This is a genomic window from Ruegeria sp. CRTD044 (genome assembly GCF_059613485.1).
Map to the genome: position 1 here is coordinate 112,082 of NZ_JBXWSP010000019.1, position 111,039 is coordinate 223,120.

The following is a 111,039-nucleotide window of genomic DNA, read 5'->3' on the forward strand; positions in this document are numbered from 1 at the left end:
GTACGTAAGCCAAGAATGGGGTTGTTGCAGCACAGTACGTTGTCTAGGAGTATCTCCTAGCAAAGCAAAACATGTGAAAACAGGACCTGCCGACGATGCGCCTGCTGACGATTTTGGGTTTGACCGTTTTGACTGCCTCCGTTTCTGCGTGCGGACAGAATCGGAGCACGTCGCCCAACCCCAATGTTCTATCCGCCGACGGCAGCTCGTCCGAGGCCCGCGAGCTCAACGATCCGAATCGTTCGACCATCTGGGATGTGTTCGGCCCCAACAACTCGGAACAGGTCACTAATGTGAACCGCTATCTGTGGGCGGCGTCGCTGGATGTTCTCAGCTTTTTGCCGGTGCAGGAGGTGGATCCGTTTACCGGCGTGATCATAACGGGTTACGGCAAACCACCGGGCGGCGGGCGGTCCTATCGGGCAACGGTGCACATCAGTGATCCGGCCCTAGCGGCGCGGTCCCTGTCGGTGGCGCTGCAGACCAGCGGAGGCGCTCCGGTCAGCGCGGCGACCACGCGTGCGGTCGAAGATGCGATTCTTTCGCGGGCGCGCCAGCTGCGGATCGCGGACAACAAGCTCTAGCAACCCGCAGAAAATCGCAATATTACCACGCCGGGCCCCTGCCCGGCGTTTTCATTCACGAAGGACCGCATGATGTCGCGTTACTCGGCCAACGAAATCGAAGCAAAATGGCAAGAGGCCTGGGACAAGGCCGGGATCTTCACCGCCAAACGGACGGCGGACAAGCCGAAATACTATGTGCTGGAAATGTTCCCCTATCCGTCGGGGCGCATCCATATGGGGCATGTGCGCAACTACACCATGGGTGACGTGATCGCGCGCCACAAGCTGAGCACCGGGCACAACGTGCTGCACCCGATGGGCTGGGACGCCTTCGGGATGCCGGCGGAAAACGCGGCCATGGCCATCGGCGGCCACCCCAAGGACTGGACCTATGGCAACATCGCCGACATGCGCGCGCAGATGAAGCCGCTGGGTCTGTCGATCGACTGGTCGCGCGAATTCGCGACCTGCGACCCGGAATATTACGGCCAGCAGCAGGCGCTGTTCCTGGATATGCTGGATGCGGGGCTGGTCTATCGCAAGAACGCCGTGGTCAACTGGGACCCGGTGGACATGACCGTGCTGGCCAATGAACAAGTCGAAAACGGCCGCGGCTGGCGCTCAGGCGCGTTGGTCGAGCGGCGCGAGCTGACCCAGTGGTTCTTCAAGATCTCCGAGTTTTCGGAAGAGCTGCTTGATGCGCTGGATACGCTCGACAACTGGCCCGCCAAGGTGCGGCTTATGCAGGAAAACTGGATCGGCAAGTCACGCGGGCTGGAATTTGCCTTCGAGCGCACCGACGGCAGTGCACCCATCACCGTCTATACCACGCGGCCCGATACGCTGCTGGGTGCGTCTTTCGTAGGCATCTCGCCCGATCACCCGATTGCCAAGCAGCTTGAGGCCGAGAACCCTGAAGTCGCAGAATTCGTTGCCGAATGTCGAAAGGGCGGCACCACGGAAGAGGCCATCGAGACCGGCGAGAAGCTGGGTTTCGACACCGGCATACGCGTCAAGCACCCGCTGGACCCGAACTGGGAACTGCCGGTCTGGATCGCGAATTTCATCCTGATGGATTACGGCACCGGCGCGATCTTCGCCTGCCCCGCGCATGACCAGCGCGACCTGGATTTCTGCCGCAAATACGACCTGCCGGTGATCGACACCTTCTTTGCGCTGGATGACGACACGCCGGTGGACAAGATCGCTTTCGTCCCGCCGAAAGAGCAGAAAGTGCGCTGGGTCAACCATTTCGCCGGCCTGACCGAGGCCACCGGGCAAGAAGCGATCGACGCCACCATCGACTTTGCCGAGCAGGCCGGCTGGGGCAAGGGCGTGACCAAGTACCGCCTGCGCGACTGGGGCCTGTCGCGCCAGCGCTATTGGGGCTGTCCGATCCCGGTGGTGCATTGCGACGATTGCGGCGTGGTGCCCGAAAAGAAGGAAAACCTGCCGATTCGCCTGCCCGACGATGTCACTTTCGACAAACCGGGCAACCCGCTGGACCGCCACCCGACTTGGCGCGACTGCGCCTGCCCGTCCTGCGGCAAACCGGCCAAGCGCGAAACCGACACGATGGACACGTTTGTCGATTCGTCATGGTATTTCGCCCGTTTCACCGCGCCGCGTACGGAAACGCCCACCGATCTGGCCGAGGCTGAATACTGGATGAACGTGGACCAGTATATCGGCGGCATCGAACACGCGATCCTGCACCTGCTGTATTCGCGGTTCTTCGCCCGGGCCATGCATCTGACGGGGCATCTGCCGAAAAAGGCGATCGAGCCTTTCGACGCGCTGTTCACTCAGGGCATGGTGACCCATGAAATCTATCAGACCCGCGACGACAAGGGCCGCCCGGTCTATCATCTTCCCGAAGAGGTCGAGGACGGCAAGCTGAAGGCGACGGGCGAGCCGGTCGAGATCATTCCCTCGGCCAAGATGTCGAAATCGAAGAAGAACGTGGTGGACCCGGTCAGCATCATCTCGGCCTTCGGGGCGGATACCGCGCGCTGGTTCGTGCTGTCCGATTCGCCGCCCGAGCGCGACGTGGAATGGACCGCCGCCGGCGCCGAGGCCGCGCACAAGCACCTGAGCCGCGTGCATCGCATCGTGTCCGAGATCGCCGCATCCGACGCCCCGGCCAATGCCGAGGACGACTCGCTGCTGCGCGAGATGCACAAGACCATCCATGACGTGACAGGCGGGGTCGAATCCTTCGGCTTCAACGCCTCGATCGCCAAGCTCTATGCCTTTACCAACACGCTGGCCAAATCCAAGGCGGGCGCGCAGGCCAAGCGGCAGGCAGCCAAGACGCTGGCGCAGCTGATGTCGCCGATGACCCCGCACCTGTCCGAAGAGCTGTGGCAGATGCTGGGCGGCGAAGGGCTGGTGGCGTTGGCGCCCTGGCCGGTGGCGGACGAGTCGATGCTGGTCGATGACACCGTCACCCTGCCCATCCAGATCAACGGCAAACGCCGCGCCGAAATCAGCGTGGCCAAGGATCTGGACAAGACGCAGGTTGAAAAAATCGCGCTCAGCACCGAAGCTGTGCAGAAGGCGCTGGATGGCGCTGCTCCGAAAAAAGTGATCGTTGTTCCGGGCCGGATCGTGAATGTCGTTGTTTGACCGCAGAAACCTGCTGCTTTCGTTGGCGGTGTTGACCGTGGCGCCCGCTTGCGGGTTCCAGCCGGTTTATGCCCCGGGCGGCGCCGGCAGCGAATTATACGGCAAGGTCGCCGTGTCAGCGCCAGATTCCGTCGAAAGCTACCTTCTGGTGCAGAATCTGGAGCAGTCCCTCGGGCGCAGCGTCAGTTCGGCCAAGGATTACAGCCTGAATGTGCAGGTCTCTACGGTGACCCGCGGGGCCGCCATCACGACCTCGAACGAGACCAACCGGTATTCGATCGACGGGCGCGCCAGCTATACGCTGAAATCCAATGAAACGGGCCAGATTCTTGTCTCCGGCACTGTGGCCGATTTCGTAGGCTACTCCGCCGCGGGGTCCACCGTTTCCACGCTCGCTGATGAACGGGATGCCAAGGAGAGGCTGATGGTCATCCTGTCCGATCAGATCGTCACGCGCCTGTATTCCGCACCGGGCTTGGCTTCATGAAGCTGTCCCCGCGCGACGCCGAGGGGTATTTCGCCAAACCTGACCCCGACAAGACGGGATTGTTGATCTACGGCGCCGACGCCATGCGCGTCGCGCTCAAGCGCCAGCAGGTATTGGCCGCGCTCTTGGGCCCGGGTGCCGAAGAGGAAATGCGCCTGACCCGTCTTCCGGCCTCGGATCTGCGGGCGGATCCTGCCCTTCTGCTGGATGCCGTGAAGGCCGTCGGGTTCTTTCCCGGCGCGCGCGCCGTATTCGTCGAGGATGCAACCGACGCCGCAACCCCGGCGATCGCCGCCGCGCTCGAGGATTGGGCGCAAGGCGACGCTCAGATCATTGTGACCGCCGGGCAGCTCAAGGCCAGCTCGAAGCTGCGCAAAGCGTTCGAAGGCCATCGGGCTGCCTATGCGGTCGGGATCTATGACGACCCACCGTCGCGCGCTGAGATCGAGCGTGTTCTGGCCCAAGCCGGACTTGCAGGCGTTCCCCGTGACGCGATGTCCGTACTCAGCGATCTGGCGACCGAACTCAGCCCGGGCGACTTTGCGCAAACTGTTGAAAAGCTGTCTCTTTACAAACGCGGTGATGCCTCAGACGTTGCCGTCGAAGACATCGAGGCCTGCGCACCGCAATCTAATGAGGCGGCCCTGGATGACGTTCTCAACGTCGTTGCCGAAGGCCGATCCGGTGAAATCGGGCCCCTGATCCGACGGTTGCAGGCGCAGGGAACCAATGCGGTGTCCCTATGCATCGGCGCGACCCGCCATTTTCGCACGCTTTATGCCTGCGCCTCGGACCCCGGTGGCGCGGCGCAAGGGATCGGCAAACTCCGGCCGCCGGTCTATGGCAAACGGCGTGACCGGATCCTTCGGCAGGCGCAGAATTGGGGCGCGCACAAGCTGCAGACCGCTTTGACCGTGCTGACGGACACGGATCTGTCTCTCCGGTCGGCGGGGCAGACTGCCCCGGCCATGGCCCTGGTCGAGCGCGCTCTGATCCGGCTGGCCATGCTGGCGCGGTCACGCTGAATTGAACTGACGGCGCGTCCGACTTGACGCGGCGGCGCAGCCCCCCACCCTGACGCCAGAGCAACCACGCAGGAGCATGACATGTACAAGATCTACGGGCGCATCCAGAGTCGTGCCTCTCGGGTGATTTGGCTATTGGAGGAACTGGGGCAGGACTATGAGTGGATCGATGCCGGCCCGCACGATCCGCGCGTTCTGGACCTGAACGGAACGGGCAAGATCCCTGTCCTGCAGGATGGCGATGCAATCATTTCGGACAGCGCGGCGATCATGACCTATCTGGCGGACAAGCACGGGGCCTTCACCTACCCCGCCGGCACCCCGGAACGGGCCGAGCAGGATTCGTTGTTGCACGCGCTGTTGGAAGAATTCGATGCTCCGCTGTGGCTGGCCGCCCGCCATATGTTCATCCTGCCCAAGGACAAACGCGTTCCACAGGTCGTCGAAACTGCCAAATGGGAGTTTGACCGCAGCTTTCAACGCATGGGGCAACGGTTCAAAGGACCATTTCTTCAGGGCGAGCAGATGACGATCGCGGACATCCTGTGCATTCACTGCATGAGCTGGGCAAAATCGGCTGGCTTCCCGATGAATTCAGACAGCCTGAAAGCCTACGGCAAGCGCGTTCGCGAGCGTCCGGCCTACAAGAAACTGGGTGAAATGGCCAAATCCGCCTAATCCGCTTGGGACGGCCCGGCCCGTTCTGCGGCCGAGCGCCCTGCCCATCGACCTGTCGCCAGGCATGCGGTCAACAGATAGCCGCCGGTCGGGGCTTCCCAATCCAGCATCTCGCCTGCGCAGAACACGCCGGGCTTGGCTTTCAGCATCAGCCCCGAGTCCAGCCCGCTTCTCGCAACGCCACCCGCAGTCGAAATGGCTTCGTCCAGCGGGCGCAAGCCTGCATTGCGAACAGGCAAAGCCTTCAAAGTCTTGACCCAATCATCGCGGCGGAGATTCTGCCCGTGGGTCATTTCGTGGAACAGGGCGATCTTTGGCGGAGGCAGGCGCAGGCCGTTCTTCAACCAACGCGTCAATGTGGTTTTCGGGGCAGCTGTCGACAAACGCCTGGACAGATCGTGGATCGTGCGGTCCGGCACGAGGTCCACGTACAGATCAGATCCCTGCCGCAGTGCGGGTGTCAGCGGATAAAGACCGCCCCCTTCCAGGCCTTTGGCCGAAATGACCGCCTCGCCACGGCTGGCAAGGTCGCCCGCGCGCCACCGAACAGATTTCAGCGCCTGGCCGAAATGCGCGGCCATGTGGGGGCTCCATTCGACGGACAGCGCCGCGTTCGATGGTGCAAAAGGGGTCAGCGGAACACCAGCCTCGGCCAGAGCCGGCGCCCAGACGCCATCGGATCCCAGACGCGCCCAGCTGGAACCGCCAAGCGCCAGAACCGTGACGTCAGCAACCACTTTCTGCCGACCTACTGGCGTATCAAAGACCAGCGCGGTGCCGTCCCAACCCAGCCAGCGCCAACGGGTTCGAATTTCGACCCTCATCTCGTCCAGTCGCGCCAGCCAGGCGCGTAGCAATGGCGAAGCTTTTTTTGATTGGGGAAATACCCGCCCTGTGGACCCCGTGAACAGATTTTGGCCCAAGTCCCGTGCCCAGCTTTGCACGCTTTGCGCATCGAATGCGGCAATGATTGGGTACAACCAGTCCGCCGCATCGCCGTACGCCGAAATCAGGCGGTCAAACGGCTCGTCCTTTGTCAGGTTCAGACCGGACTTCCCCGCCATCAGGAATTTGCGGGCCACCGAGGGTTTGGCCTCGGCAACCAGCACATTGTGTCCGGCCCCGGCAAGCTCTTGGGCGGCCATCAGCCCGGCGGGCCCCGCCCCGATCACCACTGCCTGTGCCATATCTGCCCTCTTGCCTGACTTACGTTCAGCCGCGACTGTGTTCCAGTGATGACGAACAGCGATCCGACCTGCCCGCTCTGCAACCGCCCGATCCCGAACGGGACCGGCAGCCTGCACCATCTGATCCCAAAACTCAAAGGTGGCAAGGGCGGTCCCACCGTTCTGCTGCACAAGATCTGCCACAAGGAGGTGCACGCTATCCTGACCGAAGCCGAGCTTGCGCGAGACTTCAACACTGTAGAAAGCCTGCGCACGCATCCCCGGCTGAACCGGTTTCTGGACTGGGTACGCAAACGTCCGCCGGGATTTCAATCCAAAGTCCCGGGCCGACGTCGCGGCCGTTGATCAGGCTGGCAGGAACGGGTCACCCATCGGGTCTGTTTCCGTTGCAGCCAGGCCCTCGACCTCGATGCCCAGAAAGTCTGGCGCGGGAACGATCCGCGCATCGGGAATATGCTGGTATTCCAAGGTGGTATAGGGACGTTTCCACAGCCATTCGCGATTGGCCACCGCCCAGAGATCAGGGTCCGGCGGCACCTCGGTCGTGAAGGCATAGAAATGCAGATCAAACCCGTGCGAGGCCACGTCCTGCATGGAGAGCAGGCGCAGGCCCAAATCCCTGCAGAACGCATCCTCTGCCGAAATGTCGCCGGTCCGCCGAGTGATCTGGCCCACGGCGGCCTGTCCGAACGGCTTCGCATCCGGCTGCTTTTCGGGCCGGTTCCCCTCGAAATCATGCTGAAGAAGCTCGATCGAGAAGCCTTCCGGGTCCGAGAGGTGGCACATGTAACCGATATCTCGAAACTGGGCCGGGCGGCTGACGTTGACGCCGGCGCGCCGGAGCCATTCCGCAGCAAGGTCAAGATCCGGCAGGGTGATGCCGATCTTCCAGTACCTCTGACCCCGGTCGTGGGCGTATCCGCAGCCTCCGGGCAACAGCAGAAGGTCGGCGCTGGGTCCCGGATAGCCCACTCGTCGCGCATCTCCCTCGGCACGAACGACCATGCCGAGGTTTGCCTTGTAGAAATCGGCCAGCCGTGCGGGATCAGCCACACGCAGGCGAAGGGCAGCGATCCTCATCCGCACATCCCGGCGATACCGGCCGCCCTCTGCGGATCAGCGGCCAGGCTGTCGGCAACCAGGTCCCGCGCGGTCTGCATCAGATCTTCCGGGGCGACCACCCGGTCCACCAGGCCAAAGGCAAGCGCTTCGTCTGCGGTGACCTTCTGGCCTGCCATCAGGATCAACTTGGTCCGGGCGGGGCCGATCAGCGCCCGCATGCGTTTCACGTCCGATGGCTGCGGCAGGAACCCCAACCGCATGACCGGGTAGAAGACCTTGGCCGTGGGCACCGCGATGCGCAGGTCACAGGCCAATGCCATACCGTTGGCCCCGCCCGCCATGGTGCCGTTCAACGCAGCGACGGTCAGGCAGGGCAGCGCCGCGATGGCTCCAGACAAACGCTCCCACAGGTCCGAGGTCGCAAGGCCTGCCCGCGCCTCGTCCAGATCGGCACCGGCACTGAACACCTTGCCCGCTCCGGTCAGGATAAGGGCGCGTGCCTCTTGGGCCGCTTCGGCGATCTGCAACAGGTCCGACAACATGGCCCCGGTCAGGGCATTGGCCTTGCCGGGGTTGTTGATCGTGACCGTCCAAAGACCGTCCTGCTGGGTCAGGTCGATCACGTCAGGCCGATCCTCTGGCGAATGTCGTCACGGCGCAGCGAAATCTCGGTTCCCAGAAACTCGTCCGCATCTTCCGAGCACATCCACAGCAGCGCCCGCGCCGGCCAGTCGGCCGGGATGTGATCGTCCCAGTCCAGCTGGCTGACCGGGTTGATGCCGCTGGCCTTGATGACCCGCTGCATGTCGGTCGCCACCGTGCCCGGGGACAGGCCCATGGCGCGAATGCCGTGATGCGCCTCTTCGAGGTGCAGACATTCGGTCAGCATTTTCGCCCCAGCCTTGGACGCGCAGTAGTGGCTCCAGGCCTCGACCGGATTCGAGGCGGCTCCGGAGGAAACGGTCAGAACCGTCCCGCCGCCCGCCGCCCGCATCAGCGGCAGAACCGCGCGCATCCCGTGGAACACACCTTTGAGGTTGATGTCGATGGCCTTGCTCCAGGCTGCTGGATCGGCATTTGACAGGTGAAAAATCGGATCGATCACACCCGCATTGCCGATCAGCACGTCCACGCGGCCAAAGCGGTCGGCGCAATCCGCAACCGCTTGTTCCACCTGCGCAAAATCGCTGACGTCGCAGGACAGCGCGATGGCGTTCTCACCCAACGCCGCGGCCAATGCGTCGATCTGATCATGGCTGCGCGCTACCAGCGCGACATTGGCGCCGGCTGCGGCAAATACGCGCCCTGCTTCGGCGCCGATGCCGCGGCTGGCTCCGGTGATCAGTACTGTTTTGCCCTTCATATGCATCCTGTAATCCTTTTGGATTGAAATCGAGTAAAGTGGTACCGCGCAAACGGGGAAATCGTCCAGCCCTTGCCCCTTGACGGCAGCCGCGACAACCACGACCATGCGCGCAAATTTTACCGAGAAGGGTTCCCTTATGTCTGTTTTCTTCCGCCGCAGCTGCGGTGCCGCGCTGGCTTATGCCGTTGCAACCCAAGGCGCTTTTGCCGATCTGTCCGCCAACGATGTCTGGTCGGATTGGCAGACCTACATGGGCAGCATGGGGTACACCATCACCGGCGAGCAGAACACCTCTGGCGACGTCACCACCATCACGAACATGACCATGAAGATGGACCTTCCCGAGGGAGAAGGCTCGTTCGACATGGTCGTTCCGGAAATGACCCTGACGGAAAACGGCGACGGAACGGTCAGCATCGAATTCCCCGAAAGCTTCCCCATGACGGTATCCGGCCAGGCCGAGGAGGAGGAATTCTCGGTGGATATCCTGTACTCGCAGACCGGCTTGAAAATGCTGGTTTCGGGGACGCCCGACGACATGACCTATGACTACTCTGCCAACAAGCTGGCGCTGGCGCTCGACAACATCATGGTCGATGGCGAAGCGATGCCCGACGACGCGCTGGATCTGGGTTTTGAGATGATCAACCTGGCCGGTGCATCCCGGATGCAGATCGGAGAGGGCCGCAAGGTCGACCAGAACTTCACGGCGGCAAACCTGACCTATGACCTGAATTTCCAAGACCCGGAAACGGGCGAAGATGCACGCATCAACGGCAAGCTCGACCAGCTGGAGTTTGAAGGCAAGAACGTAATCCCCGAAGGCTTCAGCCTGGCGGACGTGGAAGGCGCATATGAGGCTGGTTTTGCCTTTGACGGGATCTTCACCTACGGCGCTGGCCAAACCAGCATCGCAGGCACCAGCGAGGGCGAGGCTTTCTCGATGGCCAGCAGTTCGGACGGTGGCCGCTTCGGTGCCAGCATCGACGCCGAGCGTCTGGCGTATGACGTCGAACAGAACAATGCAAAAATCGAAGTAACCACGGCAGACCTGCCATTTCCCATCGAGATTGCAATGGCGAAGGCCGGCCTGAAACTCGAGGCACCTATCCAGGCATCCGAAGAGGTCGAGCCGTTCGGCTTTGCGATGAACCTGACAGACTTCACCATGTCCGACATTCTGTGGAGCATGTTCGACCCCGCAGGCGCCTTGCCGCGCGATCCAGCCACAATCGCGCTGGATGCAACGGGCACCGCAAAGGTTCTCCTGAACTTCCTGGACCCGGAAGTTGCAGAAGCTTTGGAAAGCTCGGACGAAGTTCCGGCCGAACTGCATTCGCTCAAAGTCAATGAACTGCTGGTCTCGATGGTCGGCGCCAAGCTGACGGGCACCGGTGATTTCACCTTCGACAACTCGAACACCGAAGAGTTCGGCGGCGTTCCGGCGCCGGCGGGTGAGGCAAACCTCCAACTGGTAGGTGCCAATGCCCTGATCGACAAGCTGATCGGAATGGGGTTCATGTCCGAGAACGACGCCATGGGCGCGCGCATGATGATGGGGATGATGGCCGTTCCGGGTGACCAACCCGATACGCTGAACTCCAAGATCGAGTTCACCAAGGACGGCCAGATTTTGGCCAATGGTCAACGGATCAAGTAAGCTCGCTTGGCCTGGCCTTCGACCAAGGGCGCGGTGTTCCGCGCCCTTTTTCTTTGGTCCGATGCAATCTCGGGCTTTTCAGGTCTTCAAATCAAGTTCCTGCACCAAAGCCCGAGCCATCCGCCGTGTAACTTTGCGCCCATCAAAAAAGGCCTGATTGGGCAGGTCTTTTGCAATCGGCTTCATGTAGAAACGATAGAAGCCCTCGTAGAATTTGTAATTGGTTTCGCACAGAAAAAGTCGGCCTGTCTTTGCGCATGGTAAGATATCGTGCGCAAAGAAACCGACGCCGAGCGCCTTTTTTATCGCGCTCGCAATTTCCCCGATCTGATCAGTGTTCGGAACAACCAGCTTGGAATGGAAGTGGTTCAAGAGCTTGGTGTCGAGGGGTGTTCCACGAGTTCGAACGTTTGGCTGCGGCCCCGCTCTAACCCACGAAAACAGAACCTGTTCGCCCACCGCTTGCGCACGAATGCAGACGTGCCACATCTCACCTTCATACTCGTGACGACAATCGACATACTCGGTGTTGTAACGATCCGGGTCCAACTCCGCCGCATTCCCGACAAGCTGAACCGGAACATGAGCGTTCGAAACTTCGTTCGAGAACGCAGTTTCAAACGAAGACCCATTCTCGACAAGCCGGGGCATTGGAACCCCTGCCGCTGTCAGAACCTTGTTCTGACGGATCTTGTGCCCGACGACGCGGCCATGTTCGACCGAGTGCAAAATCCTGTGGCCCAGTGCCTCGATTTCAGATTCCCGCGCACGCAGCCAGTCAACTTTTTCGTTCTGAACGACAAACAGCTCGTTGTAGTGAAGCAGAACGTAACTCTGCGGGTCGTCGATCGCACCGCGTGCCATCAATTCGGCGAAGGGCAAAACCTCGGAGGGAACGCCCAGCTTACCCATCACCCGAGTCAGGCGCACGATGATGTTGCGAGACCCTTTGCCCTTGGCCAGGACACCGGGCTCGTCAAACTCAACCACAAAGAAGCGCGCCAAACCTCATACCTCAAATATTACTGCCGCCGGACTGCCGGTCATTCTCTGCAGCCAGCTTACCCTGCAGCTGCGGCCCTTCCCAGCGGTATCCATTTCCGTGGGCCCCGATTTCCGAACCTGCCGTCACCTCCCGTGACGCATTGGATACACCCAAGGGCTTGCGAGGCGGGTTGACCAAGGCTAGGTCCAATACAATCAATTGGAGGCACCATGACCCGATCACCCGAAGCAATCAGCCACGAAATGCTGGACCTGGCCCGCAAGGCCGGAGCCGAAGCGGCCGACACGATCGTGATCGACGGATCCTCGGTCTCGGTCGAGGTGCGCGGCGGCGCTTTGGAGCACGCCGAACGCGCCGAAAGCACCGACGTGGGGTTGCGTGTTTTCATCGGCAAGCAGCAGGCCATCGTGTCAGGCTCGGACAGTCGTCCCGAAACGCTTGCCGCCATGGCCGAACGGGCCGTGGCCATGGCGCGCGAAGCGCCCGAGGATCCGTTCGCTGGCCTGGCAGATCCGGAACAACTGGCCGGCGATTTTTCTGTCGACTCCTTGGAGCTTTTTGACTCCACGCCCGAACCTTCAGCAGACGCTCTGATGCAGGACGCGCTGACCGCCGAGGCTGCGGCACTGGCGGTGGAAGGCGTTACCCAGGTGTCTGATGCGGCGGCATCCTATGGCACTCACCGGGTTCATCTGTCCGCGACAAATGGGTTTTCCGGTGGCTATGCGCGCAGCAGCCGCTCGGTTTCATGCGTGGCGATCTCGGGCGAAGGCACCGGGATGGAACGCGACTATGACGGAGACAGCCGCAGCTTTCAGTCCGACCTGCGCAGCCCCGACGAGATCGGCCGGATCGCCGGCGAGCGTGCCGTGCAGCGAGTGGGTGCCCGGAAGCCGGAAACAGGGCGCTTCCCGGTATTGTTCGACGAGCGGATCTCGTCCTCTTTGATCGGGCATCTTCTGGCGGCCAGCAACGGCGCGGCGGTGGCCCGCGGTGCCTCTTGGCTAAAGGACAGCCTAGGCCAGCAGGTGCTGCCTGCAGATCTGTCACTGGTCGAAGACCCCCATCGCCCCAGGATTGCGGGATCGCGCCCGTTTGATGCCGAAGGATTGCCGACCGCGCACCGGATGGTCGTCGAAAACGGCGTGCTGACCGGATGGACTCTAGACCTGTCAAGCGCGCGCAAACTGGGCATGAAATCCACCGGGAACGCCGCCCGTGGCGTGTCCGGTCCTCCATCTCCCAGCAACTGGAACCTGAGCCTTACCCAGGGCGAATCCAGCCGCGACGACCTGCTTCGCGACATGGGAACGGGATTGCTGGTGACCTCGATGATCGGGTCCACCATCAACCCCAATACTGGCGATTACTCACGCGGTGCGTCGGGTTTCTGGGTCGAAAACGGCGAGATCTCGCACCCGGTCAACGAATGCACGATTGCCGGAAACCTGCGGGACATGCTGATGCGGATCATCCCGGCCAATGACGCGCGTACCTATCTGTCCCGGGTCGTGCCCTCGCTTCTGATCGAAGGGATGACACTTGCCGGAAACTGACCTGTCCCTGCTGATCGACGCCGCACGCGAGGCCGGCCGGATTGCCGTCGCCTATGCAGGCCGCGAGATGCAGAGCTGGGACAAACCCAAGGGCGCCGGGCCAGTGACCGAAGCTGATCTGGCCGTAAACGCAATGCTGGAACAACACCTGCCCAGTGCGCGGCCCGGATATGGCTGGCTGAGCGAGGAGACTGAGGACAATCAGGACCGATTGACCCGTGACCGAGTGTTCATCATTGACCCGATCGACGGCACCCGTAGCTTTGCCGAAGGGTCGCGGACCTGGGCGCATTCCTTGGCGGTCACCGATCGCGGACAGGTCATCGCCGGCGTGATCTACCTGCCGATGCGCGACATGCTGTTTGCTGCCGCGCGGGGACAGGGGGCAACCCTGAACGGGCAGCCGATCCGGGTGACCGCGGCGGCCACAGAGGCCGAAGCCGAGGTTCTGGCCGCAAAACCGAACCTGAAACCGGATCATTGGCAGGGCGGGGTCGCGCCGATCTTCCGTCGGGCCTATCGCCCGTCGCTGGCCTACCGTATGGCGCTGGTCGCACAGGGCAGGTTCGACGGGATGCTGACCTTGCGCCCAAGCTGGGAATGGGACATCGCGGCCGGGGACCTGATCCTGCGCGAAGCAGGCGGCACCTGTACTGACCGTACCGGGCGCCCGTTGCGATTCAACAACCCCAACCCACGGCTGAACGGTGTTGTTGGCGCCGGCTCCGAATTGCACGAGATTCTGATAGGGCGACTGGATCAGACAATGCAGGGGCATCGGGCATGAGCAAACCGCGATCCCTCAGCCTGGCGGCCTATCGCGCGTTGTCCTGGGGTGTTCCCAAGCCCACCGGACACAACACGCCGCCTCGCCCCGCGGGTGAGTTGCTTTGGATTCATGTTGCCAACGCTCAGCGCGTGCGCGCGGTGAACGACTTTTGCAAGCGGCTGCAGCAGTCCCGGCCAGGGCTGTCGATTCTGTTGACCGTCCCGCCTGACGCTGACCTGACACGCTGGGCGGATTGCGACATGGAACTGGTTCCGTTGCCTGACGAACAAACCGGCGCGGCGCGTGGATTCCTGGAGCACTGGCAGCCTGACATGGGGCTGTGGGTTGGCGGCGGCCTGATGCCCAACGTGATCACCCGCGCGGCCGAACGCGGTATACCCATGGTCCTGCTTGAGGGCGAGAACGACGTCCGTGTTGCCTTTGTCGGGAAATGGCTGCCGGACATCAACCGTTATACCTTTGACTGCTTCCGTGCGATCCACGTCACGTCCGAAGACGCAGCCCGGCAAATCCGACGTCTGGGCGTCCCAGCTTCGAAGGTGGCACTGTTTCCGCCGCTCAGTATCAGTCCCACCCTTCGCCCCTGGCCCGAGGACGAGCTGATCGAGACAAACCATGCGTTTGCAGGGCGGCCGGTCTGGCTGGCGGCGTGGGTCGACGCCAAGGAATTCATCTCGGTGCTCAGCGCACATCGGCAGGCCATGCGGATGCTGCCGAGGCTGGCCCTGATCCTGCATGTCGCGGACATGTCCGAGGCGGCGCCCCTGCGCAAAAGGCTGGAAACGATGGACCTGCGCTGCGCCAACTGGGAAGATGGGGACATGATCGAAGACATGACCCAGGTCATCCTTGCGTCGGACCCCGAGGCCCTTGGACTGTGGTATCGCGTATCTCCAGTAACGTTCATGGGCAGCACGCTCGAGCCGGGATTAGGCGGGCATGACCCGATCGCGGCCGCAGCCCTGGGCTCGGCCCTGATCCATGGGCCGGACGTGAGCGGCCACAAGGCCCTGTATGACGCGCTTGATGGTGTAGGAGCCGCTCGTGAAATTCGCACCGCCACCGAACTGGGCGACACTGTCGTTGAACTGCTGGCCCCGGACCTGGCCGCGAACATGGCCCTTGCCGGTTGGCAACTGGTGACCGAGAGCGCGCCCCAGGTGGATACTCTGATCGACATGGTACAGGAACATCTGGACCAGCACGGAGCGGAACATGAAGGCGCCTGAATTCTGGAACAACGCGCCGGATCACCCCGGCCTGCGCGCAATGCTGCTGGCGCCGCTTGGCCGCGTCTATGCGCGGGCAACGGCGCGGCGGGTGGCGTCGGGGCCCGGGGTTGATCCGGGTGTACCCGTGATCTGCGTCGGCAACCTGAATGCCGGAGGCACTGGCAAAACGCCGACGGCGATATGGGTTCTGGAACAGTTGCGTGACGTGTATCACACGCCGCATGTGGTCACCCGCGGCCATGGCGGATCGCTTGAAGGCCCGGTTCGGGTGGACCCGATCCGACACACGGCGGCGCAGGTTGGTGACGAGCCCTTGCTGCTGGCGGCCTTCGCCGAGGTCTGGGTCGCCAAGGACCGTGCCGCCGGCGCCCGCGCCGCAGCCGAGGACGGCGCCACCGCGATCGTGCTGGACGACGGGTTCCAGAACCCTTCGGTGGCCAAGGCATTCTCGATCGTCGTGGTGGACGCGGCCCGCGGCTTTGGCAACGGCCTGTGCCTGCCCGCCGGACCGCTGCGCGAGCCGGTCGATGTCGGGCTGCAACGGGCCGATCTGGTGCTGTCGCTGGGCGACTCGGCCGCGCAGGAACAGTTCGCGCAGCAATGGAGCGACAAGCTGGGCGTTCCGCACGCCACCGGTCAGGTCAAGGCACTGCAAACCGGGATGGACTGGAGCGAAACTCCGGTTCTGGCCTTTGCCGGCATCGGCCACCCCGAGAAGTTCTTTCAGACCCTGCGCCAGCAGGGCGCGCGGCTGCTGCGGGCCGAGGCTCTGGACGATCACCAACCGCTGACGCCGGCCTTGATGACCCGGCTGGAAAACGAGGCGCGGCTGCTGGGCGCGCAGATGGTCACCACCGAAAAAGACGCCGTTCGCCTGCCGCCCGCCTTCCGCAGCAAGGTCATCACCCTGCCGGTGCGCCTGCAGGTGGATCAGGCCGACGACGTGCGGCAACGTCTGCTGACGGCCGCGCCGCCGCCCTAGTCGTCTTCGCCCAGTTTCGGGGCGGGGCGCGACAGGTTCAGATCGGCATCCGAAAAGACGAATGGCGCGCGAATCCCCGGCACCCCGTCCAAGTCAATCTGCATGCCGCGCGCGATCACCTGCGGATCGGCCATGACCTCGTCCAGCGTGTTGATCGGCCCGGCGGGGATGCCTTGCGCCTCGCAGGCGGCCAGCAGGTCGGCCTTGGCCCAGGTCGCTGTGGCCCCGTTCAGCCGTGCGATCAGGGTTCGGCGATTGGCCAGCCGGTCCTTGTTGTGCAGATATTCTGGCGCCTCGGCCATGTCGGGCAAGTTCAACACCTGGCACAGGCGCTGATATTGCCGGTCATTCCCGGTGGCGATGATAATGTGTCCGTCGGCACAATCGAACACCTGATAGGGCGCCAGGTTCACATGCGCGTTGCCCATGCGCTGCGGCACCTGGCCCGTGGTCAGATAGTTCAGCGCCTGGTTTGCCGTGACCGCCACGGCCACGTCCAGCAGGGCCATGTCCACATGCTGCCCGCGCCCGGTGCGCTGGCGCTGGTGCAAGGCGGCCAGAACCCCGGCCACTGCATAAATGCCGGTGAACACGTCGGTGATCGCCACGCCTGCCTTCTGCGGCTGGCCGTCGGGCTCTCCGGTCACGGACATCAGACCCGACATGCCCTGGATGATGAAATCATAGCCAGCCCGATGCGCATAAGGCCCGGTCTGCCCGAACCCGGTGATCGAGCAATAGACGAGGCGCGGGTTCAACTGGCTGAGGCTGTCATAGTCCAGCCCGAATTTCTTCAGCCCGCCAACCTTGAAATTTTCGATCACCACATCGGCGTCAGCGACCAGTGCGCGCACCTTCTCCTGCCCTTCGGGGGTCGAGAAATCGGCGATTACCGACGCCTTGCCGCGATTGGTCGAATGGTAATAGGCCGCCGAGACATCCTGATCGCGGGTCACGAAGGGCGGACCCCAGGCGCGGGTGTCATCACCGGCCGGGGATTCCACCTTGATTACCTCGGCGCCCAGATCGGCAAAGGTTTGGCCGGCCCAGGGGCCAGCCAGAATGCGCGCCAGTTCGACAACCTTGAGACCGGCCAGAGGCCCGGTCATCAGTTGCCCAGTTCCTTTTCGATCAGCGCCTTGAACTCGTCATAGGACTGGTTGTCGACCTTTTTGCCGTTGACGACAAAGGACGGGGTGGCTTGGATACCGTCTTGCTCGGCGTTTTTCTGGTACCAGGCGACGAGGGTCTGCGCCTTGGTGCCGTCCTGCAGGCAGGCTTCCAGCTGATCGTTGCTCAGCCCGGCCAGACGGCCGATCTTGCGCAGTTCTTCCACGATCTCGGCCGGGCCGCCGGCGCGGGTCCATTCGGACTGGCCCTGATAGATCAGGTCGGTGATGCCAAAGAACTTCTCAGGGCCACCGCAGCGCGCCACCATCGACGCCCAGATGCCGTAGCGGTCGAAATAGACCTCGCGGTAGATGAACTTGACCTTGCCGGTGTCGATGTATTCCTTCTTGAGCTGCTTGTACGGCCCCTGATGGAAATTCGCGCAGTGCGGGCAGGTATAGGACGCATATTCGATGATCTCGACCGGTGCGTCCTCGGCCCCCTGAACCATCTCGACGATGGTCGAGGTGTCCAGATCGGCGTTTTGCGCTTCGGCGCTGCCGACCAGTTGTGGCACAGGTACGGTGCTTGGCGATTGGGTCAGCCAATAGCCGCCTGCGGCCAGCGCCACGGCCGCGCAGATTACGGTTGCAATACGGCTCATACTCAGCCCTTTCTCAGCGTTTTTGTTTGGATAGAACGTTACGGCCCAGTCGTTCAAGGGCGGCACGCAAGTCTTGGTCGTGAACCTCGCGCGCCACTTTGTCTGCCTCGGCAACGACTTCCGGTGCGATGGTGGGTTTCGCCTGTTTCGGACGGTGTTCGAAACTGGCCTGCCCCTCGGCAAATCCGGTCGGAGCGGTCTGGGTGATGCGGATGCGGCTGATGGCACTGTAGCCATAGACGGCATTTACCTTGTCGCGCAGACGGCCCTTCTGCATCTCGAGCATCGGGGCCTGCGGTCCGGTGGTCAGCACGGTCAATGTGGCGCCGAACCCACCCTTGCCATAGCCCACCTTGACCGGTCGGGCGATGGCAGCGATGTCGGGGCCCACGATATCGGCCCAATGGGTCAACAGGCGCGACACAGCAAAGCCGCGGCTTTCACCGGCTTTGCGGATCCGATCGCTCAGCAAGGACGCGGTGCGTTTGAACCCGCGGGTGGTGGACCGTCTTGGTTGCATCTGGTTTCCAACTCCTGCGCCGCTATTGTAATGGGCGTGCATCCGGGCGCCAGCGAAACCCGACAGAGAAATGGATAAAACTTGCGTTACACCGCCACTTTCGACCTGAGCCGCAGCCTGCTTGCCTGGTACGACCGTCATGCCCGCGACCTGCCGTGGCGGGTCAGCCCCGCCGACAGGGCCGCGGGCGTGCAGCCCGACCCCTATCGCGTGTGGCTGTCCGAGGTGATGCTGCAGCAGACCACGGTGGCCGCCGTGCGGGAGTATTTCCTGCGCTTCACCTCGCGCTGGCCGAATGTCCGCGCGCTGGCCGGCGCACCCGATGACCAGGTGATGGCGGAATGGGCCGGGCTGGGCTACTACGCACGCGCGCGCAACCTGCTGAAATGCGCCCGCGCAGTGGTGGACCAGTACGACGGGCGCTTTCCAGACAGCCACGATGCGCTGCTGACGCTGCCCGGCATCGGCCCTTACACAGCCGCCGCCATCGCGGCCATCGCCTTTGACCGGCCTGAAACCGTGCTGGACGGAAATGTCGAGCGGGTCATGGCCCGGCTGCATGACATCCACGACCCGCTGCCGAAATCGAAACCTCTGTTGAAGGCGAAGGCCGCCGCGCTGACCCCGGACGAACGCCCCGGCGACTATGCCCAGGCGGTGATGGATCTGGGGGCCACGATCTGTACGCCGAAGTCTCCGGCCTGTGGCATCTGCCCGCTGCGAGACCCATGCCAGGCCCGCGCTGCCGGAACACAGACGGACCTGCCGCGCAAAACACCCAAAGCGCCGAAGCCAACCCGGCTTGGCCACGCCTACATCGCACAGCGCGCCGATGGCGCAATCCTGCTGGAACGCCGCCCGGAAACGGGGCTGTTGGGCGGGATGCTGGGCTTTCCAGGTTCGGATTGGGCCGAGGACGCGGCCGAGGCGCCGCCCTTTCCGGCCGATTGGACTCTGCTGCCCGCCGAGGTGCGCCATACCTTTACCCATTTCCACCTGATCCTGCGCGTCTGGACCGCCGCCGTACCCGCAGAGGTGGACCCCTTGGGGTTGGTCGTGATGCCCAAACATGCCTTTCGCCCCGGCGATCTTCCGACCGTGATGCGCAAGGCGCATGATCTGTGGCGCGGCAGTTCTGCATCTGGGAAAATGGATCGGGCAGGATTATCCTGACGGCAGATTTTCGGAGCCTGAACCATGATCTCGACTGATACCCTGTCGCGCTGGCAAACAGCCCTTCCTTTCTGGGTTTCGTTCCTATTGATCCCGATCCTTTGGTTCACCGCTTTCGCCGGCGGCTGGTGGGTATTGCTGGTGCCGCTGTCCACCTGGTGGTTGTTTGCAGCGCTGGACGGCCTGACCGGCCTGAACCTTGAAAACGCCGACCCCGAAACGCCCGCGGACGCGCTGCGTTGGTACGTCCTGCTGACCAAGGCCTGGGTTCCCGTTCAGTTTCTTACACTCTATGGCCTGATCTGGTACGCCACCAGCGCCGAGCACCTGTCATCCTTGGAAAAGATCGGGCTGTTCTTCGGGATGGGCGTGATCTCGGGCACGATCGGCATCAACTACAGCCACGAACTGATGCACCAGAAGGGCCGGCTGGAGCGGTGGCTGGGTGACATCCTGCTGGCGATGGTTCTGTATTCGCATTTTCGGTCTGAACACCTGCTGGTGCATCACCGCTATGTCGGCACCCCGCGCGACCCTGTGACCGCGCGCTACAACGAGGGGTTCCACCGCTTCTATCCGCGCGTCCTGCGCCAGTGCCTGGTGTCCGCGTTTCAGGCCGAGAAGACGAAGCTGGCGCGCAAGGGGCTGAACTGGACGGACCGGGCGAACCCGTTCTGGCGGTATTGGGCGCTGCAGGGATTGATGCTGGCGCTGGCGCTGCTGCTCGGCGGATGGGCGGGGCTGGGGCTGTTCCTGGTTCAGGCCGGCACCGCGATCTGGCAGCTGGAACTGGTCAACTATGTCGAACATTACGGGCTGACGCGCAAATACCTAGGCGACGGTAAATACGAACATGTCCGGCCGCGCCATTCGTGGAACGCCGCACACAAGGCCTCGAACTGGTTGCTGATCAATCTGCAACGCCACTCGGACCATCATTACAAACCCAACCGGAGGTTTCCGCTGCTGCAGAACCACCCTGCCGAGGCGGCCCCGCAACTGCCCTACGGCTATCCGGTGATGACAATCGCGGCGATGGTCCCGCCGCTGTGGCGGCGTGTGATGAACCCACGGGTGCGGGCTTGGCGGCGACAGTACTACCCCGAGATTACGGACTGGAAGCCGTACAACAAAGCAATGCTTCCGATGCCACGGTCCTGAGAGCGGTCAACGCAGCGCCCAGATATCAACCGGCCGCTCGACGCCGCCAACCGCCTGTGCATCGTGGCGCTGGAACCCATCCATCAGATCGGCAGCCGTTGACGCTTCGCTTAGGGCCTTTTCGCGCAGCGCGTCGCTGATGACGATTCGCGCACCCATCTTTCGCGTCATTGCTTCAAGCTTGGCAGCCAGATTGACCGCGTCTCCGATCACTGCGAATTCCAGCCGGTTGGCCCCGATGTCGCCCAGAACGACCGGACCGTAGTGAACACCGATGCCAACCTTAATCTCCTGCTCGCCCGCCCGTCGGCGTTCCAGATTCCAACGGTCGATGATGTCAGCCATTGAACGTGCGCAGGACAGGGCATTGACCGCGTCCAACGGGGTTGGAACCGGCGTGCCGAACGTGGCCATCAGCCCGTCGCCCAGATACTTGTCCAAGGTGCCGTGGTGATGGAAAACCTCGGCCTCCATTCGCGCATGGAAGCCCCGCAGCACCTCGATCACCTCATACGGGTCGCGGCCGGCAGCGAATTTCGTGAAGCCGACGATGTCGATGAACAGAACCGCGATGTTTTCCTTGCGCACCTGCTTGAGCGGCTCGTCGTTCTGGCTCAGCTCCTCGACCACGTTGGGCGAGAAGTATCGCGAAAGGTTGGCGCGTTCCCGTTCCAGCCCGGCGTTTGAGATCAACAGGCGATTGAGCCGCCGCATCGACACGCCCAGCGTGACCGCGACCATCATGAACACGATCACCTCTTGCACGCGCATCGGAACCATAAAGCTGTTGGGGTCCAGCAGTTCGGCCACGGCCGGATAGCCCTGCAACGCGGCCGCAACCTTTTCGCTGAGCCCGGGGATGGGCGTGGCCACCCACCAGGCAAAGATCCAGCCCACCGTCCACATCAAGGCCGTCCAACTGCCCATGGCGATCACCGTCCGCCAGGAATAGGCCAGCGTACCCGCGGCCAAGATGATGAAGAAATACTGGAAATTGTCGAACCGGTACTGCATCGCCAGCGGGCGCACATCGTCACTGAACGGGTTGGGAACGACCATGCCCAGCGTCATGATCAGCAGATCGGCGAATATCAGCAGAAGCTCGATCCGAGATTGGCCCACCCGGCCCGCGCGACGGATCAGCCAGCCGTTGGCACAGATCAGCAGCAGGATGAAATGGTACCACATCACATCCCAGTTCGGGTTCAGAAACACCAGCAGGACACCGGTCAACGCCATGGCGATCCAGCGGGCGCGAACGGCCAGTTCCAGCCCTTCGCGCTTGTGCCGTTCCAGCGCGGCTTCGGTGTATTTGTTGTCCAAATTGAATTTGTCCGGCGTGGTCACGAAAAACCGCTGAAGCCGGGATTGGCTGGCCGTGGTATCAGACATTTCTGATGCTCCCTCGCTATGTAGCGGGATATGGGGTCGCACCATCCAAACATCACGGGGCCAAAAACAAAAGACCCCGCCGGGTTCGGCGGGGCAAGGCTTGGTACCATGTGTCAGGCCACAGGCACCGGCGGTATTGGTGTGATCAGTTGTGCAGTTCGGCCCGGATCTGCTGGCGCAGCACGTCGATCGGAACGGTTTTTCCGTCGCGCTTGAAGCACCAGTATGTCCAGCCATTGCAGGACGGCGCGTTTTCCAGATGCGCGCCCACCTGATGGATCGAGCCCTTGATATTGTCGCCCACCAGCGTGCCGTCGGCCCGCACCTTGGCCTTGTGCCGCTGGTTCATCGAATACAGCTCTTCGCCCGGGCGCAACATGCCGCGTTCGACCAGCTGGCCGAAAGGCACGCGCGGCTCGGCGCGTTTGCTGGCGCTGACCTCGAGCGCGTCACGGTCGAACTTGCGCACCTTGGCGATACGTTTTTCGGCCACCTTGCGATAGCTGTCCTCGCGCTCGATCCCGATGAACTCGCGGCCCAGCATTTTGGCCACTGCGCCGGTGGTTCCGGTGCCAAAGAACGGATCAAGCACCACGTCACCCGGGTTGGTCGAACCGACCAGAACCCTGTGCAACAGTGACTCGGGCTTTTGCGTTGGGTGCGCCTTGTCACCATTTTCATCCTTTAGACGCTCGTGACCCGTGCAGATCGGCAGCACCCAGTCGCTGCGCATCTGCACGCCTTCATTCAAGGCCTTCAGCGCCTCATAGTTGAAGGTGTATTTCGCGCCTTCCCGCTTGCTGGCCCAGATCATCGTTTCATGCGCGTTGGTGAACCGCTTGCCCCGGAAATTTGGCATCGGGTTCGATTTGCGCCAGATCACGTCGTTGAGAATCCAATAGCCCGCATCCTGCAGGGCCGAGCCCACGCGGAAGATGTTGTGATACGAGCCGATCACCCAGATCGCCCCATTGGGCTTGAGCAGGCGATGCGCGGCCTTCAGCCACTCGCGGGTAAACTGGTCATAGGCGGCAAAGCTCGAGAACTGGTCCCAATGATCATCGACCGCATCCACCTGGCTGTTGTCCGGGCGATGCAACTGTCCTTTCAGCTGCAAATTATACGGCGGATCCGCAAAAATCAGGTCGACCGACGCCTCGGGCAGACTGTTCATCACCTCGATGCAGTCGCCAGATAGAATCGTGTTTAAAGGGAGCGCGGATGCGCCCTTTGTCTTGGTAGTTGTCATGTCTCTGCCTCAAGTTCCACGGCGCTTTTGCGCTCATTTGGTTGAGACTAGGATGAGTCAAACCGGATTCGGCGTCAAATTCTTTTTTGAATCAGAGGGTTACAATTTACTCTTGATACAAGATATTGTGGACGGGCTTGAATGAACGTCTATGGTGTGGGGTTACCCCAAGATTTTGCAGCGCCTCGCGGTGTTGTTTGGACGGATAGCCCGCATTGGTTTCCCAGCCGTAGCCCGGATGCTGTTGCGCCAAATCCACCATCAGTTGATCGCGCCAATTCTTTGCAAGGATCGACGCCGCCGCAATCGAGACTGACTTTGCATCCCCTTTGACCACAGCCTGCGCCGGCAAGGTCAGCCCTTTGGGGATCAGATTGCCATCGATCAACAGATAGTCCGGCGCAGGATGCAGGGCGGCGACGGCGCGCTCCATCGCAAGATGAGAGGCATACATGATATTGAGGTCATCAATTTCCTCAACCGACGCCTCGGCAATGGCGAACTCGGCCCGGGCGCGCAGATCTTCGTCAAGGGTGCGCCGCCTTCGCGCCGTCAGCTTCTTCGAGTCATTCAAACCGTCGGGAATGTCCTGCGGATTCAGAATGACCGCAGCCGCCACGACCGGACCGGCCAACGGGCCGCGGCCCACCTCGTCTACACCGGCTATTCTGGGGTAGCCTTGCGCGATCAGCGCCTGTTCCATTTCAAACGTCGGAGTCGTCATCCCCTCGGCAAACCGTTTTTTGGTCGGAACCGCAACAAAAAAGAAGGAGGCGACCCAGGCCGCCCCCTTCCCGCACAGCGCTTCTGCGGCGCTGCTCCTGCTCGAAACCGATTACTGGTAAACCACGCGGTATCCTTTCTGGCGCAGGCAGGCGGGTTCGTAGGCCCGCTTCACCTTCTTGCCGTCCCAGAACCCCACTTTGCACTGTTGTGGCAGGCTATTGGCATGTTTGTAGTGTTTCTCGAGGCAATTCGGTCCCAGCAAAGGACGTTTCTTCGAATAGCCGTTGTAGGTCTTCAGGCAACGCTGCGGCAGGTCATAGCGGGCGACACGCCGGGGCAGCGGGCGGATATGATCGGGCCGAACGTTTTGCGGCTGGTGGACATAGTTGTTCTGCCGGGTGACACGCTCTTTGCGCTTTTCCTTGTTATAGTGATTGACGGCCGCGCCGATGATGGCAATGGCCGCCAACCCGCCCAGAATGTCATGGGCGTCGGCCGCCTTGGCCTGGGATGCGGAAACGCCGGTGATGGCGACTGCGGTGGCGACGACGAGGGCGATGAACTTCCGGTGCATGACAAGTGTCCTTTCAAAACTGGACGCGGCGCCACTGGCTGACCGCGAAACTGATGCAACAGCTTTCGGCCACCCGCCGACAGACAAGCAATAACGGCCCGCTGTTATCCGATATCATCGCCGCAAACCCTTTGAGATATTGAATATCGTGCCAAGCCATGCGCAGGATGCAGCCTATGAAACAGATCCTCTCTTTCCTGGTCGTTGCGACGTTGATATCGCTGAGCACCACCGTCTCGGCGGCCGAATGTTATGCCGATTACAAGGCCAAACAGGACAACCCGCTGCGCCTGCACTATGGCGTGATGCAAGTGTCCGCCTGCAAAAAGGGGCAAGCCAAGCAAGAGGTGGCCAAAAGGCTGAAATCCTCGGGGTGGACGTTGCTCAACGTGATCAGTGTTTTCGGACCGGAAGGGTTGGATCAAAGGAAGGCCAATGCCGGAAAATTCTATCTCCGTTTCTGAGGCTCGGCGGTCTGGCACCCGGCTGGTCGGAGCAGGCATCGCCGCAATCGTCGTGATCCTGATCACGGCCGCGGCCTTCTTGTTCTGGACCCTGCCCGATGCCAATGCTTTCAACGCCCGGGTCGAGCGGCTGTTCGTCGAAAGCGATCTGACCACCCAGGCTGAAATCCGATTGCTGGAGATCCTTGCGCAATCCGGAACCGCATTTGCCGACACGCTGGCCAGCTACCGGATGGTGATCTTCGTGCTGCTGATCTTTGCCACGGCCATGCTGTTGGCCGCCTTGGTCTTTCTGGTGATGCTGGTGACGTTGAACCGTCGAATGGCCCAGATCGAGCGGACGGGAATCCAGGTCACGTCGCTGCTGATCAGTCGCGAAGAGAACACCGTCTACCTGAACAACATGGATTTCAAGCTGACACCCGCAGCGATGGAAACGCTGGCCGTTCTGGCCGAGTCCCGTCTCGACGACGAAGTGCTGTCGGGGGTTCAGATCGAAGCCATGATCTCTGGCCGAGACATATCGGACTGTGACGAAGCCGCCGGGGCCACACGCATCAAACGGCTGCGGGACGCGCTGGGCAATCAGATGGTCAGCGAGCTGTTGGTCAAAAACATCGCCAAAAAGGGCTATATGCTGGCGATCGAAAAAGACGTGATCCAGATGGTCTGACCGTCTCGGCCGTGGATCGCGATCGGTAAATTCTGTATTGCGCCCCTTGGAAATCGGGCTGCAAAAGCCCATCCTCTAGGGACCCGGGCAAGGGAGACGGCCGATGAATGTCCACGCCACACGGAATACGAACGGCTACGGAATTTCGATCGAAACGCTTGACGGCAGGGTTGCCATCTACCGCGATGACATCCTTCTGGCTGAAAGCACGAATGCCAAGGTCATGTATGAAACCCGGCTGCCGCCTGCGATTTATGTTCCGCGCGAAGACGTGCGCGTTGATCTGAGCGGTGAGACCGAGTTGCAGACCTTCTGCCCGTTCAAGGGCACGGCAACCTATCACGATGTCCTGATTGGCGACGAACGGTTGGCAAACTCGGTTTGGGCCTACGAGGACTCTCTGCCTGAAAGCAAAGCCATCCAAGGTCACATCGGGTTCATGCCGGCGGCCTACACTCATATCGATCTGGGCGACAATCAATTGCGCCAACCGCGAGACGGCAACATCAGCGGCCCGTTGATCGATTGGTTGATGCGTGGCGCGGGGTCGATCTCAACACCGGAAGATTTCACCAAGACCCTGGCCGAAAAAATGCTGGAACACGGCATCGCCATTCAACGTCTCAGCATCCTTGTCTGGTCGCTGCATCCCCTGATCGCAGGCAAGCACTACATCTGGGAAAAGGGTGCCGAGGAGATTTCGACCAATATTCCAACCTACGAGATTCACGATCACCCCGCGTTCATCAACAGCCCCTTGCGGCATGTCTCGAACGGGTTGGGCGGCGTTCGGCAACGGCTGAACGTCGACAACCCCCACAACAGTTTCCCCATCATGGAGGACCTGCGCGCCAAGGGGGGCACCGATTACGTGGCAATGCCTCTGCCGTTTTCCGACGGGCGTATCAACGTCCTGACGTTGACCTGCGACCACCCCAACGGCTTTACCACGGAAAACCTGGGGCTTGTCTTTGAGTGCTCGGCCGTCATCGCCCGCTACTATGAGGTGTTCATGCAGCGCGAGAATGCCCAGGCCCTTCTCGAGACCTATGTGGGCAAACGAACCGGGGCCCGCGTTTTGGGCGGCGACATTCGTCGCGGCGACGGAGACGACATCGACGCGGCCATCATGTTCTGTGACCTGCGCAACTCGACCAGTCTGGAAGAGGATCTGGGCCGCACGGAATACATCAACCTGTTGAACGAATTCTTCGAAACGGTGTCCGGCATCGTCCACGACAACGACGGTGAGGTTCTGAAATTCATCGGCGACGCCGTTCTTGCGGTTTTCCCGGCAGGTGAGGACCCCGGCAAAGCACGGTCAGACGCTCAGCGCAGTGCCGTTGAAATCGTCGAGAAATTGGGCGAGCTGCGTCGCTCCGACAAGAACCGGCAATGCGATTGTTCGATCGGCGTATCGTTCGGGCGTGTCACGTACGGAAATGTCGGTTCGCGCGAGCGGCTTGATTTCACGGTGATCGGACATGCAGCCAATGTCGCGGCGCGGTTGGGCGAGTTCGGCAAGCTCAATGGCCATCGGATCGTCGTGTCCGAAGATATCGAGCCGGCCTGTTCCCGGGCCGTCCCATTGGGGCCGGTCGACCTGCACAACGTTTCGCATCCGGTGATGTCTTTTGCCTTGCAGACATCGGCTGACACGGTTCTGGATGCCTGAGCATCCGGCACCCTTGCCCCCCGATCCCAAATAGCCACTCATAGCTGCGCACAGCACTGGTGCATCTTTTGATCCTGGCGCGAGGTGCTGACCTTAGCCCGAACGGTTCAACTTGCGGCACCCAGCAAAATCAAAGCAGTTTGCGCGGGAGAAATCGAACTTTGCATCTGTGCGATCTGAGTCCGGGCGAGATAAGTATCCGTCAGCTCGGAAATGGCATCGGCATCGACGAACTGCGAAAGGTTCGGTGAACCAGTCACTCTGCTCAGTTTGTCCCGAAATACGTCCAGCTGCTTGTCGATATCCAGCTGTCCAAAGCTTGACGGCAGGCCCAGCGCTGTTTCCATCATGCTACGTAATGGTGGCAGGCTCATCAGATCGTACCACTTCTTGGTCTCGCTTCCGGACTGCCCGGCAAGGTCTTTCAAAGCGTGCTGGGCAAAAAGCGCGATCCGCATGGAGTCGTCGGCTTCTCCGATCGAGATTTCGAACCGGGCGACGACATTTTTCTGAGCGATCTTCTCCATGTCAGTGATCAGTGCGGTTTTCCGGACTTCGCCCGGACCCAAGCCGAATGCTTCGGAAAACTCCCGATATCTGCTGTCAGCAAGCCGGTTCGCAAGGGCGTCATCCGAACTCGTACCGTCTGACAAGACCTTTTGAATGAAGTACCGATTGTCCAGGTCACCTTCCAATCCGAACGCGCCCAACGCGACCTGCAGCAGTCGCCGGTCAGAGACCAGATCTTCTGCCGACCGGACGTTTCGGATGTTTTCCACAAAATACTGCGTGTCCCGGTCATTGACCGCCGAGGTGGAAAAGGCCTGCAACTGGGCGTCATAGGTGCGCTGCAAAAAACGCCACCCCACGATTCCCGCAGTTGGAATGACCGGCAGGAATGTCATTGCCGATAGGCCATCAGACGCTCTTCGCGCGGCAGCAACGATCGAAGCGCCTTCAGGCATTTGTAGTACTGCTCGGCCACCAGGGCTTCGGTCGCCTGTGCCAGGACCCGGCGACTGTCGACATCCGTGAAGACCTGGCTCAGTTCCTCGATCCGTCGCAGCAGCTGTTGTTTTGCGTCTCCGGCTTCCAGATCTCCGGACAGGACCAGCTGGGCCGCGTAACACACGCGCCGGACCGGGGTTGTCACTTCGTCGGGATGTATCGCGTCGCGCAACCGAAGGACATTTGCCTCGGGCGTCATGATTGAAAAGCGGGTCCGCCGATCGCCGTTCTCGATCACTACGCCATTGATTAAAACCCGCTCTTTCGGAGCCAGCTTCAGAACCAGCCCGCCCATTACGCGGTCCCCCGCTGACGCAGCCCGCGCAAAACCGCCAGATTGATTTCAAGCAGCGGCTCGACCCCGGCCTTGCTGGCCAGAACCTGGCCCGTATGCTGCTCGGTGAACTCGGCCAGATAGAAGATCCGCGCGCGCAGCTCATTCGGCAGTGCATTGTCCGAGTCCACGACGCCATTGGCCAGAACGGACCACAAGCGGCGGTTTTCATGCAGGGCCTGAACAAAGCCCGCGAAATCCGAAGCTTTGCGCGCGGCCGCTGCCTTGAGCCGATGCGTGATCTTTGAAATCGCCTCATACTCGGTATCACGCGGGGTTCGCGTCGGAGCGGCGGACTGAGCATATGCCCGTTGTGCAAGCGTTTGCGGGGTCACTTGAAATCCTTTCAAAAGGCCGTCGTATTTGCAGTCACAGCCGGGGCGCGTAGATCACGCCCCGGCCAAGTTTCCGCCTTAGCGGAACAGCGAGAGGATCGACTGCGGCGCCTGGTTGGCGATCGACAGCGATTGTGTCGCCAATTGCTGCTGGACCTGCAGGGCCTGCAGACGGGCCGAGGTCTCTTCCATATCGGCGTCCACCAGCGAGCCGATGCCGGATTTGAAAGAGTCAGTCAGGTTCGAGATGAACTCCTTCTGGGTCTCGATCCGCCCTTGGGCCGAACCGAACGCGGCCGACGCGTCAATCGCCGTGTCGATCAAGGTTTCGATCGTGCCCAGTGCTGCGACAGCGCCGGCACTGGTCGAAACGTCAATCGACGACAACGCACCAAGACCGCCAGAACCGGCATTGGTGAACTGGGCCGAAACGGTTACGTCGCGATCTGCGTCAGCACCAGCGGCTGCGGTGCCGGTCACGAAGGACAGCGTACCCGGCGCGCTGGAGTCATAATCGATCGCAACACCGGTGATCCCAAGCGCGTCGATCTGGTTCTTCAGCCCCACTGCCACGATGGCATCTGTGTAGGCAGAGTCATAGGTTCCCGAAGGGTCCAGATCGCTGGCCTGTACGGTGTACGAAGCAACTTTGTCCCCGATCGTGATCGACACTTTGTCACCGACGGCGAAGTTGTCGGTCGAACTATCGATCACGATGTCACCAGACCCGCCCGACTTGTCCATTGTGAACCCGGCGGCGTCATTGTCAGTGGTCGCGTTGTCCGAGCCGGCCAGAACACCCTTGCTGGCGTATCCACCGGTCGACAGGTCCTGGCTGGCCACCGAAATCGACGACGAGGTCACGTTGCCCGCACTGTCGCGATCCAGCGACGACAGGATCGATGCGGTGCCTGCTGACCCGTCCACAAGATTGAGGCCGTTGAACTGTGCGGCACCGACAACCGATGCGATCTGGTCCCGCAGGGCGGTTACGTCATCATTGATCTTGCCGCGGTCGACGTTGTCCTCCTGTGCGGCGACGATCTTGTTCTTCATCTGGGTCAGCAGGTCGGTCACGGTTTCCGAAGCGTTCCGCGCCACGGCGACAGTCGATTCACCCAGTGCCAGGCTATCCTTGATCGCGTTGAAACCGTTGACGTCGGATTCCATCACCTTGGAAATCGCCCATACGGCCGAGTTGTCCTTGGCGGTAGCGACATCTTTACCCGTCGAAATCGCGTTCTGGGTTGCTGCAAGGTTCTTGTTGACCGATTTCAGAGTCTGCAGCGCCACCATCGCGCCGTTGTTCGTCAGAATGCTGGACATGTTTTTCATCCTTTTCCATTCGGGCCTTCTTCGCCCAGTGACGCCCGACCATCATTGGCGGACGTGTTGTCGTTCTGACCTGTGCGAGCTACCGGTCGGTGCTCGCGCCACCTTCTTTCGAGGTGCGGGACCACTTTTGGGCCTGACCTCCTAACGGAGTGCTAAGGCGGTCCGACGGAAAAGAACGGATTTGAATCAAATCGGCCGTTAAGCACGTTTTTCCAGCTTGGGATCCTGACGGACGGCGAAACCATTGCGTTGCCCGGACGCGTCATAGGTCGTGAATTCCTGCCGGATTTTTCTGAGTTCAGCCATCCGGTTCATGACCGCCCGGATCCCTTCGGCCGCGCTGTTCAGCAGGCCTTGATTGCGCTCGACCTTCTGGTGCAGCCGAATCAAGCCGTCACTGTCGTGCACCTGCATCTCGTTGATTGCACCGATCAGCTTTTCCTTCTGCGGCATCATCTGGCCCAGTCGATCCAGGTCCCCCTCGACCAAAGCCCTACGCTCGAGATCGAGAACCTCCTCGAGAGCCTTAATCAGCCCCTGCTTGTGCTCAGTCGGCATGGGTCTTCTCCATCATTGCATTGAAAAGGGTTTCAGACAGTCCGATCCCGCCGGATCGGGCCAATTGCCTGGCCTGCTCCTGCAGCAGGAAAGACGTGAACTGGTCTTCGCCCGCGCCACCTCCGAAAGCCTGCCGCGCCCTGTCCAAGCCTGCGGCTTTCAGCATTTCGGCTAGAAAAGTTGCCTCAAGCTCGACCGCCGCGGCCTTGAGTCTTTGTTCGGTCATATTGCTGCGCGGTACCGGCGCGAAGTTTGGGATTTCCATCGCCCTCTCCGAAAATTGTTTCGATCTTTGTCGATCAAAGCGAAGAGCGGTTAAAATAAACGTAACTACCTTGAGGGCAGGTTTGGGCCAAACAACCGGAGCCGGAGCAAAATGCCCAACGCCCTGACCATGATGACCAATGTGATTTCCGGCGGAAAGCAGGATTGGGCCGCAAAGTCCGAGCCCGCAGCAAAAGGCGACTCTGATTTCGCCGAACTCATGGCCGAAGAAGAGATGCCGAACCTCGAGGCCGAGGCGAAACCTCATCCGGACAGCCGCACGGATCCAGAAATCGTGGATGACGATGAAGACACCAGCCCGGATGTCCCGCAGGCCGAACCTGATTTGGCTGAACCGCTGGAATTGCAGGGATCACAACAGGACGCCCGACTGAAAGACACACCTCTGTCCGCAGCAACGCCCGGTGAACTTCCAAAGCGCGAGGCGACGGCGCACGCCACTCTCGGGGCAAGTCCCCCTGCGGAGGGGCGCCAGTCAACTGCCGCCGCGGCCATGCACGCAGAAACCTATGATCCCGATCGCCGATCACTCGCTGGCGACTTGGGCAAGGGAACCGAAGCGTCCGAGCGTGCCGGGAACACACCGTCGCAACCTACGCCAGCTGCAAAAGAGCAGTTGAACGCCACCGAACCTGGAATAAGTGGCGGCCTGCATAACCGTAAGGACGAATTGCGCACTGCAGCCGGAAAAGAAGCCAGACGAGACGAGCAGGCCACCGGATCGGGGGTGGTGGTTCAGCGGCCGGCCAAACCTGCCGGCCAGGGAACCGAAGCCATCATCCGGGCACAGATCGTAGGAACACCGGAACGCGCGGCGCTAAAGGACCCGACGCCTGAAGACAGTCTGCACGACCGGATGCCAACACAGGACTTTGGTACGACCCCAGCGCAAAGGGATACAGGCCCGACCAACGGCGCCCCGTTCTCGGGCCGGGCGGAAATTGCTCGGGCGGTCGCCGGGCAAATGGCGGCCACCATCGTCGCAAAGCCGGGAAGCGGTAGCGTGGAGATCGCACTGACTCCGGAAGAGCTGGGCAAAGTTTCGATCAAGGTGACCGGGCGCGAAGACGGGTTGCACATGATGATCGTCGCTGACCGGCCTGAAACCATGGACCTCATGCGCCGGCATGTTTCGATCCTGTCAGCCGAATTCAAGGAGATGGGGCTGGGCGATCTCTCCTTTGATCTGGGCACCTCGGCGAACCCAGATCAGAATGCTGAGCCACCTGAACGCAGCACATTCATCACCGCGGGGGAGCTTGCCCCCGCAACCGAAACACCCGCTTCGGCCCGCCCAACTCGGGTGGACCGGGCGTTGGACCTGAGGCTTTGACCCATGATCACCACAGCGGCATCCGCGACACAAACGCCCTCAACAGCGCAACCAACAGGAACGTCGGCGGCAACAGGCCTGACCTCGGACTTTGAGACGTTTCTGATGATGTTGACGGCGCAGGCGCGCAACCAGGACCCTCTGGAGCCACTGGATTCGTCGGAATATGCATCGCAGCTCGCCCAGTTTTCGATGGTCGAGCAGCAGGTTCAGACCAACGACCTTCTGGCAAACCTCACCGCCGCCCTGAGCAGCGTCAACCTGGATGAGCTGTCCAACTGGATTGGGGTCGATGTGCAGGGGGCAACCACCTTCCGGTTTGATGGCCAGCCGCAGACCATATTCACTCAGCCCGACCTGGGCGCGGATGCGTCTGTGCTGGTCATCAAGGATTCTGACGAAACCGAAATCGACCGAATCTCTGTTCCGGTATCTGAAACCGAGTTTCTTTGGGCTGGAGTGGATGCATCGGGCAATCCGCTGCCCAACGGCACCTATTCCGCAACACTGGAAAGCTATTTGGGTGATGAACTGCTCTCGGCGCGGCCCGCGGCCACCTACAGTCGCGTCGTCGAAGCACAAGTCGGGGCCGGAGTCGTCATGTTGACCTTGGACAGCGGCGTTGTGATTCCGGCGACCGACGTCGTTGCCGTTCGTACCGGCGCTTGAACTTGGGAGCGCTGCGGGCCAAGGATTGGCCATCCAGATTCGCAACGCTCCGGTGTCCCAACTGTCCGTTCCAACCGCTCCTCCACCTGGCCTTTCAGACCAACTTGTCGAAAGCGGGTTGATCGCAAAAGACGCCCAGTTCGAGACGTTGTATGGCGGACGCACGAACCAGGTGTGGAAGGTATTGGACGCCGAGCCGGACCGGGTTTTGAAGTTCTACCGGTCTTCGCTACAAAACCCGCTGTTTCGCAACGACGCCCAACTCGAAGCAGCCTGTCTGCACGCGCTTGCAGAGACGGGGTTTGTTCCGCGGCTTCGCGCGTCGGGCAGCTTTGGCCCGGATCGCTGGGTTTTTTATGACCATGCGGCTGGGACTCCATGGCGAGAAGGCACCGCGCAGGTGGCGAAACTGCTGCATGATCTGCACACTCAAGAAGTCGTGCTTGAGGTCCCTAAGGGATGCAATGGAAGCGTTGATCTCGATCATCACGGCACCAGTATCTTGAAGGGTTGCCGCTCGGAACTCAGCGCCGTTCTGGCCGACTGCAAACCCGGGACCCAGGTGCCGCCGACCCCCCGAGTATGCCTGATCCATGGCGACCCGGTGGCCGGCAACATCCTCGTCTCCTCTGCGGGGCTGACACTGATCGACTGGCAATGCCCGGCGATGGGTGACCCATGCGAGGATCTTGCCCTGTTCCTGTCACCCGCCATGCAGCACCTCTATCGCGGCAAGGCGCTGAGCCCCGAGGAAGAGGCTACGTTTCTGTCGGCCTATGACAGCCCGCAGACGGTGCGCCGATACCTCGCGCTGAAGCCCTGGTACAATTGGCGTATGGCTGCCTACTGCCTGTGGCGGGCCGAGAATGGCGCGCCAGCCTATAGGGCCGGCTTTGACCTTGAGGTTGCGGCCCTCTGACTGTGGGCCGTATCACAAATCGGCAAGAGCCATGGCCGCATAAGCCGGTGGCATCAGAAGTCGCCGCCAGCGCCCGAAGGGGAACTTTGACGGCGGTTTGGCGATGACGTCCGGAATATTCGCGGGCTCACCCAAAACCAAGTGAGCCAATGCCCGCCCGCAATAGCTGCCCATCGCCACGCCATTCCCGTGATAGGCCAGACCGGCAAACAAGCCCGGGTGGCTCGGAACCTCCCCGACGAAGGGCAGCAGGTCGCGGGTCAGGCAAACCATACCTGACCACATATGAGTTGCCTCAACCTCGGCCCAACCCGGGAACATGCGATCAAAGTCACGGCGTACTTTGCGACGGATCGCAGCCTCGGCGCGCGGCGAGGACATGAGGCCACCCCGCATTCCGAACAGGAACCGGTTGTCCGGCATCAGACGGAAATAGTGCAGAAGGTTGCGCGTGTCGTACGCCATCTGGCGCGAAGTCCAACCCTGTACCTGCAATTCAGCTTCGGTCATCGGACGTGTCACCATGACCGTGGACTGGGCGGGCATGTAACGGGCGGCCAACCAGTCGGGCAGATCGTCGCTGGAATAGCCGTTGGTGCAGATCAACACCGTCTTGGCCTGAATACGGCCCGTGGGGGTGGTCATCTTGTACCCGGACCCGGCTTTTCTGATGCCCTGAACCGGGCTTTTTGAGAATACTGCGGCACCTTGCGCCTGCGCGGCCCGGGCCAACCCGAACAGGTATTTCTGCGGGTTCAGCCCAAAACCGACCGGGTCGGTATATCCGCCAAAGAAACGGCCCCCCATACCGAGGCGTTCCAAATCCGACGGCTCATGCAGAACCCCACCGCTTTCCGCGCGACGCCGCAGCCGCTCCATCGCGCGCGGGCTGTGCGCAAGCTGCGTCTCTCCTTCTGAGTGAACGTCGGCATCGATCCGAAGGCGCTGCAAAAGATCCGCAACCAAGGTGACCGCGTCGGTTTCGGCCTGCGCGTAATCCTGTGCTGCCGAAATCCCATAGCGCCGCGCCAGTGTCGCCGAACCAAGCTTGGACCCTCCTTGGCAGCAAAACCCACCATTGCGCCCCGAAGCGCCCCAGCCCGGAGCTTCGGCCTCGAACACGGCGACAGACACACCGCGTTCGGCGAGGTGCAGGGCCGCAGACAATCCGGTGAACCCGCCGCCGACAATCGCAACGTCGGTCGACAAGTCACCTGAATGAACGGGCCAGTCAGGCGCTGGCACGGTTTCATCCCACCAACACCCCGCGCGCGGGCCGGGGCCATAGGTGTAGGCCGGAAAGATCCGTTTCATTCGGTACGCGCGGCAGCTTGTTCCTCTTGCCGCTGCCGGACCATCGCGCGTTTCGACACCAGCGAAGCGGTGATCACGCCCACGGTGACCACGGCGATCATGATGGTCGACAACGCGTTGATTTCCGGGCTGACCCCCAGACGTACGGCCGAGAAGATCTTGATCGGAAGGGTCGTGGCCGAGGGGCCGGACGTGAAGGACGCGATCACCAGGTCATCCAGCGACAGGGTGAAGGCCAGCAACCACCCCGAGATCACCGCCGGCGCGATGATCGGCAGCGTCACCAACCTGAAGGCCTGCGCCGGTGAGCAGCCCAGATCCAGCGCCGCCTCTTCCAGCGACCGGTCGAACGTCACCAGCCGCGAGGACACCACGACCGAGACGTAGCACATCGAAAAGGTCGTATGTGCCAGCACGATGGTCAAAATGCCTCGGTCCAGCCCGATGCCGATGAACAACAGCAGCAGCGACAGGCCGGTGATTACCTCGGGCATCACCAGCGGCGCGTAGATCATCCCGGAAAACAGCGTGCGGCCGAAGAACCGCCCGCCGCGCACCATGACATAGGCCGCCATGGTGCCCAGAATGGTCGCCAGCGTCGACGAGAACACGGCAACGCGAACGGTGACCCAGGCCGCATCCAGAAACGCCTGGTTCTGCATCAACTCGCCATACCATTTGGTCGAGAACCCCGCCCAGACCGTGACCAGCTTGCTTTCGTTGAAGCTGAAGATGATCAGGATCACCATCGGGATGTACAGAAACGCAAAGCCCAGCGTCAGCGAGACCGTATTGAACCAGCTCAGCCTGTTCATTGCTCTGCCTCCGCCTGTTTCTGCTGGTTGCGCTGGAACAGCACGATCGGGATCACCAGGATCAGCAGCAGGATCACCGCCACGGCGCTGGCCACCGGCCAGTCGCGGTTCGAGAAGAACTCCTCCCACAAGACCTTGCCGATCATCAGCGTGCCCGATCCACCCAGCAGCGAGGGGATCACGAATTCACCGATCACGGGGATCATCACCAGGAAACATCCCGCAATGATGCCCGGGCGCGACAGTGGGATGGTCACCAGCCAAAAGGCCTGCGTGCGCGAACAGCCCAGATCCTCGGCCGCCTCGATCAGCGAGCCGTCCAACCGATCGAGCGCCGCATAGATCGGCAGGATCATGAAGGGCAGATAGGTGTAGACGATGCCGATATAGACGGCCGTCTGCGTGTTCAGGATGGTCAGCGGGGTCGAGATGATGCCCGTCCACAGTAGGAACTGGTTCAGGTAGCCTTCGTTCGACAGGATCCCCATCCACGCATAGACGCGGATCAGGAACGAGGTCCAGAACGGCAGGATCACCAGCATCATCAGCGTCGGACGCCATTCCTCGGGCGCGCGGGCCATGCCATAGGCGATGGGATAGCCCACCACCAAGGTCAGCGCGGTCGCGATCAGCGCGATCTTGACGCTGGACAGGTAGGCTTTCCAGTACAGGTCATCCTCGGTCAGCCAGACGAAGTTCTCAAAATCCAGTTGGCTGAAGAATTCCTTGATCCCGGCCCAGCCCTGCGACAGATCAAGGGTCGGGGTGTAGGGCGGGATCGCAAGCGCGATGTCCGACAGCGAGATCTTCAACACGATGAAGAACGGCACCAGGAACAGGGCCAGCAGCCAGACATAGGGAATGGCGATCAGGACCGCGCGGCGCATCAGTCTGCCAGCAGAACCGCCGCCGTGGCTGTCCAGGACAGCCAGACAGGGTCTTCCCAAGTAAAGGACCGGCGGGAAATCCGCCGTGTATTGGCCGTTTGCGCCTTGATGATCGTCCCGTTTGGCAATTCGACATGGTAGGTCGACAGGTTGCCCAGATAGGCGATGTCATGCACCTTTCCCTGCACTGCGTTGACGGCATCGGCAGGACGCTCGGCCGAGATCGTTACCTTCTCCGGCCGGATGGCCAAGTGACAGGCCTGCCCGTTTCCAAAGCTTGCCGCCGATGTCGCCGTCAGTGGCGGCTGGCCCTCGGCCCATTCGATACTGTACGAGCCCTCACCGGCGGTGGTTGCACGACCTTCGATAATGTTCACGTCCCCAATGAAATCGGCGACATAGACCGAGTTCGGGTTTTCGTAGATCCGGTCCGGCGTGGCGACCTGCATCAACTGACCCTGATCCATCACCGCAACGCGGCTGGCGACCGTCATCGCCTCTTCCTGGTCGTGGGTCACGATCACGAATGTGGTGCCGGTTTTTTCCTGAATGTCCATCAGCTCGAACTGGGTGTCCTGGCGCAGCTTCTTGTCCAGCGCGCCAAGAGGTTCGTCCAGCAGCAGCAGTTTGGGCGCCTTGGCCAGCGACCGGGCCAACGCCACGCGCTGACGTTGACCACCGGAAATCTGGTGCGGTTTGCGGCGGGCAAATTTCTCGAGACGGGTCAGGCGCAGCATTTCCTCGACCCGGTCTTCCAGATCATGCTTGGGCATGTTGTCCCGGCGCAGGCCAAAGGCGATGTTGTCCCAGACGTTCAGATGGGGAAACAGCGCGTAGGACTGGAACATCATGTTGACCGCCCGCTTGTTCGGCGGAACCGGGTCGATGTCCTGACCGCTCAGCATGATGTGGCCTTCGGTGGGTTTCTCGAACCCCGCCAGCATCCGCATCATCGTCGTCTTGCCGCAACCCGACGGCCCCAGCAAAGCAAAGAATTCCCGCTCGAAGATGTCCAGCGACAGATTGTCGATGGCAGTAAAGTCCCCGAATCGCTTGGTCACATTTTTGAACTGGATCAAGGGTTTCGCCTGCGGATCTTCCCACGGCGCAAAGACGGTAGAGTTCAAATCGGCCCCCGTAAGTCAGCCTGTACAGGTAGTGCGCAAGGCAGAACCATTCTGCCTTGCGCAATCATTTCGGATCAGGTGCCCGATTTGATCTTGGTCCACAGACGGGTCACGACCCGCTGCGTTTTGGCCGGGTAAGGCGTGGTGATGTAGAGGTTCTGCATCGTGGCATCATCCGGGTAGATCGCCGGATCGCCGATCACGTCTTCTTCCAGAAACTCCTGCGACGCCTTGTTGCCGTTGGCGTAGTAGACGTAGTTCGACGCCGCCGCCATGTTGTTGGCATCCAGGATGAAGTTCAGGAATTTATGCGCGCCGTCCGGGTTGGGTGCATCCACCGGAATGGCCATCTGGTCGAACCACATCAGCGAGCCTTCGGCGAACGGATGGTATTCGATGGTCACACCGTTGTCGGCCTCATCCGCCCGGTCGCGGGCTTGCAGAATGTCGCCCGACCAGCCCACGGCCACGCAGATGTCCCCATTGGCCAGCGCATTGATGTATTCCGAGCTGTGAAACTTCTGGATATAGGGACGCACGCCCGTCAGCACTTCTTCGGTCTTGGCGATCACATCGGTGTCATGGCTGTCCGGGTCTTCGCCAATGTACTGGAGTACCATGGGAATAATCTCAGACGGCGCATCCAGAAAATGGACGCCGCATGCGGCCAGCTTTTCCATGTTCTCGGGCTTCAGCACCAGGTCCATGCTGTTCAAGGGCGCATCGTCGCCCAGCACTTCCTTGACCTTGTCGACATTCACGCCCAGCCCCGTGGTGCCCCACATGTAGTTGATCGAATAGGCGTTGTCCGGGTCATATCCTGCCGTACGCTCTTGGATCACGTCCCAGAGGTTAACTGCATTGGGCAGCTTGGACATGTCCAGTTTCTGGAAGGCTCCAGCCTGGATCTGGCGCTGAAGGAAGGTGCCCGACGGCACCACCACATCGTAACCGGAACCCCCGGCCAGCATCTTGGTTTCCAAAACCTCGTTGCTGTCGAACACATCGTAAATCAGGGTCAGACCCGTCTCTTCTTGGAATTTGCTCAGCAACTCCTCGTCGATGTAGTCCGACCAGTTGTATACACGCACCTCTTCCGCAACAGCGGCCGACGTCCCCAATGCGACAATTGCCGTCATCGTCAGCGTTTTGATTTTCATTTTCTTCTCCCTGCAAGTGTACGGGCATTTTCCCGTTTTTTTGGATTTGATCAAGTTTTGCGTTTTTCCTCGATACGTCGTATGGTTTCACGGGGCAAGAAACCTGACAAGCCGGGAGCATTGGGATCGGGGTGAACCAATTGGATTTGATCAAAAATAAGGCATCTGCTGCAGTGACCCAGACCGAAAAACGACCAGCACATGAACAGGTGTACCAGACACTGAAGTCGCAGATCATGTTCGGCGATCTGGTGCCGGGACAACCGGTCACGATCCAGGGCCTGACCGATTCGCTGGGCGTGGGCATGACCCCGGTGCGCGAGGCCATCCGGCGCCTGATCTCGGACGGTGCGCTGATCTTTCAGGGCAACCGGCGGGTCAGCGTTCCCCTGCTGACTGCAACTGACGTAGAACAGATGATTTTCGCCAGAAATGCCGTAGAATCAGAGCTTTCCCGGCGCGCGGCAGTCAACATGACCACGGCAGATATCGACCAGCTTGAAAAGATCGACGAACAGCTGGATCGCACGATCGCCGACGGGGACGTTGGCGGCTATCTTCGCCTGAACCACGCATTCCACGAAAAACTCTATGACCACGCCGGCGCGCCGATTCTAAAGGATCTGGCCGAGCGCCTGTGGCTGCGATTCGGCCCGTCCTTGCGCGTCGTCTGCGGGCGCTTCGGCACCCAGAGCCTTCCGGACCGGCACAAGGACATCATCGATGCCCTGCGCGCCAGCGACGCTGAAAAAGTCGCAAAAGCAACGACCCAGGATATCGAACAGGGCATGGAACTGATGGCCGAGGCGCTGGCGACCGAATAGGTCAGCGCGATTCGATTGACAGAAAAAAATTTGATCATATTGTGACGGCAACCGCTGTTTCAGGAGTAGAGACCGATGTCGACCATCACCAACCACATGCCGACCGCCGAATTGCAGGCTCTGGACGCGGCGCATCACCTTCACCCATTTTCGGCCAACGGCGCACTGGGCAAGGAGGGCGCACGCGTCATCACTCGTGCCAAAGGCGTTTATCTGACCGACAGCGAGGGCGAAGAGATCCTGGATGCCATGGCCGGTCTGTGGTGCGTGAACGTCGGCTATGGCCGCGACGAACTGGCCGAAGTGGCGGCGCGCCAGATGCGCGAACTGCCCTACTACAACACCTTCTTCAAAACGACCCATGTCCCGGCCATCGCGCTGGCGGCCAAGCTGGCCGAGTTGGCGCCGGGTGACCTGAACCATGTCTTCTTCGCCGCCGGCGGGTCCGAGGCCAATGACACCAACATCCGTCTGGTCCGCACCTATTGGGCGGAAAAGGGCCATCCGAACAAGAACATCATCATCAGCCGCCACAACGCCTATCACGGGTCAAGTGTGGGGTCGGCCTCGCTGGGCGGCATGGCCGGCATGCACGCGCAGGGCGGCATCCCGATCCCGAACATCCACCACATCAACCAGCCCAACTGGTGGGCCGAGGGCGGCGACATGACCCCCGAGGAGTTCGGCCTGGCCCGTGCACGCGAGCTGGAAGAGGCGATCTTGGAACTGGGCGAAGACCGCGTCGCGGCCTTCATCGCCGAGCCGGTCCAGGGGGCGGGCGGCGTAATCGTCGCGCCCGACACCTACTGGCCGGAAATCCAGCGCATCTGCGACAAGTACGACATCCTGCTGATCGCCGACGAGGTGATCTGCGGCTTTGGTCGCACCGGCAACTGGTTCGGCTCGCAGACCATGAACATCCGCCCGCACATTATGACCATCGCCAAGGGGCTCAGCTCGGGTTATGCGCCCATCGGTGGCTCGATCGTCAATGACGAGATCGCCGAGGTGATCGGCGGGACCGAGTTCAACCACGGCTATACCTATTCGGGTCACCCGGTCGCGGCGGCCGTTGCGCTGGAAAACCTGCGCATTCTGGAAGAAGAGAAGATCGTCGAGCATGTGCGCGATGTCGCGGCCCCCTATCTGAAACAGAAATGGGAGGCGCTGGTCAATCACCCGCTGGTCGGCGAGGCCAAGATCGTGGGCATGATGGCCTCGATCGCGCTGACGCCGGACAAGGCCAGCCGGGCCAAGTTTGCCTCCGATCCGGGCACGGTCGGGTACATCTGCCGCGATCGCTGCTTTGCCAACAACCTGATCATGCGCCATGTGGGCGACCGGATGATCATCTCGCCGCCGCTGATCCTGACCCCGGCCGATATCGACGAGATGTTCGTGCGCATCTACAAGTCGCTGGACGAGGCGCAAGCCGAGATCATCGCCCAAGGCTTGATGAAAGCGGCCTCGTGAATTCAGGAAAATATCGGAAATGGGCGGTCCGGCAGGGCCGCCCTTTTTCGTTCAACGCATCCGTTCCAGCAATTGCACGGTTGCGTACCCATCCGGCAAAAGACCACGCGCCATCTGATAGGCCCGCAGCGCATTGATGGTGTTCGGACCGATCCGCCCGTCGATGGCCTGCGTGTCGAACCCGGCCAGGGTCAGGCGCAGTTGCAGTTCCTTGCGTTCGGCAAAGCTCAGCACCCGTTCACCGCGCGGCCAGCTTGCGCGGAACGGGCCTTGCCCGGCCAGCCGGTCTGACAGGTGGCCGATGCCGATCACATAGGCATCGGCGCCGTTGTAGCGCTCAATCACGCTGAAATTGTCAAAGATCATCAAGGCCACGCCACCGCTGCCGGCCGGCAGCAGGATCGAGGCGGGTCCAAAATCTGCGATGCCACCGCCGTTTGCAGCGCGGACGCCGCGTGCGGCCCATTCCGAGGGCAGCAGACTAACGTCCCGACTGGCGCTGGCATAGTCGAAACCTTTCGGCAAACGCACCTCGACCGCCCAGGGCTGACCTTTGGTCCACCCGAACTTGGCAAGGTAGGCGGCAGCGGACGCAAGCGCATCCGTAGGATCGTCCGACCAGATGTCGCGGCGTCCGTCGCCGTCGAAGTCAACCGCATGCTCCAGGTATGAGGTCGGCATGAATTGCGTGTGCCCCATGGCACCCGCCCAACTGCCCGTCATTCGGTCCGAGGTGATGTCGCCGGCCTGCACGATTTGCAATGCCGCCAGCAACTGCGTTTCAAAAAACTGCGCACGCCGCCCGTCATGGGCAAGCGTTGCAAGCGATCGGATTGTCTGACTGCTGCCCCGATACGTGCCGTAGGACGTTTCCAGCCCCCAGACCGCGACCACCACCTCTTTTTCGACCCCGTACCGGGCTTCGATCCGGTCCAGCGTATCGTTGTACCGCACCAGCGCCTTGCGCCCATTCGCGATGCGCAGGTCTGACACCGCCGAATCCAGATACTCCCAGATCGGTTTCGAAAACTCGGCCTGACTGCGATCGCGCTTGATGGCGTCGGTGTCATAGGTCAGGCCGGACAATGACCGGTCCAGGACCTGTGGCCGGATACCTGCCGCAACTGCCCGGTGCCGGAAGGCGTTCAACCAGGTCTCGAAGCTGGTGTTGCCTTCGACGACCACCCGGTGCATGCCCGTGGTCGGCCTTGGCACCGGCCGGATCGAAACCGTCAGATCGGCCGACGCCAACTGGATCGAATCCAGCGCCGGTCTGATCTGTGGTCGTTTGGTTGTATTCGAAGTCTCCGCCTGCAAGATGGATGCCCAAAACGCGGCGGCCACAAAGCCACACACATATTTCATGATTCAGGTTTTCCTGATTACTGCTCGCGGACAGGGTACCCCAGATTGCGCAAATCACAAAGCGCTCAAGACTGGCTCTCTTGATCTTTTGCTTCACGCTCGGCCCGGATCTTGGCCAGGGCCTCGCGCAGTAAAGGTACCCGGTTGGGGCGGAAACTGTCCTCGGTGACGGACATTGAACGCATCCGGTCCAACCGAAACACGCGAAAATCCCGCCTCAGATGGCACCAACTGAGAAGCACGCTGGCATGATCCATGTACACGATGCTCAGTGGGCTCACGCGGCGCTGCGTGTCGTCACCTTTCGCGTCGGTATAGTCGAACTCGACCACACGCTCGTCCCACGTCGCCTGCCGCAGGTCGGCAACTTCTATGCTGGGTGCGGCGGGACGGTCGAACCGGGTGGCGGTCAGGACTGCGTGGCTTAGGCGGTGGGATTGGCGGTGGGGCAGCCGGCCCTGCAATTTGCGTAGTGCCGCGCCAGCGGCGTCGGACAGAGCCGGGTCTCCGATCAGTTGCACCTCGCGCAGGCCAAGAACCAGCGCCTCCAACTCGTCATCGGTGAATCCCAGCGGCGGCAGTGTCGCGTCTTCGATCAGGGTAAACCCGAACCCGGCCTCGCCATCAATGACTGCACCGAGACCACGCAGGGCGTCGATGTCGCGATGCACCGTGCGGGCCGAAACCCCCAGATCCTGCGCCAACTGCGCCGAGGTCTTGGGCGACGGGCCAGACCGCAAGGCCTGCATCAATTGGAACAGTCGGGCGGTTCGGGACATGATGTCATTCAATCTAAACCTATTGACAGAAACTGTCATTAGCTCGCGTTAGACCGGCGGCACCCCAATTTCGGAGCCCAATTATGTTGACCCTTCTTACCTACCCTTCCGCCTTCGGACTTTTCAGCGCCAGCCCCTTTTGCGTCAAAACCGCCTATATGCTGCAGCTGGCCGGGCTGCACTGGCGCCGCTCGGACATGGTTGATCCGCGTCAGATGCCGCACAGCAAGTTGCCGGTTTTGCGCACACCCGAACGCCTGGTGCCGGACAGCGACCAGATTCGCGACTGGCTGGAAGCGCAGGGCGCCGAATTCGACCGAGGCCTGAACGATGTGCAAAAGGGCCAGTCCCGCGCGTTGATCCGCATGGCCGAGGAACATCTGTATTTCCAGATTGTCATGGACCGCTGGGCCAACGACGAGGTTTGGCCAGTTCTGCGCGACACCTTCTTCTATGAGATTCCCCGAATCGTCCGACGCCCGATCTCGAACTCGGTCCGTAAATCGGTCTTGAAAGGCCTTCGGTCGCAAGGGATCGGACGCTTCTCCGAGGCCGAACGGATGGCACGGTTCGAACGCGACCTCGAGGCGATCTCAGCCTATCTGTGGCAGGCGCCTTATCTTTTGGGGGATCACCCCACTTCGGCCGACCTCAGCGTCGGCCCGATGCTGGCTGCGATGCGGGCCACTCCGGCCGATACCCGGCTGACCCGGCGCATCAAACAGGATACGCTGCTGAACAGTTATGTTGACCGGATGGAACAGGCGATCCCCCTGCCATGAGGAGTTTCGATGACCCCAACGTGGCGTCTGCCTACGAGGCATTCGCCGCGGATACCAGGCGCGGAGCTCTGGTTTTGCGCGATCTGGTCCTCGCCACCGCGCAGGAACTTCAGCCGGCGGTTTCGGTGACCGAGGCTCTGCGATGGGGCCAGCCGGCCTATCTGAGCCCCAAGGGCACGACAATCAGGCTGGGCGGGCACACGTCCGCCCGGTTTGCCCTGTTTGTCCACTGCCAGACCCGGCTTATCGGTGAGTTTACCTCGGCCTTTCCCGGCGCTGACAGGATTGACGGCAATCGCGCCATCCTGTTCGACGAGGTCGGACAGATCGACCCCGTCAGGCATGGATGGCTGATCGCCCGGGCGTTGACCTATCACCGCTGACGGCGCTTGCGCTCGACCTTGCGCTTGATCTTGTCCTTCTTGCGCTTGGTGCTGACCGCCTTGCGCCGTGTCGGACGACCCGACTTGCCACGACCGCCGCCGCGCGGCATGGCCTGATCTTCGATCGACAGCAGCTCCAACTCCAGCCCGCCAGTTACCGGCGTGGCCTCGGTCAGGCGCACGGTGACGCGCTGGCCGATGGCGATGGTCAGGCCGGTATCGACTCCCATCAGGGTGCCAGCCTCGGCGTCGAAGTGGAAAAACTCGCGCCCCAGTGACCGCACCGGCACCAGCCCGTCGGCCCCGGTTTCGTCCAGTTTGACAAAGGTCCCGAACCGGGCGATGCCGCTGATGCGGCCGGTGAACTCGTTGCCGACACGCTCGCTCAGATAGGCCGCCAGATAGCGGTCGGTCGTGTCGCGCTCGGCCATCATCGAGCGGCGCTCGGTGTCCGAGATGTGGGTGGCAATCTCCTCCAGACGCTCGATCTCGTCGGCGGTCAGACCGTCCTTGCCCCAGCCATGGGCCGAGATCAGCGCCCGGTGCACGATCAGGTCGGCATAGCGGCGGATGGGCGAGGTGAAATGCGCGTAGTTGCGCAGCGCCAGCCCGAAATGGCCAAAGTTTTCGGGGCTGTAATAGGCCTGCGCCATCGACCGCAAGGTGCTGAGATTGATCAGCTCGGCATCCTCGGTGCCGGCGGCGGCATTCAACAGCGCGTTCAGGTGACGGGTCTGCAGCACCTGCCCCTTGGCCAGATTCAGCCCGGCGGCCTGCGCCGTCTCGCGCAGGCTTTCCAGCTTTTCGGGCGCGGGTTCCTCGTGCACCCGGAACAGAAGCGGGCTGCGCTTGGCGATCAGCGTCTCGGCCGCGGCCACGTTGGCCAGAATCATGAATTCCTCGATCAGCCGGTGCGCATCCAGCCGTTCGCGGAAGGCCACGCTTTCGACCTCGCCCTTGTCGTTCAGCACGATCTTGCGTTCAGGCAGGTCTAGGTCCAGCGGCTGGCGTTCGTTGCGGGCCGTCTTCAGCGCGCCATATGCGGCATAGAGCGGCTTCAGAACGCTCTCCAGCAGCGGGCCGGTCCGGTCATTGGGGGTGCCGTCGATAGCCTCCTGCACCTCGGCATAATGCAGAGACGCGGCCGAGCGCATCAGCCCCCGCACAAAGCGGTGGTCGATCTTGTTGCCGTTTGCATCGATCCGCATCCGCACCGCGATACAGGCGCGCGGCACGCCTTCGTGCAGCGAACACAGATCGCCCGACAGACGGTCGGGCAGCATCGGCACCACGCGGTCAGGGAAATAGGTTGAATTGCCCCGCTTGCGCGCCTCGCGGTCCAGCGCACTGCCGGGGCGCACATAGGCGGCCACATCGGCAATGGCGACCCAGATCACATGACCGCCCGGGTTTTTCGGGTCGTCATCGGCATGGGCATAGCAGGCGTCGTCATGGTCGCGCGCGTCCGATGGGTCGATGGTCAGCAGAGGGATGTCCCGCAGATCCTCCCGCCCTTTCAGCCCGACGGGCTTGGCCCGGTCGGCCTCGGCGATCACGTCATCGGGAAAATCATCCGGGATGCCGTGCTGGTGGATCGCGATCAGCGACACCGCCTTGGGCGCGGACGGATCGCCCAGCCGCTCGACGATGCGCGCACGCGGCAGCCCCATACGATTTTTCGGCCCCGCCTGCTCGGCCTCGACCAATTCGCCATCCTTGGCGCCCAATGCCGCGTCTTCGGCCACCAGCCATTCGGTCGATCCGGCCTTGTCGATGGGCACGATCCGCCCGCCCTCGGCGCCCTTGCGGAAAATCCCCACGACCCGGCGTGGATTGGCGCCGATGCGGCGGATCAGGCGGGCCTCGTAATTGTGGTCTTCTTCATGCACCTGGGTCAGCCGGGCCAGGATGCGGTCACCCTCACCCAGCGCCGGGTCGCTGGCGCGGGATATGATCAGCACGATCGGCTCGACCCCTTCGCCATGCCATTCCAGCGGCCGCGCGAACAGGTCGCCATCGGCATTCGGCGCCTTGACCTGCAGCACGCTGACCGGCGGCAGGCGGTCCGGGTCGCGATAGCTGCGCTTGCGCTTTTCAAGATGCCCCTCGGCCTCAAGCTCTTTGAGGATCCGTTTCAGGTCGATCCGGTCCGCGCCCTTGATGCCAAAGGCCTTGGCAATGTCGCGTTTCGAGGTGAGCGTGGGGTTCGCCGAGATCCAGTCGAGGATCTCCTGCTTGGTCGGTATGCGTTTCATGAGTTCCGCCTAGCACGCCGATACGACCGCGTCATGACCAAAAAGTGGCCGGGCGCATCAATCGCTCAGGCGAAATAGTCGGCCAGGATCCGGGCATAGATCGCCTTGAGCTGGCGGATCTGCTCGACCGGGACGGATTCGTCCACCTGATGCATGGTGCGTCCGACCAGGCCAAACTCGACCACGGGGCAGTGGTCCTTGATGAACCGCGCGTCCGAGGTGCCCCCGGTGGTGGACAGCTCGGGCCGACGGCCGGTCTCGGCCTCGACGGCCCGGGCGACCAGATCCGACAGTGGCCCCGGAGGGGTCAAGAAGCTTTCGCCCGAGACCTTGATCCGCGTGTCGATCTGCACGCCAAACTCGGCCGCCACGTCGGCCGCCTGCGCCGTCAGCCAGTCGCCGAGGCTGGCGCCCGAATGCAGGTCGTTGAACCGGATGTTCACCGCCCCACGGCAATGGGCGGGAATGACGTTGGTGGCCGCGTTGCCGGTATCCATCGTGACCACGGCCAGGGTCGAGGCGTCGAAGTGGTCCGTCCCCCGATCCAGCTCGTGACTGGCCAGCCGATCCATCAGCCGCGCCAGCGCGGGCAGCGGGTTCCTGGCGCGATGCGGATAGGCCGAATGGCCCTGTACGCCCGTCACCTCGAACCAGGCGGTCATCGACCCGCGACGCCCGATCTTCATCATCTCGCCCATCTCGTTGGGGCAGGTCGGCTCGCCCACCAGACAGACCGACATCCGCTCGTCCTGCGCCTGCATGTAGTCCAGCAGCGCGGTGGTTCCGTCCACCGCATCGCCTTCCTCATCCCCCGTGATCGTAAGGATGATCGCCCCGTCGGGCGGGGTGTCGCGCACAAAATCCACCGCGGCCGCGACAAAGGCCGCCACCCCCGATTTCATGTCGGTCGCGCCCCGGCCGTACAGAATGCCATCATGGATTTCCGCGCCGAAAGGCGGGCGGGTCCATGCGGCCTCGTCGCCCACCGGCACCACGTCGGTATGGCCGTTGAACCCGAAGCTGCGCGCATGCCCCTTGTCGCCCCACCGGGCAAACAGGTTGCAGACGCCGCCGCGGTCCACCCGCGTGCAGGTGAAACCGGCCCGCGTCAGGATATCTTCCAGCAGAACCAGCGCCCCGCCCTCCTCGGGTGTGACCGAGGGGCAACGGATCAGGTCTGCGGTCAGGTTTACGGGGTCGGTCATTCAGAGGCCTCGCAGGGTCGGCAGGATGTGGGTTCACGCACAGATTCAACGAATTGGCCGCAATGCCAACCCCGATCGGCGGTTTTCCGGTCGCCCAGCCTGAAAAAACGCCAAAAAGAAATCCCGGTCGATGACCTCGCGACGACCTTGCCGCACCATGGCAAATTGCGCTAGAGCGCCGCGAAACAGGTGAACCAGCCATGACGCGCGCCCTTTTCGCATTGATCTGCCTGACCTACGCGGTCTTTGCACAACACAGCCAAGCCGAAACCCTGACGGTCACGACGGTGGAGCGTCCTCCGTTCTCGTATGTGGACGAGGGCGAGGACACCGGCTTCTCTATGGACCTGCTGGCCGCGCTGGCTGAAGAACTGGGCTGGGAATACACGGTCGTTCGTGTCGACGCATTCGGGGACATGCTGTCAGCGGTCGAAAACCGCGAAGCCGACATGGCCATCGCGAACATTTCGATCACCGCAGGCCGTGAAGCCCGAATGGATTTCAGCCAGCCGATTTTCGAGGCCGGTCTTCAGATCATGGTACCATCAGACGCAGCGCGCAGCCCGTCCCTGATGCAGGCACTGCTGTCGCGCGAACTGTTCATCGCCATCGGGCTGGCCTTTGCCATCCTGCTGGGTGGCGGAATGCTGATGTGGGGATTCGAACGTCGGTCCCAACCCTATTTCGACCGCGACCTGAACGAGGCCTGGTTCCCATCCTTCTGGTGGGCATTGAATCTGGTGGTCAATGGCGGATTTGAAGAGCGGATGCCCCGGACCCCGTTCGGGCGAGTTCTGGGTGTGATCTTGGTCGTATCCTCGCTGTTCATCGTGTCGGTTTTCACCGCGCGGATCACCTCTGTCATGACGGTGGATGCGATCACCAGCAACATCAACTCGGTCAACGATCTGTACGGCAAACAGGTCGGGACAATCTCGGGTTCGACCGCAGCCAGTTTCCTGAACCGGCGCGAGGTCGAATTCACCGGGTACGAAGACCTGGATAGCATGTTGACTGCGTTCAGGGATGGGGACCTGGATGCCGTCGTGTTCGACGCACCGATCCTGTCGTATTTCGCTGCACATGAAGGCCGCAAGATTGCGGCGATGACCGGCGGCGTCTTCCTGCGCGAAAACTATGGCATGGTCTTCCCGACCGGGTCACCTCTGGTCGAGGATGTGAACCAGGCGCTTCTGGGCCTCCGCGAAGATGGCACCTATGACCAGATCTATCGCAAGTGGTTCGGCACGCGCCGCTAGGCGCCTTCGGGCTTGTCGCCGAAGAAGGGCGTCATCTGCGCAACAATAACCGCATTTTCCTCAAGCGCCCTCTGCATCAGAGCGCGTTCGTCGGGGTCGATCTCGTGCCCCTGCGCCTCGCGCTCGGCCAGGGTGCCATAGCCGGTCACGTCCAGCGGAGCCGTATCGGCCTGCTTGAGAATGGCCACGGTTTCGCGCACGGCCTCGGCCTCGTCCACGCCGCTGGCATAGCACATCAGCGCCGCGCCGGTGGCGCCTTCGGGCAGGCCGTCGCCATCCTTGCGGCCAATCTGGACCAACAGAGTATAGACCTGCTGGCGCGAGGGTTTCTTTTGCTTTTCCATGCCGTGGGCCTTAGCCGGGGGGCGGTCGATGGTCAAGCATGGCAGCTGGACGCGGTTCCCGGATGCCGTGTCGTTTTTTGACGCGCTCAAGCCCACCGTCCAGTCAGACTGGTCCCGAAAAACGACGGAGGACATCATGACCAAACGCGGCCGCTGCCTGTGCGGTGAAACCCGCTGGGAGTTTGAGGGCGCCGAGACCTGGAGCTGCTATTGCCATTGTGACGATTGCCGCCGCAATTGCGCCGCGCCCGTGGTCGCGTGGTTGGGCGTACCCTTGCGCAATTTCCGATGGACCGCCGCAACACCGCGTAGTTTCGCCAGTTCGAAAGGCGTCCAGCGGCATTTCTGCGCCACGTGTGGCTCTCCCATGGGGTTCGAGGCCGACCACTATGAGGGCGGGATGCACCTGTACGCGGCCTCGCTGGAAGACCCTTCGGACTTTGCGCCAACCTTTCACGTCAATTATCAAAGCAAGCTGCCCTGGCTGGATCTGCGCGATGACTTGCCGAAATACGAAAGCACCCTACTGCACGCGCCCGAGGATCTCGCCGACTACGAGGCGGGATAGGTCCGACCCTGCCAAACAAAAAAAGGCCGCGGACCAGAGCCGCGACCTTTGAGACGTCGAATAATATCTGCGATCAATCGCGCAGCAGCTCGTTGATCCCGGTCTTCGAGCGGGTCTTTTCATCCACCCGCTTCACGATCACCGCGCAGTACAGGTTGATCCCGTTCTTCGACGGCATCGAACCGGAGACCACCACCGAATAAGGCGGCACCTCGCCATAGAAGACCTCGCCCGACTCGCGGTCGACGATCTTGGTGGACTGGCCGATGTAGACGCCCATACCCAGAACCGAGCCTTCCCGGATGATGCAGCCCTCGACCACCTCGGAGCGGGCACCGATGAAGCAGTTGTCTTCGATGATGGTCGGACCGGCCTGCATGGGTTCCAGCACGCCGCCGATGCCGACGCCGCCCGACAGGTGCACGTTCTTGCCGATCTGCGCGCAGGACCCGACGGTGGCCCAGGTATCGACCATGGTGCCTTCGTCCACATAGGCGCCGAGGTTCACGAAAGACGGCATCAGTACCACGCCCGGCGCGATATAGGCCGACTTGCGCACCACGCAGTTGGGCACCGCACGGAAACCGGCCGCGCGCCACTGGTTCTCACCCCAGCCGACGAACTTGCTGTCGACCTTGTCCCACCAGCCGCCGTCCTGCGGGCCGCCGGACTGGATTTCCATGTCTTTGATGCGAAAGCCCAGCAAGACCGCCTTCTTGGCCCACTGGTTCACATGCCAGCTGCCATCGGCCTGCTTCTCCGCGACTCGCAGAGCGCCGCTGTCCAGCGCGTTCAGCGTGTCCTCGATCGCTTCGCGCTGTTCGCCGGTGGTGGCGGGCGTGATCGTGTCGCGGGCCTCCCATGCGGCCTCGATGGCGGTTTCCAGTTGGGCGTTGGACATGGGGTAACTCCGTGCTGACTCTCGTTTGGTTGGTGTTGCCTATATGAAAGCCGGGGCCAATGCGCAATGCGACGTTGGCGGGGCCATTTGCGGCCACCCGGCGCCAAAACCCGTCGGTCTCAGCTGGCGCGGCGGATATGGCGCACCAGAATCGCTGTGGCCGTGGCGGTATCGCGGCGCTTCATCGCCTGCACGATGGCGGCGTGGTCGGTGTCTTTCCGCTGGACCCAGCGGTGACGCCAATGGGCGAATAGATGGCGGGCGCTGGCGATGTGCAGATCGTCGATCGTATGCAGCAGGCGCGGCCGCGCGGAGGGTGTCAGGATCGCCCGATGAAAGGCGCGGTTCCGGGTTTCCCATGTGGGCATGTCCTGCGCCTCGTCGCAGGCGATGCGGGCCTTGTCGGCCGCCTTGAGATCCGCCGGTGTCAAATTCTGGATCGCATGTTGCAGGGCCAGCGATTCCAGGGCCACGCGCATCTCGATTACCTCGCGCACCTCGGCCGGGTCCAGCGCGGTGACGCGCATGCCGCGCCGTGGTTCGCTGTGAGCCAGACCATGCGCCTGGAGCCGCAACAGCGCCTCGCGCACTGGGACATGGCTGGTGTCGAACGCCCGCGCGATGTGGTCCTGCCGCAGTTTCTCACCCGCCGGCAGCTCGCCCGTGATGATGCGCTGGCTAAGCCGGTCATAGATGGAATCTGCGATCGTGGCGGTCATGGAATTTTATCTATAATCCCAAGGCCCGGCCCTCAAGGCGCAAATTGAGACGGTCAGAGGGTCAGGTGCGATATTGCCCCCGCAGACCAGAACCGCGACCCGTTCGCCCGGTTCCGGCGTGTAGACGCCCGAGGTCAGAGCCGCCAGGGCCGTCGCCCCCGCCGGCTCGACCAGAATGCGGTGCGCCTGCCACAGGCGCTGCTGCGCTTCGGCGATGGCGTCATCGCTGACCAGCACCGACGTCATCCCCTGCGTCAGCCCAAAGCAGATGTCGCCGATCCGCCGCGCACCCAGCGCGTTGGCGGCTATGCCGGAAACGGACACATCCACGGGCGTTCCGGCCTGCAATGCCGCGTTCAAGGCACATGAGGTTGCCGGCTCGACCGCAACGACCTTGCGCGCGCCCTGAAACCAGGCCAGCGCGCCCGCGATCAGCCCACCGCCGCCCACCGCCACCAATACGGTATCGGCCTGCAGGCCCTGGCTGTCCCATTCGGCGAAACAGGTGCCCTGCCCGGCCACCGTTGCCGGCGCGTCATAGGCATGGATCTGCATCGCGCCCGTGCGGGCCTCGTGTTCACGCGCCATCGACAGGGCATTGGCATATTCACCCGGCACGACGCTCAGATCGGCGCCGATCCGTTCGATCAGGGCGATTTTGGACGGACCGGCCATCTCGGGCACGAAGATCTTGGCCGGATGGCCCAGCGCCCGCGCGGCATAGGCCGCAGCCGCACCGTGATTCCCGCCCGACGCCGCCACCACTCCGGCCGCGGGCACATCCGTGCTCAGCAGGGTATTGAAGGCGCCGCGCGCCTTGAAACTGCCGGTGTGCTGGAAATGCTCCAGCTTCATCTCGACCGGCTGCGCCAGTCCCAGCGCGTCGCTTGTCATGACCGGTGTCACCTGCGCGTGGCCATTGATGCGTTCGGCTGCGGCCGAAATTTCAGTCTTCCAATCCATTCTCGTCTTTCCGTGACTGGCACTCTGCCCGCGAACCCTATAGCTGTTTGAAAAACACGCAAGCAGGGAACCCCCAGCAATGAGAGAAGACCGCCTCAGCCCTTTCCGCGATGCGCATACCGACCGCTCGACCGCAAGCGAAGTCCCCGACACGCCGCAGACACGCTCGCCCTCGTACCGGCTGGCCTTTGCCGATGACGATTTCCTGTGCCGCGAGGAACTGCGGCCCGTGCGTCTGCAACTGGAACTGCTGAAGCCCGAAATGATCATGGCCGAACGCCAGATCACGTCGACCATCGTGATGTTCGGTGGCGCGCGAATCCCGGAACCGGCCAAAAAGGACAGCGCCCGGACGGCCACGCTGGCCGGTCTGTCACAATACTATGACGAGGCGCGCGAATTCGCCCGCCTGATGACCGAGAAATCCAAGCAAAGCGGGTGCCGCGAGAATGTCATCGTCACCGGCGGTGGCCCCGGCGTGATGGAGGCCGGAAATCGCGGCGCCAAGGATGCCGGTGGCTGCTCGATCGGGCTGAACATCGTGCTGCCGCACGAGCAGGCGCCCAATGCCTATGTCACCCCCGAGCTGAGCTTCAATTTCCACTATTTCGCCATACGCAAGATGCATTTCCTGATGCGCGCCCGTGCGATCACCATCTTCCCCGGCGGGTTCGGCACGATGGATGAGTTGTTCGAGTCCCTCACCCTGATCCAGACCGGCCGGATGGAGCGCGTGCCGTTCCTGCTGTTCGGGCGCGAGTTCTGGGAGCGGGTGATCATTTGGGAAGCGCTGGCCGATGCCGGGACCATTTCCGAAGAGGATCTGGACCTGTTCCGCTTTGTCGATACAGCGCAGGAGGCGGTCGACATCATCGAGCGCTGGGAACCCGCCCCGCCGCGCGACGACATTCCGGGGCGCTGAGCGATGGCGCGCACCCCCAAGACCGGTGAGATGCTGCATCTGCGCGGCAATGCCCTGAGCAAAGGCGAACCGGTGGCGCTGCCGCTGACCCAAAGCAGCATGTTCCACCTGCCCGGCGCGCCGGACGGGCACCCGACCTATGGCCGTGTGGACAACCCGACCTGGACGCAGGTCGAGCATGTGCTGGCGCATCTCGAAGACGCACCCTGCCTGATCTTTCCGTCCGGCATGGGCGCGATTTCGGCCGCGTTGTTCGCCACCGTGCGGGCGGGGTCGCGCATCCTGATCCCGTCGGATGGGTATTATGTCACCCGCCTGCTGGCCGACCGGTTCCTCGCCCCGCTGGGCGTGTCGGTCGAAGAGCGCCCCACGACCGCATTTGCGCAGGGCGGATTCGACGGGTTCGATGTTGTCTTCGTCGAAAGCCCGTCCAACCCCGGGCTTGACATGATCGACTTGGCGCAGGTGGCCCGCGACGTGCGCGCCGCGGGTGGCATCACCATCGCCGACAACACGACGCTGACCCCGCTGGGACAGCGCCCGCTGGACCTGGGCATCGACATCGTCGTCGCCTCGGACACCAAGGCGATGGCCGGACACTCCGACCTGCTGATGGGCCATGTGGCAAGCCGGGATGCCAAGATCATGGAACGGGTCGAGGAATGGCGCCGCGTCTCGGGCGCGATCCCCGGCCCGCATGAAGCCTGGTTGCTGCATCGCGGGCTGGAGACGCTGGACGTTCGGTACGATCGCATGTGCAGCTCGGCGCAGGTTCTGGCCGAACGGCTGGCCGATCATCCGGCGGTCACGCAGATCCGCTATCCCGGCCTGCCGTCGGACCCGTCGCACGAGCTGGCCCGCGAACAGACTGCGCGGTTCGGTTTTCTGCTGACGATCACGCTGGCCTCGGAAGACCAGGCCGAACGGTTCATCAACGGCTGCCCGCTGTTGCGCCCGGCCACGTCCTTTGGCGGCGTGCACAGCTCGGCCGAGCGGCGCGCGCGCTGGGGGGATCAGGTCGATCCCGGCTTCGTGCGCCTGTCGGTCGGGTGCGAACCGGTGGACGAGCTGTGGCAGGCTCTGAACGACAGCCTGAATGCGCTGGCCTGAGCCTTATTTCTTGGGCTCGCGCAGTTCGGTGAAGACGTAGATCGGCAGCAGAACCCCGGCGATCAGGGCGCCCAGCCACACCAGCAGCGTCGCCGCCAGCAGGTTCGAGATGCCGCCCACGGTCAGCCCTGCGGCGACCAGATCGGTGATCAGCAGGCCCACGAAGGTGACCACCAGCGCGATGCCGCCCTTCAGCGCCGGCACGTTCTTTTCCCCGATCTTCAGGATCAATGGCTCGGCCACGACCTGAACCAGGGTGAACACGATCACCACCACGATGAAGGACACCGGCTTGATCGAAAAGCCGGTCAGCAACAGGCTGGCCAGCAACAGACCGATGGCATTGCCCGCCAACAGGGCCAGGGCCGACTTGATTCTGCGTGACATGCGTTTGACTCCATCCGCAACAGTTCGAAACATGCGGATACTATCAGGATGCCGGAATTTTTCGAGAAAATTCAACCTCCTCGGTATTCGGTCCTGTTGAAATTCCATGACACGACACAATCTGAAAGGTTAACTGCCAACAACATCCACTGGCGCAACCCATCAGAAACGAGAGATATATGAGCGACAATCCATATTCGGTGTTGGGCGTCTCGAAGGACGCCAGTGCCGCCGAAATCAAGAAAGCCTACCGGCGCATCGCCAAGGACTGCCACCCGGACCTCAAGCCCGGGGACGCCAAGGCCGAGGCCAAGTTCAAGGCCGCCGCCGCAGCCTATGACCTGCTGAAGGATCCCGAAACCCGGGCAAAATTCGACCGGGGCGAGATCGACGCCTCGGGCCAGGAGCGCCCGCAGCAGCAATACTACCGCGAATATGCCGAAACCGCGGGCAACCCCTATCGCGCGGGCGGCGGGGTCGAGGACGACGACATGTCGGACATCTTCGCCCAGTTCTTCGGCAACCGTGGCAACGGTGGCTTCAGCGGGGGGCGTGCGCGCGAGTTTCATGCGCCCGGTCACAACGTGAACTACAGCCTGCAGATCAGTTTCCTGGACGCGGTCTTTGGCGCCACGCAAAAGCTGACCCTGCCCAGTGGCGACCGGATCGAGGTGAAGATCCCCGCCGGCATCACCGACGGCCAGACCATCCGCCTGCGTGGCAAGGGTGCGCCGGGCTATGGCGAGGGGCCGCCGGGCGACGCGCTGGTCACGATCCGCGTGGCCGAACACCCGGTGTTCAAGCGCGAGGGCGACGACATCCGCATCACCCTGCCGATCACCATCGACGAGGCCGTTCTGGGCGGCAAGGTTCCCGCGCCCACGATCGACGGCCGCGTGAACGTGACCGTGCCCGAGGGCACAAGCAGCGGCAAGACCCTGCGCCTGCGGGGCAAGGGCGTCAGGAAACGCGGCTCGGACAAGCGCGGCGACCAGTTGATCGAGCTGAGCGTGGTGATGCCCGACAAGATCGACGACGAACTGAAGCAGTTCATGCAGAATTGGCGCAAGTCGCACAGCTATGACCCGCGGAAAGGAATGCCGGCATGACCCGTTCTCTGACCGAAGCCGAACTGATCGAAGCCGTCCAGAACCTGACATCAGAGCGGTTGTCCCGGTTCCTGTCCGCCCGGATCGTGATCCCGCGCCAGTCCGACCAGGGGCTGGTCTATGAGCGGCTCGACATGGCCCGCCTGCAACTGGCCTGCGAGTTGGACGACCAGTACGAGATGGAGCCCGACGCCCTGTCGATGGTGCTGTCGCTGATCGACCAGATGCACGGCCTGCGGGCCGAACTGCGCGAGGTGCTGCGCGCCATCGACGCCCAACCCGACCCGGTGCGCAGCCAGCTGGTCGAACGGATCGGAACAGCGCGGTTCCGCCGCAGCTAGGGTCTGCGTGCAAGGCAGGTTAGCCCTTCTGGAGTCGGTGGTTTTGCCTTAGAAAGCGCCATGGAGTCGGAACCGGGTGCTGCGATGACACGGACCAAGTCGGAACTGCTGATGCCTGCGGGCAATCTGCGCAAGCTGAAACTGGCCATCCTGTACGGGGCGGACGCGGTGTATCTGGGCACGCCCGACATGTCCCTGCGCACCAAGTCCGAGTTTTCGCTGGATGAGGTGATCGAAGGGGTCGAGTTCTGCCACGCGCATGGACGCCGCGCCTATCTGACGCTGAACCTGTTCTCGCACAACAAGGACATCCCAAAGCTGGACGAATACATCGACACCGTCCGCAAAGTGCGGCCCGACGGGTTGATCATCGCGGACCCCGGCGTGTTCCAGTACGTGCGCGACCGCGCACCCGAACTGCCGCTGCATATCTCGACCCAGGCCAATATCTGTTCGTGGCTGTCGGTGAAGTTCTGGCAGGATCAGGGGGCCGAACTGGTGGTGCTGGCGCGCGAGGTCTCGTACCCCGAACTGGTGGAAATCCGCGAGAAATGCCCCGACATCCGGCTCGAGGCCTTCGTGCACGGCGCCATGTGCATGACCTATTCGGGCCGCTGCCTGCTGTCGAATTTCATGGCGGAACGCGGCGCCAACCAGGGCAACTGCGCCAATTCCTGCCGCTGGAACTATGCGCTGAAGCTGCGCCTGAAGGACGGCACCCATCAGGAACTGCGGATCACCGAGGAAAATGCCGACCTGTTCGAATTTCTGCTGGAAGAAGGCTGCCGCCCGGGTGAACTGATGCCGATCGAGGAGGATGATCGCGGCTCGTACATCCTCAACTCGCGCGATCTGTGCATCATGCCCAAGCTGGACGAATACTTGAAGATCGGTGTCGACAGCCTCAAGGTCGAGGGGCGCGGCAAGTCGGAATACTATGCCGCCATCGTCGCGCGCGCCTATCGCATGGCCATCGACGATTATTATGCCGACCCCGAGAACTGGGACCCGAAACCCTATATGCGAGAGCTGGAGACCGTGGGAAACCGCGGCTATACGCTGGCCTTTCACGAAGGGCGGCTGACCAATTACGCGCATGATTACGAACACACCGCGACTATCGCCCAATGGGAATATGCCGGGCTGGTGACCGACGTGACCGAGGATGCGTTCCTGGTCGAGGTGAAGAACAAGCTTGAACCCGGCGACGTGCTGGATTTCATCTCGCCAATCTCGCGCGAGACGGTCCTGCTGCGCGTCTATGAATTCGAACGCGCCAGTGACGGCGCCAGGCTGGACGTGGTGCATGGCAGCACGAAAGCCGTGATCCGCCTGCCGTTTGCCCTGTTCGATCACGAAGACCCCGACGACCTGCGCGCCCGTTTCCCGGTATATTCGGTCCTGCGCAAGGAACGCGCCCTGACCGACGAACATTGGAGCCGCATCCGTTTTGACAAGCTGGTGCAGGGGTTGGAAACCTCGGGACGCGACAATCCCGCCGCCTATGCCCGCCGCCGGGACGAGCTGGTAGAGAAGATCGGCCAGGACGGAACCGCGCGCCGGTTCAAAACCAACCGCGTGGGCACCGAGGGCTGTTGCGGCAAGGGGTGCAACGGCTGTCTGATCTTCTGGCAGGATGACAAATACGCCCTGGCGCGCGAGGTTCTGTCGAAACGCAAGCAGGGTGAACAGCTCAGCCGGCGCGAGGCCGCCGCCCTGAAACTGCCCGGTGACGCGGCCCGCGATCAGTTGCCGACGCGGTAATCCTCGGGCACGAAGAACGTATAGTCGCGGTCGGCCACCGCTTCGTGGCAGACATGGCAATAGGCAACCGCCCCCGCGCGATCCCCCATCGTGTCGCCGAACAGCGACCCGTCGGGCATCACCATGACATAGCGCCAGTCGGCGGTGTCGGGGCTGGTGCCTTCGGGCAGTTTCTCCATCACGAACAGGGCGCCGGGATGCACCCCGCCCTCATCCGTGACGGTCATGCTGTCCTTGGCCAGAACCGAGCCCACGGGCAGTTGTTCCCCCGGTTTCAACGTGCCGTAATTGTGGGACATCCGGTTGGCATAGCTGTTGACGTAGCGCTGCCCATGCGTGGCCGACAGATACGGCGCGTCGTTGAAAAGCGGCCAGTTTTGATAGTTCATCAGTTGATCCAGATGCGCGGTGGCATAGCCGCGATCCATCTGTTTCTTGAGGTCGCGATAGTGCTGCCGCGCGTCCTCTTTGCTCAGATCTGCCGGGTTCTCGATCGCCAGATGCGCCTCGGACTCGTTGGATTGCGCCCATGCAACAGCTGCGCCCGATGCGACCAACGCGGCGGTCATGCAGGTCGTTGACAGTTTCGTCAGTGCGTTCATGTATTGGCCCACCCTGTTCAAGGCTTGCCTGAGTTCCGCAGATTTCCCCGACAAATATGAGCGGACTGGACGAAACGCACCAGAACCGGACTGTCCAACTCACCGTCTTGTGCGCAGATTTTACGTGCGCGCAACCGCGCACCTCTCATGGCTCAAGACTACCAAATCCGGCCGTAGAATCACACACCATTTGCCCGCGAACCCGCGGGCATCGGATCAACCTTTCAGCCCGGCCTCGGCCTCGATCTGGCGGCGCGATTTGCGGGCGCGCTCGGTGGCCGATTTCAACTGGCCGCAGGCGGCCATGATGTCCTCGCCCCGCGTCTTGCGGATGGGCGAGGCATACCCGGCCTGATAGATGATGTTGGCAAAGGCCCGGATCCGGTTGTTCGAGCTGCGCTTGTAGGGCGCGCCGGGCCATTCGTTGAACGGGATCAGGTTGATCTTGGCCGGAATGTCGTGGCGTTTGATGTGGTCGATCAGGCGATGCGCATCCTCGTCGCTGTCGTTCACGCCGTCCAGCATCACGTATTCAAAGGTGATCCGCTCGGAATTCGACGCGTTGGGATAGCTGGCCAGCGCCTGCAGCAGTTCCTCGATGTTCCAACGCTTGTTGATCGGGACCAGAACGTCGCGCACCTCGTCCGTGGTGGCGTGGAACGAGATCGCCAGCAGGCAGCCGATCTCTTCCGCCGTGCGTGCGATTTCGGGTACCACGCCCGAGGTCGACAGGGTGATCCGCCGGCGCGACAGGGAAATGCCCTCGGGATCCATCGCGATCTTCATCGCGTCGCGGACGTTCTCGAAATTGTAGAGCGGCTCGCCCATGCCCATCAGCACGATGTTGGACAGCAGGCGCGTCTCGTTCTTTGGCGCGCCCGGGGTCGGCCATTCGTCCAGATCGTCACGCGCCATCATCACCTGACCGATGATCTCGGCCGCGGTCAGGTTGCGCACCAGCTTCTGCGTTCCGGTGTGGCAGAACGAACAGGTCAGCGTGCAGCCCACCTGCGACGAGATGCACAGCGTGCCGCGATCCTCTTCGGGGATGTAGACGACCTCGACCTCGTGCCCGCCGGCGATGCGCACCAGGTACTTGCGGGTACCGTCCTCCGAGACCTGGCGGGTCACCACCTCGGGGATTTCGATCACGAAATGCTCGGCCAGCTGCGCGCGATAGGCCTTGGCCAGATTGGTCATCTCGGCAAAATCGCGCACGCCCCATTGATAGATCCACTGCCAGATCTGGTTCACCCGCATCTTGGCCTGCTTTTCAGGCGTCCCATGTTCGATCAGAACCTCGCGCAGCCGGTCGCGGGTCAGGCCAACAAGGTTGATCTTTCCCTCGGGCAATTTGCGGGGAATGGTCATGACATCCTGGGTGATCGGCGCTTTGGCGGACATTGTGGTTCTCGGGCGTTCTGGCTTGGGATGCGCCTCTATATAGGAACGCCGCCAAAGATCAAAAGGATTCGTGCGAACCTGTCCGAATGTCAGTCGAGGAACCGCAACAGCTCGGTGACACGGGCCCGCCCCAACTCGACTCGGCACGAGGTGATTGCAATGCCAGTTCCGGATCCACCACCAAAAGACGCGCCAGCTGCTTCGCACTGCGCATCGCGGTAGGTCTTCCAGGCTTCTTGAGAAGTCTCAAGCGCCGGCAAGGCGACAGCCCGACCCGTCACTTCGTCCAGTTCCTTCGCCGCATCGACCGCGAACCCAAAGGCCGCGACCAACGCGGCCTCGACATTGGTTTCGGCCCGACCGACGCATGTCCCGATCTCGACCTGAGATCCGGCATCGGCACATTCCAGCGCAGGGTCTGCAAATGCCGATACCGGAAGAAGAATTGCCACCCAAACCCAACGCATGTCCGTCTCCTCGCCTGTCTACCCACGGTTTCAGACAGAGCTTAGCACAGCGGCCAGGCTTGGGCACGATTTAGGTTCAGCGGGCGATCACACCCCGGCTGGCGGAATGTAACAGTCCTCGGCATCCAGTGTCTTGACCGGATCATTCGGGCCGCATTGCTCGCCCGTGACCGGATAGGTTTCGGTGGATTTCTCGCACGCGCTCAGAGTTGCCGCTGCAACAATCAGAACCGCAATAAGGGGTTTGGTCGACATGTCTGGACTCCTTCTTCGTTGTCTGAACCGATTGGTTCAGAAATCGAGTCCGTCAGCCTTGATGCGGATCAAGTTTTGGTGCGGACGTTGCGTAAACGGGCGGCACAAAAACGCAAAACCCCGCCATTTTGGCGGGGCATGAGATCTGGACTGGTTGGGCAGTTACTTGGTGCAGCGCTTCTCCGCGTCTTCGATGGCTGCGGTAAAGCCCAGCAACGAGAACGTGTCCTTGGTCTGGGTGCCGCGTTCGGATCGCGCAGTCAGCACGGCCTCGGTCCCGCGCTTCATCGCCGTGACGATCTTGGCATCATCCGTAGCGCTGGCGGGCCACGCCCACTCGCCCTCGGTGAACAGTTCGAACTCGGATCCGTCGATTTCCAGATTCACCGTGGACCCGGGCGCGAATGGATAACCTCCGGTGAATGTCACCTGACCTTTGACCTCGGCGTTGGGGCGATAGAACACGAACAGCAGAATGTCGCTGCGACGCACCGACACCACACGGCCACCGCGGGTATTCACGGTCTCCTTGGGGGCGGATACGCTCCAGCACTCGGTCGGATCGTCTTCAACGAAAACGCTCCAATCAGTCTGAGCGGACACACGGTTCGTACTGGTCGCCTGCTGGGCGATCGCTGTGGTGGCCATCCCTGCCACACAAAGGCCCGCGCATACGCGGGCGAGCATTGTTTTCATTCGTTCAGCCTCCTGGCTCGACCCACACCTCAACTCCATCCCGGAAGGCCGCGAACCCTGACGGTCCGTCTGTTGCAGTTGCGCATCCGGATGATTGCCGACATACACACACTAACGCAGGTTTCGCCACAGGCGAAAGGGCGATTGGCAGAATTTTGCGCACATTCCGGAGGGACGACATGACGCAGCCAGTACCGATGACCGAACTGTGGCGCGGACCGCTGTTGGAGAGCCTTCATCTGGGCCATGCGGTGATCTGCGACGACAGCGGTCAGATCGTGCGCAGTTGGGGCGATCCGAACGCGGTGATCTATCCACGGTCGTCGGCCAAGATGATCCAGGCGCTGCCGCTGATCACTTCCGGCGCGGCGGCCAAATACGGGCTGGGCTCCGAGCATCTGGCGCTGGCCTGCGCCTCGCACAACGGCGCGGCGATCCATACCGAGCGCGTGACCGCCTGGCTGGATCACCTGGGCCTGTCCGAGCCCGATCTGCGCTGCGGCCCGCAGGAGCCGGCCGACATGGCCGCACGCGACGGCCTGATCCTGGCCGACGACACCCCCTGCCAGATCCACAACAACTGCTCGGGCAAGCATTGCGGGTTCCTGACCCTGGCCCGGCACATGGGCGCAGGCCCCGAATATATCGAGATCGACCACCCCGTGCAGCAGGCCTGCCTTTCGGCCTTCGAAGAGACCACGGGCGAGGACAGCCCCTGTTACGGGATCGACGGCTGCTCGGCGCCCAATTTCGCCACTTCGCTGGTGGGGCTGGCGCGGTCGATGGCGTGGTTTGCCTCGGCCGGCGACCGGTCGGACCGGGCCAGCGACGCGGCCCTGCAATTGACCCGGGCGATGGTCGCCCACCCCGAACTGGTGGCCGGTGAAACCCGCGCCTGCACCGAACTGATGCGCGCGATGAACGGCCGTGTCGCGATCAAAACCGGGGCCGAGGCCGTGTTTGTCGCCATCATCCCGGAAAAGAAGATGGGTGTGGCGCTGAAAATCACCGATGGCACCACCCGCGCCAGCGAGTGTGCCATCGCCGCCATTCTCGTCAGCCTCGGCGTGCTCGAGGCCGATCACCCGGCCACGCGCAAATTCATGAACGCCACGCAATACAGCCGCCGCGGGCTGGAATGCGGCGTGATCCGCCCCGCGCCGGGTTTCCCCGGCTGAGGGTCACATCTCGATCTCGTGGATCTCGGCCACCTCGACCGAGCCCGAGCCGTTGACCACCATGGGGCAGCCCTTGGCCATCTCGGTGGCGGCTTCGATGCTATCGGCCTTGACGACCGTAAAGCCTGAGGCCGGGTTCGACCCGCCATTGTCGGCCACGCCATCGGCGCTGACAGTATGGGACTGGCCCACCGGGTTGCCGGGGATTTCCAGCGCCGGCCCCATGTTCTGGAACCACGCGCCCCAGGCGGCCATGGTGGCTTCGATCTCGGCCGGGTCGGTCGGCGTGGTGCCACCGTGATAAACAAACAGGTACTGAGGCATTTTCTGGTCTCCCTTTTGGTCAGACGGGGTTGGCAAGCCGTGCTTCCAGCTTGCGCAGCGACGAAGTCCAGCCGCTTTTATGATTGGCCGAGACGTCGTCATCGCCCAGATCGCGGTGGTCGAGGATCAGGCGCGCTCCGGTGTCGGTTGGCTCGACCGCCAGCGTCACATGGCTCTCGGCGCCGCGCTGGTCCTGGTCGTCATGCCAGCCCCAGGTGAACCCGACCGAGTTCGGCGGGTCCACATGGGTCACATGCCCGGACACCTTGAACCGCTGCCCGTCGCCATTGACCATGACCGAATACCACGGACCTAGGCGCGAGAAATCCAGATCGTGTTCCGGCACCTCGACCCCTTCGGGGCCCCACCACTGCAACAATCTGGTTCCGTCGCTGATCCAGGCGAACAGGGTTTCGGCACTGACCGGAAAGTCGCGCACCAGCTTCAGGTCGGCCATGAGCTTTCCTCCTGCAGAATGTCGCCCAGGCGGTCCAGACTGGCCTCCCAGAACTGGCGTTTCGAGATGGTCCATTCGGCAATCGCCCGCAGCCCCTCGGGGCGGATCGAATAGATACGCTGGGTGCCGTTGACGCGCTGGTTCACCAGCCCGGCCTGCCGCAAAACCTTCAGGTGCCGGGAAATGGCCGCGCCGGACATGCCTTTGCCTTGGGCAAGGTCGCCTGCGGGCAGTTCGCCCTGATCCATCAGTTGTTCAACGATCGTGAATCGGGTCGGGTCGGACAGGGCCGAAAAGGCATCGAGCAGCGTGTTCATGTCCATTGATTAACACAAATGTTAAACAATGGAAACCCGAAACCGTCGGATCAGCCCTGCGCAAAATCCGATCGGGCATATCCCTGCAGATACAGCAGCGCGGTCAGGTCGCCATGGTTGATGCGCACGTCGCATTGCGCGGCGACCGAGGGTTTGGCGTGCAGGGCCACCCCCGTCCCGGCGCGGTCCAGCATGCCCAAATCGTTCGCACCGTCGCCCACGGCTATCACCTCGGCCTCGGAAATGCCCAGCCGAGCCGAGATCTGCTCCAGCGCCTCGACCTTGGCCTGACGCCCCAGGATCGGGCGCTGCACGTCACCGGTCAGTTTGCCGTCCTCCGCCAGCAGCGTGTTGGCGCGGTTCTCGTCAAAACCCAGCAGCTCGGCCACGCGGGCCGTGAACGCGGTGAACCCGCCCGAGACCAGCGCGGCATACCCGCCATTGGCCCGCATCGTCGCGACCAGTTCGCGGCCGCCCGGCATCAAGGTGATGCGCTGGTTCAGCACCCGGTCGATCACCGATACGTCCAGCCCCTTCAGCAGGCCCACCCGCTCGGTCAACGCGCCTTCGAAATCCAGCTCGCCGTTCATGGCGCGAGCGGTGATGTCCTTGACCCGCTCGCCGACCCCGGCCTCGCCAGCCAGTTCGTCGATGCATTCCTGCTGGATCATCGTGCTGTCCATGTCGGCCAGCAGCATCTTCTTGCGGCGGCCCTCGGCCGGCTGCACGACCAGATCGACGCCCAGTTTCTGCAGGTCGGCCCAGACATCCCAGCGGTTGGCCGGAACCGCCGGCAGGGCAAGTTCGGCCGCTTCGTCGGGGCTCAGCCACTGGATGTCGCCCCCGCCCCAGGCATTGCGCAACGAGTCGATCAGCGCCCCGTCCAGCGACGGCGTCTTGGGGTTGGTCAACAGGGTGGCAACGTACATCTTGATCCTCCGGCAGCCTGACCTGCGCATATCGCAGGCGCAGCATTTCCGCCAGAGGCCAATTCCGCGCCGCTACCCCAGAATGCCCGGCAGGCGCAGCCCGTGTTCGCGGGCGCAGTCCTTGGCGATTTCATAACCCGCATCCGCATGACGCCACACGCCCGAGGCCGGGTCGTTCCACAACACCCGCTCCAGCCGCCGCGCGGCGTCCTCGGTGCCGTCGGCGCAGATCACCACGCCCGCGTGCTGGCTAAAGCCCATGCCGACCCCGCCGCCATGATGCAGGGACACCCAGGTCGCACCGCTGGCGGTGTTGATCAGCGCGTTCAGCAGCGGCCAGTCCGACACGGCGTCGGACCCGTCCAGCATAGCCTCGGTCTCGCGGTTGGGACTTGCGACCGAGCCGCTGTCCAGATGATCCCGTCCGATGACGACCGGTGCGCTCAGCTCTCCATTCGCGACCATCTCGTTGAAGGCCAGCCCGGCGCGGTGCCGGTCGCCTAGCCCGATCCAGCAGATCCGCGCGGGCAGGCCCTGAAACGCGATCCGGTCACGGGCCATGTCCAGCCACCGGTGCAGATGCTCGTTCTCGGGGAACAACTCCTTCATCTTGGCGTCGGTCTTGTAGATATCCTCGGGGTCGCCCGATAGCGCGCACCAGCGGAACGGGCCGATGCCACGGCAGAACAGCGGGCGGATATAGGCCGGGACGAAGCCGGGAAAGGCAAAGGCGTTCTCAAACCCCTCGTCCTGCGCCACCTGACGGATGTTGTTGCCATAATCCAGCGTCGGCACGCCCGCGTTCCAAAAATCGACCATCGCCGCGACATGCTGCTTCATCGAGGCACGCGCGGCCTTTTCCACTGCTTTAGGGTCTGTTTCCCGCTTTTCGCGCCACTGGGCCAGGGTCCAGCCCAAGGGCAGATACCCGTTGATCGGATCATGGGCGCTGGTCTGGTCGGTCACGATGTCGGGGCGCATCCCACCGGCGGCCATGCGGCGGTAGATCTCGGGAAAGATCTCGGCCGCATTGCCCAGCAGACCCACGGACTTCGCCTCGCCCGCCTTGGTCCAGCGGTCGATCATGGCGAGCGCCTCATCCAGCGTTTCGGCCTTTTCATCCAGGTATTTGGTGCGCAGGCGGAAATCGATGCTGTCGGGGTTGCATTCCACCGCCAGACAACAGGCCCCGGCGAAGACTGCCGCCAGGGGCTGCGCCCCGCCCATGCCGCCAAGGCCGCCGGTCAGGATCCATCGGCCCGTCAGATCGCCGCCATAGTGCTGGCGCCCGGCCTCGGCGAAGGTTTCATAGGTGCCCTGAACGATGCCCTGCGTGCCGATATAGATCCACGACCCGGCCGTCATCTGGCCGTACATCATCAGGCCCTTCCGATCCAATTCGTTGAAGTGGTCCCAGGTCGCCCAATGCGGCACGAGGTTGGAATTGGCGATCAGAACCCGCGGCGCGTCCTTGTGCGTTCGGATGATCGCCACCGGCTTGCCGGACTGCACGATCAGGGTCTCGTCGGACTCGAGATCCTTCAAACTGGCAACAATAGTGTCGAAATCCTTCCAGGTCCGCGCCGCACGGCCAATGCCGCCATAGACCACCAATTCGTGCGGGTTTTCCGCCACGTCCGGGTGCAGGTTGTTCATCAGCATCCGCAACGGGGCCTCGGTCATCCAGCTTTTGGCGTTCAACTCGGGACCGGTCGGCGGAAAGACGTCTCGGGTGTTCTTGCGCGGGTCATTCATTTCGGGGCTCCTTTTTCGGCCAGCGCGCCCGACAGGGCCAGGGCGCGCAGGCGGTCAAGCATCTCTTGCAGGTGCGGGCGCAGACGTTCGGCCCGGTCCGCGCGCCATGTCCAGGGCGGGGTCTCGTCCATATAGGCGCGCTGGGCGATCTCCATCTGGATCGCATGTATGCCCTTGTCCGGGCGGCCATAGTGCCGGGTGGTCCATCCACCCTTGAACCGGCCGTTCAGCACTGCGGTACAGCCCGACGCCTGGGCCACGGCATCCACCGCCTGCGCGACCTCGGGCGCACAGGTGGTGCCGTCATTGGTGCCCGTGTTGAACACCGGCAGTTCTCCGTCGAACAGGAAGGGGATCAGGGACCGGATCGAGTGGCAGTCGAACAGGATCACCACGCCATGCCTGGCCCGCACCCGCTCCAATTCTTTTTGCAACGCGGCGTGGTAGGGAGCGTGGAACTTTTCGCGCCTCTCCTCGATTTCATCTTCCGACGGTTCCTGTCCTTCCAGCCATATGGGTTGCCCGTCGAAATCGGTCAGCGGCACCTGGGTCGTCGTGTTCTGACCCGGATAGAGCGACACGCCCGCCGGATCGCGATTGGCGTCGATCACATAGCGGTGCACGCGGGACTGAACCACCGTCGCATCGCCCAAAAGCCCCTTATAGAGCCTGTCTATGTGCCAATCCGTGTCGGCCAACGCCCGGCCGGTCTGGTTCAGGCGCGCATGGATCTCCTCGGGCACGAAGGTTCCGCCATGCGGTTGGCCCAGCACGATCGGGCTCTGCCCTTGCTGCACCTCGACCACGATCATGCCGTCACCTCCGGGAGCGGTACGCCCAGCGCCTCCAGGATCGCGCCGCTGGCCACAAGATCCTTGGCCTGCTCCAGTTCCGGGGCCAGGTACCGGTCCTCGGCCAAAGGCGGGATATCGGCGCGCAGCCGCGCAATCACCCGCTGCAAGGGCGCGCTGGTGACCAGCGGGGCGCGGAACTCGACGCCTTGGGCGGCACAGAGCAGTTCGATCCCCAGAATGTGGTTCAGGTTTTCCACCATGCGCGTCAGACGCCGCGCCCCGTGGGCGGCCATCGAGACGTGATCTTCCTGGTTGGCCGAGGTGGGCGTGCTGTCGGTGACGCACGGATTGGCCAGATGCTTGTTCTCGCTCATCAGCGCGGCGGTCGTGACCTCGGCGATCATGAATCCGGAATTCAGACCCGGGTCGGGGGTCAGGAACGGCGGCAGGTCGAAGCTGAGCGTCGGATCCACCATCAGCGCGATCCGGCGTTGCGCGATGGCACCGATCTCGGACAGGGCCAGCGCGATCATGTCGGCGGCAAACCCCACCGGTTCGGCGTGAAAATTGCCGCCCGAGACGATCATGTCGGGATCGGACAGCACCAACGGGTTGTCGGTGGCCGCGTTGGCCTCGGTCTGCAAGGTCGCGGCGGCCTGCCGGATCACGTCCATCGCGGCACCGGTGACCTGCGGCTGGCAGCGGATGCAATACGGGTCCTGCACGCGGCTGTCGCCCTCGCGATGGCTTTCGCGTATTTCCGACCCCTGCAACACGGCGCGCATGGCGCTGCCGGCCTCGATCTGTCCGCGATGGCCACGCAGGGCATGGATCTCGGGCTGCAGCGGCGCGGTTGAGCCCATGATCGCATCGGTCGAAACGGCCGAAACGACCAGCGCGTTCTGCGCCGCGCGCCAGCCTTCGAACAGGCCCGCCAAGGCGTAGGCTGTCGAAAACTGGGTGCCGTTGATGAAGGCCAGGCCCTCTTTCGGCCCCAGTTGAATAGGCTCTAACCAGGCCTTTTTCAAGGCCTCGGCTCCCGGCATGACCGTGCCGTCCAGCTCGGCTTCGCCTTGGCCGATGACCACCGCCGTCATATGCGCCAGCGGCGCCAGATCACCCGAGGCCCCCACCGAGCCCTGCGCCGGGATCACCGGGGTCACGCCACGGGCGAGCATCTGTTGCAGCAGGTCCACCAGCGCCCACCGCACACCGGATGCGCCCCGCCCGAAGGACAACAGCTTGAGCGCCATCATCAGGCGCGCCAACCGCCGCGGCACCGCCGGGCCGACCCCGCAGCAATGGCTGAGGATCAGGTTGCGCTGCAGCGCCGAGGTGTCCTTGGCCGCGATCTTGAGGCTCGCCAGCTTGCCGAACCCGGTATTCACCCCATAGACGGGCTGGTCACCGGCGGCGGCCTCGGCGATGCGGGCGGCGGCAGCCTCGACAGCGGGGCGACAGCCCTGCTCCAGAACCACCGGCGTTTCGTTCCAGTAGATCTCCGCCAGTTGGGCCAGCGAGACCTGCCCCGGAACCAAGGTCAGAGCGCTCATACCTCCCCTCCGAAAATGCGTGCGTGCAGCGGGTTGAACCCGATCCGATAGACCAGCTCGGCCGGGTGAGAGACGTCCCACACGGCCAGATCCGCCCGCTGGCCCGGCGCGATCGAACCGGCATCGGCCAGCCCAAGCGCGCGGGCGGCATTGCGGGTAACCCCGGCCAGCGCCTCGGCCGGGGTCATGCCAAACAGGGTGCAGCCCATGTTCATCGCCAGCAGCAGCGACGTCAGCGGCGAGGACCCCGGGTTGCAATCGGTGGCCAGGGCCATCGGCACCCCGGCCTTGCGGAACAGGTCGATCGGCGGGACCTGCGTTTCCCGCAACGTGTAGAATGCGCCGGGCAGCAGAACCGCGGTCGTTCCAGCCTCGGTCATGGCCGCCACCCCGGCAGCGTCCACATATTCGACGTGATCGGCTGACAGGGCGCCGTAGGATGCCGCCAGCCGGGCCCCGCCCAGATTTGACAATTGCTCGGCATGCAGCTTGACCGGCAGCCCCAGGTCACGTGCGGCGTCGAACACCCGCGCGATCTGAGTCGTATCGAAGGCGATGCCCTCGCAGAACCCGTCGACCGCGTCGACCAGCCCCTCGGCATGGGCCGCGCGCAGGGTCGGGATGCAGACCGTATCGATATAGGCGTCTGCACGCCCTGTGAATTCGGGCGGCACTGCATGAGCGCCCAGAAAGCTGGTCCGGACCCGCACCGGGCGCTGCTTTGCAATTTCTCGGGCCGCGCGCAACATGCGCAGCTCGGTGTCCTGATCCAGTCCATAGCCGGACTTGAGTTCAATGCAGGTCACACCCTCGGCCAACAGCGCGTCTATGCGAGGCAGTGCCTCTTGGATCAGGTCCTGCATACTGGCGGCGCGTGTGGCTGTGACCGTCGACAGAATCCCCCCTCCGGCGCGCGCGATCTCCTCGTAGGTGGCCCCGTTCAGCCGCATTTCGAACTCAACCGCCCGGTTGCCCCCGAAAATCGCATGCGTGTGCGGATCGATCAGGCCCGGAGTGATCAACCGATCTGCAAAATCGATGATCGGCCAGTCGGCGTGATCCGGCGGCAGATCTCGGTGCGGCCCGATCCATTGGATCCGGCCCGACGAAACAGCAATCGCCGCGTCTTCGACCAAGCCATAGGACGCAACCCCATCCGCCATGGTTGCGATCCGCCGACAACAAATCACCGAATTTCTGGTCATCGCGATTCTTTTGGACTCCCCTCGGGTTTCAATTTTTCGTATACGTGTAAAAAATTAAAGTCTACACAAAAAGAAGCTCTGATGCCGATCCATGCCAAAACCGCCTTGTTAGGCTCTGACTGGGTTTCGAACCTGAGGATCGAAACTGCGAATGGCGTCATCACCGGATTGGAGATCGGCGCGCGTCCGCAGTCGGCCGACACCTGCGTTGATGTCCTGCTGCCAGCCTTGTCGAACCTGCACAGCCACGCGTTTCAGCGCGCCATGGCAGGTATGACCGAGTTTCGCGCAGCCGGGCGGGAAAGCTTCTGGTCCTGGCGAAATCTGATGTACCGCTTTCTGGACAGGTTGACGCCCGAGCAGATGGAGGCCATCGCTGCGCTGGTGTTCCTTGAGATGCAGGAGGCCGGATATGCCGCGGTCGGGGAATTCCACTATGTGCATCACCAGCCCGGCGGCGCGCCCTACGACCAGCTTTCCGAGCTGAGCCAGCGTATCTTCGCAGCAGCTTTGCGGACGGGAATCGGTCTGACCCATTTGCCGGTTCTCTATTCCTACGGCGGCGTCCGGCAAGAGCCCCTGTCTGGCGGCCAGTTGCGGTTCGGCAATGACGTGGACCGGTTCATGCACCTGTATCACGAGTGCCGGTCGGCTGCCGCAGATCTTGCCGCAGACACGGCGGTCGGCATCGCGCCGCACTCGTTGCGCGCCACCTCACCCACAGACTTGGCCCTGCTGCTGGCGCAAGTTCCGGAGGGTCCGGTTCACATCCATATCGCCGAGCAGGTGAAAGAGGTCGAGGACGTGCAATCCGCTTTGGGCCAACGCCCGGTCGCCTGGCTTCTGGACAATGCCCAGGTCGACACACGCTGGTGTCTGATCCATGCTACCCAGATGGACGACGCCGAAACACGCGCTCTGGCGCGTTCGGGGGCCGTGGCCGGCCTGTGTCCGATCACAGAAGCCAACCTGGGCGACGGGATCTTCAACGGAGTGCCCTACCTTGAAACACAAGGGCGGTTCGGTGTCGGATCAGACTCTAACGTGCGGGTTTCTCTGCCAGAGGAGTTGCGCAGTCTGGAATACTCCCAGCGCCTTCGCGACCGATCCCGCGCGGTTCTGGCGGCAACCAACGGTTCCGTGGGACATGCGTTGTACACCGGCGCGGCACAAGGCGGGGCGCAGGCTCTGGGCCGCAATGCCGGAGAGATCGCGGTCGGCAAACTGGCCGACCTGGTGGCGCTTGACCGGTCGCATCCGACGCTTTGCGCGCTGGCGGATCATCAACTTCTGGACGGCTTGTGCTTTGCCGCACCCGATGGTCTGGTAACGGATCAGTGGTCGGCGGGCCGTCACATGGTTCGGGATGGCAGGCATATTGCGCGCGAGACGATAATCAGAGACTACAAAGCCGCGATTGCAGACCTGTTGACCGACGTCTGAACCGGCAAAGAACTGAGTTGAGATCAAGATGACCCAGACCGCTGACACGACCGGCTACAAGGAAATCAAGCAGACTGTGCTTGACCGCATCCGCTCGGGCCAGTGGCTGCCGGACATGTTGCTGCCCAACGAGCAGGACCTTGCGGTCGAATTTTCGTGCACGCGTACCACCGTCAATCGGGCATTGCGCGAACTGGCCGAGGAAGGTTTTCTGGAACGCCGCCGCAAGGCCGGTACCCGGGTGCTGAGCGCGCCCCAAAGACAGGCCCGGTTCACCATCCCGCTGGTCCGAGAGGAGGTCGAGGCTCTGGGCGACACCTACCGCTATGCACTTGTCTCGGCCCAAGCCGAACAGGCGCCCGACTGGCTGGCTGCTCGGCTGGCGCTGGGTTCGGATCGGCGGGTGATGCATGTGCGGTGCATGCATTTTTCGAACAACACCCCGTTTCAGTTCGAAGATCGCTGGATCGTTACGGCCAGCGTCCCGGCTGTCGAACAGGCTGATTTCTCGACGCTGGGACCCAATGAATGGCTGATCCAGACGGTCCCCTTCACCAATGTCGAGCTGTCTTTTCTGGCAAGCCGCGCCGATGCCGAACTGGCCGGGTTTCTGGACGTGACGGTTGGCGAGCCGGTTTTTACCGCGGAACGTATCACTTGGTTGCAAGGCAGCCCGGTTACCTTCGCCAAGATGTATTTCGCGGCAGGCTACCGGATGACCACCCGGTTCTGAGGTTGTCCGGGCCTTTACCGCAGCCCAATTCCGGTACAGTTTCGTCTTGACCGAACAACGGCAACACGGAGAACGGGATGAGCAACCCGCTATACGATCGACTCTTCGGCATTCACGCGGGTAAGACAACGCCGTTCCTGCATCTGCCGGACGGACGCGTTCTCTCACATGCCGATTTCCTGGACATGGCGGCCCGGATCGCCAACGCTTTGACGGCCTGCGGACTGGAACCGGATGACCGCGTTGCGGTGCAGGTCGCGAAATCGCCCGAGGCGCTGGCGCTGTATGCGGCCTGCGTTCAGGCCGGGCTGATCTTTCTGCCGCTGAACACCGCCTACACGACAGACGAGCTGCGGTATTTCATCGAAAACAGCGGTGCTCGGATGGTTGTCGCGGACGCCAAATCACAGGCTGATATCGAGCCGATTGCCCAAGCGCAGAATGCGAGGCTCGAAACTCTGAACGCGGACGGTTCCGGCAGCCTGATGCGGCGCGCGCTTGGGATGTTGCCAGCCTTCGAACCCGCGCACAGGACCGAGGATGACCTGGCGGCCTTCCTTTATACTTCGGGCACCACCGGGCGGTCCAAAGGCGCCATGCTGACGCAGGCGAACCTGCTGTCGAACGCCGAAACGCTGGTGCAGGAGTGGCGCTTCACCGCGGAAGACGTTTTGCTGCACGCGCTGCCGATCTTTCACACCCATGGCCTGTTCGTGGCCACCAATGTCATGCTGTCGGCCGGCGGGTCGATGATCTTTCTGCCGGGCTTCGATCTGGACGACATCCTGCGCCTGATGCCCAAGGCGACCTCGATGATGGGGGTGCCGACCTTCTATACCCGGCTTCTGGACGACGACCGATTCACCGGGGACCTGGCACGGCACATGCGGCTGTTCATATCCGGTTCGGCGCCGCTGCTGGCCGAAACCCACACGCGGTTCGAGGACCGCACCGGCCACCGGATCCTGGAACGCTATGGCATGACCGAGACCAATATGAACACCTCGAACCCCTATGAAGGCGAGCGCCGCGCCGGGACGGTGGGCTTTCCGCTGCCGGGGGTCGAGTTGAAGATCACCGACCCCGAAACGGGCGAGCCGCTGCCACAGGGCGAGATCGGCATGATCGAGGTGCGCGGGCCGAACGTGTTCAAGGGTTATTGGCAGATGCCCGAGAAAACCGCCGCCGAACTGCGCGAGGACGGGTTCTTCATCACCGGCGATCTGGGCCGCATCGACGCGGATGGCTATGTGCAAATAGTGGGACGCGGCAAAGACCTGATCATTTCGGGCGGATACAACATCTATCCCAAGGAAATCGAGCTGGTTCTGGATGACCAGCCCGGCGTGCTGGAAAGCGCGGTGATCGGCGTGCCGCACCCGGATTTCGGGGAAACCGTGCTGGGCATCCTGGTGCCCGAGGTCGGCGCGGCACCGGATCTGGATGCGATCATGGAGGCGGTGAGCAAAAGCCTTGCCCGTTTCAAACATCCCCGCAGGCTGATCCTGCTGGACGAACTGCCCCGCAATACGATGGGCAAGGTGCAGAAAAACGTTCTGCGTGAGACCTACAAGGACATGTTCGCGGGCGGCTGATCAGGGGCGCAGCGGCACGCGTCCGGCTTCGGTCAGCAGCCAGCAGTCGCGCCCCTCGAACACGGCAACCCCGGTTTGGCGGGCGTAGCCTGCGCCGCTGTCCAGGTTGATGCGGTTCCCGTAATGGGCGGGGCGGTCCACCACCGTGTGGCCATGCACGATCAGCTTGGGGTGCGGGGTGTCACAGGCGTGAAAGCTCTGACGGATCCAGACCAGATCGTCCTCAGCCTGCGCGCTCAGCGGCACGCCCGGCCGGATGCCCGCATGGACAAAGGCAAGCTCGGGTGTCTGATGCATCCGCACCAGGTCACGCAGAAATGCCTTGTGCGCGGTCGGCACCGCCGCAAGGGCCGCGCGATGCACATCTTGCAGCCGGGTGCGGTCCTCGAATTCGACGCCATAGCTGCGCAGGGTTTCGGTGCCGCCCAGCCGCTCGTGCAGCCAGTGGTACCCGACCAGAAGATGCGGATCATGGCGCGGCTCATCCTGCAGGAACCACGCGAACATGCGGTCATGGTTGCCCAGCAGCGTGACCCAGTTCCGCCCGGCGTCGCGCCCGGCAATCAGCCGGTCCAGCAGGCCCTTGCTGTCGGGGCCGCGATCGACGTAGTCGCCCAGAAACACGATCCGCGCATCGCGCCCGCCATCCTGCTCGATCAGCGACAGGGCGCGGTCGAACTCGGCCGTCTGGCCGTGCAGATCTCCGATGGCGTAGATGGGCGCAGTCATGTCCATGTCTTCGTTCCGGGCCGGGTTGGATTTGCGGGCCTTTGCAACGACAACGCCTGCACCGCGCGGGTGCAGGCGTCAATCGCTTTCATCCGGGTCCTGCCGGATCAGACCACGTCGAACTCCAGCGGCTTGATCTGGGTGAACAGCCCGGTTTCAGCCAGCTTTGCGCGGGCTTCGGCCGGAACCGGCTCGTCAACATACAGCAGCGCGATCGCCTCGCCGCCTGCTTCTGCGCGGCCCAGGGTAAAGTTGGCAATGTTCACGCCATGCTCGCCCATGGTCTTTCCCAAGGTGCCGATGATGCCCGGCACGTCCTCGTTGGTGGTGTACAGCATGTGCGCGCCGACCTCGGCATCGATGTTGATGCCCTTGATCTGGATGAAGCGCGGCTTGCCGTCGCTGAACACGGTACCCCCGATCGAGCGTTCGCGCTTGTCGGTCACCACGGTCACCTTGATATAGCCCTCGAAGGCGCCCGACTTATCCTGGTTGGTGGTCGAGATCTTGACGCCGCGCTCTTTGGCCACGACCGGGGCCGAGACCATGTTCACCTCGGGGTTCGAGCGTTTCATGATCCCCGCCACCACCGCGCAGTTCAGCGCCGCCAGGTTCATCTGCGCCGCCACGCCGTCATACAGGATGTTGATCGCCTTGATCGGCTCGTCGGTCATCTGGCCGATGAAACTGCCCAGATGGCCGGCCAGCTTGATCCAAGGTCCCATGACCTTGGCCTCTTCGGCGGTGACGCTGGGCATGTTCAGAGCATTCTCGACCGCGCCGGTCAGCAGATAGTTCGAGATCTGCTCGGCCACCTGCAGCGCCACGTTTTCCTGCGCTTCGGTGGTTGCCGCACCCAGATGCGGGGTGCAGACCACGTTGGGCAGGCCAAACAGCGGGTTCTCCTTGGCCGGTTCCTCGCTGAACACGTCGAACCCCGCGCCGGCAACATGGCCGGATTTGATCAGTTCGGCCAGCGCCTCTTCGTCGACCAGACCGCCGCGGGCGCAGTTGATGATGCGCACGCCCTTCTTGGTCTTGGCCAGATTCTCACGGCTGAGGATGTTGCGGGTCTGGTCGGTCAGTGGCACGTGCATGGTGATGAAATCGGCCCGTACCAGCAGCTCGTCCAGCTCGACCTTTTCCACGCCCATCTTGTCGGCCTTCTCTTGGCCCAGATAGGGGTCATAGGCGATGACCTTCATCTTGAGGCCATGCGCCCGGTCGCAGACGATGCCGCCGATATTGCCGGCGCCGATCACGCCCAACGTCTTGTTGGTCAGCTCGACCCCCATGAATTTGGACTTTTCCCACTTGCCCGCATGGGTGCTGGCATTGGCCTCGGGGATCTGGCGCGCCACGGCGAACATCAGCGCGATGGCGTGCTCGGCGGTGGTGATCATGTTGCCGAACGGCGTGTTCATCACGATTACGCCCTTTTTCGAGGCCGCGTCCTTGTCGATGTTGTCGGTGCCGATCCCGGCGCGGCCGATCACCTTCAGCTTGTCGGCCTTCTCCAGGATCTTCTCGGTGACCTTGGTGGCCGAGCGGATGGCCAGGCCGTCATAGTTGCCGATGATCTCGGCCAGCTTTTCCTTGTCCTTGCCCACGTCGGGCATGAAATCCACGTCGATGCCGCGGTCGCGGAAGATCTGAACCGCGGTTTCGCTGAGCTTGTCGGATACGAGTACTTTGGGGGCCATGTGCGTGGTCCTTGAATGGGATGATGACTCCGGGCCGGACGCGGCCCGGATCTTGTCGGAGGAAAGGGGTCAGGCGGCTGCGGCCTGGGCGGCGATCTCGGCCTCGAACGCCCATTTCAGCCAGGGCAGCATCGCCTGGATGTCGGACGTCTCAACCGTGCCGCCGCACCAGATGCGCAGCCCGGCCGGTGCATCGCGATACGCGCCGATGTCCAGTGCCACGTTCTCGGCCTCCAGCCGCTTGGCAACGGCCTTGGCAAAGCTTGCGCCGTCGCGAATGCGCGGATCGGTGAATTTCAGGCAGACGCTGGTGTTCGACCGCGTGGCCGGGTCCTCGGCCAGGTTGTCGATCCAGTCGTTCTGGTCGCAAAACTCAAAAATCGCCTGCGCGTTGGCATCGGCGCGGGCGATCAGGCCCTGCAGCCCGCCAACCGAGCGCGCCCAGTCCAGCGCGAACAGGTAATCCTCGACCGCCAGCATCGACGGCGTGTTGATGGTTGCGCCGGTAAAGATGCCCTCGATCAGCTTGCCACCCTTGGTCAGGCGGAAGATCTTCGGCAGCGGCCATGCGGGGGTATAGCTTTCCAGCCGCTCAACCGCGCTGGGGCTGAGGATCAGCATGCCATGCGCGGCCTCGCCACCCAGAACCTTCTGCCAGCTGAAGGTGGTAACATCCAGCTTGTCCCAGGGCAGGTCCATCGCGAAAGCGGCGCTGGTGGCGTCGCAGATGGTCAGGCCGGCGCGGTCATCGGCGATCCAGTCGCCATTCGGAACCCGCACGCCCGAGGTGGTCCCGTTCCAGGTAAAGACCACGTCATTGTTGAAATCAACTGACGCCAGATCGACGATCTGCCCGTAATCGGCGGTTTTCACCTCGGCGTCGATCTTCAGCTGTTTGACCACGTCGGCAACCCAACCCGCGCCAAAGCTTTCCCAGGCCAGCATCTCGACCTTGCGTTCGCCCAGCAGCGACCACAGCGCCATTTCCACCGCGCCCGTATCCGAGGCCGGAACGATGCCGATGCGATAGTCGGCCGGAATGCCCAGCAGCTCGCGCGTGCCTTCGATGGCGGCCTTCAGCTTGTCCTTTCCGACGGCGGCGCGGTGCGACCGGCCCAGCGCGGCATCGGCCAGCTTGTTCAGCTCGAATGTGGGGGGTTTGGCACAGGGGCCCGAGGAAAAACGCGGATTGGCCGGCCGCACGGTGGGTTTGCGCACGGCGTCGTGCGACGCCGGTTGTTCGATGGTCATTGGTGTTACCCTTCCAGATATACGCCCCTCGTTGGGGAGGGGTGTCCCGCGGCCAGACCTAGGGGGCCGCGGTTGGACGGGCAAGCGGAAAAGACGCTTTGAATATCAAAAACGACACGGGCGGCGGCGCCAAATCGGAACACAGGTTTCCGATCGGCGCATTTTGCACTCGCAGAAAGACCTCAGCGATCCAGCCAGACGGTTTCGCCCGTGGCCAGCGATTGCTGCGCCGCCAGCCCCATGCGCACCGCCCACATGCCGTCGGTCAGGCTGACCTCCGGGGCGTCGCGCTCGCCGCGCACCAGCGCCAGAAAGCCCTGATGCTGATAAAAGGTCGAGCCGTTGTGGTCGCCCGCCGCCAGCAGGCGCGGATCGACGGGAATGTCGCGGGAGATAGGGCCCTTGGGGTCGCGCGGGCTGACGATCAGCTGCGGCACCGGCGGCTCGCCCAGATGTTCGGGCCAGAACCGGCCCGGCCCGGGGACCAGTGCCTCGATCTTGGCCTTGGGGCCGACGACCGAGATTTCCTCCTGATACCGCGCGCCCTCGGCGAACATGCACAGTTCCAGCATCGCCCGCGCGCCCGAGGCGAAATCGACGATGACATAGCCGTGGTCGAGGATGTCAGGCGTCTCTCCGTCATAGGTTTCGTCCAGATGGTTCACGGCCTGCCCACCGCTGGCGCTGATGCGCACCGGGTCGGATTGCAGGATCAGGCGCATCAGGTCGAAGAAATGACAGCATTTCTCGACGAACGTGCCGCCGGTGTTGCGGTTGAACCGGTTCCAGTTGCCGACCTTTTCCAGGAACGGAAAGCGGTGTTCGCGGATGCTCAGCATCTTGACCCCGCCGCTGGTGTCCTGCGCCTCGGCGATCAGGGCCGCGATGGGCGGCATATAGCGATATTCCATCGCCACCCAGATCGGACAGGGATAGCTGCGCTCGATCTCGGCCAGACGGGCGGCATCGTCGGGGTTGGTGAACAGCGGCTTTTCCACCAGCAGCGGCAAGGGACGGGTCTGGGCGATCTGGGCGATCTGATCCACATGCAGATGGTTGGGGCTGGCGATGACGAGGCAGTCCAGCGCCTCGACCGCCAGCAGATCCTGCAGCGATGGCACCATCCTGGCCCCCGGCGCAATCGCCTGCGCGGCGCGCGCCATCTCGGGGTCGGGCTCGAAAATGGCGGCCACTTGCGTGCCCTCCAGCAGGGCGATGTTGTGCAGGTGTTCCTGCCCCATCATGCCACATCCGATCAGCCCGTAATTGATGGTCCGGGTCATGCGCGTTTCCTCGTCATTTCAGTCGTTGGACGTAAGTTGCCCGGTCCGGGTCGAACCAGGTTTTCGAAAACTCGACGGGTTCAGGCCGTTCCGACCAGCTGAACCGCTCGATATAGCCGACGGTCTCGCCCGCCGGCCGGGGGAAGTTCGCGGGGGTCCAGTCGGGCAGCCGGCCGACCGAAACCCGATCCTCGGCGCGGGTGATCCAGAACCCAAGCTGCTGCTGGTAATAGCGATACAGCGAGTCCGACAGCAGCCGCCGATCGATCAGACCGGCTGATTCGTCCAGCCAGATCTCCTCGACCGCGATGATTGTGTCATTCAGATAGCGCATCCGCCGCACGCGCGACCCGCGCCGCGAGGTGCCGAAATCGGGCAGGTCGGCGGGCTTGTCCAGGTGATCGACCGACAGGATGTCAGCGCGCGGCAGGCCGCCGCCCTCGGGCAGCTCCAGCCGGAACATGGCATAGACGCTGTTCTGGGTCCCGGTCTCGCGCACATAGTTGCCCGAGCCCTGGATCCGCTCGAGCATCCCCTTTTTTTCCAGCTCGGCGAGCGATTTTCGCAGCGTCCCGACCGAGACGTTCAGCTGCGCCGCCATATCCCGCTCGGGCGGCAGGCGCTCGCCGTCGATCAGCCGGCCGGCGGCGATGTCGCGGATCAGCAGCTCGGCGATCTGCACATAGATCGGCAGGGCGTTGGGGTTTCTGTTGGATGGGGGCACGCGGGCGCTTCACTTGGTCGCAGAAAAAATTGATACACTATTGATCTACATCAATGTGGTTGCTACGCAAGAGAAAAGTTGAGCCCGGCAGGAGAGAGAATCAGATGACGATCGTCCCCATCACATCCCCCGATCTGGATGCGGCCGAGGTATCGTGGTTCGCGGCGCTGTGCTCGGACGATTATCAGTTTCTGGGGGTGCCCGACGGCGATCTGCGCTCCAGTTGGGAACATTGTTCGGGCATCGTGAAAGAGGCCGAGGCGCAGGGCTTCCGCAACATCCTGTGCCCGTCCTCGTATCAGGTGGGGCAGGACACGCTGAGTTTCGTGGCCGGCTGTGCCCCGATCACCGAAAAGATCAACCTGCTGGCCGCCGTGCGCTGCGGCGAGATGCAGCCGATCATGCTGGCGCGCACCATCGCGACGCTGGATCACATGCTGAAGGGGCGGCTGACGGTCAACATCATCTCGTCGGATTTTCCGGGCGAAAAAGCCGAGAGCAGCTATCGCTACCAGCGCTCGCGCGAGGTGGTCGAGATTCTGAAACAGGCCTGGACGCAGGATGAGATAAATTACCAGGGTCAGGTCTACAATTTCTCGGGCCTGACGACCGATCCGGCCAAACCCTATCAGACCGGCGGGCCGCTGCTGTATTTCGGGGGCTATTCGCCCGATGCGCTGAAGCTGTGCGGCCAGCATTGCGATGTCTATCTGATGTGGCCCGAAACCAAGGACCAGCTGGCCGAGCGAATGAAGGCTGTGCACGCCGTGGCCGACGAGTACGGCCGCACGCTGGATTATGGCCTGCGGGTGCACATGATCGTGCGCGACACCGAGGCCGAGGCCAAGGAATATGCCGACTACATCGTGTCGAAGCTGGATGACGAATACGGCCGCGCGATCCGCGAACGGGCGCTGGACGCCACCTCGCTCGGGGTTTCGCATCAGGCCAGAAACCGCGAGCTGGCCGACAAATACGGCTATGTCGAGCCGGGCCTGTGGACGGGCGTCGGCCGGGCGCGGTCAGGCTGCGGCGCGGCGCTGGTTGGGTCGACCGACCAGGTGCTGTCGAAGATCGAAGAGTATCAGAAGATGGGCATCCGCGCCTTCATCTTCTCGGGTTATCCGCATATGGACGAGGCCCGCCATTTCGGCACCCGTGTGATGCCACATCTGAAAACCTGCTCCCTTCCCGAAGCCTATGGAAGGGTCCCTGCTGACACCCCGGCGACGCCGCTGGGCAACGGAGTTCGTCGTTGATGCAACGTATCAAGCTTTCCGACACCCTGGAGTTGAGCCGCCTTGTCTATGGCATGTGGCGGCTGGGCGATGACAGCGATACCTCCGCCGCGCATGTGGCGGCCAAGATCCACGCCTGTCTGGATCAGGGCATCACCAGCTTCGATCAGGCCGACATCTATGGCGACTATGGCGCCGAGGCGATTCTGGGCAACGCCCTGCGCGCCAATCCCGGCCTGCGGGATCGGATGGAGATCGTCACCAAATGCGACATCGTCGCCCCCTGTGGGCGCTATGCGGATGCCAAGGTGAAATTCTATGATACCTCGCGTGCGCATATCCTGAAATCTGTGGACACCTCGCTGCGGGAAATGGCGATCGACCATATCGACCTGCTGCTGATCCACCGCCCCGACCCGTTCATGGACCACCATGAAACAGGCGCCGCGCTGGACGAGGTCGTGGCCAGCGGCAAGGTCCGCGCGGTGGGCGTGTCGAATTTCCGCCCCTGGGACTGGCAGCTGCTGCAATCGGCCATGAAGACCCCGCTGGTGACCAACCAGATCGAGATTTCTCTGGGCGCGATCGCCCCGTTCACCAATGGCGATCTGGCCTTTCACCAGCAGCACGGCCACCCGGTGATGGCGTGGTCGCCGCTGGGCGGCGGGGCGCTGATGGCGGGCAATCCTCCGGTGGGCGTGGTCGCGGACGAGATCGGCGCGCAGTTCGGTGTCGATCGTGCCGCGGTGGCCGTGGCCTTCCTGCTGGCCCATCCGGCCGGCATCCTGCCGGTTCTGGGCACCAACAGCCTGGACCGCATCAAGCGCATCTCGGACGCCCTGAAAGTCAATCTGGATCGTGAAGCCTGGTTCCGCCTCTACGAGGCGGCGCTGGGGCATGAGGTACCATGATGAACGCATTTTCGAACGACATGGCGCGCACCTTCATTCCGCACAAGGACGACACCCGCACCCTGCGGGACGCCTTCGGCCGGTTCGCCACCGGCGTCACCGTCGTGACCTGCGACAGCCCCGACGGGCCGGTCTGCATCACGGCCAACAGCTTTTCCTCGCTGTCGCTGGACCCGCCCTTGGTGATGTGGGCCGGCGACCGGAACTCGCGCCGGTTCCCCTATTTTCACAAGGCGCGGCATTTCAGTGTTCATGTTCTGTCGGCCGACCAGGCCGAGCTGTGCTTTGGCTGCTCGAAAGACGCCTTTGCCCTGCGCGACATCGACCACGACCGCTGCGAAAACGGCACGCCGCTGCTGCGCGGATGCCTGGCGCGGTTCGAATGTGAACAACATGCGTATCACGATGCGGGCGATCACGTTATCGTGGTGGGCAAGGTCTTGCGGGCCAGCATGGCGGACGGAGACGCGCTGACCTTTTACGCCGGCAAGCTCGGCCAATTCGCGCACCAATAAGCGCGGGACACGGTCGCGGGCAAAACCCGCGGCCTGAACAGGGAGGATCCGCATGGGCGGATTGACATCGGTGCTTGCGCCGATTGCATTCGTGAACGAAACCGCGCTGCGTCTGGGCCGCGCGGTTGGTGTCGTTGCGATCGCCCTCATGGTGATCGCGATCCTGATCCAGGTGTTCTTCCGATACGTTTTGGGCAACGCCCTGCCCTGGCCTGACGAGGCGGCGCGGTTCTGCATGTTGTGGATGACCGGCCTGATGGCGCCCACCGCCTTCCGGCGCGGCGGGTTCGTGGCCATCGACATGCTGGTCCGCTTTCTGCCACGCGTACCCGGCCAGTTGCTGAACCTGTTTCTGCTGCTGCTCAGCCTGACGGTTCTGGTGGTCGCCGTGCGCATCGGCTGGTCCGAGGTCACGGGCTTTGGCGGGCGTTTCGCCACCGCCGCGCTGTACCTGCCTACCTCGCTGGGCTTTGACGAATGGTACCGGATCCCGCGCAGCTGGATGATGGCTTCCCTGCTGGTAGGCGTGATCCTGCTGCTGTCGGTCAACATCGAGCTGATCCTGCGCTCGATCATCACCATGCTGGGCGGCGGTGACCTGCTGCCCGAGATCCCCGAAGCCGCCGTGGGGGCCGAATAGATGCTGGTCTGGTTCCTGCCCGTCTTTCTGGTGTTTCTGCTGATCGGCCTGCCGGTCTTTTTTGCACTGCTGGCCGCGCCCGGCCTGCTGCTGTGGCTGAATGGCCAGACCAACGACATCACGCTGCTGTACCGCAATGTCTACAACGGGATGGACAGCTTTCCGCTGATGGCCATCCCCTTCTTCATGCTGGCCGGAGAGCTGATGAACCGCGGCGGCATCACCATCCGTCTGGTCGAGTTCAGCCAGGCGCTGATGGGGCATCTGCGCGGCGGGCTGGCGCATGTGAACGTGCTCAGCTCGATCCTGTTCGCGGGGCTGTCGGGCTCTGCGGTGGCCGATACCTCGGCGCTGGGCTCGATGCTGATCCCGGCGATGGAGAAGCAGGGCTATACCCGCAAGTTCGCCGCAGCGATCACCGCCGCCAGCTCGGTCATCGGGCCGATCATCCCGCCCTCGGGGATCATGATCATCTATGCCTATGTCATGGGCGAAAGCGTCGCGGCCCTGTTCCTGGCCGGCATCGTGCCGGGCGTCATGGTGGGCATCGGCCTGATGCTGATGATCAAGGTCATGGCCAACCGCTATGATTTCCCGGTGGCCAGCCGCAAATACACCTGGCCCGAGCGCGGTCAGGCCAGCCTCAAAGCCTTTTTCCCGCTGATGACGCCGGTGATCATTCTGGGCGGCATTCTGGGCGGCATCTTCACCCCGACCGAGGCCGCCGCCGTCGCCGTGGGTTATGCCTTCATCATCGGGTTTTTCGTGCTGCGCACGCTGACCTTGAAAGAGGTGCCCGAAGTCCTCAGCAATGCGGGCATGACCTCGGCGGTGGTGCTGCTGCTGGTGGGGGCGGCGATGGCGTTCAAGACCGTGGTCAGCCTCAGCCACGCGCCCGAGCAACTGGCCGCGCTGATCCTCGGACTGTCGGAAAACCCGCTGATCCTGCTGTTCCTGATCAACCTGCTGCTGTTCGTCGTGGGCATGTTCCTGGATGCAGGCCCGGCGATCATCATCCTGGGGCCGATCCTGGGCCCGATCTTCACCAGCCTGGGCGTCGACCCGATCCATTTCGCCATCATCATGAGCGTCAACCTGACCGTTGGCCTGGCCACGCCGCCTATGGGGCTGGTGCTGTTCGTGGCCGCCGCCGTGTCACGCGAACGGGTGGAAACCATCGCCAAGGCGATCCTGCCGTTCCTGGCCGTCGAAATCGCAGTGATCTTCCTGATCACCTATGTCCCCGCAATATCCATGACGATCCCGCGTTTGACGGGATTTGCAAACTAGACTGAGTACCACAGGGAGGAAACGCATGCTCAGAACATTCTTCAAAACCGCAGCACTGGCCACGTCGCTGGTGGCGGCCTCGGCGCTGGCGGCCTCGGCGGCCGACTATACGCTGCGCGCCACCGCCAACTCGAACGAAAACGACGAGGACTATGACGGCCTGGTCGTGTTCAAGAACTTCGTCGAGAACGCCTCGAACGGCGCGATCGAGGTCGAGCTGTTCATCGGCACGCAGCTGTGCTCGAACGGGGCCGAATGCCTGCAGGGCGTGGCCGACGGCACCATCGACATCTACATCTCGACCTCGGGCGGGGCCTCGGGCATCTTCCCATACGTGCAGGTTCTGGACCTGCCCTACCTGATGGCCGACGACCGCATCGCCGAGCGGGTTCTGTCGGGTGATTTCACCCGCAAGATGCGCGAAATGGCGCTGGAAGATTCGGGCGGCGCGATCCGTCTGATGACCATCGGCAACACCGGCGGCTGGCGCAACTTCGCCAACACCAAGCGCCGCGTGACCCAGCCGTCCGACATGGACGGGCTGAAGATCCGCACCGTGGTCGCAGACCTGCCCCAGGAACTGGTCAAGGCCCTGGGCGCCTCGCCCACTCCGATCCCGTGGCCGGAACTTTTCACCAGCTTCCAGACCGGCGTGGTTGACGGCTCGAAGAACGGCATCACCGACATCATGGGCATGAAATTCCCCGATGCCGGCCTGCAACATGTCACGCTGGACGGGCACGCCTATATGGGCGCGCTTTGGTGGATGAACAACGCCAAGTTCCAGGAAATGCCCGAAGACCTGCGCCGTGTCGTCGTCGATGGGTTCTATGCGCTGCAGCAGGCCACCTTTGCCTCGCCCAAGCGCAAGTCGATCCAGGCCTACGAGGATTTCGTGGCCGGTGGCGGCGACCTGTACGTGCCGACCCCCGAAGAAAAAGAGGCGTTCAAGCAGGCCGCGACCCCGGTCTATGACTGGTTCCAGCAGAACGTCGCACGCGGGGACGAGATCTATGGCGCTCTGACCGCGGCCGTGGCCAAGGCCGAGGCCGAGATCAACGCGGAACGCGCCGCCGACCTGAACTGATGCGGTTCGGGCCGGGGTGTCGCGTCATCCCGGCCCGCCCTTACCGAAAGGGGTACATCCACCCCTTGTAGTCATTGACCAGCACATGGGCTTTTTCGATCTGTTCGGGCGTCATCTTCTTGACCACCTCTTCCAGGCTGATCGCCGCATCGGGGTCGCCGCCGATGGCGCTGAGTGTGTACCACATGTAGGCCCGCACCAGATCGGGCGCAGGCAGGCCCAGGCCCAGCTCGTAATACCATCCCACACCCGATTGCGCGCCCGGATGCCCCTTCATCGAGGCACGCAGATACCATTCGAACGCGCGCTCGTAGTCCTGCTCGACCCCAAGGCCAAGGCCGTACATCACGCCGATCAGCTCCTCGGCCTCGGCGTTGCCCGACCGGGCCGCTGGCAGAAGCTGTTCGCGCGCGGCGGCAAACTCGCCTGCCTCCATCAGGTCACGGGCCTGTTCCAGTTCGGCCCAGACGGGCGTAGCGGCAAGGCAAAGGGCAAGCACAAGCTGGCGCATGGGGCGGCGGGTCTCCTGTTTTGCGGGTCGGCCTGGGCGCAGGACCTGCCCGCGCCGCTGACCGATGACGACTTTCTGTTCTTTGATAGGGAACAGGCCGCGATCGGTCACCAGCTATTTTATGACCCGATCCTGTCGGGCAACCGCAACATCACCTGCGCCCATTGCCACCACCCCGATTTCGGCACCTCCGACGGCCTGTCGCTGGGCATCGGCGAGGGCGGCCAGGGTCTTGGCCCCGACCGCACGCCCGGCACCGGGGCGGACCGCATCCGCAAGCGCATCCCGCGCAACGCGCCGGGCCTGTGGAACCTGGGCGCGCGCGACATCCACACGATGTTCCATGACGGGCGGCTCAGCCTGTCGGACGTCTATGGCAACGGGTTCAACTCGCCCGCGCAGGAATGGTTGCCAGAAGGGTTGAACTCGCTGCTGGCCGCGCAGGCACTGTTTCCGCTGACCGCTCAGTTCGAAATGGCCGGGAACGTGGCCGAGAACGAAGTTACAGGCGCCGTGCATGACCGGATCGACAAGGGCTGGCCGATCATCGCCAAACGGGTGCGGACCGACCCGAAATACGGCCCGGCGATGGTGGCCGCCTTTGACGACGTGGACAGCACCGAGGACATCACCATCACCCATGTCGCCAACGCTCTGGCCGCTTTCATGGCCATCGAATGGCGCAGCACCGACAGCCCGTTCGACCAGTACCTCGCCGGGCACGAGACCGCCCTGACCCCCGATCAGAAGGCCGGGATGCAGCTGTTCTACGGCAAGGCGCGGTGCGCCACCTGCCATTCGGGGCCGCTGCTGTCGGATCAGAAATTCCACGCACTGGCCCTGCCGCCATTCGGCCCGGGCCGCACCCGGCAATGGGACGCCTATGCCCGCGACGTGGGCCGCATGGGCGAAAGCGACCGGCTGGAGGACGCCTACCGGTTCCGCACGCCCATGCTGCGCAACGTGGCGCTGACCGCGCCCTACGGCCACAACGGCGCCTTTCCCGACCTCGAAGGGATCATCCGCCACCACCTGGACCCGGCAACCAGCCTGTCACGCTGGACGCCCGATCAGGCCGCGCTGCCCATGGTGCCGTGGCTGGAACAGGCCGATTTCATCGTCTGGCAGGACCGGTTCGAGATGGCGCGCCAACGCGCCAAGGTCGACATCATGCCAGTTGACCTGAGCGACGGCGAAATCGCGCAGCTGGTGGCGTTCCTGCACGCCCTGACCGGGACCAGCGTGGAGACGCCGCCCTTTGGCGTGCCCGCGGGCTTCAAGCCCTGAGAAAAACCCCCGCCGGATCGGGCGGGGGTTTTGGTGTTTTTATTCGGCGGCTTCTTCGTATGCGTCCATCGGCGGGCATGTGCATACGAGGTTCCGGTCTCCGTACGCGTTGTCGACGCGGTTGACGGGCGACCAGTATTTGTCGACGCCCATGGAACCCGGCGGGAAGCAGGCCTGTTCGCGGGTGTAGGGTCGGTCCCACTCGCCCACCAGGTCGCGCACCGTGTGGGGGGCGTTCTTCAGCGGGTTGTTCTCGGGGTCGATCTTGCCGTCGATTACATCCTGCGCCTCCGCGCGGATCGACAGCATGGCGTCGCAGAAACGGTCCAGCTCGTCTTTGGGCTCGGATTCCGTCGGCTCGACCATCAGCGTACCGGCCACCGGCCAGGACATGGTCGGCGCGTGGAAGCCGCTGTCGATCAGCCGCTTGGCCACGTCGTCGACGGTGATGTTGCCGGCCTCGGCCAGTGGGCGGGTGTCGAGGATGCATTCATGCGCCACCCGGCCAGATTCGGAGGTGTAGAGGATCGGATAGGCCTCCTGCAGGCGCGCGGCGATGTAGTTGGCGTTCAGGATCGCCACCTTGGTCGCCTGGGTCAGACCCGCGCCGCCCATCAGCAGCACATAGGCCCAGCTGACCGGCAGGATCGAGGGCGAACCGAAGGGCGCCGCCGAGACCGGCCCCACGGCGGTGCCGTATTCCGGGTGGCCCGGCAGGTAGGGCTTCAGATGCGCCTTGACGCCGATCGGGCCCATGCCGGGGCCGCCGCCGCCATGCGGGATGCAGAAGGTCTTGTGCAGGTTCAGGTGGCTGACGTCGCCGCCGATGTCGCCGGGGCGCGACAGGCCCACCATGGCGTTCATGTTGGCCCCGTCGATATAGACCTGACCGCCATGGTCATGGGTGATCTGGCAGACCTCCTGCACCGTTTCCTCGAACACGCCGTGGGTCGAGGGGTAAGTGATCATGCAGCCGGCCAGGTTGTCCGAGTGCTTCTCGGCCTTCTCGCGGAAGTCGGTCAGATCGATGTTGCCCTTCGCGTCCGCCTTCACCGGCACCACCTGCCAGCCGACCATCTGCGCCGAAGCCGGGTTGGTGCCATGCGCCGAGGTCGGGATCAGGCAGACATTGCGATGCCCCTGCCCGTTGGCGATGTGATAGTTGCGGATCGTCAGCAGGCCCGCATATTCGCCCTGCGCGCCCGAGTTCGGTTGCTGGCTGATCGCGTCATAGCCGGTGATCTGGCACAGCTTGTCGTTTAGATCCGCGATCATCTCGTGATAGCCCTGCGCCTGATCTTCCGGCACGAACGGGTGCATGTTGGCGAACTCGGGCCAGGTGACCGGGATCATCTCGATCGTCGCGTTCAGCTTCATGGTGCAGCTGCCCAGCGGGATCATCGCCCGGTCCAGCGCCAGGTCGCGGTCGGCCAGACGGCGCATGTAGCGGGTCATCTCGGCCTCGGCCCGGTTCTTGTGGAAGATCGGGTGGGTCAGATAGGGCGTCTCGCGCAGTGCATAGTCCGGCAGGCGGTACTGCTTGTTCGAGCTGTCGTCCTTCTTGTCGATGCCAAAGGCACCCCAGACTGCCTCGATCGTCTCGGCGCGGGTCTGTTCATCCAGGCTGATACCGACGCGGGTCCCGCCTACCTTGCGCAGGTTGACGCCGCGGGCCACCGCCGCCTCCATAACGGTTTTCTGCAGCGGGCCGACCTCGACCGTGATCGTGTCGAAGAACACCTCGGGTTCGACCTTGAAGCCGTGCTCTTCCAGCCCGGCCGCCAGGCGCGAGGTCTTGCGGTGCACCGACTGCGCGATCGCCTTGATGCCGTCGGGGCCGTGGTACACGGCATACATCGAGGCGATCACCGCCAGCAGCGCCTGCGCGGTGCAAACGTTCGAATTGGCCTTCTCGCGGCGGATATGCTGTTCGCGGGTCTGCAGCGCCAGACGATAGGCCTTGTTGCCGCGGCTGTCGATACTGACGCCGATGATCCGGCCCGGCATCGCCCGCTTGAGCTTGTCTGTGGTGGCCATGTAGGCGGCGTGCGGCCCGCCATAGCCCATCGGCACGCCGAAGCGCTGGGTCGAGCCCACGGCGATATCGGCGCCCATCTCGCCCGGCGATTTCAGCAGCGCCAGCGACAGGATGTCGGCGGCCACGATGGCGATGGCGTTGTGTTCATGCAGCGCCGCGATTTCCTTGGTGAAGTCGCGAACATGGCCATAGGTGCCCGGATACTGGAAGATCGCGCCAAAGACCGCGCCCGCGTCCAGCTCGTCAGGGTCGGCGACCGTGACGTCGATACCCAGGGGTTCGGCCCGGGTCTTGATCACCGCGATGGTCTGCGGGTGGCAGTTGCGGTCCACGAAGAAGGCCGCGTTGTTGGCCTTGGACCGGCCGCCGCGCTTGGCCATCGCCATCGCCTCGGCCGCCGCGGTCGCCTCGTCCAGCAGGGACGCGTTGGCCACGTCCAGCCCGGTCAGGTCGCTGACCATGGTCTGGAAGTTCAGAAGCGCCTCGAGCCGGCCCTGGCTGATCTCGGGCTGATAGGGCGTGTAGGCGGTGTACCAAGCCGGGTTTTCCAGGATGTTGCGCAGGATCGGCGCCGGGGTGGTGGTGCCGTAATAGCCCTGACCGATCAGCGAGGTCAGAACCTTGTTCTTACCCGCCACCTTCTTCATGTGATAGAGCGCGTCGCGTTCCGTCATCGCCGGGCCCCAGTCCAGCGGCTCTTTCTGCCGGATCGCCGGGGGGACGGTGGCGTCGATCAGATCGTCCAGCGTCTTGAAGCCGATCACCTTGAGCATGTCGCGCATCTCGGTCGGGCTGGGACCGATATGGCGGCGGTTGGCAAAGTCATATGCTTCGTAGTCGGTCAGTTTGAAGGCCATTGCAGCGCTCCCATGGATAGGTCAGGCCCGGCGGAGACTGCGGGAGCCTCCGGCGGGGAGTAAGGGCCGTCCCGGAAACTGTCCGGTGGACAGTTTCAGGCCCGAACGGGCGGAGCCCAAATTCGGCGGCATTTGTCAAAACGATGGAGCCCCAGGCCGGGACTCCGTTCAGGTTTACCCGATGAACGCCTTGTAGGCGGCCTCGTCCATCAGATCTTCCAACTGCGCGGCATCGGTGATCTTGATCTTGTAGATCCACGCCTCGCCCTCGGGATCCTCGTTCAACGCGCCCGGGTTGTCGGCCAGCGTCTCGTTCACCTCGAGAATTTCGCCATCGACCGGGGCATAGATCTCGGAGGCCGCCTTGACGGATTCGATCACCCCGATCTCGCCGTCCTTCGCGAACTCCTCACCTACGTCCTGCTGCTCGACGAACACCACCTCGCCCAGCTGCTCGGCCGCGTGCTTGGTGATGCCCAGCGTGGCCGTGTCGCCCTCGACCGTCAGCCATTCATGTTCTTCGGAATAATAGGTTGCCATGCTGTCTCTCTCCTGACTTCAACGCTTGTAATTCTGTTTGACGAAGGGCAGCGCCACGATCCGCGCCGGCTGCGCCTTGCCCCGGATGATCAAATTCACCTGTTCGCCCGGCTCGGTGTGGCCGGCAGCGACGTAACCCATCGCAACCGGGCCGCCGACCGTCGGGCCGAACCCGCCCGAGGTGATCTGACCGATCGTGTGGCCCTGCAGGTTCTGCACCTCGACCCCCTGTCGCGCCGGGGCGCGGCCATCGGGCTTGATCCCCACCAGCTTGCGCGCCGGGCCCTCGGCCAGTTCGCGCTGGATGCGGGCCGCGCCGGGAAAGCCACCCTCTTCCTTGCGCCGCTTCTGAATCGCCCAGGCCAGGTTGGCCTCGATCGGCGAAGTGCTTTGGTCGATGTCATTGCCGTAGAGGCACAGACCCGCCTCGAGCCGCAGGCTGTCGCGCGCGCCCAGGCCTGCAGGTTCGCAATCCTCGTGCGCCAGCAGGGCGCGGGTGACCTCGACCGCCTTGTCCTCGGGGATCGAGATCTCGTAGCCGTCCTCACCCGTGTAGCCCAGCCGCGAGATCCGGCATTCGACGCCGTCGATCGGGGCCACGGTGGTTTCCATGAACTTCAGATCGCGGGCCGCGGGGCACAGTGCGCCCACCACGTCCTCGGCTTTCGGGCCCTGAACCGCCACCAGCGCGCGGTCGAAGATCTCGGTCACCTCGACCCCGTCCAGATGCGCGCGCATGTGCGGAATGTCCTGATCGCGCAGCGCCGCGTTCACCACCACGAAGAAATGATCGCCCGCGTTCGACACGATCAGATCATCCATGATCCCGCCGTCCTCGTTGGTGAAGAACCCATAGCGCGCCTTGCCCTCGGGTAATGTCGCAAAAGCCTGCGGGCACAGCGCCTCGAGCTTCTCGCCCACATTCTCACCCCGCAGGATCACCTGACCCATGTGGCTCACGTCAAACAGCGCCGCCTTCTCGCGGCACTGCTTGTGCTCGCCCATGATCCCCAAAGGATACTGAACGGGCATCTCCCAGCCCGCAAAATCAACCAGCTTGCCTCCCAACTCAACATGAAGGTCATACAACGGCGTGCGCTTCATTCCAGGCATGTCAGTGTTCTTTCTTTTGGCAAAAGTGGCGCGATGGACCGGATCCAAAAGCGCATGGCTGGGAATAGCATGCCACGGCAGCCTTTCCGGATCGAGTCAGTGGAATTCTGGCTGGGCGACATGCATTTTCCGGTACCGGCAACTTCGCGGCTGGCGGTGTTCCGTCCGATTTCAGATCGCAGGTATTCATCACGGCCTAAATCGCTCATGGACAAGGAGTATACATCTGCATGCTGCAGCTTTGTGTCGTATAGGAAACTTTTTTCCGTTACGCAACAGCTGAAATTGCAATATACACGGTCGGCGGCCCCGTACTTCAGCGATCGGCAAGTGCCGCCTCCAAGGCCTTCAACCCCGTCACCAGATCGGCCTCGGCGGTATCCTCCGCGAAGTCATGACTGATACCGTTGATGGATGGCACGAACAGCATTCCGACCGGCATCAAGGCTGCCACGTTCGAAGCATCGTGCAAGGCCCCGGATGGCATGACCCGCCAGTTGCCGGGCGCGACGGTCTGGGCTCCGTGTTCCAGCGACCGCCGGAGGGTCGGATCCATTTCAACCGGCTCGATGCCCAGCATTGGCCCGAACTGCGCATCGCCCCCGATGGATTCACTGACCTCTTGGGCGGTCGTACGAACGATGCTTTCCATTCGGGCCAGACGATCCGTGTCCTGATCGCGCCACTGCATCGAGAAACGGACCCGGCCAGGAACGATCGAAGAGGCATTCGGAGACAATTCGACGTGTCCGATCGTCCAGACCGTCTGCGGGGTCACCACGTTGCGGAACCGCTCGTTGATCAGGCCATTGAAGATCGTCAGAGCCTGGAACGCGTCTCGGCGCAGGTGCATCGGTGTCGTGCCGGCGTGGTTCTGCTGGCCGGAAAACTCGATGACCATGTCGCGAATACCCACGATGTCCGAGACCACACCGATGGCCTCGGCGTTGGCATCCAGAATCGGACCCTGCTCGATATGCATTTCGATGAACCCGGTGAATTGGGCGGGGTTCACAAGATCCTGCGTCAGACTTTGCATCCGAGCGCGCGCGTCACCGAACCGTATGCCCGCGTGGTCGGTCAGGTCGTCGGCCTGCGCAAAGGGCAACTTGCCGGACCAGATGGCTGATCCGGTCGTGACGCCGAACCGGCCCTCCTCATCCTGAAAGCTGACCACCGAGATCGGGCGCGGGCTGGAGCGAGCCAGCTCCAACGCGGCGATCACGCCCAGCGCGCCATCCAGCCAACCGCCCTCGGGCTGGCTGTCTGAATGCGATCCCATCAAAAGCGACGGCGCGGACGCCAGACCGAACAGGTTTCCGACCGGATCAAAATGCGGTTGCAGCCCGGCCTCCTGAAACCGGTCGGCCAACCATCGCCGCGCCGCAATGTCCGCGTCTGAAAATGCCGGGCGCACGACGCCCTTACCCACCCCCGCAGCCCCGAATTCCCGCAGCTTATGCAGATCATCCAGAAACCTCTGCGCATTTACGGCCATTGCGCTGTCCTTTCTTGTCGCTTGCCGCAACTCTATCGCCCGGCGGTCCGCCCGCAAGCCCGGTTGCAGGCTGTCCCGGTTTTTTGACGGCAACCGGCCGAACACCTCTGGCCCCTGCGGGCAAGCTGCCCTAAGACTTCGGGCCAAGAGGGACCGACATGTCATACATCACATTGGTACGCCACGGGCAGGCCAACACCACCGCACGGGACGAAGACAGTTATGACAAGCTCAGCGAGCTTGGGCATCAGCAGGCGCGCTGGCTCGGGGCCCATCTGCGCGAGACCAAAGCCCATTATCCACGGGTGTTTTGCGGCACCCTGACCCGGCATGTGGAAACGGCCGCAAGCATGGGGCTGCCGGAACCCGTCCGCGATGCACGTCTGAATGAAATCGAGTATTTCACTCTTGCGCAATTGTTCCAGGAACAGCACGGCGTGACGATCCCGACGGACCGCGAAGGTTTCGTTCAGCACCTGCCGCTGACCTTCAAGGCCTGGGCCAACGGCGACATTCGGAACGCGCCCGAAACCTTCGAGCAGTTTGAAACCCGCGTCTCGGACGCTCTGCGGGAAATCCATGACGGCGACGGGCCGGCCATCGTGGTGACCTCGGGTGGGTTGATCTCGATGGTGGTGCGGCAGGCGATGGGGCTGGACATTCCGGCGATGGCGCGCGTGGCCCTTGCCATCATGAACACCTCATTGCATCGTCTGCACCCGATCGGAGCGGACCTGAGCCCGGTTCTGTTCAACGCGGTTCCGCATCTGGAAGCGCCGGACCGGCATTTCGCCCAGACCCACCTTTAACCGGATCGGAGGTCCCAGATGCAGATCTACTACGCACCCCGCACTATCTCGATCGCCGTCGTCATCGCGCTGGAGGAAGCCGGTCTGGATTATGAGGCGATTAAACTGGACTTCGCTGCGGGCGAGCAGACGACGGCGGCCTACAAGCAGATCAACCCCAAGGGCCGCGTTCCCGCTCTGGTGGTCGATGGTGGCATTCTGACGGAAACCGGCGCTCTGCTTGAATTCATCGCAGCCAAGGCCCCGAAGGCCGGGCTTGTTCCGGACGATCCGGTCCTGGCCGCTCGGATGCGCGAGGTGATGTACTACCTGGCCTCGACTATGCATGTGAACCATGCGCACAAGATGCGCGGTCACCGTTGGGCGGATCAGGAGTCCAGCTGGCAGGACATGAAGGACAAGGTGGCCCAAACAATGACCGAGTCCTGCGCTTACATCTCGTCAAACGGGCTGCGCGGCCCGCTTGTTTTGGGCGAGGCATTCTCGCTGGCTGACGCCTATCTCTACGTGGTTTGCAGCTGGTTGGAAGGTGACGGGGTCGATGTCACGACCTTTCCCAAGATCCAGGCCTTCCGCGCGGCGATGGAGGCCCGACCCTCGGTTCAGGCGGTACGGGCCGCCGGAATGCTCTGACAAAAGGACATCGCATGACACATCTTTGGGTCCGGGCTGAACAACGCCCGAACGAGGAACGGGTGGGGCTGACGCCCGAAGGCGCGGCGCAATTGATCGCGGCGGGCATCCGCGTGACGGTCGAGGAAAGCCATGTCCGCGCCATCCCGATCGACGGCTACCGCGACGCGGGCTGTGAGATTGCGCCGGAGAACTCGTGGCCGGATGCGCCGCTGGATGCGATCATCTTCGGCCTGAAGGAACTGCCCGAGGACGGCACGCCGCTGCCGCATCGCCACATCATGTTCGGCCATGCCTTCAAGGGCCAGCATTCGGGCCGCAAGCTGCTGGAGCGGTTCAAGGCCGGTGGTGGCACGCTGTATGACCTGGAATACCTGGTGGACGAGACCGGGCGGCGGGTCGCGGCCTTCGGCTATTGGGCCGGGTATGCCGGCGCGGCGGTCACGCTCAAGACTTGGGCGGCGCAGCAGCGCAGTGAGATCTGTGGCCCCGTCGGCGTCTATCCCGGCAAGGACGCGTTGAACGCCGAACTTCTGGCCGAGCTCGACGCCACCGGCGCTCCCCGCCCCCGCGCCATCGTCATCGGCGCGCTTGGAAGGGTCGGCACCGGCGCGTCCGATCTGTGCGAGGCGATGGGGGTCGAGGTGACCAAATGGGACATGGCCGAAACCGCCGATGGCGGGCCGTTCCCGGAGATCCTCGAACACGACATCTTCCTGAACTGCATCTTCGCGCGGCCGGGAACACCGGTCTTTGTCCCGCGCGAGGCGCTGAATGCCCCGCGCAAGCTGACCGCCATCGGCGACGTGGCCTGCGACCCCGACAGCGACTACAACCCGGTGCCAGTCTATGACCGCGCCACCACATGGGAAGAACCCGCCCTGCGCGTGGCCACCGACCCGGTTCTCGACGTCATGGCCATCGACAACCTGCCCTCGATGCTGCCGGTCGAAAGCTCGGAAGACTACGCCGCGCAGCTTCTGCCCTCGTTGCTGACCCTGACCGACCTGACCTCGGGCGTTTGGGCGCGGGCCGAGGACACCTTCAAATCCCATATCGAAAGGATCTGAGCCATGACGATTCACTGGTGTGGCACCGGCCTGTCGGCCATCCCCGGCCTGCGCCGCCTGATCGAGGCCGGCCACAAGGTCACCGTCTGGAACCGGACCGTCGGCAAGGCCCGCGCCGAGGTCGGTGACCTGACCGACGACATCCGGGCCTTCGACATTGATGCGCTGGGCGCGGTGCTGGAAAAGGGCGACGTGATCGTCTCGATGCTGCCGGGCGACTGGCACGTGCCGCTGGCGGAACTGGCGATCGAGAAGGGCGCGCATTTCGTCTCGTCCTCCTACATCGCGCCCGAGATGCGCGCGCTGGACGACAAAGCCCGCGAGGCCGGCGTCGCGCTGGTCAACGAGGTCGGGCTGGACCCGGGCATCGACCACCTGATGGCCCATGCGCTGGTGGACGATTACCGCGCGTCCGACGCCTTCGACCCGGAAAACCACCTCAGCTTCATTTCCTATTGCGGCGGCATCCCCAAGAACCCCAACCCGTTCCGCTACAAGTTCAGCTGGTCGCCCTTGGGTGTGCTCAAGGCGCTGCGTTCGCCCTCGCGGTCGATCCGCGACTATGCCCCGCTGGACGTGGCCCGGCCCTGGGACGCGATCAGCACCTATGTCGCGCCGCTTCCCACGCCCGAGAGCTTCGAGGTCTATCCGAACCGCGATTCAATCCCCTTCATGCAGCAGTACCATTTCGAGGAGCACTGGCCGGTCAAGGAGTTCGTCCGCGGCACCCTGCGGCTGAACGGCTGGTCGGATGCCTGGTCGGACGTGTTCCGCGAGATCGAAACGCTGGAAGGCCCCGAGGGCGATGCCCGGCTCAAGGAAATGTCCGACCAGTTCTGGGCCGAGAACGCCTATGAAGAGGGTGAGCCGGACCGCGTCGTGCTCTGTGTCGGGCTGAAGGCCGAGAAGGATGGCAAGGCCGTCTGGCACAAGACCTACGTGATGGACGCCTGGGGCGACGCGCGCGGCAGCGCGATGGCGCGTCTGGTGTCGATCCCGGTTTCGCTGGCGGTCGAGGCGGTGCAGGACCGCGCCATTCCCGCCGGTGTCCATGCCGCGCCCAGCGATCCGAAACTGGTTCAGGCCTGGATGGCCGAGATCGACAAGCTGGCACAGCACCTGCAGGTGGTCGACCACCTGGCCTGAACCAACCAAAAAGCCATTCCGGACGCACCGGAATGGCTTTTTTCTGGTATTGTGACCGACCGTTCGATCGGCGCCTGTGGTTCAGATGTAGCGCTCGATCGTTTCCTCAAGATCGCTGCGGGTAATGCCAAGCTCGGACAGCTGCCGGTCATCCAGACCACTCAGATGTTGCGCCGCGCGTACGATGTCATCCTTGACCGCCCGGATGCGCATGGCGCGATCGAACAGTAGCAGCGCGCTGGCGGATGGGCAGGGTTGTTGAGTCGGTTGCATTGTGTCGAGCATCGGGTGTTTCCTCCCAGTTTGGCCGGTGTCCTGTTGGGGCGCGGCCCTGGTTACTGCGTAAACGCGGCGCGCTGATAGACGCTCTGATAGGCCGTTTGGGGGATGTCTGAGCGGGAGATGCCGATATCGTGGAGCTGCTGGTCGCTCAGGCGTTCGAGGTCACGGACCGTCTTCGCAAAGATCTGCTTCCGAAACCGTTCTGTCTTGGCCTCGGCGTATTTTGCAAAAAGGTCATGAAACAGGCTGTGGTTCGACTGTGTGGTTTGTGCGGTTGCCATTGGTTTGTCCTCCTGAAAACCGAACTGCATTGCAGTACTGTCATCAGATAAAAGGACGCCGCGTTAACGGTTCCGGACCAACGGATTAAGCTTTGTTAACCTGACGTCAGGATGGGCAGAGTCACTGACCGGATGGCAGGGCCACCCGGATGGCGAAGGCGGTGGCGGGGTCGATCTGCGGGTCAGCAAGAAGCGCCCGCAGCGCAGGTGCAAGCGTGTCATCTCCCCAATCGCGCGTGGCCAGGGCGATCTGCCCGGCCGTGTTTTGGTCGTGCGCCATCTCGTCGACAAAGATATCCAGGATTTTCCCGCGGTGTTCCGGCATCGCTTCGCCGCCGTCGATCAGCGCCACGATGATTGCCTGCCGATCCTTTGGGGAAAGCGGGCTGGCGGTCAGAGCCTCCTCGATCGTGCTCAGGGCTTGGTCGCCGTCGATTTCGATACCGGCAAGCGCCCATTCGCGCAGGTTGAACCCTCCGGTGGCGACCGCCTTTGGATAGACCGCGCGCACCGCCTTTGCCGCGGCCGGATCAGATTGCAGGCCCAGCAGCCGGATCGTTGCCGGGGCATAGGCTACGCGATTCAGGCTCCGCAAATCGCGCAGAAGATCCGGGGTTGCAGCAGCATCGCGCAGGTCGCGCACAGCCGCATAGGGTGCCCGGTGGAGTTCGATGAGAGCGGTGTTCCGCAACAACCGGTCACCGGAACTCAGATAGGCGGCGAAAAACGCGGCGCGCTCGGCGGATCGGGATCCGTCCAACCGCCAGCCTTGGCCTTGCCCCTGTACCTCGACAACAAAACCGGACCGCTGCGGCGTCATCAGAAACCCTTTGGTCCAGGATTGATCAAAGGCGCGCCCGGCCTTGTCCCGGCTGCCGGGGCCATAGATCATCAGGACCACCCGGTCAGGATCAGCCCGCAGAGCATTTCGAGTGCTGCTGTCCACCAGAAACGGTATCTGGGGGAGGTCCGAAACCTCGTCCCAACTGCCTTTCAGCAACCCGACAGGTGCATAGCGGAAAGGGTCGTCGGGCGCGGGCGCGGCCAGAACAATGACCGAAGCAGACAACAACCGGTCGGCCAGAGAGTTTTCGGGAAGCGACAGACAAACAGTGCAGGCCAGCGCCGGACGCTGCGGCCACGCCGGAACGGCCATAAGGGCCAACACCAATATCGTCTTCAACATCCGCGGCATCTGGCGCCCCTGCTGTGGACCGGGCGCTGTGCCATACACGGCGCCCTCTGCCCCGGAGCATAGCGCAGAAACACCGTGCGGGCGACCAAGTCTACATCAGGTCGTTCTCGACATCTTCGGCCGAGATGCCCAACGCGTCCAACCCGTTCTCAAGGTGGTCCGACAGATGCGGCGTGCCGATCAGGTAATCCGCACATGGCGTCGATGCCTCGGCCTTGGCCGTAGCGATCGCCTCGCTGAGGTCGTCCGGGAAAAAGCTTTCACGTCCAATCCACATGATCGCGACCAACTCGGCTTGCTCGTCCTCGTCCATGCGATCGATAAAAGCCCGCAGCTCGCCCTCGGCGCGATCCAGTTCGCGGCCCATCATGGCGACCTGGGCGACTTTGGTTGGCGAGATTTCCAGCATTGGTTTCAACTCCTCTGTCCGCAATTGGAGTCCATCTCAACCATTGCACAGCGCCTGCGTCCTTGATCTTGCGCAAACTGCAGATCGTCACTCGTGCGGGCGCGAGACGGGGTGAGATGGCACCGGTGCGGTGCGGAACGGTCGGAAGGTGGCCTTCTTGACCCACAGTTTCAGTGCCTGCCAGTGGATCAATGCAACCGCCCGCCGCGCGCCAAACGGGCGTCGCAGCAGCGAACGAAGGATCGCGCCATTGGTGAGAGGTTGCCGGATGCCCGTGAGCGTGGCAATCAAACCGCCCCCGTCGCGGCCGTAGTCGATCCAAACCCCGACCCGATCCGGGCGCAGGTCGAACCGGAAAGTGTAGGTGCCCTCGATCTTTTGAAAGGGCGAGACATGCATGACCTTGGTCGCGCAAATCCGGTCAGAAGGAGCGATCACGTCAAACCCCGGCTTGTGGCAGACATAGCTGTGCCGCGTTCCGTGAGTGTTGGTGACCTCGGCCACCACGGCAAACAGTGCGCCTGCGTCATTCAGGCAAAACCAGAAACTGACCGGGTTGAATACGTGGCCCAGCACCCGGGGTTGGGTCAGCAACAGAACCTGCGCGGGTTGGGGGATTTGCATCGCCCGCAGACTGTCGCGGAGCCACGGGGCACCCCGACCATCGCCAGGCACACCTCCATGATCGCGGGTCCGCCAGCCGGTGAGGTTGGGTCTATCTACCGAAAACAACGCGGGCGTTTCCGCCGCCTGTTCGGGATCCAGCAGGATGTAGTCGACCGAGTAGCGAAAGGCGTTCTCGATGGCACCTTTCCTTCCGTGAAAGGTATGGGCCGGAACGAAGTCGATTTCTGGCATGGTCGGACTGATCTTTTCTAGCGGTCAACATTCTGGATCGGCTGCGTTTTTCAGCGAACATCCATGATCATGATACGAAAAAAACGCGCGACCGGATCAAAAATCTCGGGCAGGCGTGATCCGACTTGGGTGCGGCACCGTAATACAGTTATGTTTACCGAGATGGACACCGTTGTTCCGGACGATGTCGCGACCGCCCCGGCGGCGCGGCCGGCTGGGCGCGGCACGAAACGAACCAAGGGATCGTCGGTGAACGGCACGAAGAATAATGGCGCGGCAAGATGCGAGTGGGTGTCCCACGTCCAACGCATCCGGCAGTCGCAGGATCAGGCGGCGTTTGCCGAGCTGTTCCAACACTTTGCCCCTCGGGTCAAAGCGTTCCTGATCCGGTCGGGTTCGGACGCGACGTTGGCCGAGGAATGCGCGCAGGAAGTCATGGCCACGTTGTGGCACAAGGCGCATCTGTTTGATCCGTCACGGGCTACCGTGGCTACATGGGTCTTTACGATCGCGCGGAACAAACGCATCGACGCCATTCGCAAACAGCGGCGTCCTGAACCGGAAGAACTGACATGGGGTCCCGAAGCGGAACCCGAACAGGAAGACGTAATCGCGCTGCAACAGGAAACGGCGCAACTGAAAACGGCCCTGCTGCAATTGCCCGAGGCACAGCGGGAACTGATCGAGAAGGCGTATTTTGGTGACCTGAGCCATCGCGAGATCGCCTCGCAGACCGGGCTTCCGTTGGGCACCATCAAATCGAGAATTAGGCTGGCGCTGGACCGCTTGCGCCACGCGATGAACTGAGATGATAGAGATGAGCAAAGAGATCAAACATCACCTGACGGACGACCTGCTGATGGCCTACGCCTCGGGCACACTGCCCGAAGCGTTCGACCTGATGGTCGCGACCCACCTGTCCCTGTGCGACCATTGTCGCGCCCGCGCCGAGAGTTATGACGCGGTGGGTGGACACATGCTTGAGGACCAGGTCGAAGCCGCACCTTTGTCCGCGGATGCCCTGTCATCGACAATGGCTCTGATCGCGCAGGGTGCTCCGACCCCCAAGCCCGCGCGCGCGAAATGCGACGTTCTGCCGGCCCCATTGCAGGATTACGTCGGCGGTGACGTGCACAGCATCCGCTGGAAGCCGATTGGGATGGGCGTCAAGCAGGCCATTCTGCCAACATCGCGCGACGCTACGGCGCGCCTGTTGTTCATCCCGGCCGGTGCGGCGGTACCGGACCACGGCCACAAGGGCATGGAACTGACCATGGTTCTGCAAGGCGCGTTTTCCGACGAGGTGGATCATTTCGCCCGCGGCGATGTCGAGATTGCAGACGAGGATCTGGAACACACACCCGTGGCCGACATGTCCGAGGACTGCATCTGCCTGGCGGTGACCGACGCTCCGCTGAAGTTCAACAGCCTGATCCCACGATTGGTGCAGCCCTTCCTGCGAATCTGAACGGCCTCTCGGTTGTGCTAGGCTTGGAGCCGGGAATCACCGGGAGGATATGCAGAATGTTGAAACAAGCTCTGGCAGCCCTGTTCATTGCCGTTGTGGCCCTGCCGGCCTCGGCCCAAAGGACGGCCGAGGTGAAATTCCAGCCCGGAAACTTCGGCACAATGGTCAACGGCACCATTACGGGTGATGAATATTTCGACTACGTGCTGGGTGCGAAAGGCGGGCAGGAATTGTTTGCCGAACTTCAGGTCAGTGATACCAACGGCAGCGGCGTAGTCTACTTCAACATCCTGCCGCCGGGCAGCGACGGGGTAGCGATCTACAACGGCTCGATCGACGGCAACACAGCCCGGATCACCCTGCCCGAGGACGGAGACTATACCATCCGCGTCTACCTTATGGGCAACGACCGGGATACCGGCAAGACCGTCGGCTACAACCTGGACCTGTCGATCCAGTAGGCCTCAGCCCTCGGACTTGCCCAGCGGCACCACGTTGGCGTGGTCCTCGGGGGCCAGTTCCTCGAAATCGAAATTGTCCAGCCGCTGCGCGCGGCGACCGGCCTTTTCGGCGCTAATCTTGATTTCCGAGATATCCTTGGCCGCCTGTCCAAAGTGACGATCCAAGTTGCCGACCCGTTCTCCGAGGCGTTCCACATCCTTGTGCAGCAGGCCAAGCTCCTTGCGGATCGCGCCCGCCTGTTCGCGCATCCGCGCGTCCTTGAGGATGGCCCGCATCGTGTTCAGCGTGGCCATGCAGGTGGTCGGCGAGACGATCCAGACCCGTTTCGAGAAACTCTCCTGCACCAGTTCGGGGAACTTGGCGTGCAACTCGGCATAGACAGCCTCGGAGGGCAGGAACATCAGCGCCCCGTCGGCGGTTTCACCGTCCAGAATGTACTTGGTCGAGATGTCAGTGATGTGCTTGCGCACCGTGCTGCGGAACATCTGCACCGCCGCCTTCAACTCCATGTCATTGCCCGCGCCCACCAGCGCCTCGTAGGCCTCCAGCGGGAACTTGCTGTCGATCACGATGGGGCCCGGCGGGTTGGGCAGGCGGATCAGGCAGTCGGCGCGTTTGCCGTTCGACAGGGTGGCCTGCAGCACATAGCTGTCCGAGGGCAGCGCTTTGGACACGATGTCGTTCAGCTGGATCTCGCCGAAGGCACCGCGGGTCTGCTTGTTCGACAGGATATCCTGCAGCGACAGCACGTCGCCCGACAGCTTGGTGATGTTGTCCTGCGCCTTGTCGATGGCGGCCAGACGCTCTTGCAGCTGGGTCAGCGAGGTCGCTGTCTGCTTCGACGACCCATGCAGGGTTTCCTTCATCCGCTCCTGCATCTCGGCCAGCGCGCGGGCGGATTTCATGGCGTTGTCGGCCAGCCGGTCGTTCATCTGCTGCTGCACCGCCGACAGCCGCGCCTCGACCGTCTGGATCACCTGCACCTGCGCATTGGCCTGCGTGTCCGAGACATGCTGCAACCCGCCGCGCAATTGCTCCTGCCCCTGCCCCAACTGCTGCACATGCTGGCCCAGATAGGCCAGCTGCTGCGCCAGCGGCTCGGCCATCCGGGCCGAGCGGTTCGCGGCGCGCAGGGCCAGAAACAGCAGGACGAGGATCAGCAGAACTACCCCCGCCCCGATCAGGGCGGCCATCACCATGGGATCGTTCAGTGAATATTGGGTGCCTGCGATTTCTATCATCTCAACCTGCGCGTTCTTGTTTTGTTTCTTCTTCTCTACCGCCGACCGGCGGCCGGATCAACTGCGGCCGAACAAGCGCTCGATATCGCTCAGCTTCAGTTCCACGTAAGTCGGCCGCCCGTGGTTGCACTGGCCCGAATGGGGCGTGGCCTCCATCTCGCGCAGCAGGGCGTTCATCTCTTCGGCGCGCATTCGGCGGCCCGAGCGGACCGAGCCATGACAGGCCACCCGGCTGAGGATCGCCTCGATCCGCGCCTGCACCGTCTGGCTTTCGCCCTGATCGGCCAGCTCGTCCAGAATATCCAGGATCATCGCCCGCGCGTTGACCTCCCCCAAAATGGCCGGGGTTTCGCGCACCGCCAACGCTCCGCCGCCGAAGGGCTCGATGGTCAGACCCAGGCGCGACAGGTCATCGGCCACCGCGAGCAGGCGGGCGCAGTCGCCCTCGGACAGTTCCACGATCTCGGGGATCAGCAGCGCCTGCGCGGCCACGCCGTTCTCGGCCATCTGTTTCTTGAGTTTCTCATAGACCAGCCGTTCATGCGCGGCGTGCTGGTCCACGATCACCATGCCGTCGGCGGTCTGGGCGATGATGTAGTTTTCATGCACCTGCCCGCGCGCGGCCCCCAGGGGCAGATGCTCGGGCGGGGTCTGATCGGGCTGCGCGGGTTCGGCCACGGGCTCGACCACGCTGCCGCTGTAGGCATTGGCCAGATCGGCAAAGCCGGGTGCCTGCGCCTGATAGGCCACGGCCCGTGTCGCGGGCGAGGGCCGGTCCATCTGATAGACCCGCACGGGTGCCACCGGGGCCGGTTCGGGCCGCATCGCGCCCAAGGTCGCGTTGGCCACGGTGGTCGAGGCGCGGTGCCCCGCCTCGGCCAGCGCGTGCCGCAGGCTGGAGACGATCAGCCCCCGCGCCACGCCGGGATCGCGGAACCGCACTTCGGATTTCGCGGGGTGCACGTTCACGTCCACCAGCGTTGGCTCGCAGTCGATGAACAGCGCCGCCGCCGGGTGGCGGTCGCGGCTGAGGAAATCGAAATAGGCGGCGCGCAAGGCCCCGGTCAGCATCTTGTCGCGCACCGGGCGGCCGTTGACGAACAGGAACTGCGCCACTGCTGCCCCGCGCGAATAGGTGGGCAGGGCCGCGTAACCATAGAGCCGGATCCCCTCGCGGGTGGCGTCGATCCGCAAAGCATTCTCGGCGAACTCTCGCCCCAGGATGCGGGCCAGCCGGGCGTGCAGCGCGTCGAACAGGTCTCCGTTTTCGCGGTCGGCGCGGAACACCACGCGCCCCTCGCCCCCGCCCGAGACATCGCGCAGGGTGAAGGTGATGGAGGGTTCCGCCATGGCCAGCCGCTTGACCGTGTCCGAGATCGCCTGCGCCTCGGCCCGGTCGGTGCGCATGAATTTCAGCCGCGCGGGCGTGGCATAGAACAGGTCGCGCAGCTCGACCACGGTGCCCGCCCGCAGGGCGGCGGGCTTGACGCCTTCCATCTTGCCGCCGGCGACGCGGATCTGGGCCGCCTCGGCCCCCGGCGCGCGGCTGGTGATGGTCAGACGCCCAACCGCGCCCAACGAGGGCAGCGCCTCGCCGCGGAACCCGAAGGTGTGGATGTTGAGCAGGTCGGACCCGTCGATCTTGGAGGTCGCGTGGCGCGACAGGGCCAGCGGCAGATCCTCGGGCGCGATGCCGCACCCGTCGTCGGTGACGCGAATCAAGGTCTTGCCGCCGTCGGCGATGTCGATGGCGATCCGGGTCGCTCCGGCGTCGATCGCGTTCTCCACCAGTTCCTTGACGGCGGAAGCGGGGCGTTCGACCACTTCACCGGCGGCGATGCGGTTGATCGCGGCCTCGTCGAGTTGCCGGATTACCGGGCGATTTTCGCTGATATTGGGTTTTGCCTGCGCCATACCGCTAGACCTAGCACAATCGCACACGATTCTGCCACCGGTTTACGCTGCTTTGGTATAGGGGGTCGGATCGCCCGGCCAATCGAGATGCGCAACCCGAATTGGTTGCCAAAAGTTTCACGATTGCCCGGACGATCCGTGGTGAGTGGTGGTCATTAACTGTGTAATGGCGCGGTGTCTAACATGGTGCGTTGGACAAATCTGCTTAAGGTTCGCTTGCCCCGTTTGGTGGGCAAAGTTTGGCCGATCACCGACCGGAGCGGGTGGCGGGAACACGCCGGGTCAGCCCGGACCCGGCGCTGCAGCGCGCATACGGCAGGGGCCGAACACGGCCGCGACAGCCAGAATCAGGCCGGACATGGTGGCAATCATCCCGGCCGCACTGACGGCGTCCGATCCGCCCAACCACAGCGGGCCATATCCAGCCAGGACATAGCCGGACACGGCGGACAGGATGGCGAAGACAACACTCCAGGCAATCTGGGTCTCAAGCCGGTCGGTCATCATCCGGGCGGCGGCCGGCGGGCAGATGAACATTGCGATCACGATGATCGAGCCGACGGCATCAAACGCGGCCACGGCTGCAATCGCCGCCGCAATCACCAGCGCCATTCCCAGCGCCCCGGTTCGAATTCCGATCGTCCGGGCAAAGCCTTCGTCGAATGTCGAGATCTTGAGCGGCCGCCAGAATAGCCAGACGAACAGGCTGACACCCACCAATGTTAGGGCGATCCGAGCAAGCTCGGGTGGCAGGCCGGCCAGCGCAACCGGATCCAGCAGCGAGGACCAGCCGGTCGCGTCGAGCCAGATCAGGCTTTCCAGGCTGCCATAGAGTGCGTGCTCAACATCCAGATGAACGCTCGAGGTGTCGGTCTGTTCCAACAGCAGCACCCCTCCAGCAAACATAGTGGTGAATACGACGCCCATTGCGGCGCCCGGTTCTATCTGGCCCAACCTCCGGATGGTCTCGATCAGCACAACGGCGACAACCGCCGCGCCGGCGGCGCCCAGCATCATCGGCCAGGTCGAGATCGCGCCGGTGACGAGAAAGGCCACGACGATTCCGGGCAGAACCACATGACTGATTGCGTCGCCGATCAGTGCCTGTTTGCGGAGTACAAGGAAGTTTCCGGGCAATGCGCAGGCGATGGCTGCAAAGGTTCCGATCAGCAGCGGCGTCAAGGACAGGGGAACAAACTCTTCACCGCTCATGGGCGAACCTCCCGTGGCCCGCCGATGCGGCGGTCGATGTCGTCGATCTGGTCACGGGTCAAAACCGTTTCGATGTCGCGCAATCCGTCATACAGGGCAGCGGCTGCCTCGTGCGCATTGTCGGCGCGTACGATTTCCCAGCGTTTCTCGTCGCGCAGCGCCTTGGCCGCCTGCGCTCTGCCGGCATCCGTAGCCACCCCGTCGGGCCGGGCAAGTCCGGCCTGACGCAGCAGGCGCAACGTGTAGGGCTCATAGATGTTCTGGCCTTGAGCAAGCGCCAGCAACCCCTGACGGATGTGAACCCGTCGCTGGAACCGCAGATGCCGCACGATCGCGGCCAACACGCCGCGCACCGGAGCCAGAAACAGCGATACGACAAAAAAGCCAAAGCTGAACAGGACGATGATCGGTCCGGTCGGCAAGTTGGGCGCTGAGGCGGACACCGCCGCACCCAGATAGCCCGACAACCCGCCGATGACCCCAGACAACAGCACCACATGGTCGGACCGGTCCGACCAGAACCGCGCCGTGACCGCGGGTATGATCAGCAAAGCCACGATCAGGATCAATCCAACGATTTTCAGCCCGACAACCGTGACCGCCATGACAAGCCCCATCATCGCAAGGTCGATGCGATGCACTGGCAGCCCCAAGGCGGCCGCATATTCGGAATCGAACGCCACCATCATCATGGGACGGCGGATAATCATGACGAGCAGCAGCGTTGCAGCGCCGCCGATCGCGATGATCAGAGCGTCCGACCACAGCATCCCGGCCGTCGAGCCCAGCAAGAATCCCTCAAGCCCGGCCTGTCGGCCCACCCCCATGGTCTGGATGATTGTCAGCAGAACGATACCGAAGCCGAAGAAGACCGACAGGACCGCCCCGATCGCCGCGTCCTCGGCCAGACGGGTGCGGCGGATCAGCCAGTTCATGCACAACAGACCCACGGCGGCCGAAATCGCCGAGCCGCTCAGCAGTCCGATCAGGTTTCGCCCGGTTCCGCCCAGCGCCACCAATACCATGAAGGCGATGCAGACGCCCGGAAGGGTCGCGTGGCTAATTGCGTCACTAACCAGCGCCCGCTTACGCAGAAACAGGAAGGTGCCTGTCACGCCAGCCGAAAACCCAAGCAGCGTGGCCCCGATGGCAACCAATGTGGCGTTGTACCCCAATTGCAGGGTCAGTGCGTCCCACAGCATGTGTCAGCCCGCAGCGCCCGAGATCTGGTCGATCTGGGCGGTGGCCAGCCGGCCTCCATACGCGGCTTGAAGAGTCTCGGCGGTAAAGGCCTGCTCCACCGGGCCCTCGGCGACCTTGCGGGTATTGATCAGGAACACGTGGTCGAAATAATCCGTGACCGTGGCAAGGTCATGGTGGACCACGACCACCGTCTTGCCGGCTTCCCTAAGGGACTTGAGGACCGAGATGATGGCTTTTTCGGTGGCGGCATCGACCCCGGCAAACGGTTCATCCAGCAGGTACAGATCGGCATCCTGAGCCAGTGCGCGCGCCAGGAACACCCGTTGCTGCTGACCACCCGAAAGCTGGCCGATCTGGCGGTCCGCAAACTCATGCATCCCGACCCGATGCAGACACTCCATCGCGTGGGCCATGTGTCGCATCCGGACCCGGCCCAGCAAGCCCAGTTCCCGCGACAGGCCCATCAGGACCACATCGATGACCCGCGTCGGGAAATCCCAATCGACGCTGGCGCGCTGCGGCACATAGGCGATACGGGCCCGCTGCCGGTCCAACGACTTGCCGAACACCAGCACCTGGCCTGACAGCGGCTTGACGATGCCCAGCGCCGCCTTGAGCAGCGTCGATTTGCCAGCGCCGTTCGGTCCGATGATGGCCGTCATGGCCCCGGGCTGCACCGTCATATCTACCGAGAAAATGGCCGGTTTCTGGCCGTAGGATACCGTCATCCCCCGGATCACAAGCGGGCTGTCCTGCACCGTCAGGTCCCCGTTTGATGCCGATTTTCCAGCCGCAAGCTCCAACATGGTCAGAGCCCCGCCGACAGTTTGCCGGACATGCCGCGTTCGGGCACATCCGCACCCAGGCCCCGTGCAATGACCGTGATGTTGTGATCCAGCATCCCGATATAGGTGCCCTCATAGGTACCCGGCTCGCCCATGGCGTCCGAATACAACTCACCCCCGACCGAGACGGTATGACCCTTCGCCGCCGCACCCTCGATCAACGCCCGCATCGACCGATCCGAAACCGAACTTTCCACAAAGACGGCGGTCAGGTTGCGCGCGACCAAAGTGTTGACCAATTCTCCGATCCGGTTCAGCCCCGCCTCGGACTGGGTCGAGATACCCTGGATCCCCAACACTTCGAACCCGAATTCCTCGCCGAAATAGGCAAAGGCGTCATGGGCGGTGACCAGCACCCGGTTGTCTTTGGGCACCTGGGCCAGCACCTTTTTCCCATAAGCGTTCAACTGATCGATTTCAGCCAGAAAACGCTGGGCGTTGGCGGCGAAATAAGCGGCGGAGTCTGGCCGCACGTCGGTCAGCGCTTTCTGCACCTCGACCACGACGTCTTTCCACAAGACCGGGCTCATCCATACATGCGGATCGTATTTGTCGGCATAGTCGACATGCGCACGCAGTTTCGACTTGTCGATGGCATCCGCCACGGCAACGACTTTGCGTTTGCGCCCAAGGTCGTGGAAGAAGTCTTCCATCTGTGCCTCAAGATACAAGCCGTGCCACAAGACCAGGTCGGCCCTTGTCGCGGCAACGATATCGCTGCGGGTCTGGCGATAGCCGTGCGGGTCGACTCCGGGCCCCATCAGCCCTTTGACTTCGACCTGATCACCGCCGACCTGCTGCACGGCGTCCGCAATCATTCCGGTCGTCGCCACGACCTTCAGCGGCGCCTCGGCCCACGCCGCCAAGGGCAGCGCGGCACCAAGAGCAAGAGCAAAAAGAAAACTGCGGCGAATCATATGTGACCTCGTTCCGAGTACCAGTTGAGAATGAATATGCGAACCATTCGCAACTAAGTCAACCATGTTGCGAATTACTCGCAAGAAAAAGCCGAATTTGTCCAATTGGTCAAAAAAGTGGCCAAAGGCGTCCGGTTTGCCTTTCCTTTGGCCGTTTCCCGTGCGATTTTGGCGCAAACCTCCCAAAGGACGTGACAATGGATACGCAGAGCTCAGAAAGCCCCGTGCGCACCGCGCATCTGCCGCAAGTGACCGAGCCCCGAAACCCCGGCATGGATCTGGACCTGGATTGGGTGCGCGCCGTACAGGCCAACACCTCGGCCATCGAACGCCGCGCCGCGACCCTGCCCGGGCGCCGGTCGGTCAAGAAAGAGCATCAGGCCGCGTGGCTGCTGAAGGCGATCACCATGATCGACCTGACCACCCTGTCGGGCGATGATACCGAGGGCCGCGTGCGCCGCTTGTGCGCCAAGGCCCGGCAGCCGGTGTCCCCCGCCCTGCTGAGGGCGCTGGGCATGCCGCCGATCACCACCGGCGCAGTCTGTGTCTATCACGACATGATCGAAACGGCGGTGGATGCGCTGACAGGCACCGGCATTCCGGTCGCGGCCGTATCCACCGGCTTTCCGGCGGGCCTGTCGCCCTTCCACCTGCGCGTGGCCGAGATTGAGGAGAGCGTGAAGGCCGGGGCCGAGGAGATCGACATCGTGATCTCGCGCCGCCATGTGCTGAAGGGCGACTGGCAGGCGCTGTATGACGAGATGAAGGCGTTTCGCGCCGCCTGCGGCGATGCGCATGTAAAGGCCATCCTCGCCACCGGCGAGCTGGGCAGCCTGCGCAACGTGGCGCGCGCCTCGCTGGTCTGCATGATGGCGGGGGCGGATTTCATCAAGACCTCGACCGGCAAGGAAAGCGTCAACGCCACCCTGCCCGTGTCGCTGGTGATGATCCGGGCGATCCGTGACTATTTCGACCGCACCGGCTATCGCGTGGGCTACAAGCCCGCGGGCGGGATTTCCAAGGCCAAGGATGCG

Annotated in this window: 115 protein-coding genes (1 of these 115 running past the window's edge); 49 read left to right on the top strand and 66 right to left on the bottom strand. The window is 62.9% G+C overall.

What is annotated here, in order from left to right; translation table 11 throughout:
• Positions 1-95 precede the first annotated feature (95 nt).
• The 5 genes from AC2FNL_RS16780 to AC2FNL_RS16800 all read left to right on the top strand — a co-directional run bounded on the left by AC2FNL_RS16780 (position 96) and on the right by AC2FNL_RS16800 (position 5,384).
• The gene (locus AC2FNL_RS16780) at positions 96-584 is read left to right on the top strand and encodes a DUF3576 domain-containing protein (protein ID WP_093964258.1); all 489 of its coding nucleotides are present in this window, start codon (positions 96-98) and stop codon (positions 582-584) included.
• 72 nt (positions 585-656) lie between these two features.
• Positions 657-3,194, top strand: a complete 2,538-nt coding sequence (gene leuS, locus AC2FNL_RS16785) for a leucine--tRNA ligase (RefSeq protein ID WP_496834394.1) — start codon at positions 657-659, stop codon at positions 3,192-3,194.
• Complete coding sequence (lptE, locus tag AC2FNL_RS16790; protein ID WP_496834395.1) at positions 3,181-3,681, top strand: LPS assembly lipoprotein LptE; 501 nt, start codon at positions 3,181-3,183, stop codon at positions 3,679-3,681. The genes leuS and lptE overlap by 14 nt, the downstream gene beginning before the upstream one ends.
• Positions 3,678-4,706 (top strand): DNA polymerase III subunit delta, encoded by a 1,029-nt coding sequence (holA, locus tag AC2FNL_RS16795; protein ID WP_093964256.1) that lies wholly within the window; start codon positions 3,678-3,680, stop codon positions 4,704-4,706. The genes lptE and holA overlap by 4 nt, the downstream gene beginning before the upstream one ends.
• A gap of 81 nt (positions 4,707-4,787) precedes the next feature.
• Entirely contained in the window at positions 4,788-5,384 is a 597-nt protein-coding gene (locus tag AC2FNL_RS16800) for a glutathione S-transferase family protein (protein ID WP_093964255.1), read from the top strand.
• Here AC2FNL_RS16800 and AC2FNL_RS16805 read toward each other — a convergent pair.
• Positions 5,381-6,571 carry a TIGR03862 family flavoprotein gene (locus tag AC2FNL_RS16805; protein ID WP_496834397.1) on the bottom strand — a complete coding sequence of 397 codons (1,191 nt, stop codon included), beginning with the start codon at positions 6,569-6,571 and terminating at the stop codon, positions 5,381-5,383. The genes AC2FNL_RS16800 and AC2FNL_RS16805 overlap by 4 nt on opposite strands.
• Positions 6,572-6,619: 48 nt before the next feature.
• Here AC2FNL_RS16805 and AC2FNL_RS16810 point away from each other — a divergent pair, with 48 nt between their 5' ends.
• On the top strand, positions 6,620-6,916 hold the full coding sequence (locus AC2FNL_RS16810) for an HNH endonuclease (protein WP_496834688.1): 297 nt from the start codon (positions 6,620-6,622) through the stop codon (positions 6,914-6,916).
• Here the strand turns inward: AC2FNL_RS16810 and AC2FNL_RS16815 are convergent, their stop codons facing one another.
• From AC2FNL_RS16815 to AC2FNL_RS16825, 3 genes are read right to left on the bottom strand one after another with little or no spacing between them, the layout of a single operon-like run.
• The gene (locus AC2FNL_RS16815) at positions 6,917-7,651 is read right to left on the bottom strand and encodes a VOC family protein (protein ID WP_496834398.1); all 735 of its coding nucleotides are present in this window, start codon (positions 7,649-7,651) and stop codon (positions 6,917-6,919) included.
• Complete coding sequence (locus AC2FNL_RS16820) at positions 7,648-8,256, bottom strand: enoyl-CoA hydratase/isomerase family protein (protein ID WP_496834399.1); 609 nt, start codon at positions 8,254-8,256, stop codon at positions 7,648-7,650. The genes AC2FNL_RS16815 and AC2FNL_RS16820 overlap by 4 nt, the downstream gene beginning before the upstream one ends.
• Positions 8,253-9,002, bottom strand: a complete 750-nt coding sequence (locus AC2FNL_RS16825; protein ID WP_093964250.1) for an SDR family oxidoreductase — start codon at positions 9,000-9,002, stop codon at positions 8,253-8,255. The genes AC2FNL_RS16820 and AC2FNL_RS16825 overlap by 4 nt, the downstream gene beginning before the upstream one ends.
• 133 nt (positions 9,003-9,135) lie before the next feature.
• Here AC2FNL_RS16825 and AC2FNL_RS16830 point away from each other — a divergent pair, with 133 nt between their 5' ends.
• Positions 9,136-10,659: a DUF2125 domain-containing protein gene (locus AC2FNL_RS16830; RefSeq protein ID WP_496834400.1), complete on the top strand. Its 1,524-nt coding sequence runs from the start codon at positions 9,136-9,138 to the stop codon at positions 10,657-10,659.
• A 78-nt stretch (positions 10,660-10,737) separates the two neighbouring features.
• Here the strand turns inward: AC2FNL_RS16830 and AC2FNL_RS16835 are convergent, their stop codons facing one another.
• Positions 10,738-11,523, bottom strand: a complete 786-nt coding sequence (locus AC2FNL_RS16835) for a hypothetical protein (RefSeq protein ID WP_496834401.1) — start codon at positions 11,521-11,523, stop codon at positions 10,738-10,740.
• A 351-nt stretch (positions 11,524-11,874) separates the two neighbouring features.
• Between AC2FNL_RS16835 and AC2FNL_RS16840 the strand changes: the two genes are divergently transcribed.
• The 4 genes from AC2FNL_RS16840 to lpxK are packed head-to-tail and all read left to right on the top strand — an operon-like array spanning position 11,875 to position 16,225.
• Positions 11,875-13,221 (top strand): TldD/PmbA family protein, encoded by a 1,347-nt coding sequence (locus AC2FNL_RS16840; protein ID WP_496834402.1) that lies wholly within the window; start codon positions 11,875-11,877, stop codon positions 13,219-13,221.
• Positions 13,208-14,008 carry a 3'(2'),5'-bisphosphate nucleotidase CysQ gene (locus tag AC2FNL_RS16845; protein WP_496834403.1) on the top strand — a complete coding sequence of 267 codons (801 nt, stop codon included), beginning with the start codon at positions 13,208-13,210 and terminating at the stop codon, positions 14,006-14,008. Before AC2FNL_RS16840 ends, AC2FNL_RS16845 begins: the two co-directional genes overlap by 14 nt.
• On the top strand, positions 14,005-15,240 hold the full coding sequence (locus AC2FNL_RS16850) for a 3-deoxy-D-manno-octulosonic acid transferase (protein WP_496834404.1): 1,236 nt from the start codon (positions 14,005-14,007) through the stop codon (positions 15,238-15,240). Before AC2FNL_RS16845 ends, AC2FNL_RS16850 begins: the two co-directional genes overlap by 4 nt.
• Positions 15,227-16,225, top strand: coding sequence for a tetraacyldisaccharide 4'-kinase (gene lpxK / locus AC2FNL_RS16855; RefSeq protein ID WP_496834405.1), 999 nt, complete (start codon positions 15,227-15,229; stop codon positions 16,223-16,225). Before AC2FNL_RS16850 ends, lpxK begins: the two co-directional genes overlap by 14 nt.
• On the opposite strand, the gene AC2FNL_RS16860 is transcribed toward lpxK, so the two are convergent.
• Genes AC2FNL_RS16860 through AC2FNL_RS16870 form a run of 3 tightly spaced genes read right to left on the bottom strand, consistent with a single transcriptional unit; the run spans position 16,222 to position 18,519 of the window.
• Entirely contained in the window at positions 16,222-17,334 is a 1,113-nt protein-coding gene (locus tag AC2FNL_RS16860) for a CaiB/BaiF CoA transferase family protein (protein ID WP_496834406.1), read from the bottom strand. The genes lpxK and AC2FNL_RS16860 overlap by 4 nt on opposite strands.
• A complete protein-coding gene (locus tag AC2FNL_RS16865) occupies positions 17,334-17,999 on the bottom strand; it encodes a DsbA family protein (RefSeq protein ID WP_170341279.1) in 666 nt (221 codons plus the stop codon). The genes AC2FNL_RS16860 and AC2FNL_RS16865 overlap by 1 nt, the downstream gene beginning before the upstream one ends.
• Before the next feature lie 13 nt (positions 18,000-18,012).
• Complete coding sequence (locus tag AC2FNL_RS16870) at positions 18,013-18,519, bottom strand: DUF721 domain-containing protein (RefSeq protein WP_496834408.1); 507 nt, start codon at positions 18,517-18,519, stop codon at positions 18,013-18,015.
• Positions 18,520-18,600: 81 nt separating this feature from the next.
• Here AC2FNL_RS16870 and mutY point away from each other — a divergent pair, with 81 nt between their 5' ends.
• Positions 18,601-19,692, top strand: coding sequence for an A/G-specific adenine glycosylase (gene mutY, locus AC2FNL_RS16875; RefSeq protein WP_496834410.1), 1,092 nt, complete (start codon positions 18,601-18,603; stop codon positions 19,690-19,692).
• A 24-nt stretch (positions 19,693-19,716) separates the two neighbouring features.
• Positions 19,717-20,853 (top strand): alkane 1-monooxygenase, encoded by a 1,137-nt coding sequence (locus AC2FNL_RS16880; RefSeq protein WP_496834411.1) that lies wholly within the window; start codon positions 19,717-19,719, stop codon positions 20,851-20,853.
• A gap of 6 nt (positions 20,854-20,859) precedes the next feature.
• Here AC2FNL_RS16880 and AC2FNL_RS16885 read toward each other — a convergent pair whose 3' ends face one another.
• The 4 genes from AC2FNL_RS16885 to AC2FNL_RS16900 all read right to left on the bottom strand — a co-directional run bounded on the left by AC2FNL_RS16885 (position 20,860) and on the right by AC2FNL_RS16900 (position 24,794).
• Entirely contained in the window at positions 20,860-22,245 is a 1,386-nt protein-coding gene (locus AC2FNL_RS16885; RefSeq protein WP_496834412.1) for an adenylate/guanylate cyclase domain-containing protein, read from the bottom strand.
• A 145-nt stretch (positions 22,246-22,390) separates the two neighbouring features.
• Positions 22,391-23,494, bottom strand: coding sequence for a site-specific DNA-methyltransferase (locus tag AC2FNL_RS16890; RefSeq protein WP_170341272.1), 1,104 nt, complete (start codon positions 23,492-23,494; stop codon positions 22,391-22,393).
• A 106-nt stretch (positions 23,495-23,600) separates the two neighbouring features.
• A complete protein-coding gene (rnhB, locus tag AC2FNL_RS16895; protein ID WP_496834413.1) occupies positions 23,601-24,218 on the bottom strand; it encodes a ribonuclease HII in 618 nt (205 codons plus the stop codon).
• Between the two features lie 111 nt (positions 24,219-24,329).
• Positions 24,330-24,794: a hypothetical protein gene (locus AC2FNL_RS16900; RefSeq protein ID WP_093964236.1), complete on the bottom strand. Its 465-nt coding sequence runs from the start codon at positions 24,792-24,794 to the stop codon at positions 24,330-24,332.
• Positions 24,795-24,970: 176 nt separating this feature from the next.
• On the opposite strand from AC2FNL_RS16900, the gene AC2FNL_RS16905 reads away from it, so the two are divergent.
• From AC2FNL_RS16905 to AC2FNL_RS16915, 3 genes are all read left to right on the top strand, one after another.
• On the top strand, positions 24,971-25,258 hold the full coding sequence (locus tag AC2FNL_RS16905; RefSeq protein ID WP_093964235.1) for a hypothetical protein: 288 nt from the start codon (positions 24,971-24,973) through the stop codon (positions 25,256-25,258).
• On the top strand, positions 25,230-25,931 hold the full coding sequence (locus tag AC2FNL_RS16910) for a winged helix-turn-helix domain-containing protein (protein WP_093964234.1): 702 nt from the start codon (positions 25,230-25,232) through the stop codon (positions 25,929-25,931). Before AC2FNL_RS16905 ends, AC2FNL_RS16910 begins: the two co-directional genes overlap by 29 nt.
• Positions 25,932-26,034: 103 nt before the next feature.
• Positions 26,035-27,606 (top strand): DUF427 domain-containing protein, encoded by a 1,572-nt coding sequence (locus AC2FNL_RS16915; protein WP_496834415.1) that lies wholly within the window; start codon positions 26,035-26,037, stop codon positions 27,604-27,606.
• A gap of 107 nt (positions 27,607-27,713) precedes the next feature.
• Here AC2FNL_RS16915 and AC2FNL_RS16920 read toward each other — a convergent pair whose 3' ends face one another.
• The 6 genes from AC2FNL_RS16920 to AC2FNL_RS16945 form a co-directional block, all read right to left on the bottom strand.
• Positions 27,714-28,475: a DUF1217 domain-containing protein gene (locus tag AC2FNL_RS16920; RefSeq protein WP_496834416.1), complete on the bottom strand. Its 762-nt coding sequence runs from the start codon at positions 28,473-28,475 to the stop codon at positions 27,714-27,716.
• 32 nt (positions 28,476-28,507) lie between these two features.
• Entirely contained in the window at positions 28,508-28,909 is a 402-nt protein-coding gene (gene flbT / locus AC2FNL_RS16925; RefSeq protein WP_170370105.1) for a flagellar biosynthesis repressor FlbT, read from the bottom strand.
• Complete coding sequence (gene flaF, locus AC2FNL_RS16930; RefSeq protein ID WP_170369173.1) at positions 28,909-29,283, bottom strand: flagellar biosynthesis regulator FlaF; 375 nt, start codon at positions 29,281-29,283, stop codon at positions 28,909-28,911. The genes flbT and flaF overlap by 1 nt, the downstream gene beginning before the upstream one ends.
• 78 nt (positions 29,284-29,361) lie before the next feature.
• Positions 29,362-30,609 carry a flagellin N-terminal helical domain-containing protein gene (locus AC2FNL_RS16935; protein ID WP_093964410.1) on the bottom strand — a complete coding sequence of 416 codons (1,248 nt, stop codon included), beginning with the start codon at positions 30,607-30,609 and terminating at the stop codon, positions 29,362-29,364.
• A gap of 207 nt (positions 30,610-30,816) precedes the next feature.
• Complete coding sequence (locus AC2FNL_RS16940) at positions 30,817-31,176, bottom strand: flagellar biosynthesis protein FlgN (RefSeq protein WP_093964229.1); 360 nt, start codon at positions 31,174-31,176, stop codon at positions 30,817-30,819.
• A complete protein-coding gene (locus AC2FNL_RS16945) occupies positions 31,166-31,441 on the bottom strand; it encodes a rod-binding protein (protein ID WP_496834418.1) in 276 nt (91 codons plus the stop codon). Before AC2FNL_RS16945 ends, AC2FNL_RS16940 begins: the two co-directional genes overlap by 11 nt.
• A 111-nt stretch (positions 31,442-31,552) precedes the next feature.
• On the opposite strand from AC2FNL_RS16945, the gene AC2FNL_RS16950 reads away from it, so the two are divergent.
• From AC2FNL_RS16950 to AC2FNL_RS16960, 3 genes are read left to right on the top strand one after another with little or no spacing between them, the layout of a single operon-like run.
• Complete coding sequence (locus AC2FNL_RS16950; RefSeq protein ID WP_496834419.1) at positions 31,553-32,794, top strand: flagellar hook-length control protein FliK; 1,242 nt, start codon at positions 31,553-31,555, stop codon at positions 32,792-32,794.
• 3 nt (positions 32,795-32,797) lie between these two features.
• Entirely contained in the window at positions 32,798-33,463 is a 666-nt protein-coding gene (locus tag AC2FNL_RS16955) for a flagellar hook capping FlgD N-terminal domain-containing protein (RefSeq protein WP_496834420.1), read from the top strand.
• Positions 33,464-33,515: 52 nt separating this feature from the next.
• The gene (locus AC2FNL_RS16960) at positions 33,516-34,382 is read left to right on the top strand and encodes a phosphotransferase (protein WP_496834421.1); all 867 of its coding nucleotides are present in this window, start codon (positions 33,516-33,518) and stop codon (positions 34,380-34,382) included.
• 12 nt (positions 34,383-34,394) lie between these two features.
• Here AC2FNL_RS16960 and AC2FNL_RS16965 read toward each other — a convergent pair whose 3' ends face one another.
• From AC2FNL_RS16965 to AC2FNL_RS16985, 5 genes are all read right to left on the bottom strand, one after another.
• Positions 34,395-35,696 carry an NAD(P)/FAD-dependent oxidoreductase gene (locus AC2FNL_RS16965; protein ID WP_496834422.1) on the bottom strand — a complete coding sequence of 434 codons (1,302 nt, stop codon included), beginning with the start codon at positions 35,694-35,696 and terminating at the stop codon, positions 34,395-34,397.
• On the bottom strand, positions 35,693-36,511 hold the full coding sequence (locus AC2FNL_RS16970; protein ID WP_005980381.1) for an ABC transporter permease: 819 nt from the start codon (positions 36,509-36,511) through the stop codon (positions 35,693-35,695). Before AC2FNL_RS16970 ends, AC2FNL_RS16965 begins: the two co-directional genes overlap by 4 nt.
• Positions 36,508-37,398: an ABC transporter permease subunit gene (locus AC2FNL_RS16975; protein ID WP_170364861.1), complete on the bottom strand. Its 891-nt coding sequence runs from the start codon at positions 37,396-37,398 to the stop codon at positions 36,508-36,510. Before AC2FNL_RS16975 ends, AC2FNL_RS16970 begins: the two co-directional genes overlap by 4 nt.
• Positions 37,398-38,525, bottom strand: a complete 1,128-nt coding sequence (locus AC2FNL_RS16980; protein WP_496834423.1) for an ABC transporter ATP-binding protein — start codon at positions 38,523-38,525, stop codon at positions 37,398-37,400. The genes AC2FNL_RS16975 and AC2FNL_RS16980 overlap by 1 nt, the downstream gene beginning before the upstream one ends.
• 74 nt (positions 38,526-38,599) lie before the next feature.
• Positions 38,600-39,685, bottom strand: coding sequence for a polyamine ABC transporter substrate-binding protein (locus AC2FNL_RS16985; RefSeq protein WP_170588561.1), 1,086 nt, complete (start codon positions 39,683-39,685; stop codon positions 38,600-38,602).
• 140 nt (positions 39,686-39,825) lie between these two features.
• Between AC2FNL_RS16985 and AC2FNL_RS16990 the strand changes: the two genes are divergently transcribed.
• Together AC2FNL_RS16990 and AC2FNL_RS16995 are read left to right on the top strand one after the other, a co-directional pair.
• A complete protein-coding gene (locus AC2FNL_RS16990) occupies positions 39,826-40,509 on the top strand; it encodes a GntR family transcriptional regulator (protein ID WP_093964408.1) in 684 nt (227 codons plus the stop codon).
• Positions 40,510-40,584: 75 nt separating this feature from the next.
• Complete coding sequence (locus tag AC2FNL_RS16995) at positions 40,585-41,982, top strand: aspartate aminotransferase family protein (RefSeq protein WP_496834424.1); 1,398 nt, start codon at positions 40,585-40,587, stop codon at positions 41,980-41,982.
• A 51-nt stretch (positions 41,983-42,033) separates the two neighbouring features.
• Here AC2FNL_RS16995 and AC2FNL_RS17000 read toward each other — a convergent pair whose 3' ends face one another.
• Together AC2FNL_RS17000 and AC2FNL_RS17005 are read right to left on the bottom strand one after the other, a co-directional pair.
• The gene (locus AC2FNL_RS17000; protein ID WP_170341246.1) at positions 42,034-43,347 is read right to left on the bottom strand and encodes a lytic murein transglycosylase; all 1,314 of its coding nucleotides are present in this window, start codon (positions 43,345-43,347) and stop codon (positions 42,034-42,036) included.
• A gap of 65 nt (positions 43,348-43,412) precedes the next feature.
• Positions 43,413-44,126, bottom strand: coding sequence for a helix-turn-helix transcriptional regulator (locus tag AC2FNL_RS17005; protein WP_093964219.1), 714 nt, complete (start codon positions 44,124-44,126; stop codon positions 43,413-43,415).
• A gap of 83 nt (positions 44,127-44,209) precedes the next feature.
• Between AC2FNL_RS17005 and AC2FNL_RS17010 the strand changes: the two genes are divergently transcribed.
• Entirely contained in the window at positions 44,210-44,908 is a 699-nt protein-coding gene (locus AC2FNL_RS17010; protein ID WP_496834426.1) for a glutathione S-transferase family protein, read from the top strand.
• Positions 44,905-45,291, top strand: coding sequence for a DUF1801 domain-containing protein (locus tag AC2FNL_RS17015; protein WP_170364210.1), 387 nt, complete (start codon positions 44,905-44,907; stop codon positions 45,289-45,291). The genes AC2FNL_RS17010 and AC2FNL_RS17015 overlap by 4 nt, the downstream gene beginning before the upstream one ends.
• Here AC2FNL_RS17015 and rnr read toward each other — a convergent pair.
• Together rnr and dapE are read right to left on the bottom strand one after the other, a co-directional pair.
• Positions 45,282-47,546 carry a ribonuclease R gene (gene rnr / locus AC2FNL_RS17020; protein ID WP_496834428.1) on the bottom strand — a complete coding sequence of 755 codons (2,265 nt, stop codon included), beginning with the start codon at positions 47,544-47,546 and terminating at the stop codon, positions 45,282-45,284. The two genes, AC2FNL_RS17015 and rnr, sit on opposite strands and share 10 nt — an antisense overlap.
• Before the next feature lie 65 nt (positions 47,547-47,611).
• Positions 47,612-48,751: a succinyl-diaminopimelate desuccinylase gene (dapE, locus tag AC2FNL_RS17025; RefSeq protein ID WP_496834429.1), complete on the bottom strand. Its 1,140-nt coding sequence runs from the start codon at positions 48,749-48,751 to the stop codon at positions 47,612-47,614.
• A 200-nt stretch (positions 48,752-48,951) separates the two neighbouring features.
• Between dapE and AC2FNL_RS17030 the strand changes: the two genes are divergently transcribed.
• Positions 48,952-50,010: a transporter substrate-binding domain-containing protein gene (locus AC2FNL_RS17030; protein ID WP_170341235.1), complete on the top strand. Its 1,059-nt coding sequence runs from the start codon at positions 48,952-48,954 to the stop codon at positions 50,008-50,010.
• Here the strand turns inward: AC2FNL_RS17030 and AC2FNL_RS17035 are convergent.
• Positions 50,007-50,354, bottom strand: a complete 348-nt coding sequence (locus AC2FNL_RS17035) for a DUF8846 family protein (RefSeq protein WP_093964213.1) — start codon at positions 50,352-50,354, stop codon at positions 50,007-50,009. The genes AC2FNL_RS17030 and AC2FNL_RS17035 overlap by 4 nt on opposite strands.
• Between AC2FNL_RS17035 and AC2FNL_RS17040 the strand changes: the two genes are divergently transcribed.
• Complete coding sequence (locus AC2FNL_RS17040; RefSeq protein ID WP_496834430.1) at positions 50,353-50,922, top strand: GFA family protein; 570 nt, start codon at positions 50,353-50,355, stop codon at positions 50,920-50,922. The genes AC2FNL_RS17035 and AC2FNL_RS17040 overlap by 2 nt on opposite strands.
• 73 nt (positions 50,923-50,995) lie before the next feature.
• Here AC2FNL_RS17040 and dapD read toward each other — a convergent pair whose 3' ends face one another.
• The 3 genes from dapD to AC2FNL_RS17055 form a co-directional block, all read right to left on the bottom strand.
• Entirely contained in the window at positions 50,996-51,823 is an 828-nt protein-coding gene (gene dapD / locus AC2FNL_RS17045) for a 2,3,4,5-tetrahydropyridine-2,6-dicarboxylate N-succinyltransferase (protein ID WP_170341233.1), read from the bottom strand.
• A gap of 119 nt (positions 51,824-51,942) precedes the next feature.
• On the bottom strand, positions 51,943-52,542 hold the full coding sequence (locus AC2FNL_RS17050) for a GntR family transcriptional regulator (protein WP_496834431.1): 600 nt from the start codon (positions 52,540-52,542) through the stop codon (positions 51,943-51,945).
• A gap of 6 nt (positions 52,543-52,548) precedes the next feature.
• Positions 52,549-53,505, bottom strand: a complete 957-nt coding sequence (locus AC2FNL_RS17055; RefSeq protein WP_496834432.1) for a threonine/serine dehydratase — start codon at positions 53,503-53,505, stop codon at positions 52,549-52,551.
• A gap of 79 nt (positions 53,506-53,584) precedes the next feature.
• Here AC2FNL_RS17055 and AC2FNL_RS17060 point away from each other — a divergent pair, with 79 nt between their 5' ends.
• Together AC2FNL_RS17060 and AC2FNL_RS17065 are read left to right on the top strand one after the other, a co-directional pair.
• The gene (locus tag AC2FNL_RS17060; protein ID WP_496834433.1) at positions 53,585-54,427 is read left to right on the top strand and encodes an LOG family protein; all 843 of its coding nucleotides are present in this window, start codon (positions 53,585-53,587) and stop codon (positions 54,425-54,427) included.
• Between the two features lie 3 nt (positions 54,428-54,430).
• Positions 54,431-55,537, top strand: a complete 1,107-nt coding sequence (locus AC2FNL_RS17065) for a cystathionine gamma-lyase (protein ID WP_496834435.1) — start codon at positions 54,431-54,433, stop codon at positions 55,535-55,537.
• A 3-nt stretch (positions 55,538-55,540) separates the two neighbouring features.
• On the opposite strand, the gene AC2FNL_RS17070 is transcribed toward AC2FNL_RS17065, so the two are convergent.
• A complete protein-coding gene (locus AC2FNL_RS17070; RefSeq protein WP_093964407.1) occupies positions 55,541-55,924 on the bottom strand; it encodes a hypothetical protein in 384 nt (127 codons plus the stop codon).
• A 179-nt stretch (positions 55,925-56,103) separates the two neighbouring features.
• Here AC2FNL_RS17070 and AC2FNL_RS17075 point away from each other — a divergent pair, with 179 nt between their 5' ends.
• The 3 genes from AC2FNL_RS17075 to AC2FNL_RS17085 all read left to right on the top strand — a co-directional run bounded on the left by AC2FNL_RS17075 (position 56,104) and on the right by AC2FNL_RS17085 (position 59,138).
• Entirely contained in the window at positions 56,104-57,033 is a 930-nt protein-coding gene (locus AC2FNL_RS17075; protein WP_496834437.1) for a DnaJ C-terminal domain-containing protein, read from the top strand.
• Entirely contained in the window at positions 57,030-57,374 is a 345-nt protein-coding gene (locus AC2FNL_RS17080) for a hypothetical protein (protein ID WP_093964205.1), read from the top strand. Before AC2FNL_RS17075 ends, AC2FNL_RS17080 begins: the two co-directional genes overlap by 4 nt.
• A gap of 84 nt (positions 57,375-57,458) precedes the next feature.
• Positions 57,459-59,138 (top strand): U32 family peptidase, encoded by a 1,680-nt coding sequence (locus tag AC2FNL_RS17085; protein ID WP_496834438.1) that lies wholly within the window; start codon positions 57,459-57,461, stop codon positions 59,136-59,138.
• Here the strand turns inward: AC2FNL_RS17085 and AC2FNL_RS17090 are convergent.
• The 5 genes from AC2FNL_RS17090 to AC2FNL_RS17110 all read right to left on the bottom strand — a co-directional run bounded on the left by AC2FNL_RS17090 (position 59,120) and on the right by AC2FNL_RS17110 (position 62,562).
• A complete protein-coding gene (locus AC2FNL_RS17090; protein WP_496834439.1) occupies positions 59,120-59,740 on the bottom strand; it encodes a cytochrome P460 family protein in 621 nt (206 codons plus the stop codon). The genes AC2FNL_RS17085 and AC2FNL_RS17090 overlap by 19 nt on opposite strands.
• 216 nt (positions 59,741-59,956) lie before the next feature.
• Entirely contained in the window at positions 59,957-61,144 is a 1,188-nt protein-coding gene (gene rlmN / locus AC2FNL_RS17095) for a dual-specificity RNA methyltransferase RlmN (protein WP_496834441.1), read from the bottom strand.
• A gap of 89 nt (positions 61,145-61,233) precedes the next feature.
• Positions 61,234-61,611, bottom strand: coding sequence for a lysozyme inhibitor LprI family protein (locus tag AC2FNL_RS17100; protein WP_496834442.1), 378 nt, complete (start codon positions 61,609-61,611; stop codon positions 61,234-61,236).
• Between the two features lie 87 nt (positions 61,612-61,698).
• Positions 61,699-61,866, bottom strand: coding sequence for a hypothetical protein (locus tag AC2FNL_RS17105; protein ID WP_170342136.1), 168 nt, complete (start codon positions 61,864-61,866; stop codon positions 61,699-61,701).
• 162 nt (positions 61,867-62,028) lie between these two features.
• Positions 62,029-62,562: an invasion associated locus B family protein gene (locus tag AC2FNL_RS17110; protein WP_170341214.1), complete on the bottom strand. Its 534-nt coding sequence runs from the start codon at positions 62,560-62,562 to the stop codon at positions 62,029-62,031.
• Positions 62,563-62,741: 179 nt separating this feature from the next.
• On the opposite strand from AC2FNL_RS17110, the gene AC2FNL_RS17115 reads away from it, so the two are divergent.
• Entirely contained in the window at positions 62,742-63,740 is a 999-nt protein-coding gene (locus AC2FNL_RS17115; protein WP_496834444.1) for an asparaginase, read from the top strand.
• A 3-nt stretch (positions 63,741-63,743) separates the two neighbouring features.
• On the opposite strand, the gene AC2FNL_RS17120 is transcribed toward AC2FNL_RS17115, so the two are convergent.
• The 8 genes from AC2FNL_RS17120 to hutI all read right to left on the bottom strand — a co-directional run bounded on the left by AC2FNL_RS17120 (position 63,744) and on the right by hutI (position 71,074).
• Entirely contained in the window at positions 63,744-64,064 is a 321-nt protein-coding gene (locus AC2FNL_RS17120) for a YciI family protein (RefSeq protein WP_496834446.1), read from the bottom strand.
• 19 nt (positions 64,065-64,083) lie between these two features.
• A complete protein-coding gene (locus AC2FNL_RS17125; protein ID WP_496834447.1) occupies positions 64,084-64,521 on the bottom strand; it encodes an SRPBCC family protein in 438 nt (145 codons plus the stop codon).
• Positions 64,509-64,838 carry an ArsR/SmtB family transcription factor gene (locus tag AC2FNL_RS17130; RefSeq protein WP_170364192.1) on the bottom strand — a complete coding sequence of 110 codons (330 nt, stop codon included), beginning with the start codon at positions 64,836-64,838 and terminating at the stop codon, positions 64,509-64,511. Before AC2FNL_RS17130 ends, AC2FNL_RS17125 begins: the two co-directional genes overlap by 13 nt.
• A 50-nt stretch (positions 64,839-64,888) precedes the next feature.
• A complete protein-coding gene (serB, locus tag AC2FNL_RS17135; protein ID WP_496834449.1) occupies positions 64,889-65,767 on the bottom strand; it encodes a phosphoserine phosphatase SerB in 879 nt (292 codons plus the stop codon).
• A gap of 72 nt (positions 65,768-65,839) precedes the next feature.
• The gene (gene hutU, locus AC2FNL_RS17140; RefSeq protein WP_496834451.1) at positions 65,840-67,522 is read right to left on the bottom strand and encodes a urocanate hydratase; all 1,683 of its coding nucleotides are present in this window, start codon (positions 67,520-67,522) and stop codon (positions 65,840-65,842) included.
• Positions 67,519-68,334 (bottom strand): N-formylglutamate deformylase, encoded by an 816-nt coding sequence (gene hutG / locus AC2FNL_RS17145; RefSeq protein WP_496834453.1) that lies wholly within the window; start codon positions 68,332-68,334, stop codon positions 67,519-67,521. The genes hutU and hutG overlap by 4 nt, the downstream gene beginning before the upstream one ends.
• Positions 68,331-69,869 carry a histidine ammonia-lyase gene (gene hutH, locus AC2FNL_RS17150; RefSeq protein WP_093964196.1) on the bottom strand — a complete coding sequence of 513 codons (1,539 nt, stop codon included), beginning with the start codon at positions 69,867-69,869 and terminating at the stop codon, positions 68,331-68,333. The genes hutG and hutH overlap by 4 nt, the downstream gene beginning before the upstream one ends.
• On the bottom strand, positions 69,866-71,074 hold the full coding sequence (gene hutI / locus AC2FNL_RS17155) for an imidazolonepropionase (RefSeq protein WP_496834455.1): 1,209 nt from the start codon (positions 71,072-71,074) through the stop codon (positions 69,866-69,868). Before hutI ends, hutH begins: the two co-directional genes overlap by 4 nt.
• A gap of 81 nt (positions 71,075-71,155) precedes the next feature.
• Here hutI and AC2FNL_RS17160 point away from each other — a divergent pair, with 81 nt between their 5' ends.
• From AC2FNL_RS17160 to AC2FNL_RS17170, 3 genes are all read left to right on the top strand, one after another.
• Positions 71,156-72,517: a formimidoylglutamate deiminase gene (locus AC2FNL_RS17160; protein ID WP_496834456.1), complete on the top strand. Its 1,362-nt coding sequence runs from the start codon at positions 71,156-71,158 to the stop codon at positions 72,515-72,517.
• Positions 72,518-72,545: 28 nt separating this feature from the next.
• Positions 72,546-73,250 (top strand): histidine utilization transcriptional repressor HutC, encoded by a 705-nt coding sequence (gene hutC / locus AC2FNL_RS17165; protein WP_496834458.1) that lies wholly within the window; start codon positions 72,546-72,548, stop codon positions 73,248-73,250.
• A gap of 77 nt (positions 73,251-73,327) precedes the next feature.
• Positions 73,328-74,845 (top strand): malonate--CoA ligase, encoded by a 1,518-nt coding sequence (locus tag AC2FNL_RS17170; protein ID WP_496834460.1) that lies wholly within the window; start codon positions 73,328-73,330, stop codon positions 74,843-74,845.
• Here the strand turns inward: AC2FNL_RS17170 and AC2FNL_RS17175 are convergent, their stop codons facing one another.
• From AC2FNL_RS17175 to AC2FNL_RS17195, 5 genes are all read right to left on the bottom strand, one after another.
• On the bottom strand, positions 74,846-75,574 hold the full coding sequence (locus AC2FNL_RS17175) for a metallophosphoesterase (protein WP_496834461.1): 729 nt from the start codon (positions 75,572-75,574) through the stop codon (positions 74,846-74,848).
• 107 nt (positions 75,575-75,681) lie between these two features.
• Positions 75,682-77,277 (bottom strand): phosphoglycerate dehydrogenase, encoded by a 1,596-nt coding sequence (gene serA, locus AC2FNL_RS17180; protein ID WP_496834462.1) that lies wholly within the window; start codon positions 77,275-77,277, stop codon positions 75,682-75,684.
• Positions 77,278-77,346: 69 nt separating this feature from the next.
• A complete protein-coding gene (locus AC2FNL_RS17185; protein ID WP_496834464.1) occupies positions 77,347-78,528 on the bottom strand; it encodes a phosphoserine transaminase in 1,182 nt (393 codons plus the stop codon).
• Between the two features lie 182 nt (positions 78,529-78,710).
• Entirely contained in the window at positions 78,711-79,811 is a 1,101-nt protein-coding gene (locus tag AC2FNL_RS17190; protein ID WP_496834465.1) for a Gfo/Idh/MocA family protein, read from the bottom strand.
• Between the two features lie 13 nt (positions 79,812-79,824).
• Positions 79,825-80,535, bottom strand: coding sequence for a GntR family transcriptional regulator (locus tag AC2FNL_RS17195; protein WP_496834466.1), 711 nt, complete (start codon positions 80,533-80,535; stop codon positions 79,825-79,827).
• 104 nt (positions 80,536-80,639) lie between these two features.
• Between AC2FNL_RS17195 and AC2FNL_RS17200 the strand changes: the two genes are divergently transcribed.
• From AC2FNL_RS17200 to AC2FNL_RS17225, 6 genes are read left to right on the top strand one after another with little or no spacing between them, the layout of a single operon-like run.
• Positions 80,640-81,794 (top strand): LLM class flavin-dependent oxidoreductase, encoded by a 1,155-nt coding sequence (locus tag AC2FNL_RS17200; protein ID WP_093964187.1) that lies wholly within the window; start codon positions 80,640-80,642, stop codon positions 81,792-81,794.
• Complete coding sequence (locus tag AC2FNL_RS17205; RefSeq protein WP_496834468.1) at positions 81,794-82,684, top strand: aldo/keto reductase; 891 nt, start codon at positions 81,794-81,796, stop codon at positions 82,682-82,684. Before AC2FNL_RS17200 ends, AC2FNL_RS17205 begins: the two co-directional genes overlap by 1 nt.
• Complete coding sequence (locus tag AC2FNL_RS17210; protein ID WP_005980319.1) at positions 82,681-83,199, top strand: flavin reductase family protein; 519 nt, start codon at positions 82,681-82,683, stop codon at positions 83,197-83,199. The genes AC2FNL_RS17205 and AC2FNL_RS17210 overlap by 4 nt, the downstream gene beginning before the upstream one ends.
• A gap of 52 nt (positions 83,200-83,251) precedes the next feature.
• The gene (locus AC2FNL_RS17215; protein WP_496710805.1) at positions 83,252-83,839 is read left to right on the top strand and encodes a TRAP transporter small permease; all 588 of its coding nucleotides are present in this window, start codon (positions 83,252-83,254) and stop codon (positions 83,837-83,839) included.
• On the top strand, positions 83,840-85,129 hold the full coding sequence (locus AC2FNL_RS17220; protein ID WP_093964183.1) for a TRAP transporter large permease: 1,290 nt from the start codon (positions 83,840-83,842) through the stop codon (positions 85,127-85,129).
• 25 nt (positions 85,130-85,154) lie between these two features.
• Positions 85,155-86,216, top strand: coding sequence for a TRAP transporter substrate-binding protein (locus AC2FNL_RS17225; RefSeq protein WP_496834469.1), 1,062 nt, complete (start codon positions 85,155-85,157; stop codon positions 86,214-86,216).
• A gap of 40 nt (positions 86,217-86,256) precedes the next feature.
• Here AC2FNL_RS17225 and AC2FNL_RS17230 read toward each other — a convergent pair whose 3' ends face one another.
• Complete coding sequence (locus tag AC2FNL_RS17230; RefSeq protein WP_005980315.1) at positions 86,257-86,727, bottom strand: tetratricopeptide repeat protein; 471 nt, start codon at positions 86,725-86,727, stop codon at positions 86,257-86,259.
• Positions 86,728-86,772: 45 nt separating this feature from the next.
• On the opposite strand from AC2FNL_RS17230, the gene AC2FNL_RS17235 reads away from it, so the two are divergent.
• Positions 86,773-88,014 (top strand): cytochrome-c peroxidase, encoded by a 1,242-nt coding sequence (locus AC2FNL_RS17235; protein WP_496834689.1) that lies wholly within the window; start codon positions 86,773-86,775, stop codon positions 88,012-88,014.
• 39 nt (positions 88,015-88,053) lie between these two features.
• Here the strand turns inward: AC2FNL_RS17235 and gcvP are convergent, their stop codons facing one another.
• The 4 genes from gcvP to AC2FNL_RS17255 form a co-directional block, all read right to left on the bottom strand.
• A complete protein-coding gene (gene gcvP, locus AC2FNL_RS17240; protein ID WP_496834470.1) occupies positions 88,054-90,909 on the bottom strand; it encodes an aminomethyl-transferring glycine dehydrogenase in 2,856 nt (951 codons plus the stop codon).
• Between the two features lie 174 nt (positions 90,910-91,083).
• Positions 91,084-91,449, bottom strand: coding sequence for a glycine cleavage system protein GcvH (gene gcvH, locus AC2FNL_RS17245; RefSeq protein WP_170406148.1), 366 nt, complete (start codon positions 91,447-91,449; stop codon positions 91,084-91,086).
• An 18-nt stretch (positions 91,450-91,467) separates the two neighbouring features.
• Positions 91,468-92,562 (bottom strand): glycine cleavage system aminomethyltransferase GcvT, encoded by a 1,095-nt coding sequence (gene gcvT / locus AC2FNL_RS17250; RefSeq protein ID WP_496834471.1) that lies wholly within the window; start codon positions 92,560-92,562, stop codon positions 91,468-91,470.
• 316 nt (positions 92,563-92,878) lie between these two features.
• The gene (locus AC2FNL_RS17255; RefSeq protein WP_496834473.1) at positions 92,879-94,060 is read right to left on the bottom strand and encodes a hydantoinase/carbamoylase family amidase; all 1,182 of its coding nucleotides are present in this window, start codon (positions 94,058-94,060) and stop codon (positions 92,879-92,881) included.
• A gap of 158 nt (positions 94,061-94,218) precedes the next feature.
• Between AC2FNL_RS17255 and AC2FNL_RS17260 the strand changes: the two genes are divergently transcribed.
• From AC2FNL_RS17260 to AC2FNL_RS17275, 4 genes are read left to right on the top strand one after another with little or no spacing between them, the layout of a single operon-like run.
• Positions 94,219-94,869 (top strand): histidine phosphatase family protein, encoded by a 651-nt coding sequence (locus tag AC2FNL_RS17260; protein ID WP_496834474.1) that lies wholly within the window; start codon positions 94,219-94,221, stop codon positions 94,867-94,869.
• An 18-nt stretch (positions 94,870-94,887) separates the two neighbouring features.
• Positions 94,888-95,502 (top strand): glutathione S-transferase family protein, encoded by a 615-nt coding sequence (locus tag AC2FNL_RS17265; protein WP_496834475.1) that lies wholly within the window; start codon positions 94,888-94,890, stop codon positions 95,500-95,502.
• A gap of 14 nt (positions 95,503-95,516) precedes the next feature.
• The gene (locus AC2FNL_RS17270; RefSeq protein ID WP_496834477.1) at positions 95,517-96,572 is read left to right on the top strand and encodes a saccharopine dehydrogenase; all 1,056 of its coding nucleotides are present in this window, start codon (positions 95,517-95,519) and stop codon (positions 96,570-96,572) included.
• A 3-nt stretch (positions 96,573-96,575) separates the two neighbouring features.
• On the top strand, positions 96,576-97,718 hold the full coding sequence (locus AC2FNL_RS17275) for a saccharopine dehydrogenase family protein (protein WP_496834478.1): 1,143 nt from the start codon (positions 96,576-96,578) through the stop codon (positions 97,716-97,718).
• Positions 97,719-97,799: 81 nt separating this feature from the next.
• Here the strand turns inward: AC2FNL_RS17275 and AC2FNL_RS17280 are convergent, their stop codons facing one another.
• From AC2FNL_RS17280 to AC2FNL_RS17300, 5 genes are all read right to left on the bottom strand, one after another.
• A complete protein-coding gene (locus AC2FNL_RS17280) occupies positions 97,800-98,003 on the bottom strand; it encodes a DUF1127 domain-containing protein (protein ID WP_496834479.1) in 204 nt (67 codons plus the stop codon).
• 50 nt (positions 98,004-98,053) lie between these two features.
• Positions 98,054-98,281, bottom strand: a complete 228-nt coding sequence (locus AC2FNL_RS17285; RefSeq protein WP_496834481.1) for a DUF1127 domain-containing protein — start codon at positions 98,279-98,281, stop codon at positions 98,054-98,056.
• 121 nt (positions 98,282-98,402) lie between these two features.
• On the bottom strand, positions 98,403-99,476 hold the full coding sequence (locus AC2FNL_RS17290; protein ID WP_496834482.1) for a hypothetical protein: 1,074 nt from the start codon (positions 99,474-99,476) through the stop codon (positions 98,403-98,405).
• A 91-nt stretch (positions 99,477-99,567) separates the two neighbouring features.
• On the bottom strand, positions 99,568-99,885 hold the full coding sequence (locus AC2FNL_RS17295) for a DUF3775 domain-containing protein (protein WP_093964170.1): 318 nt from the start codon (positions 99,883-99,885) through the stop codon (positions 99,568-99,570).
• Between the two features lie 87 nt (positions 99,886-99,972).
• Positions 99,973-100,743: a DUF1365 domain-containing protein gene (locus tag AC2FNL_RS17300; RefSeq protein WP_170341158.1), complete on the bottom strand. Its 771-nt coding sequence runs from the start codon at positions 100,741-100,743 to the stop codon at positions 99,973-99,975.
• Between the two features lie 150 nt (positions 100,744-100,893).
• Between AC2FNL_RS17300 and AC2FNL_RS17305 the strand changes: the two genes are divergently transcribed.
• Genes AC2FNL_RS17305 through AC2FNL_RS17315 form a run of 3 tightly spaced genes read left to right on the top strand, consistent with a single transcriptional unit; the run spans position 100,894 to position 102,672 of the window.
• Positions 100,894-101,550 carry a sigma-70 family RNA polymerase sigma factor gene (locus AC2FNL_RS17305; protein WP_174825133.1) on the top strand — a complete coding sequence of 219 codons (657 nt, stop codon included), beginning with the start codon at positions 100,894-100,896 and terminating at the stop codon, positions 101,548-101,550.
• A gap of 10 nt (positions 101,551-101,560) precedes the next feature.
• Positions 101,561-102,211 carry a ChrR family anti-sigma-E factor gene (locus AC2FNL_RS17310; RefSeq protein WP_260063665.1) on the top strand — a complete coding sequence of 217 codons (651 nt, stop codon included), beginning with the start codon at positions 101,561-101,563 and terminating at the stop codon, positions 102,209-102,211.
• 56 nt (positions 102,212-102,267) lie between these two features.
• Positions 102,268-102,672: a hypothetical protein gene (locus tag AC2FNL_RS17315; protein WP_093964167.1), complete on the top strand. Its 405-nt coding sequence runs from the start codon at positions 102,268-102,270 to the stop codon at positions 102,670-102,672.
• A 3-nt stretch (positions 102,673-102,675) separates the two neighbouring features.
• Here AC2FNL_RS17315 and AC2FNL_RS17320 read toward each other — a convergent pair whose 3' ends face one another.
• The 6 genes from AC2FNL_RS17320 to AC2FNL_RS17345 form a co-directional block, all read right to left on the bottom strand.
• Positions 102,676-103,914 carry a DNA recombination protein RmuC gene (locus AC2FNL_RS17320; RefSeq protein WP_496834483.1) on the bottom strand — a complete coding sequence of 413 codons (1,239 nt, stop codon included), beginning with the start codon at positions 103,912-103,914 and terminating at the stop codon, positions 102,676-102,678.
• Between the two features lie 57 nt (positions 103,915-103,971).
• Positions 103,972-105,828: a DNA mismatch repair endonuclease MutL gene (gene mutL / locus AC2FNL_RS17325; RefSeq protein WP_496834485.1), complete on the bottom strand. Its 1,857-nt coding sequence runs from the start codon at positions 105,826-105,828 to the stop codon at positions 103,972-103,974.
• A gap of 282 nt (positions 105,829-106,110) precedes the next feature.
• Entirely contained in the window at positions 106,111-107,040 is a 930-nt protein-coding gene (locus AC2FNL_RS17330; protein ID WP_170457312.1) for a metal ABC transporter permease, read from the bottom strand.
• A complete protein-coding gene (locus tag AC2FNL_RS17335; RefSeq protein WP_170444145.1) occupies positions 107,037-108,242 on the bottom strand; it encodes a metal ABC transporter permease in 1,206 nt (401 codons plus the stop codon). The genes AC2FNL_RS17330 and AC2FNL_RS17335 overlap by 4 nt, the downstream gene beginning before the upstream one ends.
• A gap of 3 nt (positions 108,243-108,245) precedes the next feature.
• Positions 108,246-109,049 carry a metal ABC transporter ATP-binding protein gene (locus AC2FNL_RS17340; RefSeq protein WP_496834486.1) on the bottom strand — a complete coding sequence of 268 codons (804 nt, stop codon included), beginning with the start codon at positions 109,047-109,049 and terminating at the stop codon, positions 108,246-108,248.
• Positions 109,050-109,051: 2 nt separating this feature from the next.
• Positions 109,052-110,005, bottom strand: a complete 954-nt coding sequence (locus AC2FNL_RS17345; RefSeq protein WP_496834487.1) for a metal ABC transporter solute-binding protein, Zn/Mn family — start codon at positions 110,003-110,005, stop codon at positions 109,052-109,054.
• Positions 110,006-110,202: 197 nt separating this feature from the next.
• Between AC2FNL_RS17345 and deoC the strand changes: the two genes are divergently transcribed.
• Positions 110,203-111,039 carry the 5' portion of a deoxyribose-phosphate aldolase gene (gene deoC / locus AC2FNL_RS17350; RefSeq protein WP_496834488.1) on the top strand. 162 nt of this gene lie beyond the right edge of the window, so 837 of the gene's 999 nt are visible here — the first part of the coding sequence; the start codon lies at positions 110,203-110,205; the stop codon falls past the right edge of the window.

Coding starts and splice junctions, on each gene's coding strand:
- AC2FNL_RS17345 (WP_496834487.1), bottom strand. CDS start 110,005: ATGATTCGCCGCAGTTTTCTTTTTGCTCTTGCTCTTGGTGCCGCGCTG.
- AC2FNL_RS17310 (WP_260063665.1), top strand. CDS start 101,561: ATGAGCAAAGAGATCAAACATCACCTGACGGACGACCTGCTGATGGCC.
- AC2FNL_RS17190 (WP_496834465.1), bottom strand. CDS start 79,811: ATGACCCGGACCATCAATTACGGGCTGATCGGATGTGGCATGATGGGG.
- AC2FNL_RS16780 (WP_093964258.1), top strand. CDS start 96: ATGCGCCTGCTGACGATTTTGGGTTTGACCGTTTTGACTGCCTCCGTT.
- AC2FNL_RS16825 (WP_093964250.1), bottom strand. CDS start 9,002: ATGCATATGAAGGGCAAAACAGTACTGATCACCGGAGCCAGCCGCGGC.
- AC2FNL_RS17110 (WP_170341214.1), bottom strand. CDS start 62,562: ATGAAAACAATGCTCGCCCGCGTATGCGCGGGCCTTTGTGTGGCAGGG.
- AC2FNL_RS17070 (WP_093964407.1), bottom strand. CDS start 55,924: ATGTCACGCAGAATCAAGTCGGCCCTGGCCCTGTTGGCGGGCAATGCC.
- AC2FNL_RS17170 (WP_496834460.1), top strand. CDS start 73,328: ATGAGCAACCCGCTATACGATCGACTCTTCGGCATTCACGCGGGTAAG.
- AC2FNL_RS17030 (WP_170341235.1), top strand. CDS start 48,952: ATGACGCGCGCCCTTTTCGCATTGATCTGCCTGACCTACGCGGTCTTT.
- AC2FNL_RS16915 (WP_496834415.1), top strand. CDS start 26,035: ATGAATGTCCACGCCACACGGAATACGAACGGCTACGGAATTTCGATC.
- AC2FNL_RS17130 (WP_170364192.1), bottom strand. CDS start 64,838: ATGAACACGCTGCTCGATGCCTTTTCGGCCCTGTCCGACCCGACCCGA.
- AC2FNL_RS17280 (WP_496834479.1), bottom strand. CDS start 98,003: ATGCTCGACACAATGCAACCGACTCAACAACCCTGCCCATCCGCCAGC.
- rnr (WP_496834428.1), bottom strand. CDS start 47,546: ATGAAACGCATACCGACCAAGCAGGAGATCCTCGACTGGATCTCGGCG.
- AC2FNL_RS16890 (WP_170341272.1), bottom strand. CDS start 23,494: ATGACAACTACCAAGACAAAGGGCGCATCCGCGCTCCCTTTAAACACG.
- gcvP (WP_496834470.1), bottom strand. CDS start 90,909: ATGGCCTTCAAACTGACCGACTACGAAGCATATGACTTTGCCAACCGC.
- AC2FNL_RS17225 (WP_496834469.1), top strand. CDS start 85,155: ATGCTCAGAACATTCTTCAAAACCGCAGCACTGGCCACGTCGCTGGTG.
- AC2FNL_RS17065 (WP_496834435.1), top strand. CDS start 54,431: ATGGCGCGCACCCCCAAGACCGGTGAGATGCTGCATCTGCGCGGCAAT.
- AC2FNL_RS17035 (WP_093964213.1), bottom strand. CDS start 50,354: ATGGAAAAGCAAAAGAAACCCTCGCGCCAGCAGGTCTATACTCTGTTG.
- AC2FNL_RS17105 (WP_170342136.1), bottom strand. CDS start 61,866: ATGTCGACCAAACCCCTTATTGCGGTTCTGATTGTTGCAGCGGCAACT.
- AC2FNL_RS17255 (WP_496834473.1), bottom strand. CDS start 94,060: ATGGCCGTAAATGCGCAGAGGTTTCTGGATGATCTGCATAAGCTGCGG.
- mutL (WP_496834485.1), bottom strand. CDS start 105,828: ATGGCGCAGGCAAAACCCAATATCAGCGAAAATCGCCCGGTAATCCGG.
- AC2FNL_RS17015 (WP_170364210.1), top strand. CDS start 44,905: ATGAGGAGTTTCGATGACCCCAACGTGGCGTCTGCCTACGAGGCATTC.
- serA (WP_496834462.1), bottom strand. CDS start 77,277: ATGGCCCCCAAAGTACTCGTATCCGACAAGCTCAGCGAAACCGCGGTT.
- lptE (WP_496834395.1), top strand. CDS start 3,181: ATGTCGTTGTTTGACCGCAGAAACCTGCTGCTTTCGTTGGCGGTGTTG.
- AC2FNL_RS17210 (WP_005980319.1), top strand. CDS start 82,681: ATGATGAACGCATTTTCGAACGACATGGCGCGCACCTTCATTCCGCAC.
- AC2FNL_RS17205 (WP_496834468.1), top strand. CDS start 81,794: ATGCAACGTATCAAGCTTTCCGACACCCTGGAGTTGAGCCGCCTTGTC.
- AC2FNL_RS16880 (WP_496834411.1), top strand. CDS start 19,717: ATGATCTCGACTGATACCCTGTCGCGCTGGCAAACAGCCCTTCCTTTC.
- AC2FNL_RS17285 (WP_496834481.1), bottom strand. CDS start 98,281: ATGGCAACCGCACAAACCACACAGTCGAACCACAGCCTGTTTCATGAC.
- AC2FNL_RS17085 (WP_496834438.1), top strand. CDS start 57,459: ATGACACGGACCAAGTCGGAACTGCTGATGCCTGCGGGCAATCTGCGC.
- AC2FNL_RS16870 (WP_496834408.1), bottom strand. CDS start 18,519: ATGCAACCAAGACGGTCCACCACCCGCGGGTTCAAACGCACCGCGTCC.
- AC2FNL_RS17090 (WP_496834439.1), bottom strand. CDS start 59,740: ATGAACGCACTGACGAAACTGTCAACGACCTGCATGACCGCCGCGTTG.
- AC2FNL_RS17060 (WP_496834433.1), top strand. CDS start 53,585: ATGAGAGAAGACCGCCTCAGCCCTTTCCGCGATGCGCATACCGACCGC.
- AC2FNL_RS16805 (WP_496834397.1), bottom strand. CDS start 6,571: ATGGCACAGGCAGTGGTGATCGGGGCGGGGCCCGCCGGGCTGATGGCC.
- AC2FNL_RS17260 (WP_496834474.1), top strand. CDS start 94,219: ATGTCATACATCACATTGGTACGCCACGGGCAGGCCAACACCACCGCA.
- AC2FNL_RS16830 (WP_496834400.1), top strand. CDS start 9,136: ATGTCTGTTTTCTTCCGCCGCAGCTGCGGTGCCGCGCTGGCTTATGCC.
- AC2FNL_RS16910 (WP_093964234.1), top strand. CDS start 25,230: ATGCCGGAAAATTCTATCTCCGTTTCTGAGGCTCGGCGGTCTGGCACC.
- AC2FNL_RS17000 (WP_170341246.1), bottom strand. CDS start 43,347: ATGAAATATGTGTGTGGCTTTGTGGCCGCCGCGTTTTGGGCATCCATC.
- AC2FNL_RS17315 (WP_093964167.1), top strand. CDS start 102,268: ATGTTGAAACAAGCTCTGGCAGCCCTGTTCATTGCCGTTGTGGCCCTG.
- AC2FNL_RS17175 (WP_496834461.1), bottom strand. CDS start 75,574: ATGACTGCGCCCATCTACGCCATCGGAGATCTGCACGGCCAGACGGCC.
- AC2FNL_RS17125 (WP_496834447.1), bottom strand. CDS start 64,521: ATGGCCGACCTGAAGCTGGTGCGCGACTTTCCGGTCAGTGCCGAAACC.
- AC2FNL_RS17320 (WP_496834483.1), bottom strand. CDS start 103,914: ATGATAGAAATCGCAGGCACCCAATATTCACTGAACGATCCCATGGTG.
- dapD (WP_170341233.1), bottom strand. CDS start 51,823: ATGTCCAACGCCCAACTGGAAACCGCCATCGAGGCCGCATGGGAGGCC.
- AC2FNL_RS17215 (WP_496710805.1), top strand. CDS start 83,252: ATGGGCGGATTGACATCGGTGCTTGCGCCGATTGCATTCGTGAACGAA.
- AC2FNL_RS16850 (WP_496834404.1), top strand. CDS start 14,005: ATGAGCAAACCGCGATCCCTCAGCCTGGCGGCCTATCGCGCGTTGTCC.
- AC2FNL_RS16975 (WP_170364861.1), bottom strand. CDS start 37,398: ATGCGCCGCGCGGTCCTGATCGCCATTCCCTATGTCTGGCTGCTGGCC.
- hutH (WP_093964196.1), bottom strand. CDS start 69,869: ATGAGCGCTCTGACCTTGGTTCCGGGGCAGGTCTCGCTGGCCCAACTG.
- AC2FNL_RS17200 (WP_093964187.1), top strand. CDS start 80,640: ATGACGATCGTCCCCATCACATCCCCCGATCTGGATGCGGCCGAGGTA.
- AC2FNL_RS16940 (WP_093964229.1), bottom strand. CDS start 31,176: ATGCCGACTGAGCACAAGCAGGGGCTGATTAAGGCTCTCGAGGAGGTT.
- AC2FNL_RS16860 (WP_496834406.1), bottom strand. CDS start 17,334: ATGACCGGGCCTCTGGCCGGTCTCAAGGTTGTCGAACTGGCGCGCATT.
- leuS (WP_496834394.1), top strand. CDS start 657: ATGTCGCGTTACTCGGCCAACGAAATCGAAGCAAAATGGCAAGAGGCC.
- AC2FNL_RS17290 (WP_496834482.1), bottom strand. CDS start 99,476: ATGCCGCGGATGTTGAAGACGATATTGGTGTTGGCCCTTATGGCCGTT.
- AC2FNL_RS16970 (WP_005980381.1), bottom strand. CDS start 36,511: ATGAACAGGCTGAGCTGGTTCAATACGGTCTCGCTGACGCTGGGCTTT.
- AC2FNL_RS17265 (WP_496834475.1), top strand. CDS start 94,888: ATGCAGATCTACTACGCACCCCGCACTATCTCGATCGCCGTCGTCATC.
- lpxK (WP_496834405.1), top strand. CDS start 15,227: ATGAAGGCGCCTGAATTCTGGAACAACGCGCCGGATCACCCCGGCCTG.
- flbT (WP_170370105.1), bottom strand. CDS start 28,909: ATGGGCGGGCTGGTTCTGAAGCTGGCTCCGAAAGAGCGGGTTTTAATC.
- AC2FNL_RS16840 (WP_496834402.1), top strand. CDS start 11,875: ATGACCCGATCACCCGAAGCAATCAGCCACGAAATGCTGGACCTGGCC.
- AC2FNL_RS17185 (WP_496834464.1), bottom strand. CDS start 78,528: ATGACCATCGAACAACCGGCGTCGCACGACGCCGTGCGCAAACCCACC.
- AC2FNL_RS16800 (WP_093964255.1), top strand. CDS start 4,788: ATGTACAAGATCTACGGGCGCATCCAGAGTCGTGCCTCTCGGGTGATT.
- AC2FNL_RS17160 (WP_496834456.1), top strand. CDS start 71,156: ATGCCGATCCATGCCAAAACCGCCTTGTTAGGCTCTGACTGGGTTTCG.
- AC2FNL_RS16950 (WP_496834419.1), top strand. CDS start 31,553: ATGCCCAACGCCCTGACCATGATGACCAATGTGATTTCCGGCGGAAAG.
- AC2FNL_RS17335 (WP_170444145.1), bottom strand. CDS start 108,242: ATGCTGTGGGACGCACTGACCCTGCAATTGGGGTACAACGCCACATTG.
- rlmN (WP_496834441.1), bottom strand. CDS start 61,144: ATGTCCGCCAAAGCGCCGATCACCCAGGATGTCATGACCATTCCCCGC.
- AC2FNL_RS16985 (WP_170588561.1), bottom strand. CDS start 39,685: ATGAAAATCAAAACGCTGACGATGACGGCAATTGTCGCATTGGGGACG.
- AC2FNL_RS17270 (WP_496834477.1), top strand. CDS start 95,517: ATGACACATCTTTGGGTCCGGGCTGAACAACGCCCGAACGAGGAACGG.
- AC2FNL_RS16900 (WP_093964236.1), bottom strand. CDS start 24,794: ATGCACCGGAAGTTCATCGCCCTCGTCGTCGCCACCGCAGTCGCCATC.
- AC2FNL_RS17340 (WP_496834486.1), bottom strand. CDS start 109,049: ATGTTGGAGCTTGCGGCTGGAAAATCGGCATCAAACGGGGACCTGACG.
- AC2FNL_RS17295 (WP_093964170.1), bottom strand. CDS start 99,885: ATGCTGGAAATCTCGCCAACCAAAGTCGCCCAGGTCGCCATGATGGGC.
- AC2FNL_RS16835 (WP_496834401.1), bottom strand. CDS start 11,523: ATGGCACGCGGTGCGATCGACGACCCGCAGAGTTACGTTCTGCTTCAC.
- AC2FNL_RS17075 (WP_496834437.1), top strand. CDS start 56,104: ATGAGCGACAATCCATATTCGGTGTTGGGCGTCTCGAAGGACGCCAGT.
- AC2FNL_RS17050 (WP_496834431.1), bottom strand. CDS start 52,542: ATGACCGCCACGATCGCAGATTCCATCTATGACCGGCTTAGCCAGCGC.
- AC2FNL_RS16810 (WP_496834688.1), top strand. CDS start 6,620: ATGACGAACAGCGATCCGACCTGCCCGCTCTGCAACCGCCCGATCCCG.
- hutU (WP_496834451.1), bottom strand. CDS start 67,522: ATGAATGACCCGCGCAAGAACACCCGAGACGTCTTTCCGCCGACCGGT.
- AC2FNL_RS17040 (WP_496834430.1), top strand. CDS start 50,353: ATGCCGTGGGCCTTAGCCGGGGGGCGGTCGATGGTCAAGCATGGCAGC.
- AC2FNL_RS17115 (WP_496834444.1), top strand. CDS start 62,742: ATGACGCAGCCAGTACCGATGACCGAACTGTGGCGCGGACCGCTGTTG.
- AC2FNL_RS17055 (WP_496834432.1), bottom strand. CDS start 53,505: ATGGATTGGAAGACTGAAATTTCGGCCGCAGCCGAACGCATCAATGGC.
- AC2FNL_RS17120 (WP_496834446.1), bottom strand. CDS start 64,064: ATGCCTCAGTACCTGTTTGTTTATCACGGTGGCACCACGCCGACCGAC.
- AC2FNL_RS16955 (WP_496834420.1), top strand. CDS start 32,798: ATGATCACCACAGCGGCATCCGCGACACAAACGCCCTCAACAGCGCAA.
- hutG (WP_496834453.1), bottom strand. CDS start 68,334: ATGATCGTGGTCGAGGTGCAGCAAGGGCAGAGCCCGATCGTGCTGGGC.
- AC2FNL_RS16945 (WP_496834418.1), bottom strand. CDS start 31,441: ATGGAAATCCCAAACTTCGCGCCGGTACCGCGCAGCAATATGACCGAA.
- holA (WP_093964256.1), top strand. CDS start 3,678: ATGAAGCTGTCCCCGCGCGACGCCGAGGGGTATTTCGCCAAACCTGAC.
- hutC (WP_496834458.1), top strand. CDS start 72,546: ATGACCCAGACCGCTGACACGACCGGCTACAAGGAAATCAAGCAGACT.
- AC2FNL_RS16815 (WP_496834398.1), bottom strand. CDS start 7,651: ATGAGGATCGCTGCCCTTCGCCTGCGTGTGGCTGATCCCGCACGGCTG.
- AC2FNL_RS17300 (WP_170341158.1), bottom strand. CDS start 100,743: ATGCCAGAAATCGACTTCGTTCCGGCCCATACCTTTCACGGAAGGAAA.
- AC2FNL_RS17305 (WP_174825133.1), top strand. CDS start 100,894: ATGTTTACCGAGATGGACACCGTTGTTCCGGACGATGTCGCGACCGCC.
- AC2FNL_RS17275 (WP_496834478.1), top strand. CDS start 96,576: ATGACGATTCACTGGTGTGGCACCGGCCTGTCGGCCATCCCCGGCCTG.
- gcvT (WP_496834471.1), bottom strand. CDS start 92,562: ATGCCTGGAATGAAGCGCACGCCGTTGTATGACCTTCATGTTGAGTTG.
- AC2FNL_RS17010 (WP_496834426.1), top strand. CDS start 44,210: ATGTTGACCCTTCTTACCTACCCTTCCGCCTTCGGACTTTTCAGCGCC.
- hutI (WP_496834455.1), bottom strand. CDS start 71,074: ATGACCAGAAATTCGGTGATTTGTTGTCGGCGGATCGCAACCATGGCG.
- AC2FNL_RS17080 (WP_093964205.1), top strand. CDS start 57,030: ATGACCCGTTCTCTGACCGAAGCCGAACTGATCGAAGCCGTCCAGAAC.
- gcvH (WP_170406148.1), bottom strand. CDS start 91,449: ATGGCAACCTATTATTCCGAAGAACATGAATGGCTGACGGTCGAGGGC.
- AC2FNL_RS16885 (WP_496834412.1), bottom strand. CDS start 22,245: ATGTCTGATACCACGGCCAGCCAATCCCGGCTTCAGCGGTTTTTCGTG.
- AC2FNL_RS16905 (WP_093964235.1), top strand. CDS start 24,971: ATGAAACAGATCCTCTCTTTCCTGGTCGTTGCGACGTTGATATCGCTG.
- serB (WP_496834449.1), bottom strand. CDS start 65,767: ATGTACGTTGCCACCCTGTTGACCAACCCCAAGACGCCGTCGCTGGAC.
- AC2FNL_RS17330 (WP_170457312.1), bottom strand. CDS start 107,040: ATGAGCGGTGAAGAGTTTGTTCCCCTGTCCTTGACGCCGCTGCTGATC.
- AC2FNL_RS16995 (WP_496834424.1), top strand. CDS start 40,585: ATGTCGACCATCACCAACCACATGCCGACCGCCGAATTGCAGGCTCTG.
- rnhB (WP_496834413.1), bottom strand. CDS start 24,218: ATGACGACTCCGACGTTTGAAATGGAACAGGCGCTGATCGCGCAAGGC.
- AC2FNL_RS17100 (WP_496834442.1), bottom strand. CDS start 61,611: ATGCGTTGGGTTTGGGTGGCAATTCTTCTTCCGGTATCGGCATTTGCA.
- AC2FNL_RS17230 (WP_005980315.1), bottom strand. CDS start 86,727: ATGCGCCAGCTTGTGCTTGCCCTTTGCCTTGCCGCTACGCCCGTCTGG.
- dapE (WP_496834429.1), bottom strand. CDS start 48,751: ATGACCGACCCCGTAAACCTGACCGCAGACCTGATCCGTTGCCCCTCG.
- AC2FNL_RS16965 (WP_496834422.1), bottom strand. CDS start 35,696: ATGAAACGGATCTTTCCGGCCTACACCTATGGCCCCGGCCCGCGCGCG.
- AC2FNL_RS17220 (WP_093964183.1), top strand. CDS start 83,840: ATGCTGGTCTGGTTCCTGCCCGTCTTTCTGGTGTTTCTGCTGATCGGC.
- AC2FNL_RS17005 (WP_093964219.1), bottom strand. CDS start 44,126: ATGTCCCGAACCGCCCGACTGTTCCAATTGATGCAGGCCTTGCGGTCT.
- AC2FNL_RS16935 (WP_093964410.1), bottom strand. CDS start 30,609: ATGTCCAGCATTCTGACGAACAACGGCGCGATGGTGGCGCTGCAGACT.
- AC2FNL_RS16865 (WP_170341279.1), bottom strand. CDS start 17,999: ATGAGCCGTATTGCAACCGTAATCTGCGCGGCCGTGGCGCTGGCCGCA.